General features: G+C 62.7%; 104 protein-coding genes, 1 tRNA gene and 1 pseudogene. 49 read left to right on the top strand and 57 right to left on the bottom strand.

The annotated features are described in order from the left end of the window. The first annotated feature begins 240 nt into the window (after positions 1-240). The 3 genes from LJ655_RS08415 (at position 241) to LJ655_RS08405 (ending at position 3,126) form a co-directional block, all read left to right on the top strand. On the top strand, positions 241-1,218 hold the full coding sequence (locus tag LJ655_RS08415) for an AAA family ATPase (RefSeq protein ID WP_230560796.1): 978 nt from the start codon (positions 241-243) through the stop codon (positions 1,216-1,218). 356 nt (positions 1,219-1,574) lie between these two features. Further along, a complete protein-coding gene (locus LJ655_RS08410) occupies positions 1,575-2,681 on the top strand; it encodes an NAD(P)/FAD-dependent oxidoreductase (RefSeq protein WP_230560795.1) in 1,107 nt (368 codons plus the stop codon). A 133-nt stretch (positions 2,682-2,814) separates the two neighbouring features. Then, complete coding sequence (locus tag LJ655_RS08405; RefSeq protein WP_230560794.1) at positions 2,815-3,126, top strand: high-potential iron-sulfur protein; 312 nt, start codon at positions 2,815-2,817, stop codon at positions 3,124-3,126. A gap of 111 nt (positions 3,127-3,237) precedes the next feature. Here LJ655_RS08405 and LJ655_RS08400 read toward each other — a convergent pair whose 3' ends face one another. Both LJ655_RS08400 and LJ655_RS08395 read right to left on the bottom strand, forming a co-directional pair. Continuing rightward, positions 3,238-4,764, bottom strand: coding sequence for an amidase (locus tag LJ655_RS08400; RefSeq protein ID WP_230560793.1), 1,527 nt, complete (start codon positions 4,762-4,764; stop codon positions 3,238-3,240). A gap of 234 nt (positions 4,765-4,998) precedes the next feature. After that, positions 4,999-5,697: a dienelactone hydrolase family protein gene (locus LJ655_RS08395; protein ID WP_230560792.1), complete on the bottom strand. Its 699-nt coding sequence runs from the start codon at positions 5,695-5,697 to the stop codon at positions 4,999-5,001. A 182-nt stretch (positions 5,698-5,879) separates the two neighbouring features. Between LJ655_RS08395 and LJ655_RS08390 the strand changes: the two genes are divergently transcribed. Then, complete coding sequence (locus tag LJ655_RS08390) at positions 5,880-6,101, top strand: hypothetical protein (RefSeq protein WP_230560791.1); 222 nt, start codon at positions 5,880-5,882, stop codon at positions 6,099-6,101. 443 nt (positions 6,102-6,544) lie between these two features. Next, the gene (locus LJ655_RS08385) at positions 6,545-7,690 is read left to right on the top strand and encodes a branched-chain amino acid ABC transporter substrate-binding protein (protein ID WP_230560790.1); all 1,146 of its coding nucleotides are present in this window, start codon (positions 6,545-6,547) and stop codon (positions 7,688-7,690) included. Between the two features lie 91 nt (positions 7,691-7,781). Here LJ655_RS08385 and LJ655_RS08380 read toward each other — a convergent pair whose 3' ends face one another. After that, positions 7,782-8,996, bottom strand: coding sequence for an MFS transporter (locus LJ655_RS08380; protein WP_230560789.1), 1,215 nt, complete (start codon positions 8,994-8,996; stop codon positions 7,782-7,784). A gap of 233 nt (positions 8,997-9,229) precedes the next feature. Here LJ655_RS08380 and LJ655_RS08375 point away from each other — a divergent pair, with 233 nt between their 5' ends. The 3 genes from LJ655_RS08375 (at position 9,230) to LJ655_RS08365 (ending at position 12,127) form a co-directional block, all read left to right on the top strand. After that, positions 9,230-9,892, top strand: coding sequence for a HugZ family pyridoxamine 5'-phosphate oxidase (locus LJ655_RS08375; protein WP_230560788.1), 663 nt, complete (start codon positions 9,230-9,232; stop codon positions 9,890-9,892). Positions 9,893-10,290: 398 nt separating this feature from the next. Next, on the top strand, positions 10,291-10,593 hold the full coding sequence (locus LJ655_RS08370; protein ID WP_230560787.1) for an H-NS histone family protein: 303 nt from the start codon (positions 10,291-10,293) through the stop codon (positions 10,591-10,593). Between the two features lie 283 nt (positions 10,594-10,876). After that, positions 10,877-12,127 carry a cation diffusion facilitator family transporter gene (locus tag LJ655_RS08365; RefSeq protein WP_230560786.1) on the top strand — a complete coding sequence of 417 codons (1,251 nt, stop codon included), beginning with the start codon at positions 10,877-10,879 and terminating at the stop codon, positions 12,125-12,127. Here the strand turns inward: LJ655_RS08365 and LJ655_RS08360 are convergent. From LJ655_RS08360 to LJ655_RS08350, 3 genes are all read right to left on the bottom strand, one after another. Further along, entirely contained in the window at positions 12,099-12,569 is a 471-nt protein-coding gene (locus LJ655_RS08360; RefSeq protein ID WP_211193365.1) for an Lrp/AsnC family transcriptional regulator, read from the bottom strand. The genes LJ655_RS08365 and LJ655_RS08360 overlap by 29 nt on opposite strands. A 79-nt stretch (positions 12,570-12,648) precedes the next feature. After that, a complete protein-coding gene (locus LJ655_RS08355) occupies positions 12,649-13,281 on the bottom strand; it encodes a 3'-5' exonuclease family protein (RefSeq protein ID WP_230560785.1) in 633 nt (210 codons plus the stop codon). After that, positions 13,278-13,922 carry an MBL fold metallo-hydrolase gene (locus LJ655_RS08350; RefSeq protein ID WP_230560784.1) on the bottom strand — a complete coding sequence of 215 codons (645 nt, stop codon included), beginning with the start codon at positions 13,920-13,922 and terminating at the stop codon, positions 13,278-13,280. Before LJ655_RS08350 ends, LJ655_RS08355 begins: the two co-directional genes overlap by 4 nt. A gap of 644 nt (positions 13,923-14,566) precedes the next feature. On the opposite strand from LJ655_RS08350, the gene LJ655_RS08345 reads away from it, so the two are divergent. Continuing rightward, positions 14,567-15,163, top strand: coding sequence for a septal ring lytic transglycosylase RlpA family protein (locus LJ655_RS08345; RefSeq protein ID WP_230560783.1), 597 nt, complete (start codon positions 14,567-14,569; stop codon positions 15,161-15,163). 111 nt (positions 15,164-15,274) lie between these two features. Here the strand turns inward: LJ655_RS08345 and rsmI are convergent, their stop codons facing one another. Next, complete coding sequence (gene rsmI, locus LJ655_RS08340) at positions 15,275-16,159, bottom strand: 16S rRNA (cytidine(1402)-2'-O)-methyltransferase (RefSeq protein WP_230560782.1); 885 nt, start codon at positions 16,157-16,159, stop codon at positions 15,275-15,277. Here rsmI and LJ655_RS08335 point away from each other — a divergent pair. The 12 genes from LJ655_RS08335 to LJ655_RS08280 all read left to right on the top strand — a co-directional run bounded on the left by LJ655_RS08335 (position 16,158) and on the right by LJ655_RS08280 (position 26,676). Continuing rightward, the gene (locus LJ655_RS08335; protein ID WP_230560781.1) at positions 16,158-16,670 is read left to right on the top strand and encodes a YraN family protein; all 513 of its coding nucleotides are present in this window, start codon (positions 16,158-16,160) and stop codon (positions 16,668-16,670) included. The genes rsmI and LJ655_RS08335 overlap by 2 nt on opposite strands. Positions 16,671-16,898: 228 nt before the next feature. Then, the gene (locus LJ655_RS08330; RefSeq protein ID WP_230560780.1) at positions 16,899-17,486 is read left to right on the top strand and encodes a phosphoheptose isomerase; all 588 of its coding nucleotides are present in this window, start codon (positions 16,899-16,901) and stop codon (positions 17,484-17,486) included. A 26-nt stretch (positions 17,487-17,512) separates the two neighbouring features. Continuing rightward, on the top strand, positions 17,513-18,301 hold the full coding sequence (locus LJ655_RS08325; protein WP_230560779.1) for a BON domain-containing protein: 789 nt from the start codon (positions 17,513-17,515) through the stop codon (positions 18,299-18,301). Beyond that, positions 18,301-18,654, top strand: a complete 354-nt coding sequence (locus tag LJ655_RS08320) for a c-type cytochrome (RefSeq protein WP_230561094.1) — start codon at positions 18,301-18,303, stop codon at positions 18,652-18,654. Before LJ655_RS08325 ends, LJ655_RS08320 begins: the two co-directional genes overlap by 1 nt. Positions 18,655-18,717: 63 nt before the next feature. Then, positions 18,718-18,793: transfer RNA gene (locus LJ655_RS08315), tRNA-Ala, on the top strand. A 1,036-nt stretch (positions 18,794-19,829) separates the two neighbouring features. Further along, the gene (locus LJ655_RS08310) at positions 19,830-21,200 is read left to right on the top strand and encodes a HEPN domain-containing protein (protein ID WP_230560778.1); all 1,371 of its coding nucleotides are present in this window, start codon (positions 19,830-19,832) and stop codon (positions 21,198-21,200) included. Between the two features lie 386 nt (positions 21,201-21,586). Next, positions 21,587-21,781 carry a type II toxin-antitoxin system RelB/DinJ family antitoxin gene (locus LJ655_RS08305; protein WP_081064190.1) on the top strand — a complete coding sequence of 65 codons (195 nt, stop codon included), beginning with the start codon at positions 21,587-21,589 and terminating at the stop codon, positions 21,779-21,781. A 48-nt stretch (positions 21,782-21,829) separates the two neighbouring features. Next, complete coding sequence (locus LJ655_RS08300) at positions 21,830-22,750, top strand: ABC-three component system protein (RefSeq protein WP_230560777.1); 921 nt, start codon at positions 21,830-21,832, stop codon at positions 22,748-22,750. Further along, the gene (locus LJ655_RS08295) at positions 22,747-22,995 is read left to right on the top strand and encodes an ABC-three component system middle component 6 (protein ID WP_230560776.1); all 249 of its coding nucleotides are present in this window, start codon (positions 22,747-22,749) and stop codon (positions 22,993-22,995) included. The genes LJ655_RS08300 and LJ655_RS08295 overlap by 4 nt, the downstream gene beginning before the upstream one ends. After that, on the top strand, positions 22,992-24,713 hold the full coding sequence (locus tag LJ655_RS08290) for an ABC-three component system protein (protein ID WP_230560775.1): 1,722 nt from the start codon (positions 22,992-22,994) through the stop codon (positions 24,711-24,713). Before LJ655_RS08295 ends, LJ655_RS08290 begins: the two co-directional genes overlap by 4 nt. A 121-nt stretch (positions 24,714-24,834) precedes the next feature. After that, positions 24,835-25,617 carry a hypothetical protein gene (locus LJ655_RS08285; RefSeq protein WP_230560774.1) on the top strand — a complete coding sequence of 261 codons (783 nt, stop codon included), beginning with the start codon at positions 24,835-24,837 and terminating at the stop codon, positions 25,615-25,617. A 33-nt stretch (positions 25,618-25,650) separates the two neighbouring features. Next, positions 25,651-26,676 (top strand): DUF4917 family protein, encoded by a 1,026-nt coding sequence (locus LJ655_RS08280; protein ID WP_230560773.1) that lies wholly within the window; start codon positions 25,651-25,653, stop codon positions 26,674-26,676. A gap of 602 nt (positions 26,677-27,278) precedes the next feature. Here LJ655_RS08280 and LJ655_RS08275 read toward each other — a convergent pair. From LJ655_RS08275 to LJ655_RS08255, 5 genes are all read right to left on the bottom strand, one after another. After that, positions 27,279-27,764 (bottom strand): hypothetical protein, encoded by a 486-nt coding sequence (locus tag LJ655_RS08275; RefSeq protein WP_230560772.1) that lies wholly within the window; start codon positions 27,762-27,764, stop codon positions 27,279-27,281. Positions 27,765-28,183: 419 nt separating this feature from the next. Next, positions 28,184-28,600: an IS66-like element accessory protein TnpA gene (gene tnpA / locus LJ655_RS08270; RefSeq protein ID WP_230560771.1), complete on the bottom strand. Its 417-nt coding sequence runs from the start codon at positions 28,598-28,600 to the stop codon at positions 28,184-28,186. Positions 28,601-28,672: 72 nt separating this feature from the next. Next, the gene (locus LJ655_RS08265; protein WP_230560770.1) at positions 28,673-29,176 is read right to left on the bottom strand and encodes a hypothetical protein; all 504 of its coding nucleotides are present in this window, start codon (positions 29,174-29,176) and stop codon (positions 28,673-28,675) included. Positions 29,177-29,379: 203 nt separating this feature from the next. Continuing rightward, positions 29,380-29,532 carry a hypothetical protein gene (locus LJ655_RS08260; RefSeq protein WP_230560769.1) on the bottom strand — a complete coding sequence of 51 codons (153 nt, stop codon included), beginning with the start codon at positions 29,530-29,532 and terminating at the stop codon, positions 29,380-29,382. 48 nt (positions 29,533-29,580) lie between these two features. Continuing rightward, the gene (locus LJ655_RS08255; RefSeq protein WP_230560768.1) at positions 29,581-29,724 is read right to left on the bottom strand and encodes a hypothetical protein; all 144 of its coding nucleotides are present in this window, start codon (positions 29,722-29,724) and stop codon (positions 29,581-29,583) included. A gap of 139 nt (positions 29,725-29,863) precedes the next feature. On the opposite strand from LJ655_RS08255, the gene LJ655_RS08250 reads away from it, so the two are divergent. Continuing rightward, positions 29,864-30,034 carry a hypothetical protein gene (locus LJ655_RS08250; RefSeq protein ID WP_230560767.1) on the top strand — a complete coding sequence of 57 codons (171 nt, stop codon included), beginning with the start codon at positions 29,864-29,866 and terminating at the stop codon, positions 30,032-30,034. A gap of 67 nt (positions 30,035-30,101) precedes the next feature. On the opposite strand, the gene LJ655_RS08245 is transcribed toward LJ655_RS08250, so the two are convergent. The 3 genes from LJ655_RS08245 to LJ655_RS08235 form a co-directional block, all read right to left on the bottom strand. Beyond that, positions 30,102-30,482, bottom strand: a complete 381-nt coding sequence (locus tag LJ655_RS08245; RefSeq protein ID WP_230560766.1) for a hypothetical protein — start codon at positions 30,480-30,482, stop codon at positions 30,102-30,104. A gap of 1,205 nt (positions 30,483-31,687) precedes the next feature. Beyond that, the gene (locus tag LJ655_RS08240; protein WP_230560765.1) at positions 31,688-31,999 is read right to left on the bottom strand and encodes a helix-turn-helix domain-containing protein; all 312 of its coding nucleotides are present in this window, start codon (positions 31,997-31,999) and stop codon (positions 31,688-31,690) included. 406 nt (positions 32,000-32,405) lie between these two features. Next, positions 32,406-32,813, bottom strand: coding sequence for a hypothetical protein (locus LJ655_RS08235; protein ID WP_230560764.1), 408 nt, complete (start codon positions 32,811-32,813; stop codon positions 32,406-32,408). A 359-nt stretch (positions 32,814-33,172) separates the two neighbouring features. On the opposite strand from LJ655_RS08235, the gene LJ655_RS08230 reads away from it, so the two are divergent. Both LJ655_RS08230 and LJ655_RS08225 read left to right on the top strand, forming a co-directional pair. After that, complete coding sequence (locus LJ655_RS08230; RefSeq protein ID WP_230560763.1) at positions 33,173-33,565, top strand: outer membrane protein assembly factor BamE; 393 nt, start codon at positions 33,173-33,175, stop codon at positions 33,563-33,565. A 60-nt stretch (positions 33,566-33,625) separates the two neighbouring features. After that, positions 33,626-34,399, top strand: a complete 774-nt coding sequence (locus tag LJ655_RS08225; protein WP_230560762.1) for a basic helix-loop-helix domain-containing protein — start codon at positions 33,626-33,628, stop codon at positions 34,397-34,399. 160 nt (positions 34,400-34,559) lie between these two features. Here LJ655_RS08225 and LJ655_RS08220 read toward each other — a convergent pair whose 3' ends face one another. Next, positions 34,560-34,913 (bottom strand): DUF7673 family protein, encoded by a 354-nt coding sequence (locus LJ655_RS08220; RefSeq protein ID WP_230560761.1) that lies wholly within the window; start codon positions 34,911-34,913, stop codon positions 34,560-34,562. Between the two features lie 181 nt (positions 34,914-35,094). Between LJ655_RS08220 and LJ655_RS08215 the strand changes: the two genes are divergently transcribed. Beyond that, positions 35,095-35,232 carry a hypothetical protein gene (locus LJ655_RS08215; RefSeq protein ID WP_230560760.1) on the top strand — a complete coding sequence of 46 codons (138 nt, stop codon included), beginning with the start codon at positions 35,095-35,097 and terminating at the stop codon, positions 35,230-35,232. 15 nt (positions 35,233-35,247) lie between these two features. Here the strand turns inward: LJ655_RS08215 and LJ655_RS08210 are convergent, their stop codons facing one another. Continuing rightward, positions 35,248-36,024, bottom strand: a complete 777-nt coding sequence (locus LJ655_RS08210; RefSeq protein ID WP_230560759.1) for a hypothetical protein — start codon at positions 36,022-36,024, stop codon at positions 35,248-35,250. Between the two features lie 561 nt (positions 36,025-36,585). Continuing rightward, positions 36,586-37,170: a hypothetical protein gene (locus LJ655_RS08205; protein ID WP_230560758.1), complete on the bottom strand. Its 585-nt coding sequence runs from the start codon at positions 37,168-37,170 to the stop codon at positions 36,586-36,588. A gap of 279 nt (positions 37,171-37,449) precedes the next feature. Here LJ655_RS08205 and LJ655_RS08200 point away from each other — a divergent pair, with 279 nt between their 5' ends. The 11 genes from LJ655_RS08200 (at position 37,450) to brxL (ending at position 55,382) form a co-directional block, all read left to right on the top strand. Further along, entirely contained in the window at positions 37,450-38,274 is an 825-nt protein-coding gene (locus LJ655_RS08200; protein ID WP_230560757.1) for a hypothetical protein, read from the top strand. After that, positions 38,271-39,020 (top strand): hypothetical protein, encoded by a 750-nt coding sequence (locus LJ655_RS08195; RefSeq protein WP_230560756.1) that lies wholly within the window; start codon positions 38,271-38,273, stop codon positions 39,018-39,020. The genes LJ655_RS08200 and LJ655_RS08195 overlap by 4 nt, the downstream gene beginning before the upstream one ends. 1,520 nt (positions 39,021-40,540) lie before the next feature. After that, positions 40,541-40,786 (top strand): helix-turn-helix domain-containing protein, encoded by a 246-nt coding sequence (locus LJ655_RS08190; RefSeq protein WP_230560755.1) that lies wholly within the window; start codon positions 40,541-40,543, stop codon positions 40,784-40,786. 244 nt (positions 40,787-41,030) lie between these two features. Beyond that, the gene (locus LJ655_RS08185) at positions 41,031-41,528 is read left to right on the top strand and encodes a BrxE family protein (RefSeq protein ID WP_230560754.1); all 498 of its coding nucleotides are present in this window, start codon (positions 41,031-41,033) and stop codon (positions 41,526-41,528) included. After that, positions 41,528-42,313 (top strand): BrxA family protein, encoded by a 786-nt coding sequence (locus LJ655_RS08180; RefSeq protein ID WP_230560753.1) that lies wholly within the window; start codon positions 41,528-41,530, stop codon positions 42,311-42,313. The genes LJ655_RS08185 and LJ655_RS08180 overlap by 1 nt, the downstream gene beginning before the upstream one ends. Next, a complete protein-coding gene (locus tag LJ655_RS08175; protein ID WP_230560752.1) occupies positions 42,294-42,866 on the top strand; it encodes a BREX protein BrxB domain-containing protein in 573 nt (190 codons plus the stop codon). The genes LJ655_RS08180 and LJ655_RS08175 overlap by 20 nt, the downstream gene beginning before the upstream one ends. Before the next feature lie 19 nt (positions 42,867-42,885). Next, positions 42,886-46,533, top strand: a complete 3,648-nt coding sequence (gene brxC / locus LJ655_RS08170; protein ID WP_230560751.1) for a BREX system P-loop protein BrxC — start codon at positions 42,886-42,888, stop codon at positions 46,531-46,533. 4 nt (positions 46,534-46,537) lie between these two features. Then, on the top strand, positions 46,538-48,817 hold the full coding sequence (locus LJ655_RS08165) for a BREX-1 system adenine-specific DNA-methyltransferase PglX (protein WP_230560750.1): 2,280 nt from the start codon (positions 46,538-46,540) through the stop codon (positions 48,815-48,817). Further along, positions 48,814-50,706: a BREX-1 system adenine-specific DNA-methyltransferase PglX gene (locus LJ655_RS08160; RefSeq protein WP_230560749.1), complete on the top strand. Its 1,893-nt coding sequence runs from the start codon at positions 48,814-48,816 to the stop codon at positions 50,704-50,706. The genes LJ655_RS08165 and LJ655_RS08160 overlap by 4 nt, the downstream gene beginning before the upstream one ends. Before the next feature lie 17 nt (positions 50,707-50,723). Continuing rightward, positions 50,724-53,246: a PglZ domain-containing protein gene (locus LJ655_RS08155; protein ID WP_230560748.1), complete on the top strand. Its 2,523-nt coding sequence runs from the start codon at positions 50,724-50,726 to the stop codon at positions 53,244-53,246. A 3-nt stretch (positions 53,247-53,249) separates the two neighbouring features. Next, positions 53,250-55,382 (top strand): BREX system Lon protease-like protein BrxL, encoded by a 2,133-nt coding sequence (brxL, locus tag LJ655_RS08150; RefSeq protein ID WP_230560747.1) that lies wholly within the window; start codon positions 53,250-53,252, stop codon positions 55,380-55,382. A gap of 156 nt (positions 55,383-55,538) precedes the next feature. On the opposite strand, the gene LJ655_RS08145 is transcribed toward brxL, so the two are convergent. The 4 genes and pseudogenes from LJ655_RS08145 to LJ655_RS30320 form a co-directional block, all read right to left on the bottom strand. Continuing rightward, positions 55,539-56,684, bottom strand: coding sequence for a site-specific integrase (locus tag LJ655_RS08145; protein WP_230560746.1), 1,146 nt, complete (start codon positions 56,682-56,684; stop codon positions 55,539-55,541). A 566-nt stretch (positions 56,685-57,250) separates the two neighbouring features. Further along, positions 57,251-57,585, bottom strand: a pseudogene (locus tag LJ655_RS08140) (aromatic-ring-hydroxylating dioxygenase subunit beta); the annotation flags it as partial. Then, positions 57,582-57,920, bottom strand: coding sequence for an SRPBCC family protein (locus tag LJ655_RS30325; RefSeq protein WP_230560745.1), 339 nt, complete (start codon positions 57,918-57,920; stop codon positions 57,582-57,584). The pseudogene LJ655_RS08140 and the gene LJ655_RS30325, both read right to left, overlap by 4 nt. Positions 57,921-57,953: 33 nt before the next feature. Next, on the bottom strand, positions 57,954-58,301 hold the full coding sequence (locus LJ655_RS30320) for a hypothetical protein (protein ID WP_230560744.1): 348 nt from the start codon (positions 58,299-58,301) through the stop codon (positions 57,954-57,956). A gap of 196 nt (positions 58,302-58,497) precedes the next feature. Between LJ655_RS30320 and LJ655_RS08125 the strand changes: the two genes are divergently transcribed. After that, positions 58,498-59,805, top strand: coding sequence for a solute carrier family 23 protein (locus tag LJ655_RS08125; protein WP_230560743.1), 1,308 nt, complete (start codon positions 58,498-58,500; stop codon positions 59,803-59,805). Between the two features lie 60 nt (positions 59,806-59,865). Here LJ655_RS08125 and LJ655_RS08120 read toward each other — a convergent pair whose 3' ends face one another. Continuing rightward, the gene (locus LJ655_RS08120) at positions 59,866-61,521 is read right to left on the bottom strand and encodes a Na+/H+ antiporter (RefSeq protein ID WP_230560742.1); all 1,656 of its coding nucleotides are present in this window, start codon (positions 61,519-61,521) and stop codon (positions 59,866-59,868) included. A gap of 324 nt (positions 61,522-61,845) precedes the next feature. On the opposite strand from LJ655_RS08120, the gene LJ655_RS08115 reads away from it, so the two are divergent. Together LJ655_RS08115 and LJ655_RS08110 are read left to right on the top strand one after the other, a co-directional pair. Beyond that, complete coding sequence (locus LJ655_RS08115) at positions 61,846-63,132, top strand: EAL domain-containing protein (protein WP_230560741.1); 1,287 nt, start codon at positions 61,846-61,848, stop codon at positions 63,130-63,132. Between the two features lie 35 nt (positions 63,133-63,167). After that, on the top strand, positions 63,168-63,869 hold the full coding sequence (locus tag LJ655_RS08110; RefSeq protein ID WP_230560740.1) for a copper homeostasis protein CutC: 702 nt from the start codon (positions 63,168-63,170) through the stop codon (positions 63,867-63,869). 13 nt (positions 63,870-63,882) lie between these two features. Here the strand turns inward: LJ655_RS08110 and LJ655_RS08105 are convergent, their stop codons facing one another. The 8 genes from LJ655_RS08105 to LJ655_RS08070 form a co-directional block, all read right to left on the bottom strand. Continuing rightward, the gene (locus tag LJ655_RS08105; protein WP_230560739.1) at positions 63,883-67,470 is read right to left on the bottom strand and encodes an indolepyruvate ferredoxin oxidoreductase family protein; all 3,588 of its coding nucleotides are present in this window, start codon (positions 67,468-67,470) and stop codon (positions 63,883-63,885) included. Between the two features lie 235 nt (positions 67,471-67,705). Next, positions 67,706-68,689 (bottom strand): ion channel, encoded by a 984-nt coding sequence (locus LJ655_RS08100; protein WP_230560738.1) that lies wholly within the window; start codon positions 68,687-68,689, stop codon positions 67,706-67,708. A gap of 191 nt (positions 68,690-68,880) precedes the next feature. Beyond that, positions 68,881-69,126 carry a hypothetical protein gene (locus tag LJ655_RS08095; protein WP_230560737.1) on the bottom strand — a complete coding sequence of 82 codons (246 nt, stop codon included), beginning with the start codon at positions 69,124-69,126 and terminating at the stop codon, positions 68,881-68,883. A gap of 73 nt (positions 69,127-69,199) precedes the next feature. Continuing rightward, positions 69,200-69,430 (bottom strand): hypothetical protein, encoded by a 231-nt coding sequence (locus tag LJ655_RS08090; protein ID WP_230560736.1) that lies wholly within the window; start codon positions 69,428-69,430, stop codon positions 69,200-69,202. A gap of 153 nt (positions 69,431-69,583) precedes the next feature. Next, positions 69,584-70,492 carry a carbohydrate kinase family protein gene (locus tag LJ655_RS08085; protein ID WP_230560735.1) on the bottom strand — a complete coding sequence of 303 codons (909 nt, stop codon included), beginning with the start codon at positions 70,490-70,492 and terminating at the stop codon, positions 69,584-69,586. Beyond that, the gene (locus tag LJ655_RS08080) at positions 70,489-71,790 is read right to left on the bottom strand and encodes an AGE family epimerase/isomerase (RefSeq protein ID WP_230560734.1); all 1,302 of its coding nucleotides are present in this window, start codon (positions 71,788-71,790) and stop codon (positions 70,489-70,491) included. The genes LJ655_RS08085 and LJ655_RS08080 overlap by 4 nt, the downstream gene beginning before the upstream one ends. Further along, positions 71,787-72,773 carry a LacI family DNA-binding transcriptional regulator gene (locus tag LJ655_RS08075; protein ID WP_230560733.1) on the bottom strand — a complete coding sequence of 329 codons (987 nt, stop codon included), beginning with the start codon at positions 72,771-72,773 and terminating at the stop codon, positions 71,787-71,789. The genes LJ655_RS08080 and LJ655_RS08075 overlap by 4 nt, the downstream gene beginning before the upstream one ends. Before the next feature lie 368 nt (positions 72,774-73,141). Beyond that, the gene (locus LJ655_RS08070) at positions 73,142-74,167 is read right to left on the bottom strand and encodes a bile acid:sodium symporter family protein (protein WP_230560732.1); all 1,026 of its coding nucleotides are present in this window, start codon (positions 74,165-74,167) and stop codon (positions 73,142-73,144) included. Positions 74,168-74,721: 554 nt separating this feature from the next. On the opposite strand from LJ655_RS08070, the gene LJ655_RS08065 reads away from it, so the two are divergent. The 4 genes from LJ655_RS08065 to icmF all read left to right on the top strand — a co-directional run bounded on the left by LJ655_RS08065 (position 74,722) and on the right by icmF (position 81,343). Further along, positions 74,722-75,180: a hypothetical protein gene (locus tag LJ655_RS08065; RefSeq protein WP_230561093.1), complete on the top strand. Its 459-nt coding sequence runs from the start codon at positions 74,722-74,724 to the stop codon at positions 75,178-75,180. A gap of 493 nt (positions 75,181-75,673) precedes the next feature. Further along, positions 75,674-76,759, top strand: a complete 1,086-nt coding sequence (locus LJ655_RS08060; RefSeq protein WP_230560731.1) for a porin — start codon at positions 75,674-75,676, stop codon at positions 76,757-76,759. 149 nt (positions 76,760-76,908) lie between these two features. Continuing rightward, positions 76,909-77,841: a LysR family transcriptional regulator gene (locus tag LJ655_RS08055; RefSeq protein WP_230560730.1), complete on the top strand. Its 933-nt coding sequence runs from the start codon at positions 76,909-76,911 to the stop codon at positions 77,839-77,841. Positions 77,842-77,962: 121 nt separating this feature from the next. Beyond that, a complete protein-coding gene (gene icmF / locus LJ655_RS08050) occupies positions 77,963-81,343 on the top strand; it encodes a fused isobutyryl-CoA mutase/GTPase IcmF (RefSeq protein ID WP_230560729.1) in 3,381 nt (1,126 codons plus the stop codon). Positions 81,344-81,380: 37 nt separating this feature from the next. Here the strand turns inward: icmF and LJ655_RS08045 are convergent, their stop codons facing one another. After that, positions 81,381-82,340 (bottom strand): NAD(P)H-dependent flavin oxidoreductase, encoded by a 960-nt coding sequence (locus LJ655_RS08045; protein ID WP_230560728.1) that lies wholly within the window; start codon positions 82,338-82,340, stop codon positions 81,381-81,383. A gap of 269 nt (positions 82,341-82,609) precedes the next feature. Here LJ655_RS08045 and LJ655_RS08040 point away from each other — a divergent pair, with 269 nt between their 5' ends. Continuing rightward, positions 82,610-83,500 (top strand): alpha/beta fold hydrolase, encoded by an 891-nt coding sequence (locus LJ655_RS08040; protein WP_230560727.1) that lies wholly within the window; start codon positions 82,610-82,612, stop codon positions 83,498-83,500. Positions 83,501-83,538: 38 nt separating this feature from the next. Here LJ655_RS08040 and LJ655_RS08035 read toward each other — a convergent pair whose 3' ends face one another. Continuing rightward, positions 83,539-84,009: an Lrp/AsnC family transcriptional regulator gene (locus tag LJ655_RS08035; RefSeq protein ID WP_230560726.1), complete on the bottom strand. Its 471-nt coding sequence runs from the start codon at positions 84,007-84,009 to the stop codon at positions 83,539-83,541. A 113-nt stretch (positions 84,010-84,122) separates the two neighbouring features. On the opposite strand from LJ655_RS08035, the gene LJ655_RS08030 reads away from it, so the two are divergent. Continuing rightward, on the top strand, positions 84,123-85,061 hold the full coding sequence (locus LJ655_RS08030; RefSeq protein ID WP_230560725.1) for a DMT family transporter: 939 nt from the start codon (positions 84,123-84,125) through the stop codon (positions 85,059-85,061). Between the two features lie 242 nt (positions 85,062-85,303). Here the strand turns inward: LJ655_RS08030 and LJ655_RS08025 are convergent, their stop codons facing one another. From LJ655_RS08025 to LJ655_RS08000, 6 genes are all read right to left on the bottom strand, one after another. Continuing rightward, the gene (locus LJ655_RS08025; RefSeq protein WP_230560724.1) at positions 85,304-86,221 is read right to left on the bottom strand and encodes an MBL fold metallo-hydrolase; all 918 of its coding nucleotides are present in this window, start codon (positions 86,219-86,221) and stop codon (positions 85,304-85,306) included. After that, on the bottom strand, positions 86,218-86,691 hold the full coding sequence (locus LJ655_RS08020; protein ID WP_230560723.1) for a MaoC family dehydratase: 474 nt from the start codon (positions 86,689-86,691) through the stop codon (positions 86,218-86,220). The genes LJ655_RS08025 and LJ655_RS08020 overlap by 4 nt, the downstream gene beginning before the upstream one ends. Next, positions 86,688-86,933 carry a DUF1289 domain-containing protein gene (locus LJ655_RS08015; protein ID WP_230560722.1) on the bottom strand — a complete coding sequence of 82 codons (246 nt, stop codon included), beginning with the start codon at positions 86,931-86,933 and terminating at the stop codon, positions 86,688-86,690. The genes LJ655_RS08020 and LJ655_RS08015 overlap by 4 nt, the downstream gene beginning before the upstream one ends. 5 nt (positions 86,934-86,938) lie before the next feature. Continuing rightward, positions 86,939-87,460 carry a YbaK/EbsC family protein gene (locus LJ655_RS08010; RefSeq protein WP_230560721.1) on the bottom strand — a complete coding sequence of 174 codons (522 nt, stop codon included), beginning with the start codon at positions 87,458-87,460 and terminating at the stop codon, positions 86,939-86,941. 34 nt (positions 87,461-87,494) lie between these two features. Then, positions 87,495-88,421: a hydroxymethylglutaryl-CoA lyase gene (locus LJ655_RS08005; protein WP_230560720.1), complete on the bottom strand. Its 927-nt coding sequence runs from the start codon at positions 88,419-88,421 to the stop codon at positions 87,495-87,497. A 115-nt stretch (positions 88,422-88,536) separates the two neighbouring features. Continuing rightward, positions 88,537-89,478, bottom strand: a complete 942-nt coding sequence (locus LJ655_RS08000; RefSeq protein WP_230560719.1) for a 2-hydroxyacid dehydrogenase — start codon at positions 89,476-89,478, stop codon at positions 88,537-88,539. Positions 89,479-89,736: 258 nt separating this feature from the next. Here LJ655_RS08000 and LJ655_RS07995 point away from each other — a divergent pair, with 258 nt between their 5' ends. Beyond that, positions 89,737-90,339, top strand: coding sequence for an RBBP9/YdeN family alpha/beta hydrolase (locus LJ655_RS07995; RefSeq protein WP_230560718.1), 603 nt, complete (start codon positions 89,737-89,739; stop codon positions 90,337-90,339). Between the two features lie 100 nt (positions 90,340-90,439). Continuing rightward, positions 90,440-91,465 (top strand): sulfate ABC transporter substrate-binding protein, encoded by a 1,026-nt coding sequence (locus LJ655_RS07990; protein WP_230560717.1) that lies wholly within the window; start codon positions 90,440-90,442, stop codon positions 91,463-91,465. A 105-nt stretch (positions 91,466-91,570) separates the two neighbouring features. Here LJ655_RS07990 and bioB read toward each other — a convergent pair whose 3' ends face one another. From bioB to LJ655_RS07935, 11 genes are all read right to left on the bottom strand, one after another. Continuing rightward, entirely contained in the window at positions 91,571-92,665 is a 1,095-nt protein-coding gene (bioB, locus tag LJ655_RS07985) for a biotin synthase BioB (RefSeq protein WP_230560716.1), read from the bottom strand. Positions 92,666-92,717: 52 nt separating this feature from the next. Then, positions 92,718-93,458 carry a dethiobiotin synthase gene (gene bioD / locus LJ655_RS07980; protein ID WP_230560715.1) on the bottom strand — a complete coding sequence of 247 codons (741 nt, stop codon included), beginning with the start codon at positions 93,456-93,458 and terminating at the stop codon, positions 92,718-92,720. After that, positions 93,455-94,639: an 8-amino-7-oxononanoate synthase gene (bioF, locus tag LJ655_RS07975; protein ID WP_230560714.1), complete on the bottom strand. Its 1,185-nt coding sequence runs from the start codon at positions 94,637-94,639 to the stop codon at positions 93,455-93,457. Before bioF ends, bioD begins: the two co-directional genes overlap by 4 nt. Next, positions 94,639-96,000 (bottom strand): adenosylmethionine--8-amino-7-oxononanoate transaminase, encoded by a 1,362-nt coding sequence (gene bioA, locus LJ655_RS07970; RefSeq protein ID WP_230560713.1) that lies wholly within the window; start codon positions 95,998-96,000, stop codon positions 94,639-94,641. The genes bioF and bioA overlap by 1 nt, the downstream gene beginning before the upstream one ends. 456 nt (positions 96,001-96,456) lie before the next feature. Next, positions 96,457-97,764, bottom strand: a complete 1,308-nt coding sequence (locus tag LJ655_RS07965; RefSeq protein WP_230560712.1) for a dienelactone hydrolase family protein — start codon at positions 97,762-97,764, stop codon at positions 96,457-96,459. Between the two features lie 615 nt (positions 97,765-98,379). Then, entirely contained in the window at positions 98,380-98,835 is a 456-nt protein-coding gene (locus LJ655_RS07960; protein ID WP_230560711.1) for a YchJ family protein, read from the bottom strand. Positions 98,836-98,842: 7 nt separating this feature from the next. Next, positions 98,843-99,973 (bottom strand): acyl-CoA dehydrogenase family protein, encoded by a 1,131-nt coding sequence (locus LJ655_RS07955; RefSeq protein WP_230560710.1) that lies wholly within the window; start codon positions 99,971-99,973, stop codon positions 98,843-98,845. A 12-nt stretch (positions 99,974-99,985) separates the two neighbouring features. Next, positions 99,986-100,663: an SDR family oxidoreductase gene (locus LJ655_RS07950; RefSeq protein ID WP_230560709.1), complete on the bottom strand. Its 678-nt coding sequence runs from the start codon at positions 100,661-100,663 to the stop codon at positions 99,986-99,988. A 28-nt stretch (positions 100,664-100,691) separates the two neighbouring features. Further along, entirely contained in the window at positions 100,692-101,900 is a 1,209-nt protein-coding gene (locus LJ655_RS07945; protein ID WP_230560708.1) for an acetyl-CoA C-acetyltransferase, read from the bottom strand. Positions 101,901-101,972: 72 nt separating this feature from the next. Beyond that, entirely contained in the window at positions 101,973-103,790 is a 1,818-nt protein-coding gene (gene aceK / locus LJ655_RS07940) for a bifunctional isocitrate dehydrogenase kinase/phosphatase (RefSeq protein WP_230560707.1), read from the bottom strand. A gap of 48 nt (positions 103,791-103,838) precedes the next feature. Beyond that, on the bottom strand, positions 103,839-104,243 hold the full coding sequence (locus tag LJ655_RS07935) for a MerR family transcriptional regulator (RefSeq protein WP_230560706.1): 405 nt from the start codon (positions 104,241-104,243) through the stop codon (positions 103,839-103,841). A gap of 159 nt (positions 104,244-104,402) precedes the next feature. Between LJ655_RS07935 and LJ655_RS07930 the strand changes: the two genes are divergently transcribed. After that, the gene (locus LJ655_RS07930) at positions 104,403-105,476 is read left to right on the top strand and encodes an MBL fold metallo-hydrolase (RefSeq protein WP_230560705.1); all 1,074 of its coding nucleotides are present in this window, start codon (positions 104,403-104,405) and stop codon (positions 105,474-105,476) included. Between the two features lie 135 nt (positions 105,477-105,611). On the opposite strand, the gene LJ655_RS07925 is transcribed toward LJ655_RS07930, so the two are convergent. The 7 genes from LJ655_RS07925 to argS all read right to left on the bottom strand — a co-directional run bounded on the left by LJ655_RS07925 (position 105,612) and on the right by argS (position 112,959). Beyond that, on the bottom strand, positions 105,612-106,052 hold the full coding sequence (locus LJ655_RS07925) for a lysozyme inhibitor LprI family protein (protein ID WP_230560704.1): 441 nt from the start codon (positions 106,050-106,052) through the stop codon (positions 105,612-105,614). A gap of 32 nt (positions 106,053-106,084) precedes the next feature. Then, on the bottom strand, positions 106,085-107,671 hold the full coding sequence (locus LJ655_RS07920; RefSeq protein ID WP_230560703.1) for an ABC transporter substrate-binding protein: 1,587 nt from the start codon (positions 107,669-107,671) through the stop codon (positions 106,085-106,087). Between the two features lie 182 nt (positions 107,672-107,853). After that, entirely contained in the window at positions 107,854-108,672 is an 819-nt protein-coding gene (locus tag LJ655_RS07915; protein ID WP_230560702.1) for a helical backbone metal receptor, read from the bottom strand. A gap of 3 nt (positions 108,673-108,675) precedes the next feature. Then, positions 108,676-109,449 carry an SDR family oxidoreductase gene (locus tag LJ655_RS07910; RefSeq protein ID WP_230560701.1) on the bottom strand — a complete coding sequence of 258 codons (774 nt, stop codon included), beginning with the start codon at positions 109,447-109,449 and terminating at the stop codon, positions 108,676-108,678. 15 nt (positions 109,450-109,464) lie between these two features. Next, complete coding sequence (locus tag LJ655_RS07905) at positions 109,465-110,103, bottom strand: thiol:disulfide interchange protein DsbA/DsbL (protein WP_230560700.1); 639 nt, start codon at positions 110,101-110,103, stop codon at positions 109,465-109,467. Positions 110,104-110,279: 176 nt separating this feature from the next. Further along, positions 110,280-111,089, bottom strand: coding sequence for an SPOR domain-containing protein (locus LJ655_RS07900; RefSeq protein WP_230560699.1), 810 nt, complete (start codon positions 111,087-111,089; stop codon positions 110,280-110,282). A gap of 79 nt (positions 111,090-111,168) precedes the next feature. Further along, positions 111,169-112,959 carry an arginine--tRNA ligase gene (argS, locus tag LJ655_RS07895; RefSeq protein ID WP_230560698.1) on the bottom strand — a complete coding sequence of 597 codons (1,791 nt, stop codon included), beginning with the start codon at positions 112,957-112,959 and terminating at the stop codon, positions 111,169-111,171. Between the two features lie 451 nt (positions 112,960-113,410). Here argS and LJ655_RS07890 point away from each other — a divergent pair, with 451 nt between their 5' ends. Further along, a complete protein-coding gene (locus tag LJ655_RS07890) occupies positions 113,411-113,737 on the top strand; it encodes a DUF1840 domain-containing protein (protein WP_230560697.1) in 327 nt (108 codons plus the stop codon). Positions 113,738-114,047: the final 310 nt, after the last annotated feature.

Here is a 114,047-nt window from a genome sequence, read left to right as displayed (position 1 = left end):
TACCCCCGATGACCGCAACGATTTCTGACACAGTCGACGTGGACCGGTTCAGCAACAATCCATTACAGATGGGATGAGAATGCCACGCGGGCGCGTCCTCCGGGCGTCTGCCGGAGCATGCGCTGATTAGCAGCAGAACCGCAGGACTGCTGGCTTGCGTGCGTTTATGTCGTCGCTACACTGGACTTGAACCGGTGCTCACAAGGCGCCGCCGCAGCAACCAGACGAACGGGGTGAGCCATGTCGACAGCAATGGTCAAACAGGAGATCGCGGTAGCGTCATTTAGCCGCGTGTACGACCTCGACGAGGTCGAAACCGCGCTGAACGGTCTCGGTGAGGGCGCGAACGAGGCGCTGCGCGCGACCTACGAAAAGATGCTGAAAACCGGCAATCTGCGTTTCTGTGTGAAGCCGAACCGGATGCCGTCGATCGACGATCTGATCGACGCGCTGCCCAATTTCTCGAGGCCGCTCGACGACATCCGCAAGCAGGTCGCGCTGTGCCTCGAAACCGAAGACCGGCTGGAGCTGATGCCGATCCTTCTGCTCGGCGACCCGGGCATCGGCAAGACGCATTTCGCGAAGCAGTTGGCGCGCCTGCTCGGCACCGCGTACCAATACGTCGCGATGAGCTCGCTGACGGCGGGGTGGATTCTGTCGGGCGCGTCGTCGCAATGGAAGAACGCGAAGCCGGGCAAGGTATTCGATGCGCTTGTGAACGGCAGTTACGCGAACCCGGTGATCGCCGTCGACGAAATCGACAAGGCGACCAGCGACTCGCAATACGATCCGCTCGGCGCGCTCTACGCGCTGCTGGAGCACGACACCGCTGAATGCTTCATCGACGAGTTCGCCGAGATCCCGATCAATGCAGGCAACGTGATCTGGATCGCGACCGCCAACGACGAACGCGCGATCCCCGAACCGATCCTCAACCGCATGAACGTCTACGAGATCCCGCCTCCGGATCACGCAGGCGCGCGGCGCATCGCTCAGTCGATCTACGACGAGATCCGCGGCGCGCACAACTGGGGGCTGCGTTTTCCGGAAACGCTCGGCGAGGCAACGCTCGATGCGCTCAAGCGTGCGTCGCCGCGCGAGATGCGCCGCGCGATCCTGAACGGCTTCGGCGCGGCGCGCATCGCCGGACGCGACCGGATCGAACCCGCCGATATCCGTCTCGATTACGGAAACCGCAGAAAACCGATCGGTTTTTGAGACTTTTGGCCGTTTTTTGTGCAAAACCCCGCGTTTTCCGCGATCGGCATGGTTTCGGGCGGTAATTCCTACGACGCGTGCGATAAATGCCACAGCAATTGTTTCTCTTTTTGAGGCGCGATCGCCCGACCACGCCCATTGGCCGCCCCCTCGCCTGATTGGCGGGCGCGGCTGTTTGTCATTTCTGTCTGTACCACGTCGTACAATTTTCTGTCACGGTGATAAAAAGACATAAGCAGACGCAACGGACAGATGCGTTCGACGCAGAACGGAACGCGGCGGCGAGGTGCCGCTTTTGTCTTCCTTCCATCGGCTGAACGAGGCAGCGCGCGGCGCAATGGGCCGCGTCAACGGATATGGATCAGATCGAATGTGTAGTGATCGGCGCCGGGGTGATCGGGCTTGCGACGGGGCGCGCCCTGGCGGCGCGCGGGCGCGAGGTGATCGTGCTGGAGGCCGCCGAAGCGATCGGCGTGGGTACGAGTTCGCGCAATAGCGAAGTGGTTCACGCGGGCATCTACTATCCGCGCGGATCGCTGAAGGCCACGCTGTGCGTGCGCGGCCGCGAAATGCTCTATGACTATTGCGTCGAGCGCAACGTGCCGCATTCGCGCTGCGGCAAGCTGCTCGTCGCGACGTCGCGCAACCAGATCCCCCAGCTCGAAAGCATCATGGCCAAAGGGCGCGGCAACGGCGTGCTCGACCTCATGCGAATCACCGGCGACCAGGCGCAGGCGCTCGAACCGGCGCTCGAATGCGTGGAGGCGGTGTTTTCGCCGCAGACGGGGATCGTCGATAGTCATCAGTACATGCTCGCGCTGCAAGGCGATGCGGAGCGCGACGGCGCGGTGTGCGCGTTCCGTGCGCCGGTCGAGGCGATCGAGGCGCGCAACGGACGCTTCACCGTCACGGTCGGCGGCGCGGCGCCGGCCACGATCAGCGCCGCCTGCGTGATCAACAGCGCGGGACTGCATGCGAACGCGCTCGCGCGCAGGATTCGCGGACTCGACGCACGCCACGTGCCGCCGCTTTATTTCGCACGCGGCAATTACTTCAGCATCTCGGGACGCGCGCCGTTCAGCCGCCTGATCTATCCGATGCCGAACGAAGCCGGCCTCGGCGTGCATCTGACGCTCGATCTCGGAGGCCAGGCACGCTTCGGTCCCGATGTCGAATGGGTCGACGCGATCAATTACGACGTCGATCCGCGTCGCGCGGAGTCTTTTTACGCGGCGATTCGCGCGTACTGGCCGGCGCTGCCCGACGGCGCGCTGCAGCCAGCGTATGCAGGCATTCGTCCGAAGTTGTCCGGTCCTGGCGAGCCCGCCGCGGACTTCGTGATCCAGGGGCCGGCCGCGCATGGCGTGCGCGGGCTCGTCAACCTGTTCGGCATCGAGTCGCCGGGGCTGACGGCATCGCTTGCGATCGCGCAGCGAGTCTGCGAGCTGGCCGGACGTGCGTGAAATCGCGTTTGCACGGTACCGATCCGCTTATCTCTATCATTTGGAACATCCCGGGCCGCGGCTTCGTTGTTATGCTTGGGGAAGCTGTCATCAGAACGGCGTTGGTACCGATATAAATATGGAGTGAGTTCCCATGAGATCTTCCCGTCGTACGTTTTTGATCACCAGCATTGGTGTGGCATCGACGCTCGCGCTGTCGCGCCAGGCGTTCGCCGACGCGCCGAAAGTCTCCGAATCCGATCCGACCGCGCAGGCGCTTGGTTACAAGGCGGACGCGAGCAAGGTCGACAAGGCGAAATTCGCCAAATATGCGCCCGGGCAGCAATGCAGCAACTGCAGCTTCTTTCAGGGCAAGGCGGGCGATGCCTTCGGCCCCTGTCCGATGTTCGGCGGCAAGCAGGTCGCGGCCGGGGGCTGGTGCAGCGCATATAACAAGAAGGCCTGATGAAGCCTGCATTTGACGTGATTGCAGGCTTGTGCGAGATGCGCCGCAACACCGCGGCGTGTCTTCGAACCGTGCGTCTTCGGGTGCCCGCCGTCGCGCGCCGCTGCGTTTCTAGCGTCGCGCATTCATCAACGGCGGGCGTTTGTCGAACCACGGCCGTGCCGCTTCGAGCTGCGCGGCGAGTCTGAGCAACGTCGCTTCGCCGCCGGTGCGCGCCGCGAACTGCACGCCGATCGGCAGCCCGCGTGCGCTCCAGTACAAGGGCACCGACATCGCCGGCTGTCCGCTCAGGTTGAACAGTTCCGTGCAGCCCGCCCAGGCGAACGCCTTGTTCGATGCTTCGAACAGCAGTCTCTTGATGAGCCGTTCGAGCGGCACCGTGGTGATCGCGCGCATCTGCATACGTTCCACGGAGTTCGGCCGCATTTCGCCGATCTTGATCGGCGCGGCCGCCAGCGTCGCGCACAGCAACACGTCGTAGCGGTTCAGCAAGTCCGTCAGGCGCGCGGTGATGCGGCGCTGTTCGTCGAGCGCGGCCGGCAGGCCCTGCTCGCCGATCTTGCGGCCGATATGCGCCATCGCCCACGTCGAGATTTCGAATTCGCGGCGCTCGGGCTTGTGGCCGGTGATGCGCTCCGCGTTCAGCACCATGTCCTCCGCGCTCACCGACCACAGTGTCAGAAACGCATGACGGACCGCCGCGAAATCGACGCCGAGCGATACAGGCTCCAGACGATGGCCGAGCGAACTCGCGAGTTGCGCGGCGTCGTCAAGCGCGGCGCGCGCATCGGCCGATAACGACGGGGCGAGCATCGGTTCGGTCACGTACGCGATCGTGAGCGGCTTGCATGGCTCGCGCGTCGCGCCGAGAAAAGTGCCGGGTGCACCGGCGGGCCGCGCGGCGTTGCCCGTCAGCAGATCGAGCAGCAACGCGCTGTCACGCACGCTGCGCGACACGGCGTGATCGATGCCGAGCTCGCCGGCGCCGGGCGGCGCTGCGCGGGGCACGCGACCGCGCGAGGGTTTCAGGCCGAATAGTCCGCAACACGATGCCGGAATGCGGATCGAGCCGCCGCCATCCGATGCATGCGCGAGCGGTACGATGCCCGCGGCGACCGCCGCCGCGGCACCACCGCTCGAACCGCCCGGTGTGTGATCGAGATTCCATGGATTGCGGCAGGCACCAAATAGTTCGGGCTCCGTATAAGGCATCTGGCCGAGCTCGGACGTGCTGGTCTTCGCGAAGATGTTCAGACCCGCGGCTTTCGCGAGCGCCACGACCGGTGCGTCCTCTGTCGGAATGAAGTGGCGGTAGTGGCGGCTGCCCATCGACATGCGCAGTCCCGCAACGGGGGCGCCGAGATCCTTGATCAGGAACGGCACGCCGGCGAGCGCGGCGTGGGCGGTGGAGTTGTCCGCGCCGTGGGCGCTGTTGACGGTATTGACGCGATTTTCGTCGTCGCGCGAGGCACGCTTGCGCGCCGCATCGTAGTCCTTCAGAACGACCGCGTTGATCGCGGGATTGACGGCCTCGGTGCGCGAGATCGCGACGTCGATCAATTCGCGCGCGCTGACCTGGCGCGTGCGCACGAGTTCGGCGAGGCCGATGGCGTCATGAGCGAGATAGTCTGAGTACACGTCGGTTGAGCCCTCGCGATCGATTGGCAGGCTGCGTCGAATTCGTGGCCGGTCATGCACGCGCGGGCGTCGCGCATGAAAAAAGACGGCGCGTCGGCCGACGCGCCGTCTTGCACAGACTACCCGAGTTACGCGCCGACGTGCCCTACGTGAATTCGAATGCGCACTTCAAATGACCGAGCTTTCGATCACGCGAGCGGCTCGGCGGGCACGGACGCATGCCGGACCCGCGGCTCACATCCGTTCGCCGAGGAACGTCAGCGTGCGGCCGTGCGCCAATGCGGACGCGTGCTGGTTATACGACGCACGCTCCGAGCAGTTGAAGCCGTGATCCGCGTTCGGGTAGATGTTGAACTGCACGTCGGCGCGACCCGCGAAGCGCTCCTGAATCTGACCGACATCCGACAGCGGAATATGCGCGTCGAGCTCGCCATAGTGGAACTGCATCGGCACCTTGATGTTCGCGGCTTTGTCCAGATGGTTGTGGATGCCGCCGCCGTAATAGGCGACCGCGGCGTCGAGCGAACCGGCCGCGGCAGCCAGATAAGCGAGACGGCCGCCGAAGCAGTAGCCGATCGCTGCGACCTTGCCGGTCACTTCCGGCAGCGCGCGCAAGGCGGCGGCAGCGGCGCCGATGTCGGCGACCGCGTCGTCGAGCTTGGTCTTCTGCATCAGCTCGATGCCTTTTTCGCGATCCTTGCCGTCATACGTCAATTCGACGCGCGGCTGCACGCGCCAGAACACATCCGGGGCGAGCGCGACGTAGCCGTCCTGCGCGTACTGGTCCGCGACCGAGCGGATATGGCTGTTCACGCCGAAAATTTCCTGAATGATGATGACGGCCGGTCCTTTGCCGCCCTTCGGCAGCGCGAGATAGCCGCCGAAACTGTCGTTGCCCGCGGGGATGTCGATCCATCGGGAAGTCGTGCTCATGTTGTTCTCCATTGCCTTGCGCGAAAGCCGCGCGAGGTCGGTGTAGGAAACGCTCAGGACCGCCCGGCCCTGCAACGGGCGGTTAGTTTGCCATCAACGGAAGCGGCTTGCAGCGGGGGGACGGGGCCGCGCGGCCGATGCGGTGTGGGCGCGGTTGCCGTAAGGCGATTGAAACGATCTCGATGGTTCAACTCTGCGGGATCGGGCATCTGGGCACCCTCATGGGCAACGGCTCGCGCGCGGAAGCGCTGGAAACGCCGGAAACGCTGAATACGCTGGAAACCCTGGTCGAACCGCGCTTGCCGGACGCGGGCTGTGCATTCGGACTGCGATCAGTTCGAGCAGGAATGGCGGGTGGCCAACGCAACCATATGGACCGCCGCGTTAATGCGTTGACGGGTTAACTGATTTAAATCAGATTGAGGCCTTTTGGCATGCTCACAATCCCGTGCGCCGCGCCAGCTTTTAAATTGAAAAAACCTTCGAATCACGTCCGGAAAAAGCCGAAAAAAGTGTGAGTCCGCGCCTGCGGAAAAATGCTTCACTTAGCGGAAACCCGCATGGGCCGGGGCTTTCCGCGCCGGTCCCCACGCCGCGAGCGGCCCCCGTGGCAGCTTCGCTATTAGTGTTGTTCCCACTTTCTCAAAAAATTCCCCCAAATTAATTTGTTGGCCTACACTTGCGCGCAAGTACGGCTTGCCAACTGTCACAAACAGTCCGGCAAACGTGCTGGCCAAGTGCATGAACGATGCAACCGGCGTGGTCGTCCACGGGACACTGAGCGACACGTGTAGGGGAAGCGGGGCACGGGGCGATTACGTTGTTTTGACCGAAACTGGAGACTTACATGATCATCAAAATTCAAAAGCTGTTGCCGATCGCCGCTGGTGCGATGCTGTTCGCGACGTTGGCAACATCGGCTGCCGCAGACACGGTCGTCAAGATCGGTCACGTTGCGCCGTTGACTGGCGGTATCGCTCACCTGGGTAAGGACAACGAAAACGGCGCGCGCCTCGCCATCGAGGAAATCAACGCGAAGGGTCTCGTGATCGGCGGCCAGAAGGTCACGCTGCAACTCGACGCACAGGACGACGCGGCTGACCCCCGCACCGCTACGCAGGTTGCCCAGAAGCTCGTCGACGACAAGGTCGTTGCCGTGGTCGGCCACCTGAACTCGGGCACCTCGATCCCGGCGTCGAAGATCTATAGCGATGCGGGCATCGTGCAAATCTCGCCGTCGGCAACCAACCCGGCCTACACGCAGCAAGGCTTCAAGACGACCTACCGCGTCGTCGCGACCGACGCGCAGCAAGGCCCGGCACTCGCGAACTACGCGGCCAAGGGGATGAAGGTGAAGAGCGTCGCGATCGTCGACGACTCGACCGCTTACGGCCAGGGTCTCGCGAACGAGTTCGAGAAGACTGCCAAGGCGCTCGGTCTGAACGTCGTGTCGCACGACGCGACGAACGACAAGGCTGTCGACTTCCGCGCGATTCTGACGAAGATCAAGGGCGAAAACCCTGACGCGATCATGTACGGCGGCATGGACGCAACCGGCGGCCCGTTCGCAAAACAGGCGAAGCAGCTCGGCCTGCGCGCGAAGGTGCTGGCAGGCGACGGCGTGTGTACCGACAAGCTGTCGGATCTGGCCGGCGACGCTACCGACAACATCGTCTGCTCGGAAGCCGGTATGGCGCTCGAAAAGATGGCGGGCGGCAAGGCGTTCGAAACGAAGTACGAGAAGCGCTTCGGCCAGCCGATCCAGATCTACGCGCCGTTCACGTATGACGCGGTGTACATCATCGTTGACGCGATGAAGCGCGCGAACTCGACCGATCCGGCGAAGATTCTGGCAGCGATGCCGACGACCGACTACAAGGGCGTCATTGGCGAAACGACGTTCGACTCGAAGGGCGACCTCCAGCACGGCGTGATCTCGCTGTACAACTACAAGCAAGGCAAGAAGACGCTGCTCGACGTCGTGAAGATGTAATCCCGGTGTGCTCGAAGGCGGCGTCGCGCCGCACTTCGATTCGCCGCTCAAGAGGCACGCGGGCCGTGAGGCTTGCGTGCTTTTTTTCTTGTCAGATCTTCAGGCGCCGCAGCACCTTGGGCCCGACCAGCGCGATCATCGCGGCGCACACGGCAACGACCGACAGGCCGATCGTCAGATTGGTCACCTGGGCGACCGCGCCGATGATCACCGGTCCGAGCAGCAACCCGAAATAGGCGAGCCCCGCGACGTGCGCGAGCCCCTCGGCCGCGTGGATGCCCTTCACGCTCGCCGCCGCCGCGAACAGCACCGGCATCATGTTCGCGAGGCCCAGCCCGATCAGCGCGAAGCCGGCGAGCGCGGCTACCGGATTCGGCAGAAGCAACGCATCGACCATCCCGGCGCAGGCGAGCGCCGCGCTGATCATCACGAGCTGCGGTGCGCCGAAGCGGGCGCGCACCGCGTCGCCGGCAAAGCGCGCGGCCGCCATGCCGCCGGAAAACGCCGCATAGGCGGCGCTCGCGAGCGCGGGTGTCGCGAGCACGACATCGCGCATATAGACCGTGGCCCAGTCGTACATGGCGCCTTCGGCGATCAGCGCGACCAGCGCCATCGTGCCGAGGGCCCACAGCGCCGGCGAGCGCCAGCGGCTCGCACGCGGCGTCGCCGCGTCGGGGTGCTCGGCGTGCGGCACGTGCGGCAGCACCGACGGGCACGCGAGCACCAGCACGAGCGCGCTGAGCGTCGCGGCGAGCGAGAGATGCAGCGCCGGCGCCATGCCGCGCGACAGCAGCGCCCCGCCGACCGCCGCGCCGAACATGCCGCCAAGACTGAACATCCCGTGTAGCGACGACATGATCGGCTTGCCGAGCGCCTTTTCGACCGCGCTCGCTTCGGCGTTCATCGCGACGTCGAGCGTGGCCATGCCCGCGCCGAACACGGCCAGCACCACAAGCAGGATCCAGTACGCCGGCACGACGAGGATCAGCGCCGCGCAGGCGGCCATTGCGAGGCCGCCGCTCAGGCATGCGCGGCGCGTGCCGACCCGCGCGATCCAGGACGCGTTGGTCACCATCGCGCCGATCGAGCCGCCGGCCACCGCGAACAACGCGAAGGAAAGCATGGCCGGATTCAGATGGAAACGGTCGCGCACCGTCGGCACGTGTACGCCCCACGACGCGTACATCATGCCGGCGATGAAGAACAGCGCCATCGTGGCGATGCGTGCCCGTTGCCGCTCGGTCACGGACAGGTCACGGTGCGCGGCGGGCAGGACGGCGAAGTCGGAGGTTTGGTGATCGGGCACGAAGGTCTCGGGGCGGAGTGCGCGAGAAAGCGCATTGAAAGCGGACCTTCGATTTTATCGAAGCGTGCTGGCTTATGCTTGGAGCCGTGGGATCGGGCGCATACGATTGAACGTCTACGGGTGCGACGAAGCGGTGTCGCCGGATCTCATGCTTCAGGGCCGGCGCGGCTTTAGATTGCCGGACGGCTCTCTCCGCTCGCAGCCCATCTCTAATTCTCCCGAGGTACGCTCGATTGAACATTCCCGCTCACGCTCCGCTGCATCTGCTGCACACGGCCACGGTCGGCACGCTTGCGACGCACGCGCGCCAGCCCGCGGGCTTTCCGTATCCTTCGGTGCTGCCGTTCGCGCCGGACGCGCGGCATTGTCCGACGATCCTCGTGAGCCGGCTCGCGGAGCACACGCACAATCTGCACGCCGATCCGCGCGCCGGCTTTCTGGCCGTCGACGCACCCGAGGGCGACGTGCTGGGCGGCCAGCGCGTCACGCTGCTCGGCCGCTTCGAGCCGGTCGATCCGAGCCCGGAACTCGTGCGGCGCTATCTGCGCTATCACCCGGACGCGGAGCGCTACCTCGCGCTCGGCGATTTCACGTTCTGGATCATGACGCTCGAGCGGCTGCGATACATCGGCGGCTTTGGCGCGATGGGCTGGCTCGACGGCGCCGAACTCGATCCGCTGCCACCGCTGGCGGCCAGCGATGAGGAGGCGCTCATCGCGGAATTCAGTCGCCGACCGCGCGGCGCGGGCAGCGTCGAATTGCTGGGCGTCGACCGTTACGGCGCCGATCTGAATTACAACGGCGTGCGCGAGCGTTGCGCCTTCGACGCAGCGCGATCCGATATCGAGACATTGCATGGGGCGCTCGAAGTCTGCATGGAGCGGCGGTCGAATTAAGCATTATTGTTTATTGAGAAAGGCCCATGCACGAGTCGCAACGCGCCGGCTGCTGTCTCAATAATGCGCTAATCCTGGTCAAAGCTTTCATGCGGTGAGAGGCTTGACGCGCAATAGACATCTCAGATTTCATTTCCTGATAGTTAAATCGTATAAATATGCAGCGCCGCAGGATTTTTTCAGCGGCATGCGAAATCGCCTCATTGAACGGCTGTAGCTGGTGCAGAAGCCGCAAGCGGAAACCTTTTGAAACGGAAATTAAATTAATTTTCTCCGCCGCCGGTTTTGCAGTCTTTCTATTTTGTGTTAATCTCGCCTTCAAATTCCGAGGCGTGAAACCTTCAAAGACGAAGTCGGCATAAGACCGGCAGTCATTTATCCATACCACAAGGGAACATATGTCTTCGTACAAGGAACTGCTCGCGCAGCGCGAGAAGCTCGAAAGGCAGATTGAAGAAGCGAAGTCGCGCGAATACGCCGAAGTCTTGAATGAAATCAAGCAGAAGATGGCGGACTACGGCATCTCGCTGAGCGAACTCGGCGGCGGCCGCGCACCGAAGGGCGCTAAAGCGAGCCGCCCGCGCGCAGGCGTCGCGCCTAAATACCGCGATCCGGAAAGCGGCAGCACGTGGTCCGGCCGTGGCAAACCGCCGCGCTGGATTGCGGGTCTTGATCGCGAAAAGTTTCTGATCCAGAAGTAATGCCCATCAGGCGGGGTGTGAAGATTGCCGACGCGTAATGCGATTACCGGCAAACCGCAGTGTTTAGAGCCCGCTGCAGAATCTCGGAAAGCCGTGCACCTTCGGGTCACGGCTTTTTTGCATTTGAGGCGGGTTTTTTGTCACACGCACTTCAGATCGCTGTAACGCGAATGCTTGTCGTTTCGATAAGCGACTGATTTAAAAGGATTTTTAGTCATCCTTCCGAGCGCGTTTGAGTCGTGGCGGGTACAATAAGAAAAATTGAACTTTCCTTCCTTTCAGCATGCAGTCCGCCGCAATCACCCAAACCGCCGAGAAACAACGCGTTGCGCGCAAAAGTACCTTTGCGAGCATAGCTGTCAATACCGTGTTGATGACGCTGCAAATCATCGTCGGCGTGATTGCGCACTCGCAGGCACTCGTTGCCGACGGTGTCCATTCCCTTGCCGATCTCATTTCCGATTTTGTGGTGCTGATTGCCAACCGGCATAGCGGGACAGAGCCCGACGCGGATCACAATTATGGGCATAGCCGCTATGAGACGGTGGCGTCGTTATTTCTCGGCGCGCTGCTGATCTCGGTCGGTGTCGGCATGTTGTGGCGCGCCGGCACACGGCTCGCCGATCTGCAAAATATTCCCGCCGTGCACATGAGCGCACTCGTCGTCGCGGTGCTCGTGCTCGTCAGCAAGGAAGCGCTGTTTCGCTACATGCTGCGCGAGGCCAAGCGCGTGCGTTCCGCAATGCTGATCGCGAACGCATGGCATGCGCGCTCGGACGCGGCGTCGTCGTTGGTGGTGGCGATCGGGGTGATCGGCAGTCTCGCCGGTGTGCGGCTACTCGACCCGATCGCTGCGGCGATTGTCGGCTTCATGGTTGCGCGCATGGGCTGGACCTTTGGCTGGGACGCGCTGCAGGATCTGTCGGACCGCGCGCTCGACGAAACCGCTGCCGCCGACGTGCGCGCGCTGCTGATGGCCACCCCCGGCGTGCGCGACGTGCACGAAATGCGCACGCGCAAGATGGGCGATTTCGCGCTAGTCGACGCACACATCCTGGTCGATCCGATGATATCGGTGTCCGAGGGGCATTACATCGCGGAGTCGGCGCGTTTGCGCGTTCTGAGCGACAAGCGTGTGCTCGACGCGTTGATCCACGTCGATCCGGAAAATGATGCGCTCGCGCATCCGCCCGTCGATCTGCCGCCGCGCGAGCGGGTGGTCGGTGAGGTCAACGCGGCACTGGCTGCTGGCGGCTTGCAGGCTGCGGCGGTGAATCTCCACTACCTGAGCACCGGGCTCGATGTGGAGGTGGTGCTGCCGGCGGCGTCTGGTGGACGCAGCGCAGTAGGCGCGGCCGAGGCTGCTGCTCTGCTGGACAGCGAGGCGCAATTACTCCGTCGCGTCGACCTGGAGGCGCTCAAGCGCCGTCTCGGCGCGCGCAAGCTCGACGTGCTGCTGCAACGGGACATATCCGCAGCTCAAGGCGGCTCGGCGGCGGCCCCCGTCACAGCGGCAACTGGGTATCGAACTTGATTTCGCGCAGCACGACGCTCGTACGCACCTGCGCGACGGCCGGAATCTTGAAAATGCGCTCGTGAAGGAAGCTGTCGTACGCCTTGATGTCCGGCGCGACGATCTTCAGGATGTAATCGGATTCGCCGGTCGTGCTGTAGCACTCGGTCACTTCGGGACAGGTGGCGATTTCGCGTTCGAACTGCTCGACCCCACCCTCGGTGTGACGCGTCAGATGGATATGCGCGAGCGCGCACACGTGCAGGCCGAGCTTTTCGCGATCGAGCAGCGCCGTGTAGCGCTGGATCACACCCGACTGTTCCATGTCCTTGATGCGCCGCCAGCACGGCGTGCTCGACAGACCGACCTGATCGGAGATTTCCTGCACGGAACGGCGTGCGTCGAGCTGGAGCAGGCGCAGGATCTTCTGTGAGAACGTATCGAGTGTCAACTGCGCCTCCATTAGCGTCGCCGTATCAACGCATGGTAGAGGGCGCGAAAACGAAACGCAATGTAAAACGGGCTCCAGCGAGCGAGATTGTCTAATTTACCGGGTCCGGAGCGGCGTTTTGCCCTGAGCCGTCCCCATCATCTTTACCCTCCGTCGACAGAGCCGGCTGACGCGCCCGCAACTCCTTCAGCATGTTGCAAAAGAGGGCGCCTTGCTCGATTGCGTCGTCGAGCGCGACGTGGGTATGAGGATGCTCGTCGAACCAGTGCTTGGGAAAGCGCGGCTTGATGTTCTTCCGATACGGCAGGCCGGTCATGGCGAACGCGAGCGTCTTGATGTCGAGCGCCGACCACGAGAACGGGCAACGGCCGACGAAGCGCATCATGTACCAGAACATATAAGTGAAGTCGAAGCCGGCCGGCATCGCGACGAACACCGGCTTGCCCGGCAGCGCCTCGACCCATTCGACATAGGCGGTCAATGCCGCCTCGGGCTTCTGCAAGTCCTGGCGGCAGGCCGCCCATGCTTCCGGCTGGGTCTTCCACCACGCTTCCTGCACCGGATGCGGCGAGGCGCCTTCGAGCAATTCGAGATTTGCCGAGAAAGTCGCGATCAGCTGTTTGTCTTCGGTGTAGGCGGCGGATGCGAAGCTCAGCATCGAATGCGGGCCCGGGATCGGGCCGTCCGCTTCGACGTCGGTACTCACATAGATTTCGCTGCTCATGCGCCCACTCCGTCGGCCACGTACGGATTCGTGCGGCGCTCGGCGCCGAACGTCGAGGTCGGGCCGTGGCCCGGCACGAACGTGACGTCGTCGCCGAGCGGCCAGAGCTTGTTGCGGATCGAGCGGACCAGGTCCGCATGGTTGCCGCGCGGGAAATCCGTGCGGCCGATCGAGCCCGCGAACAGCACGTCGCCAACTAGCGCTAGCCGGTGCGCGCGGCTGAAGAACACCACGTGGCCCGGCGTATGGCCGGGGCAGTGATAGACCTCCAGGATTTCGTCGCCGAATTGCACGGTATCGCCGTCTTGCAGCCAGCGGTCCGGTTCGAAGGCGTCCGCAGCAGGGAAACCGAAGCGCGTGCTCTGGTCCGGCAGCTTGTCGAGCCAGAAGCGTTCGTCGGGATGCGGACCTTCGATCGGCACGCCATAGTGGGTGGCGAGCGTCTTCGCGCCGGCGCAGTGATCGATGTGGCCGTGGGTCAAGAAGACCTTCTCGACGCTCGCGTTCTGCCTTGCGACCTCGCGCTGGATCACGTCGAGGTCGCCACCCGGATCGACGATGGCCGCGCGCCCGGTGGCTTCGCAAACGACCAGCGAGCAGTTCTGCTGGAACGGCGTGACGGGGATCAGAGTGACTTTCATGGCTGGACGGCGCACTGGAAAAACGTTGATTGTACCGGCCTCGCGACAGTCCCCGTCGTCCATGCGACCGGGCGTGCGGAGTCCGCCGCCGCCGTCTTGCCGCGCCCATTCTTGCGATAAATGTGAAGATTGATCAAGATTTTGAGCCGCTCACCATCCCGAAAAAAAGTTTTGGGTATAATGGGCCTCATGCACGTTGGTTGTGCTGCCACGAGGCGATGCATCCCCACCAAAAGGGAATGCCGCTCGCCGTTCAAGTAAGGGCTGTCGGAGTGTTGACGGCCATCATGTATCGATGCGTTCGATGCACACGTCTTGCCCAGCCAGGCGCCGCGCGCCTGCTACGGATCTAACCTCCGTAACGCTGGGTGGGGCCTACGCCGCCGTTCCTGTGCGCTGAGTTGCGCGCGCAAGAACGTGTCTTTGCCACGTTCAGTTGGCGGCGTGTGGGGTCTGGTCAGGCTGCCGGGGACAGGTTGCGCCAGACGTGAAAATTAACCGTGCGGTAGCGGCTGAGTGAGCCGCATCCGGGCTTTGACGTACTGCGCTTTTCGCGCGGCGCGTTGTCGTCCCTACCGCACGAGTCGCATGCAAGACGCCCAGCTTTGCGGGTGACGCGGCTCGACAATGTGATTGCACGTCCTATGAAAACTCGGCTAAACCGTGGTCTAGGGACTCTTTTTGCCTTTTTTGTACTGGCTGGCTGCGCCACGCGTCCGGGCGGGAACGACTCGTCCGCCAACGACACGCTGCAAAGTACAAAGAACGTGCATCTGAGTTCGTTCGGACCGCAATCGTTCGGCAGCGCGCCGGCCTCGAGCCCGAGCGCGCCAGCATCGTCGCTGGCCGACGCGCAGCCGCTCAGCGAAGACGGTGTCGACGTCTCGGACTTCCATCAGATCGGACGCGCCTCCTGGTACGGACGCTTCTTCCATGGCCACCGCACCGCCAACGGCGAGCGTTACGACATGCACGCGCTGACGGCGGCGCATCGCACGCTGCCGCTCGGCTCGTACGTGCGCGTGACCAATCCGGCCAATTCGCGCTCGGTGATCGTGCGGATCAACGACCGCGGCCCATACGCGCGCGGCCGCGTGATCGATCTGTCGATGGCGGCCGCCGCCCTGCTCGACATGCGCCACACCGGCACGGCGCGGGTCAAGATCGAAGGACTCACGCAGCAGGAAGCACGTGCCGCGTTGAACGAGACGCTGGCGTCGAACTCAGACTCGGGCAAGTGATGTGATGTGACGTGACGCGGCGGTGATGCTGCGTCGGCTGCACGAACCGTCTGTAGAAAATAGAAGGGCCGCAACTTGCGGCCCTTAATTTTTGCCCGCCCCACTCGGCTCTCAGGCGTCGGGCTTGCCTTCCTTTAGCGCCAGCGCGCGAGCATACAGCGCGTTGCGCGACGCCCCCGTGAGCGTCGCCGCGACTCTCGCCGCGCTGCTCACCGTCAATTCTTCCAGCAGGATGCCGAGCAGTGCGTCGTGATCGTGCTCGTTGGCCGCTTCGGGCGACGCGCCCTCGACTACCAGCACGAATTCGCCGCGCTGCCGGTTCGCATCGGCGGCGAGCCACGTTGGCCCTTCGGCCAGGGTGCCCTGGTGCAGCGTTTCGTGTAACTTCGTCAGTTCCCGCGCGATCAGCAGACGGCGCGTGCCGCCTAACGCATCGGCGAGCGCCTGCACCGTCTCGACTATCCGATGCGGCGCTTCGTAGAACACCATCGCGTGACGATGCTGCGCGAGCGCCTGCAAAGCGGAGGCGCGCGCCTTCGGCTTGGGTGGCAGGAAGCCGAGGAACGAGAACGTCGCGACCCAGTCGCCGGCCGCGCTCAGCGCGGTTGCGAGTGCGCTCGCGCCGGGCAGCGGGATCACCGCGAAGCCGGCCTCGCGTACCGCGTCGACGAGCTTGGCGCCCGGGTCCGAGATTCCTGGCGTGCCCGCGTCGGACACATAGGCCACGCGCTCGCCGGCCTTCAGATACTCGATCACGCGCTGCGCCGCCGCTAGCTCGTTGTGCTGGTGGACGGCGACGAGCGGCTTCGAGATCCCGTAGCGCGCCAGCAGCTGACCGGTGTTGCGGGTGTCCTCGGCGGCAATGCGGTCCGCGAGCCCGAGCACATGCAGCGCGCGCAGCGTGATGTCGGCGACGTTGCCGATCGGCGTGGCCACCACATACAGCGCGGCGGCGGGGTACTGCTGCCCTTGCGCGAGTTCGGAGAGAGAAGTCATGACACGGAAGACGCAAACAGACGGAACGAGGCCGACATTGTGCCATGTGGGGTTGCGCGAGCAGATCGCGCCGAAGAGCACACAAAAATCGCCCGCAAAAATCACAGCGCAAGCCGCTTACAACTTTTCCGTCATTAACCAGTCCAAATACGTCGGCGCGGCTTTCGAAGCTCGCGCACAGGAATTCTTGCAGCGCCAGCGTCTGCGCTTCGTCGCGCGCAACGTGTCATGCCGGGGCGGCGAGATCGATCTCGTGATGCGCGATCGCGACGGCGCGCTGGTGTTCGTCGAAGTTCGCGCGCGTGCGCAGCGGCAATACGGCGGTGCGGCCGCCAGCATCGGTTGGCAGAAGAGGCAGCGCATCGTGCGAGCGGCGCGACACTATCTCGCGACGCGCGCCGCGAGAAACGGCGGCCCGCGCGACGAACCCGCGTGCCGTTTCGACGTGATCGCGTTCGAGAGCGGTCGGCTCGTATGGCTGCGCGACGCGTTTCGCGCCGACGAGGTCTGACAGCCGGCGCGGACAACCCGCGCGAGTGCGATAAACTTGCGCTCGCATGCCGCGCTCGAAAGCGCTCGGCGGGCTCTCGGCAGGCAAGCCGTTTCACAACGATTGTTCGATTTTTCGCTCTCGCGCGCGGTGCGTGCCGCGCGGCTCATCGGCGGGCATAGCCTGGCAATATCACTTCACAACACGGCCGCGCAGTGCGGTCCATTCGCGGTAGAAGATAGAGACTCGATGTCAGTCGAACGCATTCAACAACACTTCCGCGACAGCGCGGCAGTCAAACTCGAAGCCCTCGAAACCCTCTCGATGCCGATCGCCGCAGCAATCGACACGATGTTCGCCGCGCTCGCCAACGGCAATCGCATCCTCGCGTGCGGCAACGGCGGCTCGGCGGCCGACGCGCAGCATTTCGCCGCAGAGTTGATCGGCCGCTTCGAGCGCGAGCGGCCGGGCCTGCCGGCCATCGCGCTCAGCACTGACACATCCGTGCTCACCGCAATTGCCAACGACTATTCGTTCGAACAGATTTACGCGAAGCAGGTTTGGGCCCTCGGGCAGCCCGGCGACGTGCTGCTCGCGATCACGACGTCCGGCAATTCCACGAACGTGCTCGCAGCGATCGAAGCCGCGCACGAGCGCGAAATGATCGTCGTCGCGCTGAGCGGCAAGGGCGGCGGACGCGTGCACGAGGTGCTGAGCGACACCGACATCCATGTGTGCGTGCCGTCCGATCGCACCGCGCGCATCCAGGAAGTGCACCTGCTGACCATCCATTGCCTGTGCGACGGCATCGATGCCATGTTGCTCGGCGAAGACTGAGACTGATTCCGAAGGAGAGCTAGTTGATGAGCGTATTCCGCGTCAAGAAGACACTGGTGAGAACCGTGCTCGTGGTCGGGTTCGCGGCGGGGTTGTCGGCCACGCTGCAAGGTTGTTTTCTCGCCGTGGGGGCTGCGGCGGGCGGCGGCGCGCTGGTGGCGACCGACCGCCGTACACTTGGCGCGCAGACCGAGGACCGCGAAATTCAGGTGAAGGCGCTGTCGCAGATCAGCCAGAATCTGCCGGACTCCGCGCACGTCAATGTCACAGTGTTCAACCGCCGCGTGCTGCTGACCGGCGAGGTCGCGGGCGATGCGTCGAAGCAGCGCGCCGAGAGCATCGTGCGGAACATGAACAACGTGAATACGATCGTCAACGAACTGGCGATCATGCCGGCGAGCTCGTTCTCCTCCCGCACCAACGACACCTACCTCGAAACGCGCGTGAAGACCGCTTTGATCGCCGAGAAAAACATTTCGGCGAACAACTTCAAGGTCGTGGCCGAGCGCGGCAATGTGTATCTGATGGGCCTCGTCACGATGGATGAGGGCAAGATCGGCGCCGACGTCACGAGTCGCGTGCCGGGCGTCGTGCAAGTCGTCAAGGTGTTCCAGTACATCCAGCCGCAGGAAGCCGAGGCTGCCGCTGCTGCTGCTCCGGCGCCGGTGGCCGCCTCGCAGCCCGAGGCCAGCGAGCCGACGGTCGGCGCGATTCCCGATTCGTCGGTGAGTGCGCGGCCGCTCGATCAGCAGGCGCCTGCGCCGGTCAGCTCGTCGACGTCGGTGCGGCCGGGTAATCCGAAGGCGGTGCCTTGATGCGGGGTATGGCGCGTGTGGGCGTTGTGTTCACGGTGGCGATCGGTGCGCTGGGCGGGGCGATGACTTCGGCCGCAAGCGCAGCCGAAGTGCCGCGCGGTCAGCAGGTGGCCTCCGCAAATGCGTGCATGGGCTGTCACGCGGTGGATCGCAAATTGGTCGGTCCGTCGTTCCAGCAGATCGCCGCGAAGTACAAGGGCGACGCGCAGGCGCCCGCCCGACTTGCGCGCAAGGTGAAGGACGGCGGTTCCGGTGTCTGGGGCGTGATTCCGATGCCGGCCCATCAATCGATGAGCGATGCGGACATCCGCACGGTGGTCGACTGGGTGCTCGCGGGTGCGCCGTCCAGATGAGGTTTTCCCGAGGCTAGGAGGCTTGGCAAAAGGGAAAATGGCTGTGCTAGAATCGTTTTCGTTGGGGGGGTAGCTCAGCTGGGAGAGCGTCGCGTTCGCAATGCGAAGGTCGAGGGTTCGATCCCCTTCCTCTCCACCAAAAATCGCTTTAAAAACAACGCACTACGTCTTGCGATGTAGTGCGTTGTTTTGCATTCTGACGCAGGTTTTTGCACATCGCGTGTGGCAAGTTTGTGGCGCTAATCCAACTCCTGACATCGCGTTGTTGATTGGTAGAAATCACTTCGCGACCCTACCGAGACCGCAGCGACCGTAAGAGTCAACCTTGCTGGCATCAGCCAAGCAGAAAAAGGGCTCTGATCGTGCGAAGCCCTTCTGAATTCTAGCTGAGCGTGAGTAACACTCGGCCTACGGATTAGGAGACTGGACTGGTTGATGTAAATTCTTTAGTAATCAAATACTTGCTTCGCTTGCCATCAGTGCTTTCCAATCTCATCCAACCCTAAACATGGGGTGCCCGGACACGGTATGTCACGATTCCGGCACAGTATGGTCCGCACTCACAGAGTCGCTTTATGCCTTTTGCGTCGAGCGCCCGCCCGAGATGATCGCCGCGCTCGGTCATCGGGCGCTAGCCAGCTGATTCTGTTTGAAACTGTTCGGAAGCGCGGAAGGTTGCTTATCTGACCTCACTGTGCTGAATCATTCCCACTCGATTGTTAATAGCGGCATCAAAGTCTTTGCCAACGGGGCTTTCCGCGCAACTTGGAAGGACGATGCCATGAAAAATGCCATCCACGAAATTTTTGAGTGTCTCAGCTCCCCGGGACGTCCGATCAGGGGGCTGCATATGTTCTTCAGAGGCCGGACGAAGGAAAGCTGATCCTTTAACCTCTTCGGCAACGTCTTGGCAATTTCGTAGGTCGCCAGCCGATTTCTCACACCAGTGGTGCGAGTTTTACCTAACCGCCCCTGGCCGTATCACTATTTCTCCTGTCAACTCGCTCGACAAACCAACACTCGATGCGAAACACGCGGACAACGACTAGAATTGCCGCGCGGTAGACAAAATAGTTGCGCCGTCAGTAACCAGTGCGCACAGGTCTGCGAGGGGCCAGAGTCGCTAGGCCCATCCTCACCTTGAAGAATAAGCGCATCAGACAAAGAGCGTAAACATGAGCCAAGCATCCGAGCTTAAATCTCTCATAGATGAATTAGATCGCATACATAGCGGGGCCCTCCCCTGGCAGGAAGAAGTCGGCATGCCCGATTTTGTCACTGCTGAAAATGGTCTGCAACGGCACTTTACTCAGAAAGCGAGAACCGTTTTACGGCAGTTCTCGAAGATCATCCACGAAAATCGTTCTTCAAACTCGCGAAAGATCGAACTCGAGGAGTACGAGAAAATAGTGCGCCAAGCGGTCGCCGATATGCACGCCGCAGGCGAATTTTCAGGATTCGAGGAAAACGATCAAGGGAGCCTCATACCAAAGATAAAAACCCTCATCGAGGATAGACTAGCTAGCACCACCCCTGAATATACGCACTACTTTCCAGCTTGGACTCTTGGCATGGAGAGGGATTCTCCATTCTCAATCGGCCCCGTAACGATATTTAATCGGTTCGATTGGATAGACGCTGTTGATTTCCCTAAAAATGGGAAAGAGCACTATCTAAACCAGCCAGAGGCAAATAATCGCTGGAAAGAAATTCTCAAAGAAGCACTACAAAAACCCAAGGATAGCTCGCCCATTGAGGGATTAGCCAGCGCCGTGTACGGTGCAGTTCGTGAGTGTCCTGCACTGGTCAAAGTTACAGTTCTCGGCTACGAAAAGAGTTTCTCTCGCAAACTAGCTAGACTGGCTGCAAAAACTGCTCTCGATGCCATATCTCTGGGATTTGGGGCGCCGGAATGCTTCCAGCAACAAGCACTTCATGAGGAGCGCCTCCCTCCTGTCGGGACTAACAGCCTAGTTGAAACCAAAGGCTTCCTTTGGCTTCCCGGAAGTTCGATTGGACAACGATTACCCTCAGCGCCACACAGTCGGGTGAAGCAAGCATTGATGGATCTTGCTCAAATTTTCCCTGCATTTGGAGAAATCATTGAGGGACTACTTGATCCGTCAAAGCACGCGCACCCCAAGCTCGCCAATCGGTGGGCTACTGCACTAGATTGGTTTGGTGAAGGCTGCCGCGAGTCAAGCGACGCCATTGCATTGGCAAAACTAGGAACTTGCTTGGACGTTCTTTCTTGCGGAGGGAAATACAATGGCATTAAGGATATGGTCGCACACCTGACCGGCATAAGCGAAGATACGCAGGTAATACATGGCGACCACCCCCGCACACTGAAACAATTAGTCAAGGATATATACGATTCCGGTCGATCAAAAATATTACATGGTACGCATTACGACAGACTTGAATCATTCGCCGCAGAACGAAAGCACGCAGTTTATCTCGCTCGGATAATGCTTATTGAAGCTGCGATAAGACTACGAGGCTACAAAGGTCAAGATGAAGACAAGGCATTTAGAACGATGTGAGTCATTCGGCGCACCAAAATTTGCAACACTACGCCGCAACAAGTTGCCCCGATAGGCGGTGAACCTCGCCACGTTCCATGCAGCGTACTGACGGAGTCCAAGGTGGAACAGCTACCGCAAACATCCAGCACGGCCGGCATCGACGCCGGCCCGTCCCTTCCCTTGCTGGCGACGGAAGCCTACGAAGCGCTATCGCAGTTCCCGAAACGCCCACGAAGAACCGCCCCTATCCGGGCGGATTCAGGAGTCAAACCCGGATTTGGCGCGACGCGGCATGAGACGAGGAGAAACAGACGCCGAGATGCTAGGGAGACTGATACAAAAATCAAACGACATCTAAGCTCAAATGAAGCACAATGTAGCTACAGAAAAGCTTGGGGCATGCCATGGCAAGCAGTAGTGATATCGTCCGCGCCCGGATTGACGGCCATATCAAAGAGGAAGCCACGAACGTGTTGGCAGGAATGGGCTTATCCGTATCGGACGCCATTCGAATGCTGCTCACGCGCATTGCAGCCGACAAGGCGCTTCCCTTCGATATCAATCGTGTGCAGGCTCAGCCCAGCACCAGGAAGCCGTGAGCGTCTGCCTGAAAAACGCCAAGAAAATTAGGGTCAGAGTCTGAACTCATGGATCGCATACAGCAACTCAACTACGAAAAGGATTTCCGCATTGCCTTCCTGGAATCCAAAGGGGACGGATTTCAACGTTTGTTCGAGAAGCTGATGTCGAAGGCACATCCCAATGACTTCATGGCTTGCCGGCCTTGGGGCAATGTTGGGGATCGGAAGAACGACGGGTATCTACCCTCCGCTCGAATCCTGTTTCAAAGCTACGCCCCCAATGAATTGAGCGCTGCCGAGGCCGTCAAGAAGATCAACGAGGACTTCGAGGGGGCAAAAGAGCACTGGGAAGATTATTTCGATGAGTGGACCTTCGTGCACAACGCACCCGATGGGCGTCTGGGTCCACACGTCATCGAGGCCCTGGCCAAACTCGCGCAAGACAACCCACAGATCAAGATTGGACACTGTGGGTACGAGGAAATGCTGGCGAAGTTCCGTCAGTTAAGCCTTCAGGATCTCGAGTCCTGGTTCGGTCCTTCGTTAACAATGGAAGCAAATGTCAATCTGGGCTTCAGCGATCTGGCCGCTGTGCTCACTCACATCAGCATCACACCCGTACCCACGACAAGCGAGGTGAAGGACGTTTCGCGCGGAAAGATCGAGGCAAACCTTCTGTCTCAAGCTGTCGCCGACTTCCTGAAGATCGGTATGCAAAAGTCGCCGCTCGTTGCACAGTTCTTCAATAGCTGGAAGAACCCTACTTACGGCGAGCAGATCGCGCAGGCGTTCAAGAGCGAATACGTGAGGCTGCGGGATGGAGTTCCTCAGCTCCATCCTGATGAAATATTCGGCCGCCTAGAAGCGTGGGCCGGAGGCACGACCAATACCACGCCCACGCACAAGGCGGCCGTGCTGGCCGTGATGGCATACCTGTTCGACAAATGCGAGATTTTTGAAGACGCTCAAGCGATAGGGGCTGCATGATCCTGCCATCCAAACACCTGCCGCAGGATCGCGCACTGCTGACTGTCGGTGCGCGTGTTTTGACCTTCCTCGCACGCCCCAAAACTGTCTCGGCGCTTTGGGAGGAATTGAACAGACACGACACCAGCTTGACCGCAACGCCTCGGCGAATCACCTACGACTGGTTTTTGCTCTCCCTCGACCTGCTGTACGCACTTGGAACCATCGAACTCGAAAGCGGCCTTGTGGCCCGGAGGACAGCGTGATTCATCACATTTTCAGCACGCTGCCTGGTTTCAAAAACCTTGGAGATCTGAAGCCCGGCCTGAATGTGCTGCTCGCCCAAAAAACCGAGGGGGCAACCACCAAGCAAACGCGCAATCGTGCCGGCAAAACCAGTTTCGTTGAGTTGGTGCATTTTCTGCTCGGTGCCGATGCCGGTCCGGAGTCGATTTTCCGCACCCCGGAGCTGGCCGAACACACCTTCGGCATGGACTTCGATTTGAAGTCGGAACGAACGGTCGTCGAGCGCAGCGGTGGTTCCAAAGCCAAAATCTTCGTAACAGCTCCGCCTGCCGCGAAGGTCAAGTTCTCGGCCACCGAGTGGTGTACGTTCCTCGGCGAACAAATGTTTGGCCTGAGCAGCCTTGAAGCTGCAGGCAGCAAGCCGCCTTCGTTCCGGTCGCTGTTTGCCTACTTTGTACGCCGACAGGCGAGCGGCGCCTTCATGACACCAGAAAAGCAGGCCACGATGCAGGGAACTGGCGACATGCAGATGGCGCTGATGTTCCTACTCGGACTGGACTGGCAGATTGCCCGAGATTGGCAAGCTGTGCGCGATCGGGAAAAGACTCTCGAAGAGCTGAAGAAGGCGGCTGGCAACGGTGCGTTCGGTTCAATTATCGGCAAAGCCGCTGACTTGCGCACAGAGCTGACCATTCAGGAGGCTCGTCTCAAGAAGCTTCACGCGGAAGTTGAGACTTTCCAGGTCTTGCCGGAATACCGGGAGCTGGAAGTCGAAAGCGCAACGCTCACCCGCCAGCTCAACGACTTGGCCAACGCCAACACCATCGACTTCTCAGCTATTCGTGATCTGGAAAGCGCCCTCGCCTCCGAGGTTCCTCCGGACCATGAAGACCTTCAAGCTGTCTATCAAGAGGCAGGTATCGTGCTTCCCGGCTTGGTTAAGCGCCGCTATGAAGACGTGAAGAGCTTTCACGAATCGGTGGTGCGCAATCGCAAGGACTATCTGTCCAGCGAACTCGAAGCTGCCAAGCTGCGTATCGAGCTGCGTGATAGTAAGAAAGCACAGCTCGACCAACGGCGTGGCGAGATCCTTGGCATTCTCAAGAGCCATGGTGCTCTCGAACAGTTCCTCAAGTTGCAGGGAGAACTGGGCCGGCTGGAATCCGAAGTGGAATCGCTGAGGCAACGCTTCGAAGCCGCAGAACAGCTCGAAGGCACCAAGAACGAGCTGGACATAGAGCGCAATCGCCTCACGATTCGACTGCGGCGTGACTTTGCTGAGCAGAAGGACCGATTGGCGGAAGCCATCGTCGCCTTCGAGGAAACTTCGCAACGCTTGTATGAATCGGCCGGCAGCATGACGGTCGATGAAACCTCCAACGGACCGATTTTCAAATTCCCGATGCAAGGTGAGCGCAGCAAAGGCATCAAGAATATGCAGATATTCTGCTTCGACATGATGCTTATGCGCTTGTGCGCCAAGCGGCAGATGGGGCCGGGATTTCTGATCCATGATAGCCATCTGTTTGACGGCGTTGACGGGCGCCAGGTCATTAGCGCCTTGCGTCTTGGCTCAGAGATCGCACAGGAGCTTGGTTTTCAATACATCGTGACGATGAATGAGGACGACGCTTTCAAGGAAACCATTGATGGCTTCGATCTTAATGACCATGTACTTCCAACACGTTTGACCGATGCCACGGAAGACGGCGGGCTGTTTGGCATCAGATTTGGATAACTATCGGACTGATGGTGGTTGAATTCTGAGTATGCGCTCGAATATGGGGAGTCCCGGAGCTATCGGCAAGGGCACAGAAAAGGCCGCACTACCCCTCTGAAATCTGCGAGAAACAAGAAGCATGATCGGACAAAGAACCCGCTATTCGTTCGCGCAATTCCTGGAACTGCAGGAGCCCATGAATTCAATTGTGCTCTTGGGCAAGTACGGGGTGCAGCACTTATCGTTGTCCCACGGACAACTGTTGTACGGCTTATTGAACACGCTACGCGATCTCGATGACCGCACGCTTATGCTGGCGCTGGCCGAGGTTGTTGCGACTACGGGCGATCTGCGGGCCAGGGTCAATCCGAAGTATCGGTTCGACGAGCGCTTGCACGACCTGACGCAGTGCCTACTGCTAGACGGCTACATCATCGAGGGCAAGAAGCTGGTTCAAACTGATCCATCGATTGCCGATGCAGCGCCCTTGGAGGATGACCTGATCGCTGCCTTGCAGAACTCGGGGGCTCCTCATGTGCAGGAAATCATCGCCAAGATCGACGACTCGGCTGGCGCGTTCCGGTCGACGCCGCCCGACTACAACGCGTCGCTCGTGAATGCCCGCGTGGCGCTGGAGACGCTGGCGGGTGACGTGGCTGCCCATATTGCCTCGCAGCAGCCGACACCAGCCACCTACAACCCATCGAAGTGGGGCGAGGTGCTTGCGTTCCTGCGAAGCAGCGGCGAGATCACGGTCGAGGAGGAAAAAGGGCTGGCTGGCGTGTTCGGTTTTCTGAGTCCTGGCGCTCACCGCCCGATGGGCATCCCGGAAGATCAGATGACGCGGCTCGGCCGCTCCTTCGCGCTCAACATGTGCTGGTTCTTGCTCAAGAACCATCTCCTGCGAATCCAACAGCCTTGAACGCACCGGCTCGATTGTGCAAGGAACGACAACATGCCGTTTGAGATTAAGCCTTGGGAAGCGATTGTCGAGAACTACGGATGCACAATTCTCCTCGGCAATGGTGCTAGCATTTCCGTCAGTCCGAGTTTTTCGTATGCCTCGCTGCTTCAGCATGCCGCTGAGCAGAACTTGCTTCCAGACAACGCTCGGCAACTATTCAATTTCTTTCAGACCAACGACTTCGAACTGGTTCTTCGGATCGTCTGGCAGGCGTCGAACGTCAACCGTTCGCTACAAATACCGGATGAGCGGACCCATGCCGCCTACGTCGCTCTTAGGGACTGCCTCATCCAGACAGTCCGCGACATTCACCCGGAGCACGGTGCGGTAAGCGCCCACCTGCCGAGCATTTATCAATTCCTGAAGCGCTTCAAAACTGTCATTTCGCTCAACTACGACCTAGTTGTGTACTGGGCTATGACCTACGGTTTGGATATCGACGATCAGCATGCGTTTAAGGACTGCTTTGTGGGAGGTGGCGCCTTCAACGATGACTGGCAGCGATTCAGGCAGCCGATCCGAGGAGATCGTTCAACCTCGCTCGTTTTCTATCCGCATGGCAGTTTGGTATTGTGTCGAAACTTGGTCGAACAGGAACGCAAGATCCACAACCTTCAGGACGGGTTACTGGAGGCGGTCCTGCAACGCTGGCAAAACGGAGAGGTCGTGCCTTTGTTCGTGAGTGAGGGAACTTGGACACAGAAAGTTACTTCCATCCAGAACAGCTACTACCTCTCCACCGTCTACAGAGAAGTTCTGAAATCGCAGCGGGACACCCTAGTGGTCTACGGCTGGGGCTTCGCCGAGCAAGATATTCACCTCCTGCAGCGCATGAAGGACACGGGCATCAATCGTGTAGCGGTGTCAGTATTCCGAGGCGATCAGGCGTACTGCAACCGGGTCTTCCAGATGATCCATGATGCATTAGGAGCGCATGTCGAAGTGGAATTCTTCGACAGCGAAAGCCCCGGTTGCTGGATTCACCCGCCCCACCAAGAACCACGCCCTGCCGGATAGCGCGCAGCGGAGCCCCTTATGTCAGCCGGCCTTGTTGGATCACTGCTCGTCCCCGACCACGACTGGATTCGCGGACGCGACGAGGAAACTTAAATCCATAGATGCTGGTCATCGGTCGATACTCGGGCGTATCGTATGCGTTGATTCATTGACGGAATCAGAACACCGAAAAATTGACGGTACCTTAACACTCAACGACGGCTTGGACGATCCAGAAAAGGGGCATCGCGAACTGTCCAGAAAGCCACCGTTTCATGGTCACATTCCGGGCTTGTCGTCGTCCTGCAGCTTGAGACAAGAAATGACTTACGAGTGGAAAGGAAGCCGAACACGCTGTGGCAGGTAGCGCGCCGTCCGTGCCTCTGCACGCTTCGCGCTCTTGATATGTAGCGGGCGTTGACGAGGCGTCTAGTCCCGCGGTGTTGATGGATTTGGCCGTCATCGAGCCGTTGCTGAATTACTCCAGCAGGTTCAGCGGGAATCGCTGGTAGCTCTATGGCGGGCGGGGGGGCGGTTTGTGAGACATATGTTCGCCTGGGAGAACCATATGCCTTGAGCACGAAATTAATGACAGGCCCGGTCGACCTCCCTCCTTCGATATCTCAGGTCTCCGAGCTAGCCAACTGTTCGAGAATCTCCACCCAGCGATCGACTGCCACCTCGACTTCGTCACGGATGACATAGGGGCTGAGCATTTCTGCACGCCATGCTGCAGCGATTTCCGCAACCCATGCAGGGTCGGCCATTTTCTTCTCGAACTCGGTTTTATCCGAGTCGGAATCCTCGGCGTCGTACGACTGCATGCGTTCGAGATCAAGATCACGATAGGCGTCAGGAATAACTGCAGCCGTGCCACCGATGACTGCTGGCCCATACTGATCGGTCCACCCGGAACTCACATGATGACTCCAGTGACCCCCTCCCCATTCATACGAGAAGAAGGCTTTGCCGATCTCAGGGAAATACGCAATCCCCGCATTGCACGCGGCAATCTGAACGACTTGGAAATCGGACAGGCTACGGACCAACTCGCGATAGGCCACCGCGAAATCCTTCTTCATCTCATCCTTGGTAGCATCGATTTTCATGATTTGTACTCCTAAAGAAGTGGATTTCAAACGTGGTTGAAAGTTCGTGGGCTTTGTGCTCACGACCCCGTAGTGTGCCGCCGCGACACCATTCCCCGCCGTGCTCTGTCGGGAACACCAGGTCGACATATATGATCAACAGGATGCCTCCTGTACGCGTTGAGGAGGAAGCCCATCTTGCAAAGCAGTGTAGCGCAATCTGGCGTGCTTGCGAAAAAAATTTCTCGTAACACTATGATGTCAGAGGAATATTTGGATGAATGATTGTCCGCGAGGATAAAAATCTCGCAGGAATTTTGGCTCGGCGGATAGGGGCGAGGAAGTCAAAACAGGAGGGCAATTTGCCCTCCTGCGTCCTTCGTTAAAACGGCAGCCCAGTGTTCTCATCTTCCGGTGGAAGCTGAGCGGTTGGCTTACGGTTAGGCAAGGTGCTGATCGCGGTGGTGGTGAATTCGCCGGTTTTTATGCATCGCCAGGTCCAGCTTGACGGGTGTCCAGTTCGGGCAGCTAACCGTAATCGACTGGTCCGCGCGGCGCACTTCAATGCGGATCTCAGCCGGGCGCGCGCTCCTCGTTTCCAGCGGGAGCGGAACAAACGCCGGCGCCGCTACCGACGGCGCCGCCACGTCGCTACGCGCCACCAGCACGCAATCGTTCCTTTCGGCCTGCTCTACCCAACGTCGCGGCAGATTCGCGTTCAGCTTGTGGTGCAACGCGATGGCCGCGAGCGACGCTCCGGGGCCCTGGCAAGCTGCCACCACCTGAGCTTTGAACTCGACGCTATAGCGCCGGCGTCGACGACGGCCAGGCGGCGCTTCTTCTTCGATAGTGTTCACGTGTCCACCTATTTAAGTGGATGCGATGCTCCCAAGACCTTCAACGCAACTCAAGACGAGATGGCCGGCCGCTTACGGTCCGAGAAGCGGAGACCACGAAATAAGCGTCGAGTTGACGACGATGGCCATCAAGAGAAGCACACCCCAAATTACGGGGCGCAAAAAAGGAAATTTCCCGTCCTCAAGGTACGCACGTACGCCTGCCGTGATTGCCCACCCTACGGCAAATGTCTCCATGACGACCATGGAGTAACGGAAAGTTATCCAATTTTTTATTAGCGCCGGCAACAGAGCCAACCCAGCAATCACCAGAAGCTTTGCGCCCATCCTGAAATTTGTCTGCTGATCGACGATATTTTCCAGCGCCGTCTTCGCGTTAGGACCTGTCGGCATTTCAATTGGGAAGACCGGTCGGCCCATGACTAACGCTGCCACAATGGCAGTGGCAGCGGCGAAATAGGCCATCATGTCAGGAAGCTCTGCGTTGTACGAAAAGACGCTGAGGATTGGCAATGCGAGCAACGCCCCGACCCCGTAAATGTACCTGTCGGCTTCCTTGCGCAGCATGATCTTCATTGCGGACTCTTTGTTTTTAGTCTTTGATTGATAATTCGGAGACTGCGTTCGAGCTCACTCCGTGTGTCGTGCCGGCTGGGGCGTTCGTGCGGTGAGTCGGCCTTATCGCGCGACCAGCTTGCCGGTCGCGCGGTCGTACACCTTGCAGACGACAGTGCCGTCGAGGATGCCGCGTACGGCTTCGTCGATGACGGACAGCGGCACTAGTCGCACGCGAGTGTTTCACCTGTTCCCAGTTCCTCGGCTTCCAGCGTCGTGCCGTCAGTCGCCAAGATGACCTTGACCTTGCCCTTGGCGGTTTCTTGGCTCGAACGCGGTGCGTTCAGGGTCGCGCCGACCTGGTCCGGCGTGGCCACGGCAAAGTGAATATTGTTGCATTGCAGTACGCCATTGGCGAGGTCGGATTAGTTCATGTCGCCCTTGCGCAAGCGGGCGATCGCGGTGTCCTTGTTACCAAAGGCGGCCTGAAAGGCGGAGGAGAATTCTGTGGCATCAAAGGGCGCCTCGGCCAGCTCGGAGACGGCGGCTTCAATTTCGACTGAGTTCATGTGCGGCTCATCGGGAATTCGTTCGCTAGGTTGGCATTATGCCAACCTGAAACAGAACGAACAGGGGGAACCGCTCGCCTATCGGCCAAAAGATTTCCCAAGGGACGGTTTAGGGGAGGCTGGATGACCAGGGGTGTTGGTGCAAGACCTCGCCGACTATGTCGATGCACTGCGCGAAGCAGCAGCCGCCCATCCACTACGCATTCGCGTCACAGTCGAAATTGGCGAGAATGGTCAAGTCGATCGATCCGTGGTGGACGGGCTCAATTTCGTGCTTTCCGAAGTGAAGGCTGGCTGGATGGCGGACTGAAGGATTGGTCCGGTAACGGGGCAGAAAAGTAAAAACAGGAGGGCAATTTGCCCTCCTGCGTCCTTCTTTAAAACGGAAGCCCGTTGTTCTCATCTTCCGATGGAGGATGACCGGTTGGCGTATGATTCGGCACGACACCGATTGCTGTGGTGGTGAAGTCGCCAGTTTTTATGCAACGCCAGGTCCAGCTTGAGGGGGTGTCCAGCTCGGGCACCCTGCGCCAACTCCCCGATCGATACGGGCGAAACTGCCATCGTTCGCCGTGCCCGGTGTGGAATAACGCCAGGCGCCCGACTTCGCCAACCTGTGCCTCGCTGTTGTCCAACCGGACAATCCGAACTTCTTCACCGAAATCGAACACTGCCTCGTCGCGCACGATACAAAGCAGTTCAACATCAAGAAAGAAATCGCACGCGACGTGCTTTGCGGATTGGGGGATGTTTTCCATTGCTCATTCTCCTGTTACGCCGGGCCACGATGGGAGTGGTGTTTGGCCTGACAGCAGGTGATGGCGAACGCGAGGTGATAAAAAGAAAATCGGCTGAGTACGCATACCTGTTACTTTACCGATCGACGAATATCCCTATAACAGACGCGCGTATAGGGATTTTTTGAATTACTGTTAGCATAACTATGCGATCTGTGAAAGGATCGGTGGTCCACACACTCTCTTGAATGTGCCGGGGCTGCCAACCCCAGACATGTTCGTGCATTTCAGTTCCAGTCGATTGCCAATCAGCTGGAATTGACCGCTGAAGCGTGGTGCCTGTAATTGGGCTCGCTACGTTACGCAGGGCGCTGGGGGCTGTAATGCCCCCTTCGACCCAATCCAATTTTGCGAAGTGTGAAGTCGGGCGACACGGACACGGGCCTCCAGGTGACTGGAGTAACCCTGCCATGTGCGAACGGGTGGAAATCCCGACAACGGGCGGCTCGAAAGGGTCGGACGGTGTCCCGGGCGGTGGGCTGCTGAGGCGTCAGGAATGGCGCAGGGGTGTGAGGGGAAACCTGGATCACCTGGTACTCGCCGGCGCAAGCTGACGAGATCGCTGGATAGCTCAAGCCGTACGTTGCATCCGCTGAGGATGCATCCGGGTAAGTCGTGACAAGCCGCTGGCTGGTCTGCCGGGAGGCGGGTCAGTTAGTCAGGGCGCGATGAAGCATCGATGAAGTAGGGGAGGGACTCTGGAACCTCACCCCCCTGAAACCCGCCGCAAGGCGGGGTAGGCCCATAGGGCTATTTATCGATAGCAGAGCGCGGCGGCGTGTCATAACGACGTACATGACTAACGTGGGAATCACCAACGGCCGATTGAACCCGGGTGGCACCGGGCGAGGTACGGGTGAGGGAGACTGGCTCAGTAGCGACGAGGCAAGGGCAGACCTGACGGTTGTCCGCGCGGAGCGAAAGGCCGGAGCGGTACTTTGAAATGCGCGAGTGTGTTCTGAATCATGGCGGGGCCTGGCAGCCCAGCTCATTTTCATGGAGAAGCGAGGAAGTAAAAACGTCAGACCAACGGCCGTAGGGCCAAAGTCGTCACATGATGTGGCGCACAACCGCTGCCGGGGTAGTTCGACCCGGCAGTTTCCTTTTGTGTAGTCGGTGCCGTTTGCAGGTCGACGTGTGCCCGGCAATAGCTGCGTTCCGGGTACCTATAATTCGCGCGCCGCTGCCAGCAACCGCGTCCGCGCCCGCTTTGACGCCTGCCCGTAAAGCAGGATCAATTCGGCAAGGTCGTCGTCTTCGGTAAAGAAATAGGCAGTCGGGACCGAAAGCTCGGCAGCCAGCCGGCACGCAAACGGATAATCCACCTTGTGGATGCCCAGCTCGTAGCGGTTGATACGGGTGCTGGCGACGAACGGGTCGAGGCCCGCGGCAATGCCCAGCGACTTTTGCGACAGGCCGGCACGAAGGCGGGCTTCCTTCAGCCGTCCCCCAAAGACGGTATTGTCTGTTGCCAACATTGCGTAACCCTGTATTTTTCAGAGTTACGAATGTCGTAGTTAACCAGAATTCCAGATACTACGAAGATCGTAGTGATTGCGGATGACTACCGGGATGACGACGGTCGCGCGTATCAGACCGGGGAAGTCGGTGCAGGGTCCGTCCGTGCCCGGACATCGCCGGTCAACGCCGATCCCCGGCGCCGTTACTGGACCGGGCATTCGCCGGTTCTTCCGGGGTCCGACCGCATCGACCGTGCCCCATCTCCCGACGAACGGCTTCAATCGCCCCCGTGAGTGGCAGGAAGAATAGCCTTGGGGCTTCTCTGGCCGCCTTGACGAATTCGCGCATGACAGCATTCATTGAGGATTCTCCTTCAGTACTTGCGAAACCCGCCGATGACGGTCAGGCCATATGGGTCCAAGACTAATGTGTATCGTCGTGGAAGATGTTTCCCGAAAACCATGAATAGCTGGGATCGGTATACCAGTCGGCTCCCGGGTCAGGGCGCCCTGACGAATCCCACGAGTCGTCATGAATGCCCCGATCGAGCGGGTCACTGTCGTCAAATCGCCGTGCTTTGCCCGACCGCTCTCCATGAAACAGAGGGGCGAGGAAAGACAACATGGGGGCAATCAGTGTGACGACGACGGGAGCGAACGCCGTCTGCACAACGATATCGGCGACAAACTGGTTGACGTGGAAATGGCTCCAGACAATATCCAGCAGATCCTTGATCTGGATGGCCGCCGTCAGCGCGAGCAGGCCAACCGGTGCGCGCACCCAGAACGGTGCCCTGGGAAAACGTCTGAAAGACTGGATCAGCGCCTTCATTTCAGCCCCTTGCATTGCATTTCCGTGTTGCTCTAGTTTTCCATGGACGTCGCCCAGCCGGGACGGCCCTATCTGGCGGCGAGTTGACTTGCTACGAATATCGTAGCAATCTCTCGTCTCGATAGCTACGAAAATCGTAGCTATCTGGTGGGAACGCGAACCGGAAAAACAGGAACTGGACCGTGGACCTTGGGGCTTGGAAATTGAAAAACCGGAATAGAAATGCCTCGCCGTGACGTATTGCTCACGCGCCTGACCTGACTTGCCGCGTCAGGTTCTGCCTGGTCATCTGTTTTCATCCGTGTCGCGGACGTGCTGCCCACCGCCGCGCGCCACTTTTTCCAATTCGGGGATTCACAATGAAGAAGATTCTGGTTGCCGTATCGATCACGGCTTCGGCCGTGCTGGCTGGTTGTGCCGTGAGTGCGGGCAATGAGGCACTGAGGGATCAGAGCCAGACCTCAGTCGGCAACTCGATCGTCGAGGGCAAATCGACCAGGGCCGACGTGCAGGCGGCATTTGGTTCGGCGAACAAGGTGTCGTTTACCGATGCCGGCCTGGAAATCTGGAACTACGAATTCGACCACGCGACACCTCAGGCCATCAACTATGTGCTTGTCCTGAACCTTCTGGCGCATGGCGCGAACGTCGAGAAGAAGACGCTGACGGTGCTGTTCGACGAGAAGGGCGTCGTGAAGAAATACACGTTCGCCGAGAGCAGTAACGTGGTACGTGGCGGCATCGCCCAGTAAGGCTTGCGGCTGTCCTGGAGGACAGCCGGCCATCCAGTCATCCGGCAGGGCGATATCGATATGAAGAAACTGTTTCTGGTCTGCGCGCTGATCACTTCGATCTGCGGTTGTGCAATCAATACGACCCCGCTCACGCGGGATCAGGTCGCCGCGAAGGTTGCGGTCAAGACGGGTTATGCAGGTTGTAACGGCTGTAACATGGTCAGGACGTACGTCGCACCGCATCTGTACTGGAAGCAGTTCGTCAACGATCCGGATTTCCATGGCTGGCTGGATCTGAATCTGCAACTGGCCTCCACGGACTACAACATTGCTGGTCACGCACAGGCGTACCGGATTGTCACGGGAGTGATCGCAAACGGCGGCTTCCAGGATGCCTGGAGAACGCATGTTCCCCTTGATCCGCAAGACCGCTGCCCCAGTGATGCCGAGGTCGTGCGCGGCTATCGCGGATTTCACACGGGCAACGGCATCGAGTTCTGGCTCGTGAAGGACGACGGTACCTACGTGCCGCTGGGTCACGTGGCCGACAGTAATGGCGAGACGATCAAGGATCTCGAGTGCTTCAGCAACGTCGGCAGCGGGGCGTCGTGGACCCAGATGGTCGATCTGCCGGCAAAGGCGGTCGAGGATGCCTGGCGCCAGAATCGTGCTATCCGGATTTTCGCCGGCCGCGCATTGACGAAGTACGCGTCGACGAGCGACGGGTACAACCCGGTAACGCTCGCGCATACGGTTCGCAAGGGTGTGCTGTTGGAATTCAGCTCCGACTACGTGGGCGGCTTCGCCGACGGTCTGAAGCGGCTCGGGGCAGCAATGCCTGCGGCAAGCTAAGGCGTATGCGTGATCGACCGGCAGCTCCTGACGACGGTGTGAACACAACTGGGCCGTTTTCATGCCGGTTCGACGACAGCAGGGAATGGGCTGTCGCTTTGCGCTCTAAAAGATTCCCCCGTGACAGCCGCCACGGGGGAACGGTTTCAAACCGCACGGGTCATTCGTCGAAGTCCCAAAATTGCGCCAGATGTTCGAAAATCTTTTCGCCACTCCAAAAGTAGTGGTGAATGTTGTCCGAGCCAGCCAGGAAATCCATTCTCAGGACGCGCAGCACGTCGTCGATGAGCGTCCGGTCCAGCATGCGCAGCTCCTGGACCGGAAGCGGAAAGCGTCTTGCATCGTAGAGACCAAGCAGGAACATGGCGATAACGCAGCTTTCCCCTGTTTCGCCTAGCGCAAAGTCGTAGAGCCTGTGCAGGGCAATGCGCCCCTCGTCGATGAGACTCTGACTGTGCGGGTGGCCGCGGAGGACCTTGTTCATGAACGCAGCAAACGGGTCGGGTGTCGACATTCGATTTCTCCTTCAGGTTGTCGTAGCAGCCCGATATGTCGAACGACGACACATACGCCATGCATTCGAATTCGTTGGCCAATAGTTGAAGGGCGGAAGACGAGAGGTTCTGGCGCGAAGGCTGGCGGGTACCGGGTTCGACCCAACGTGGAGAATGGGGGAGTGAATAATGAACAGAAGCATGATTGTCATCGCACGTCGCCTGTTCCCTCGCGCACAGGGCAGGGAAGCCATCGTTGCGTTGTCGGCTGTGGTCGCGGGCACGATCGGGGCGATCGCGACCCTGGTAACCCTGGTCATGCTGCTTTTGGGGCGCTGAAGCGCTGGCGTCTGGTCAGTAACTATCGGAAATGGTTGTGCTCGCGATCTGTTCAGGAAACACGCTCAGGAAGGCCTCGCGTCTTTCTGCGCGCGTCAACCCGTTGGTCACCGGCTGATCCGGCAGGAAGCGGACGTAGGCGAGAAAAGCGCGTTCTGACAATTGCGGTCCACTGGCTGGCCGCAGCCGTTTCCAGTCGCGTCGCAGTTCGGCGACAAGCTTGCCGACCTGCCGGCGCACCAGGCGAAAACCCGGTTCAGAGTAGAGCCGGTCGAGCAGGATTTCGGCATCAGCGTCCCGTGAGACGCCGTTGATTTCGATCTGTCGGCGCCGATCTGTGGACGATGAAGCGATGCGGTGAATTCGATCGAGATATTGGTTGTAGATGCGATGCGTCAGCCGCCACGACCAGGTCTTGCCGTCATGGACCAGCTCGTGGCGCTCGTCTGGCGACATCAGCCGCGAACGTGGATCGCGCAGATCCTGGAGCTGCTCGCGGTGGGTCACGAGGCCAAAGCCCGGGCTGACCAGCAACACCCAGTCGACAGACAGCTGGCCATTGTCGCTCCGGGTGGTCAGCCGCACACCATGAAGGCAGCTACTGGCCTCACCGGCCAGCCGGCGTTTGTGCTTTGTCTGGCGACTGAGTTCAGTGCCGTATGCATCGGCGAATCTTTTTGTCAGCCGATCGAAGCCCGGGAGATCGGTTCGCCCCGCAGTGTAGAAGACATGCTGATGGACGGCCGCCTGCTGGAGGCGCTGCATGAAACGTATCTTGTCCGGATGAAGCATGATGTTACGCCGAAGATGATTTACACGATTATAAATTCGGATAACTGATAAATTTGAATATTAATTTGTTTTTACAATTACCAATACGTGTTATCGACGATACGCGATACCACACGAATCGGAGCTTCGCTGCGCGAATGCGCACTGCGATATGTGCAGTGCGCAGTGCACATTCGCGGGGTGACACGTCGGTTCGAGCTGAGGTCAACGGGGACAACATAAAGAAACATCATATGCGTCACGAGGGTTTGCGGTCGAAAAAATGAGTCGCCGAAGGCGACATGATTAATAGAGGTTCCGATTTTTGATTTTTCGTACCAAGGATCAGTGAGAAAATACGCTCGAATACGAAAATTGCTGAAATAAAAAGTGAGCATGACAGGGGGGCTCATATCCCGCATAGAGGCGGTACGTCCTCTTGCGGTGCCATGAAATGCGTGGCATTTCATGGCATGACGAAAGCCTACTAGAGAGGCATCGTCGAATCAGGACCAGTAGCAGGAAAAAGAACCAGGGAGCAAGGAGCAGGAATGTCCGTGTGCTTTTCCGCAAACCTTGCTGCTATTTGTACCCGTCCCGCCGGTATGCGGCGATGAGGCGTACACGGAGCAAGTCAGCGTCGGCTCCGAGCGTTAATTCCCGACCTGGATTGATTAGGGCAAACGCTTCTCTAATTGCGGACACAGCGTCTGTCCACCTGTCAAAGTCGGCGTTGTTACTCACTTCCTGAAATTCCTGCTGGCGCTTCGAGGCAATGCCGTTGACCGCATCGTCAAGCAGGGCATTTACTATTAGCGGGGCCGTCTGATGCGCGCCACCGGGCGGAGGTTTGGGGAGTGACTTCAGTGGCTCCGGATACCCTTGATCCAGGGCATGGATGATTTCGTCGGGCAATGCCGCGATGTCCTTGAATGGAATCGACGCGAGATCGAGCCATCCCCGCTGTTGCGCTTCGTTGATGATGCGTGTCCGGTTGACGTCCCGGGCAATGCGCTTGCGTTTAATCCATTTCCGCCATACCTCGCCGACCCGAAAGATGGCTTCGAGCTGTTTTATGTCGCTGATTCCATCTGCAAAGGCGGCGTCTTTAATTCTGGTTGCAATCAGTGACCAGGCCTCTGCCTGGGCAGGGTCTATGCGGCTCATACCCGACTCAAAATTTTGAGCACCAGCGGTACATTTTACGTGTCCCTGTTACTTCCCATTATCCGAAGATCGAACCATTGCGCTGAGCTTTGCTGGAAACCTTCCTGGCCGGCGCGTCAGTGGTTGTCTTTTTTCGGAGGATTGATGGCGGATGTCGTAAAAGGCGCTCATGCATGCGTTAGCAATAGTGCAGGCAATGGTAATGCAGACGAGCCCGGCACGGCGAGTGTTCATGGTCTCCAGACATCGAAGGCTCCGTATCGCAGGATCGAGCTGAGGATGTGGGGCGATGAGAAATTCTGCCGGCTGTCAAAGCTTGTCCCAAGCGGGCAGGCGCTTTGGCTGTTTCTGATCACGGGGCCCCATACCCGGCATATCCCCGGTCTTTTCCATTCAGGGCGTGCCGCGATGGCGGAGGAGATCGGCTGGGATCTTGACGCATTTGATCAGGCTTTTGGGGAGATTTCGCGGCAAGGCATGGCGAAAGCTGACTGGATTGCCCGCGTTGTCTGGCTTCCGAACGGACTCAAGTGCAACCCGCCCCAATCGCCCAACGTGGTCCGCTCGTGGGGGAAGGGATGGGATCTGATTCCAGAATGCGATCTCAAGCGGGAGGCCATGGAACTTCTGCGGGCCGGTGTGCACAGCATCGGACCGGCTTTTGGCAAAGCCTTTGATGAGGTGGTCAGGGGTGCCTCTGCCGAGGGTTCCGAAGCTGCACCAGGGGACGAGGCCGTCCGGGAAATCTTTTCGTTCTGGCAACACACGATGAACGTGCCGGAGGCGAGGCTCGATGACAGTCGGGCCAGGGCGATCAAGGGCGCGCTTGGCATGGGGTACTCGGTAGATCAACTTTGCCAGGCCATTCGCGGTTGCAGCCTGACCCCGTACAACATGGGCATGAACGATCAGGGGCAGTTCTACAACAGCGTCGGACTGATCTTGCGTGATGCCGATCAGATTGATCGATTCATCCGGAACGAATTGAATCCGCCACGCGTTAGCTCGAAGCATGATCTCGCTGCTATCAGTGCTGCGAATGCAGCGGCATTCCTCGGGGCAGTAGATGATCCGAACGTCATCGACATGGAGCCGGCACCGTGAAGCCCGAAGAACAAAAAGCTTTTATTGATGAACTCACGCGGACGTTTCACACCATTCACAAGCCCTTGCCTCAAGCGGATGCACTTGGCGTCTGGTGGACGATGCTCGAGCCGTTTCCGATGCCGCTGGTGATCTCTGCATTATCCAGCTATCTCAGCGTGAAGGATGTGCCGCTTACGCCTGCTGCGGTTCTGCGATATCTGCCAAAGCGTCGCGACGAACGTCCGGAGGCCGATGAGGCTTGGGCGATCGCGGTGAGAGCCGCTGATGAGCGGGAGACGGTTGTCTGGACTACGGAGATCGCTGAGGCGTGGGCGACGGCGCAGCCGGTGTTCCAACTCGACGATGTGGTGGGCGCGCGCATGGCATTCAAGGCTACATATGGGCGCCTCATTGATCATGCACGTGCAATCGGCCAGTTTCCACAGTGGGTCATCTCACAAGGTTTCGATGCGGCGCGCAGGGTGGAGGTCACGCATGACGCGGTGCGCAACGGGCGGTTGCAGCTCAATCAGGTACGGGTACCGGAACTGTTGCTCGCGGGCCCGGATGATCGGATGTCACTCAATGCGCGTGAACAGTTGCAGCAGCTGAAGTTGTTGTGCCAGCAGATAGTTGGTGCAGGTACCCAGGCTGCCACCCAAAAAGAGCAGGCGGCCAAGGAGGAGCGCGAGCAGTTCGCGGAAAAGAAGCGTGCGCTTGCCGAGGAGGTTCGGAAACGAGGGCAGGAGGGCGGTAAGTTGTGAGTGACGATGTAGCCCTGGCACCGAGGCAAGTTGCCGAGCGGCTATCTTCAATAAGGCCCGCGAATGGGGCGCGGCTGAGAAGTCGAACCCGTGCGCGGGTGTGCGCAAATCAACGCCGCCTTGGGCACAAATGTGACATGGCACAATAAAGGGCCAATTTTCATGCAGGCACTTCTCACGGTCGATCAGCTGGCGGAATGCCTCCGCAAATCGGTCGCAAGTATTCGTAGCGACGCGACTAGAAACCCACAGTCCTTGCCCCCAGTTTGTCGTTTGCCTGGAACGAAGCGGCTACTCTGGCGGGTAGAGGATGTCGAGCGCTGGCTTGGTGAGCATGTGAATCCCGTCATCGTGGCGGCCGGCGCAGAATTAACACCTGCTGCGCCGAGACGCGGGCGGCCAACGAAGTCTGAACAGCTCGCGCGACGACGCCGCGAGGGCGCATCTTCCGACCCGGTGCCGGCGGCTCGATCTGTCCGTTGATTCCCGTGACACTTTTGCGACGCGATCAATTCCTTCATGATGGCTCTCGCGAGATACGCCAATCGCGTCTGGGTCTCGGGCGGAACCTGAGTCTCCCCTCATGGACGGCAGAACGCAGCCGTACGTACATCACGTATCCTGACCTAAACTTCCGTTGGCGTTTTCGCACGCTCTGAAGATGGATTGAAGACGCTCTTGAGCCGTGAACGAGTCCACCAATCAACCGAGCCGTGCGCAAAAGGCCCATGATGAGGCCACCGAATTGGCAGACGAGGCACATCTGAAGGCCGCTATACGCGAGTTGCGCAAGCTGAGAAGAGAAAGCGGGCCCCTTGAACGTGCATGGTCCGATACACGGGTCGCTAGACAGAGGTACGAGCGGGAATACGCGTTCCTAGTCAAGCAATTAAAGGAACGTGAGGACCGTATTATGGATGAACTATGGCCGTATCTTGCCAAGATCGAGGCACTGGAGAAACAGGTGAGGAAGTTGGACCGAAAAATACGGAAAGCGCAGTCCGGCCAAGGTCATCCAGCAGCTCTATGAAGGCCGCGCTGCAGACCTTGCCACCGCACACACTCTCTTATTCAGAGCGGCGCCGACGGCGATACCGCTTAGCCGCGAAAGGCGGCGGCAGCAGTCAGACCGCGACCGATGAGAATGGGGGGCTGGGTGCCTGCCCGCGTCCAGCAAACGGTCGATTTGCGAACAGGCGAGAAATGGGGTTCGGAAGAGGGTGGCGTTCTAATCTTCGTGTAAATTTTCCCGTCGATATTTCAATGTATCGCAGCGGTCCGCTAATCAATGAATCAAGCGCAAGCATTAAGCCGGGCAATCAGGAGCAGACGAAGTGCGGCGACATTATTCCGCCTCGCGCGCGTTGTGCGCGTACGCATTGCTCACTTGTGGCCAAGAATCGTGGTGCGAAAGTTGAATAACGGCACGAAATGTCGCATATATGCAACATTTTCGATAGAATGAAGAAAGGCCAAGAGACCACTGGAATACCGTGATCAGACTGCGACTAACCGAATTGATGGCCGAAGCGACGTTCAAGCGTGGGCAGCGCGTCGAACTAAAAGAGGTGGCCGAGGCCACGGGCCTCCATCGGACCACCCTTTACAGGATGGTCAATTTGCGCGGCTACAACGCAACGTTGAACAACATCGACGCCCTTTGTCGCTTCTTCGGGTGCGGCGTCGGCGATGTAGCCGTTTACGTGCCAGACGAGGAAGTGCCGCAGGCCTCTCTGCCTTCGGCAGCGGATAAAACCAATGCGTAAGCGTTTCACCGGCCACGGTGGCGGTCCCACTTGGGCCTCGGGCACCGGTCGAACCATCGAATTGCCTAATGCAACGGCCCAGCGAATGGCCTCACCTCAAAGGTATAGTGACCTGAAACAAAGGTACCCGGCGGGAGGGGGGGGCGCGCCTAAGTTGCTTGGAGCTTGCGAACGGTGCGCAGTCAATGCGCGCTGCGTCGCGCATCGCCAACGGCATGCATGCCGTCAAGAACACTAATAGAGCATGACCAACGTTTTCGAATCCGCGGCAGAGATCCGCGTCCTCGTGGGCTACTTGGCCGAGCAGCACGCCGCCTGGTTTGCCAGCCAATTCTTCGGGTCGCGCGCATCGGCGTTCCTCGCACCGGTGTTCGCCCGAACCGCGTTTCAAGCCCAATGCAATGGGGTCACCACAGCTGCAGCGCGAGTGCATGACGAAGCCATAGGCGTCGGCCGAACCCATCACCTATTTCGTCTTCCGGAGGTTCTCGAGCAAGGTGTCGCGGCCGCGCTGGCCGAAATCACGTTCGTTGAACAACTGCGCCAACATCTGACAGCGCCAGACGCAGCACTGGCCCGGCTTGAAGTCCTCTCGGCTCCTGGTGCCGCCAGTGAAGGCGCGCAGGTTATGGCGGGCGAATTCGTCGATGATGCGGAGGCGCTGCTCGGGGCCATTGCAGGTGTGTATCTCGACGGATTCCGTAAGGGCATCAAGACCTTCCCGTTCGTGCGGGAGGCATAGTGGCTCGCCCACCCTTCTACACAAGTCAGTTGGCAGCTGGTGCGGGCCTCGTTGAAGAGACTCGGCTGCTTCTGTCCCTCTATGAGCAAGGCATGGAGCCCCAAGGGCTCCTGGGTCATGCGCTTGAGTCTGGCCTGTTCCCACGCGTCACGGCGCGCAGGCTTCGCAATGTGGTGATCGAGTGTTTCGCACCCCGCTACCTGCGCGAGCCCGATGCCGCATGGATGTTGAAACGTCTTGCTGAGCACGTCTGCCGGGCTGAGCTTCTGCAATTGATGTTGCTCTACACCGCACGTGCCAATCTGGTCCTGAGCGACTTCGTCACCCAGCTCTACTGGCCCCGGTATGCCGCTGGCCGTGATGGGCTGACCTCCGAGGACACCAAGGAGTTCTTGCTCCGTGGGATTCGCGCTGGCCGAACCCAGAAGCCCTGGTCTGACAGCACCATCCGCCGGATGTGCAACTACCTGCTCAGCTGCTGCGCTGACTACGAGCTGCTGTCTAAGAACATCCGAGGGCTGCGGCGGATACAGGCACTCCGGGTTCAAGACCGCGTGGCCGCCTACCTGGCTTATGATTTGAAGTTCCAAGGCCTGGCCGACAACCAGATCGTCGGACATGAAGACTGGCAGCTTCTTGGCCTTCAGCCCAACGATGTGCGAGATGTCCTCAAGCGGCTTTCGCTGCAGGGCTATCTGATCCTGCAAGCCGCCGGAGACGTGGTGCACATCGGCTGGAACTACAAAACCAAAGGGGAGTTGATCGATGTCCTCACTCGATCATGATTTCAACGAGCTTATTGAGCGCGTGAAGCATGGCCGCGAGTTCGGTCATGCCAGCTTCGAGCCGATCTTCTACCTGGTCTTTCACCCGGAGCAAATCCTGGACGTGAAGCGACGGCACGCGGCATGGGGCAGTAGGTTGACGAACGAAGGGTGGGACGTCCACCAGTTCTCCATCGCCAAGGAGGTTGGCGACATCCTGGCGCAAGCGCCCATGCGCAAGGTCTGGGTTGTGGCCGATCAGAAGGCGCCGCAGGCCTGGGACAAGACCAACAAGTCGCTAGCCAACGCGGTCGCCACGGGCGCCCTACAGAAGCGGCTGGAGGCCAAATTGGAGGGGCTGGAAGGCAAGCCCCGCAGCATCCTGCTAGTGACCGATCTGGAAGCCCTGCATCCCTACATGCGCATTGGCGTCATCGAGGGCCAACTGCAAGGCAAGTTTCATGTGCCCACCGTGTTCCTCTACCCCGGCGTTCGCACCGGCAAGACGCGCCTGAAGTTTCTCGGGTTCTACCCCGAGGACGGCAACTACCGTTCAGTCCACGTCGGCGGCTGACCCCCCAGAGAAGCGACCTATGAACATCAAGCAACTGTTTGACCCGTCCCGGGACATCTACCGCAGCATCGAAAAGGTCATCGCCTACGGCGTCTCGCAGGAAGAGCGCCTGAAGAAGGAGGTGTCCGAGTACGTGGTGACCGACAGCATTGACGAGCAGTTCAACAAGCTGCTGCTCAAGATGCAAGCCGCCATGGATGCCGGCGGTGAAAACGAAGTTGGTGTGTGGGTATCGGGCTTCTACGGCTCGGGCAAGAGTTCGTTCACCAAATACCTGGGCCTGGCGTTTGACGACCGTATCCAGATCGACGGCGTCCCGTTTCGCCAGCACCTGCAAGACCGCCTGAAGCGAACCACCACGCGCCAGCTGCTCAGCACCGTCGCCAAGCGCTTCCCGGCCGCCGTGCTGTTGCTTGACTTGGCGAGCGAACAGCTGGCAGGCGCCACGATGGAGGAAGTCTCCACGGTACTGTTCTACAAGGTGTTGCAGTGGGCGGGCTACTCGCGCAACCTGAAGGTGGCCGCGTTGGAGCGTAAGCTGCGCCGCGAGGGCCGCTACGAAGAGTTCCTGAAGCTGTTTCAGGAGGCCACCGGCGGTGAGCCTTGGTCGCAGTACCGCGACGATGAGCTGGTGGTGGACAGCCTGGTGCCCGCCATCGCCCACCAGCTATACCCCACGCTGTTCAAGACCGAAAGTTCCTTCACCACCGAAACCAGCGATGTGGTGGTGTTCGAGAACGACCGGGTCAAGGAGATGCTGGCCATTGCCCGCGAAGCCTCGGGCAAGGACTACATCATCTTCATCATCGACGAGGTGGGTCAGTACGTAGGCTCGCGCCAGAACCTGATCCTCAACCTCGACGGCCTGTCGAAGAACCTCAAGGCTCTCGGTGGCGGCAAGGTGTGGATCATCGGCACGGCGCAGCAAACGCTGACCGAAGATGATCCCCGTGCCGCTCTAAACTCACCCCAGCTGTTCAAGCTGAAAGACCGCTTCCCGATCCAGATCGACCTGGAGGCAAACGACATCAAGGAGATCTGCTTCACCCGCCTGTTGGGCAAGTCTCCCGAGGGTGCGCAGGCCTTGGGCGTGCTGTTTGACCAACACGGCCAGGCCCTGCGCCACCACACCAAGCTGGAAGACGCGCGCGCCTTTGGCGCCGACTTCGATCGCAAGACCTTCATCGATCTGTACCCCTTCCTGCCGGCGCACTTCGACATCTTGCTGCACCTGCTCGGCGCGCTGGCGCGCTCCACCGGTGGCATTGGCCTGCGCTCGGCGATCAAGGTGATTCAGGACATTCTGATCGAGAACGACGGTGGCCGCACAGCCGTGGCCGACCAGGCTGTGGGCTGGCTGGCCACCACCGCCACCCTTTTCGACGCACTGGAGAAGGACATCCAGCGTGCCTTCCCCAACCTGTACAAGCCGGTGCAAGAGGTCTGCCGCAACCGCTTTTCCAGCTCGCCGCTGCATCACCAGGTGGCCAAGACCGTGGCCATCCTGCAAATTCTCGGCAACCTGCCTGTCACGCGCCAGAACGTGGCGGGCTTGATGCACGACGGCGTGTCCCTGGCCAGCCGTGCCGAGGACGTGAACCGCGCCATCGAGGAGCTGATCGCCGACCGCTTTGTTCCCTTCGGAGAGCAAGACGGCCAGCTGCGCTTCTTCAGCGAGAAGCTGAACAACGTCGAGCAAGAGCGGAGCCAGATCCCTCTGCGCGCCGTGGAGCTCAAGCGTTTGGCGAATGCTGCGCTTACCGAGGTCTATGCCCCGCTGCCCAGTACGCAGCTCAATGGCTCACTGGCTGTGCAGACGGGCCTGAAGGCGCAGGGTGCTGGCGGCCTGCCAACTGCACTGGCGGGTGATCGCAACACAATTCAGACGCTGGTCGAGATATGTGACCCCAAGGAGTACGAGGCAGCTCGCACCCGACTTCAAGACGAGTCGCGCCTGGTTTCCAGCAAGTACCAGGTCCTCCTGATTGGCCGCACCACGCCCGAGATCGAAGAACTGACGGCCGACATCTTTCGCTGCCGCGAGATCGCCAACAAGCACCGCAACGACCCCGACCAAGAGGTCAAAGATTACTGCAACGGCCAGTTGGACCGTGCCAGCCGCCTGGAGGGCGAACTCCAGCGCTTGATTCGCCGCAGCCTGGTTCAAGGCTCGTACATCTTCCGTGGCCAAGTCTCTGCGGTGGAATCGCTGGCGCCTGAGCTCCTGGACGCCGCCCGCAAGCACCTGGCCGCTGTAGCCGAGCAGGTGTTCGACCGCTATGCAGAAGCCCCGGTACGCGTGGCCACTGACACGGCGGAACGCTTCCTGCGCGCTGGCAACTTGGCCGCTATCACCTCACAGATCGACCCGCTCAGCCTAATTCAGGTGAAGGCCGGCAAACCTTCGGTGAAGGTGGATCACAAGGCCTTGGTCAGCATCCGTGACACCATCGAGCGCACCAGCCCCATCGATGGTAAGAGCCTGTCCGAGCGATTCGCTGATGCCCCCTTCGGCTGGTCACCCGACACCTTGCGCTACTTGGTCGCGTCGCTGCTGGTGGCCGGCGAGGTAAAGCTGAAGGTGGCCGGGCGTGAGGTCACCGTGAACGGCCAGCAGGCCGTGGATGCGCTGAAGACCAACAACAGTTTCAAAAACGTGGGCCTGTCACTGCGCGAAGACAAGCCCTCAATGGAGATGCTGGCGCTGGCCGCAGACCGCCTCACCGAACTCAGCGGTGAGCTGGTGGTGCCGCTGGAAGACGACATCAGCAAGGCCACGGTGCGCCTCTTCCCCAGCCTGCAGAATCGCTACGCACCCCTGGCAGAGAAGTTGAGGAGCCTCGGCCTTCCGGGTGAAGACCGTCTGGATACCTTGGGCCGCGAGATCGCTGATGTGCTGCTCACGGATGCCTCCGATGCGCCCCAACGCCTGGGAAAGGCTGAGTCACCGCTCTATGCCAGCCTGAAGTGGGCCGCCGAGCTGCGTCAGTCACTGGATCAGGGGCTGGAGGTCACGCTGCGCGGCCTGCAAGACCTGCGGACCCTGGTGGATAGTCTGCCCAACACCGGCGAGCCTGCTGCTCTGAAAGCTGACCTAGCCGAGCCATTCAGTCAGCTGGACGCGCAGCTGGCGCAAGTCGACTTCTACCGTTCTGCCGCCGACCTAAACAGCCGGTTGACCAGTCTGCGGGCGCGTGTGCGCGAAGCAGCTCTGACCCTGCAGGCCACGCAGGCCGATCGCCTGAAACAGGTAGCAGCCGATGTGCAGCGCGTGCCCGAGTGGGGGGAACTGACTCAGCAAGAGCAGCAAGAGCTGCTGGCCAGCCTGGAAGGCCTGGCAGTGCAAGCCAGCCCAGACGCCCAAGGCCTGCGCACCCTGGTGAACCAGGACTTCGTCATTCAGACCCAAGCACAAGACGCCAAGGCGCGCATTGAGCACTTGGGCCGTGAGCGGGTGCAAGCCCGCATGAAGGCCGAGACCGAAATCAAGGCTGGCGGTGCCCAGGGCAAAGACGAGCCCAAGCCTGCCGTACAGCGCAAAGTCAAAGCCCGTGGCCACATTACCACCCTGGCCGATCTGGATGCACTGATCAAAGAGCTACAGCGCGTGCGCTCTGAACTGAGCTACGCCCACGCCTTTGAACTGGACCTGAAGCTGGAAAACTGACTCCATGGCCTTTGACGACAAGACCCGGGGCCGGCTGCAGAAGCTGGTCACCGAATGCCGCGGCCTGCTGACCGACGAGTTCCGCATCCAAGTTCAGCAGACCTATGGCTTGGACCCGAACACCGGCGCGGTGACACCGCTGGACCGCTTGACACACCTCTCCGCTGCCGAGCGCGAAACCGCCGACCTGCTCCGGCAAACCCTGGCGCACTACCTGGCATCAGAAGGGCTGGCTGACAATGCAGACCACCGGGTGCCCATCATCGACCGCATCGTGCGTGAGCAGGCCTTCACGGTGTTGAACCGTCTGGCAGCGCTCTTGATGATGGAGGCTCGCGGCGTACTGCTTCCCGCGGTCAGGCAGGGTCAGCAGTCGAAGGCGTTTGAGCTGTACAAGATGGTGGCCGGCAGCGCGTTGGGCGAAACCGGTCAGGCCTACCAGGCCTTCTTGTTCAGCTTGTTCGACGAATTCGCGCAAGAGCTGCCTGCGCTGTTTGACCGCTTTGCACCTCAGGGACGCTTGTTCCCGCGGGAAGCGGCCTTGCTGCAAGTGCTGGCCGCGCTCAACCACCACGAGATAGAGCCGCTCTGGCCGCAAGACGAAACTATCGGCTGGATTTACCAGTACTTCAACAGCAAGGAAGAGCGCAAGGCCATGCGCGAGGCCAGCCAAGCTCCGCGCAACGGCCGTGAGCTGGCGGTGCGCAACCAGTTCTTCACTCCGCGCTATGTGGTCGAGTTTTTGGTGGACAACACCCTAGGTCGTCTCTGGTACGAAGCAGGCCAAGGGGCTTCCGGCCTGCGTGAGCGCTGCCAGTACCTGCTGTGCAGCCCGCGTGATGTGTTTTTGCGCCAGTTCGACCGCGACGACCTGCGTCCCGGTAGCGTGCCCGCCCTTGTGATGGCTGCGAAATGGGACGACCTGCCGCCCTTTGACGACACCGATGCGGGCCTGCAGGCCATGATCGATTTCGCCCACTGCGTGGACGGCTACGCCCGCGTGCCGTCGGAGGCGTGGGACCCGCAGACTCACCAGTCGCTGCATGAGGGTCGGTTTGACGCCTACAGCACTCAGGCCCTGTGGGATGCCTTGTTCATGGAGTGCCGAACTGATCGCCACGGAGGGGACGGCAGCATCTACCGGACCCGATGGTTTATGGGGGCCTGCCAGGAGCTCTTGCGCCGCTGCCGTGTGACCGAACCGCAGCTGCAGGTCAAGCTGATTCCGTACCGCCGGTTGCGTGACCCCCGCGCCCTGAAGCTGCTAGACCCGGCTTGTGGCTCCATGCACTTCGGCCTGTATGCGTTTGACCTGTTGCTTGTCATTTACCGAGAGGCCTGGGATTGGGAGCAGGCCCACGGACCCGGCAGCCTGGACGTGAGCACCGCGCCTGATGCGGGGCTGCTGCCGCTTTGTCAGACCTATACCGACAAGGAAGATTACCTGCGCGATGTGCCGCGTCTGGTGATCGAGCACAACATCTACGGCGTGGACATCGACCCGCGCGCTGCGCAGATTGCTTCATTGGCGGTGTGGCTGCGAGCACAGCGCGCTTGGCACGACGAGGGCGTGAAGGCCAAGGATCGGCCGGCCGTAGGGCTCGGCCACGTCATCGCTGCCACCGCGCCACCGGCCGAGAGGGAACTGCGCGAGCAGTTCGCAGCTGAGCTGGACGAACTGGATGCCGAGCTGTTCAGAAAGACCCTGCAACTTCTTAAGGGCGTGCCCGAACTTGGCGTGCTGCTTCAAGTGGAGCGCGAACTGCCGCGCTTGGTGCGGTCAGTGTTTGGCGAGCACGGCAGCCTGTTCCATGAGGCGGATGTGGAGCAGTGGCGCAAGGCAGAGGGCCGGCTGCGGGCGGCACTCATCCAATTCGCTCACGCGACTAAAGCCACCTACCAGGGGCGGCTGTTCGCGCAGGATGCGTTGCAAGGTTTGCGGCTAATTGACCTGTGCCGAGAGGTGTTTGACGTCGTGGTGATGAACCCCCCATTTGGTGCGCTGGCGGCGAATACTAAGGATCAGCTCTCCAACAGCTATTCACGCAGCAAGAGCGACTTGCTAGCAATCATGGTCGAGCGCGGGCTTGATTTGCTGCGTGCAGGCGGGCGCATCGGCGCAATTACGTCTCGCACTTGCTTCTTTCTGTCAAGCTTTCAAAAGTGGCGAGAGGAGCTTGTACTCAGTTCGGCTAGGCCCGAGATCATGGCGGACCTGGGCCTAGGTGTTATGGATGATGCAATGGTGGAAGCAGCTGCTTACGTACTGGAGAAGACTGCATGACGACATTTCTCCGGCTGCTGCAGGACGCAGACAAAGCAACCGCGCTTCAGCAGATATGCCGCGATTTCAGGGCTGGGCGCTCAACAACCGAAACTTTTGAAGTGGACGTTAGTGTCCTCAAAGAGGTGCCCGGATCGCCATTTGCTTATTGGATAAGCGCCAATGTCCGGAGCGTGTTCAAGAGAATTCCCCCTTTTGAGGCTCAAGGCCGAACCGCTCGTGCGGGCCTACAGACATCAGATGACTTTCGGTTCTTGCGCGCGAATTGGGAAACCGAGGCGCTACGCGAAGTCTGGGTTCCTCTTGCGAAGGGTGGGACCCACTCTCCCTTTTATGCGGACGTTTTCCTCGTAGTTAAATGGGCAGGCCACGGCAAAGAGATCGCGAACTTCTGCAATACGAAGACTGGTGAGGTGATTTCGTACATTAGGAATAGCGATTTCTACTTCAGGCCAGGTCTGTTCCAAACTCTGCGCGCTGCTCGCCTCGCTCCGCACTTAACACCCCCGGGCTGCATATTCGGAGACAACGGAACGCAAGCGTTCTCGGACTCCGCGGACCTGCTGGCGATCCTTTGCATACTGAACTCTGGAGCAGCCGATAGCCTTCATAAACTGCTTCTAGGGAGAGCTGGATTTGCCCTTTACAGAAATGGGACACTATCTCGTCTGCCTACCCCTTCGCCGGGAAGCGAAGAAAGCTCGCGCCTCAGCGAGATTGGCCGCGAATCTTGGTTGCTGAGGCGACGATTGGACACGGTAAACGAGGTGTCACATGCCTTTGTCTTACCGACAGCGATTCGTGATCGAGTCGGAGACTACGAACCGACCGCAATACAGCGTAAGCTTGCTTGCCTGCAAGAGGAGATTGACGAAATCGTCTTTAACCTCTACGGATTCAACGAAGTTGACCGCGCTGCAGTGCAGGCTAGCCAAGATGCGGCCAATGAGGACGATGCGGAAGTCGGCGACGACGCCGAGGCTGACGACGACACCGCCTCGGGAATATCACAGACCAACAGCCTCATTTCCTGGGCGGTGGGCGTAGCTTTCGGTCGCTTCGATTTTCGCTTGGCCACCGGCGAGCGCGCAATGCCGCCCGAACCGGAGCCCTTTGACCCACTGCCCAGAAAGAGCCCCGGCATGCTGCCCGATGGCGCGGCGCCCTTCCACGTCCACCCAGGCATCTTGGTGGACGACGCTGGGCACCCCCAGGACCTGGTTAGTGTGTTGGAAGACGTGCTGTCACGCGTAGATATCCCGGCACATGGAGACCTGCGCCACTGGCTTCAGAAGGACTTCTTCACCTTCCATTTGCAGCGCTATTCCAAGAGCCGCCGCAAGGCACCCATCTACTGGCCGCTGAGCACGGTGTCGGGCAGCTATACGCTGTGGATGTACTACCCCAGCCTCACACGCCAAACGCTGTACACTGCCATCAACGACTTTGTTGAGCCCAAGCTCAAGCAGGTCGATGAGGATGTGAATGCCCTGCGCAACAAGGATGGTGCTCGCACGCCCGATGAAGAGAAGCAGTTCGAAGCGCTGCAGACTCTGGCCCAAGAGCTGAGCGATCTGCGGGACACCCTCCAAGGCCTGGCCCAGAACTACCAGCCAAACCACGACGACGGCGTGCAGATCACCGCCGCGCCGCTGTGGCCACTGTTCCGCCACAAGCCGTGGCAGAAGGTATTGAGAGATACCTGGGCCAAGTTGCAGAAGGGCGACTACGACTGGGCGCATCTGGCCATGGCCTACTGGCCTGACCGCGTGCGCGAGCGGTGCAAGTCCGACAAGAGCCTGGCCATCTCTCACGGTTTAGAAGAGTTGTACGTCGAACCCGAAATGGCGCTCAAGAAGTCTCGTGGCCGCAAGAAGGCCGACACCTGACCCACGCACTATCAACCATGCGCATCGAAACCTTCATCCAGCAGGAGATCCTGACGCCCCGCATGACCGACAAGGGCGTGTTGGTAGTCTATGACCCTGAACGCCGCTACCTCGGCACCTGCAACAGCATGCAAAGCGAGCACTGCCGAGTGGTGGATGCCAGCACCAGCAGCATTACCAGCCGTGAGCAAGCTGCACAAGCCTTGGTGGACTTGGGCCAAGGGACGATCGAGCATTTACTGGTGTACGTGCCGGCCCCAGCCCCCGTGGACGACGAGGCCAAGCAAAGGGACCCGTTCAGCGCCTTCGCCGCCAGCGGTCGCGTGTTCCCGGATGGCGATGGCGATCGCTTTGAGAGCCTATGTCTCAACGCCAAGCCCGACCAAGTGCTGGAACTGCGCAAGGTGTTTCAAGCCGACCCGAACCCGTCGTTCGCGATCATCGACGCCTTGGGGGGCGGGGTGGGCTGGCCCACCTTGCGTGCCCTGCTCGGGGTGGAATCTAGCCGCAACATCTTGCTCGCGCTGATGGCGCCCAGCGCCGCCCAGGAGCAGGCCTTGAAGGCTGGTGACACTTGGGTGAACGAAGCACGAGATCTGCTCAAGAGCAGCTTGACTTTGACCCTGCGCACCCGCGGCCGGGCTTGGTCCTCCATCGCCGAAGAGCTATGGCGCTACGTGCTATTCAGCGAGTTTGCCTTTGACCTCCCGTGCCCTTTGCCGGACAGCCTGGCCGACTTACCAAAGGTGCCCGAAACTGGCCTGGCAGTGATCTATGCGCTGTGTGAAGACCTGCGCAACGACCGCCGGACTCAACCTGTATACATCGACCGTGCCCAAAAGCTAGAGCAGGAGTTGGGGCTGGCCCAGCACTGCGCCGCAATTCAAGACCTGGGGCCACGTGAGACCTTCCCATTCGAGGAGCGCAGCGCGCTGGAACGCGGCATGGCGGCCTTGCTGAGCGACGACGTGGATGGTGTGCGCAGCGTCTTGGATCGCCAGCGTCGCTCGGTGTGGGCTTCGCGTGGTGAAAGCCGGCTGAAGTGGGACCTGCTGCGCGCTGCTTTGGAACTGGGCCTTCGTTGTGAAGAGCTGGAAGAGCAGCTGCCTCAGCACTGCCAGGACATGGCCCGTTTGCTGGCGTTCTATACAGGCTCGCTGCGCGAGGCTGATCGGCTGCACCGCGAGTTCGAGCAAGCGCTGGGTGACTTCGAATGGCAAGACACCCAAAACGTCATGAAGCCGGTGCGCCAGCAAGCGCGCAGCGCCTATGGTCGCCTGGCCGAGAAAACCCAGCAGGCCTTCACCCGCCACCTGCAGGCGGGTGGCTGGCCTCTGGTGGGCCAACTGGCGAACGCGGATGTGTTCGACCGATTCGTCGCGCCAAAGCTGCAGCAGCATGGCCACAGGGTGGCTTATTTGATGATCGATGCGCTGCGCTACGAGCTAGGCGTGGCGCTGGAACAGCAGTTGGCCGACGACGGTGTGGCGGCACTGCAAGCGGCCCTGGCGCCGCTGCCCACCATCACGCCGGTGGGCATGGCGGCCCTGCTGCCGGGTGCGGGCCAGCAGTTGAGCCTGCGCCGAGACGCCGCCGGGCTGACACCCATGCTGGCTGACCAGCCCGTGATGAACGTGGCACAGCGCATGGACGTGCTGCGCAAGCGATACGGGCAGCGCTTCGCCGAGGGTCGCTTGGAGGAGTACGTACGCGGCCGCTTGGAGGTGCCGGCCGATGCTGACCTGCTGGTGCTGCGCGCGGTGGAAATTGACAGCCACTTCGAGAACAATCCCGACACCGCGCCCGCTGAAATCACCAACGCGTTGCGCCGCATCCGGATGGCCATCCACCGCCTAGAGGAGGCTGGCTTCCAGGATGTGGTGATCGCCACCGACCACGGCTTCTTCATCAACACCCATGCCGGTGCGGGTGACGTCTGCGGTAAGCCCGAAGGCAACTGGCTGATTGAGCACGACCGCTGCGCGCTCGGCGATGGGGCTGCGGGCAACACGCACTACCTGATGCCGGCTGACCGGCTGGGCGTGCGCGGTGACTTTGCCAAGGTTGCGGGACCACTGACGCTGGCCGCCTATAGGGCGGGCCTGCAGTACTTCCACGGCGGCGCCTCGTTGCAGGAGTGCGTGGTCCCGGTGTTGACGCTGCAGCTGAAGGTGCAGGCCCAGCCGGCGCTGACCCGTGCGGTGGTCTCGCTGGCCTACAAGAACGGCGCAACAAAGGTTACGACCCGGGTGCCGGTGATCGATGTGGCCGCGGACGGGGCCGATATGTTCTCGGCCGACAGTGCGTTCGAGATCTTGCTGGAAGCACAGGATGCCAAGGGCAATGTCGTGGGTGAGGCGCGCGCAGGTGGCGCCGTCAACGCGGCAACCGGTGCGCTGACACTGCACGCGGGCGAGAAGGTGCAAGTGACTTTGAGGATGCAGCTCGAATTCGAGGGCAAGTTCAAAGTGAAGGCGCTCGATCCCAAGACCAATGAGATCTACAGCCAGCTCGACCTGGCGACCGACTACACGGTGTAAGCCATGGAATACAGCCCAGACGACTTGGACCGCAAGCTGGCCACCGCCTTCGACGGCAAGGTGGTGCGCAAGGACCTGCTTCACCGCATCAAGAAGGGCACGAACGTGCCCACCTTCGTGCTGGAGTTCTTGCTGGCCCGCTACTGCGCCAGCGATGATCCGGCAGAGATCCAGGCTGGCATGGAAGCCGTGCTGGACACGTTGAACGAGAACTACGTACGGCCCAACGATGCCAACGCTGCCCAGTCGCGCGTGGCCACCAAGGGCAAGCATCGGTTCATCGACAAGGTGCATGTCAACTACGTGGAGAAGGACCGCCGGCACTGGGCTGCGCTGGAGAATTTCGACTCGCGCCGCGTAGCCATCGGCGAAAAGTACTACCGCGACAACGACCGCCTGCTGCAAGGCGGCTTGTGGGCGGAAGTGACCGTGGCCTTCAACGAGGTGGAAGACGACAAGTACACCTTCTACGTCGAAGACCTGCGGCCTATCCAGCTCAGCCGCTTTGACTTTGATCGCTACTGCGAAGGCCGCGCCGGCTTCACCCGCGACGAGTGGATGGACGTGATCCTGCGCTCGGTGGGCCTGGAGCCCAGCAAGCTGTCAGCCCGGGTCAAGTTCCACTACATCGCTCGCCTCGCGCCGCTGATTGAGGCCAACTACAACTTCATCGAGTTGGGTCCACGCGGCACGGGCAAGTCGTACTTCTTTAGCGAGTTCTCGCCCTACTCCACGCTGATCAGCGGTGGCCAAGCCACCAAGGCCGTGCTGTTCTACAACAGCCAGCGCCACAAGATCGGCCTGGTGGGCTTCTGGGACACCGTCGCCTTCGACGAGGTGGGCGGCCTGAAGGTGAAGGACCCGGACACGATCCAGATCATGAAAGACTTCATGGCCAACGGGCGCTTCTCGCGCGGCGTGGAGGTCATCGCGGATGCGTCCATGGCCTTCGTGGGCAACCTGGACCTGTCGGTGGACCAGATCGTGCACTCCGAGGTGTACGACCTGTTCCAGCCACTGCCCAAGGAATTCGACCTAGCGGTGCAGGATCGCTTTGCGTGCTACCTGCCGGGCTGGGAGATGCCCAAGAACAGCAGCGAATTCTTGACCAGCCGTTACGGCTTCATCACAGACTACCTCGCCGAAGCCTTCCACCATCAACTTAAGCAGACTAACCGCTACGAAGAGGTCAGCAAGCGCATCAAGCTGGGTCGCGAGGTGGAGGGGCGCGACGAGAAGGGCGTCAAGAAGACTGTCTGTGCGTTCCTGAAGATCCTGCACCCCAACGGCAGCCCGACCGACGCGGAGTTCGAAGAATACGTGGCCTACGCCGTTGAAGGCCGGCGCCGCGTGAAGGAGCAGATGAACAAGCGCAAGACGGACGACGAGTACGCGCGCATCAATCTGTCCTACATCAGCGCGACCGGGCAAGAGGTTGTAGTGTTCTGCCCCGAGTCGCGTAACGCCACGGCTACGCTGGAGCCCAGCCGCCGCAGCATCCATGGCGGCGCGCCTGTACCATCATTGGTTCCTGCGGAGCCAACTGCACCAGCGCCGTCACCTGCGGCCCCACCCGCGGTTGCGACCGTGGTTGAGCCAGAATCTACGCTGCTGGCCTCCGCAACTCCGCAGGAGATTGCTATGCCGGCCGAGCCTGAGCTGACCGAGCAGCACTTCACCATCCACTACGGTGACACTGGCCACAGCTACGAGTCCATCGTGCTGCCGTATCTGCGCGGCGCTCGGTCGGTAACCATCGAAGATCCGTATATCCGCGCCACGCACCAGGTGCAGAATTTCGTCCGCTTCTGCGAAGCCGTGATCAAGGCCCCCTCCGTCCGCAACATCATGCTGATCACCAGCTACGACGACACGACCAACCTGCAGGACCTGACATCGCGCCTAGACGAGCTCAAGCAAAGCTTGCTGGAACTGGACGTAGCGCTGGATGTGAAGGTGAACGAGAACCTGCACGACCGGGAGATCCGCATCGACAACGGCTGGACGATCAAGATTGGGCGCGGGCTGGACTTCTTCCAGAAGCCCGACAGCTGGTTCGGCGTGGGCGCCAATGACATCAGCTTGCGGCGGTGCTTGGAAACCAAGGTGGACATCTTCAAGGCACCTGCCGCCTAGATTGACGCTGTGCATCATGACATCCTGGCACAGGACACCCAATTGGCAGATGACCGAAGACCCCATGCGCAAGACTTTGGACGTCGTTTCTGCCGGTGGCGCGCCGGGACGCCGTGCGCCGATGCCAGCAACGCGTTCCGTATGCGGACTTCGGTTTTATCGAAGCTTCTTCGCCAAATCTTCAGCGCGTGGGTGGTAATACCGCATCAGCATGCGCGGATCTTTGTGGCCCGTAATCTTCGTTAGCTCGTGCAATGGGAAGATTGACGCCAAGCGCGAAGTGGCTTCGTGCCTAAGGTCATGAAAGCGGAGGTCGGTCAGAAACTTCCCATCAGGTCGTCGGCTGGCTTCTCTGCATTCTTCCAGGTAGCTCTTGCGTGCACGCGCAACTGCACGTTCAAAAGCCCTAGTAACGGCGTCGTTGCGAATCTCGAACACTCTTCGCGTATCGTCGCCTAGGCCGTCATCCGTGGGGGCAACTTTGGGGGCATCCGTGTTTTCGCCGCGATTGTCTTGGAGGGCCTGAAGTACCGCGATGGCTCGAGGAGATAATGGCACGTCGCGGGCGTCTCCGTTTTTTGTGGCCGGTAGGTGCGCGACGCGGCGCTTGAGATCCACGTGCTCCCATCGCAGCGACACAATTTCCCCGCGGCGCATAGCGGTTTCAACGGCCAGCCAGACAATGGCGGGCAGCAGCGCCGAGTTGCTGGCCATTACGACCCGCTCGAGCTCGCCGTCCTGCGCGCCCCGCGCTGATTCGGAATCATCGGCATCTGGAACTCCTGCTGCAGGCTCGCCGAGGGCAATGCGTCGCGTCCGCGCGTTGTTCGGCTGTGGCTTCCGAATTAGCTCGACCGGATTCGATAAGCTCTCCATTCCCCATTCCTTGCGGGCAACGTTGAACACATGCGAAAGAACAGCCAAGCGACGCAGTACCGTGGCAGGTTTGTAGTCCTTCAGCCATTCATCTCGAAGTTTCGCAATGTCGGCGCTCCGGATTGTGGCTAACGGCCGCTTCGCCAAGTCAGCAGCTTGGCAGGTCTTTAAGACGGAAGCTTCTTGTGCCGCCCCCTTCTTTGAGAGGGAGATCTCTTCCTCGTAGCGTTTCAGCGCTTCATAGAGTGTTGTTGCCTCAGCCTCATTGCGGCTGACCCATACCCCGCGCGACATTTCCGATTCGATCATGCTGGCCCACGCTTCCGCCTCGGCCTTGGTAGTAAAGGTCTTGCTTTGCGCGGGGTATCCGCGCCGGCGTACCTGCGCTTCCCATTGGTACTGCCCACGCTTTCGGATGGTCGGCATATCTCGACGCTCGCTTGAATGGAGTGTGGCGATATTGTGGCAAATAATCGAGAAATGGGCTACATGCCCCGTATTTATTGGCGTGGTTTTTACATTCGCAATGCGAAGGTCGGGAGTTCGATCCTCCTCCTCCCATCAGGAAATCCCTTTAAAACCAGCCATGTAGGTTGGTTTTTCTTTTTGTGCTTCTTCCGTCGTCGTCTGAATTGACACCTCGCAGGGTGACATCAAGGTGACAAGACAATTACCTGTCTGGGCGGAGGACCGCATACGCTTCAACCGGGGATCAACAGTCGCGCAGAACGTTACCGCTTGCGACCAAGCTTACCCGTCAATTCCCCATGCCGTAGTCATTCTCGATCCGCATACCGGAAGAGATTAATCCGAGCGAGAGCGCCAGATATCGCTGTGCCTGACCCGCAAAAACTGCTTGGCAGCGTTACGGTGCGAAAGGGCATATCGCTCGATCCTGCGCTGTAACCTTGTACATGGACGGAAGCGCGGTGACATGCTGCACAGGCACTACGTCAGTCTCGAAGCACGCGATGTCGGTGGTCCGTTCGAAGAGACCAGTTCACGTTCGCTTCGACCATCGCATCCTCGCGTTCGGTCAGACGCACGTTGCTGATCTGATGCATCGTGCGCGGCAGCGGCGTCGGCGCGGCCGACTTGCCGGTGGCAGACGGAACACGCGGTCTTCGAGGCCGGCGCGATCCGGGTAGTAGATCAACGGCATGCCCTGCGTCGGGTCGCTCGTGTACACATGCTCCGAATCCCACTGCGGCACATGAAACACGCTCTGCGGATCGAACAGTTCGAGGTATTCGTCCCATTGCTGCTTGTCGCACAGATCGGCCTTCAGATACAGAAACTGCTCGACGGAGTGTTGGAGTTGGCTCATGCCCGCTCTCCCTGCAATTCGAGGGATTTGTCGAGCCCCTTGAGGATCGTGTCGCGCCAGGTGCCGTGCTGGTTCACGTAAAGCCCTTCGTGGGTCGGCTCGGTACCGGTCAGATTCGGCGCGATGCCGAGCAGCGTGGTGTTCGCGGTCGCGCCGCTGACCCACTTGTGATGTCCGCGCGAGATGTCGCTCCAGCGTTCGAGACGCGCCTGGAAGCCGCGCTGCTGCTCGCGGAACTCGACGAGGTCGTCGGGCGTGCCCATGCCGGCCACGTTAGAGAAGTCTTCGAACTGACGAATGCGGCTCTCGCGATCCTTCGCCGACTCGCCCTTCACGCCGATGCACTGGCTGATGATCTCGGCCTTGTTTCACGCGACCGGGCGCACGATGCGCAACTGCGAGCTGATCTGGTCCATGAAGAACAGGCTCGGGTAGACGTTCAAGTTACGCAGGCGGTGCATCATCCATTCGGCCTTGGGCTGACCATAGGCTTCGACGAGGCGCTGCATCGTCAGCAAATCGTTCCTCTTGGCGATTTCGCTTCCGTGGCACGCATAGATCCAGGTCTTCTCGGAGACGTACTCCATCTGGAGGAAGAACATCTCGGCCTCCGTGAACATGTCACGGGCAATCCGGTACACGCCTTCCGCCGGGCGGAAGTCCAGGCAGCCACTAACGAACTCGCGCCATCCGCCGGCGCTGCGCTTTTCGCTCATGATGTGTCTCTCCTGGTGTCCAATCGTTTGAATGTGACAGGTTCGACACGCGCGGCACGACGCGCTTCTCAGGCTTGCTTCCCGTCCCGCTTGCCAGCCCTCATTGCTCTCCGTAAACTCGCGCGTAACTTTGCCGGACCCGCGCCGCAGCGCGGGTTCGGCACATATCACGCCGACCCTGAGGAGAATCCCCGCGATGGCCGCATCCTATTTCCCCCGCTGGCGCCGCCAGCCTGCCGCCGCCGAGGGCAGCATCGTCGGCATCGACGAACGGCTCGGTTGGCCGCAAATGTTCGCGATGGGCGTCCAGCACGTCGTCGCGATGTTCGGTGCGACGGTGCTCGCGCCGTTGCTGATGGGCTTCGATCCGAACCTGTGCATCTTCATGTCGGGGATCGGCACGCTGCTGTTTTTCGTGCTCGTCGGCGGCCGAGTGCCGAGCTATCTCGGTTCGAGCTTCGCGTTCATCGGGCTCGTGATTGCGGTGACGGGCTACGGCGGACACGGCGCGAATCCGAACATTCCGGTCGCGTTGGGCGGCATCATCGCGTGCGGTGTCGCGTACGCGGTGATCGGCCTCATCGTATCGGCGGTCGGCACCGGCTGGGTCGAGACGCTGATGCCGCCGGTCGTGACCGGTGCGATCGTCTGCGTGATCGGCCTGAATCTCGCGCCGATCGCCGTGCACGGCGTGAGCGGCAGCAACTTCGATTCGTGGATGGCGCTCGTGACGGTGCTGTGCGTCGGTGCGGTGGCCGTGTTCACGCGCGGCATGCTGCAGCGTCTCTTGATCCTGGTCGGCCTGCTGCTTGCCTACGTCATTTACGCGGTCGTCACGAACGGCCTCGGCATGGGCAAGCCGATCGATTTCTCGATCGTCGCGAACGCCGCGTGGTTCGGCATGCCGCAGTTCATGTCGCCGGTGTTCGAGCCGCACGCGATGACGCTGCTCGCGCCGATCGCGGTGATTCTCGTCGCCGAAAACCTCGGTCACATCAAGGCCGTGAGCGCGATGACGGGCCAGAACCTCGACCGCTACATCGGCCGCGCGTTCATCGGCGACGCGCTCGCGACGATCGTGTCCGGCTTCGCGGGCGGCACCGGCGTGACGACGTACGCGGAGAACATCGGCGTGATGGCGGTGACGAAAATATATTCGACGCTGGTGTTCGTGATCGCCGCGCTGATCGCCCTCGTGCTCGGCTTCTCGCCGAAGTTCGGCGCGGTGATCCAGACCATTCCGGGCCCGGTGCTGGGCGGCGTGTCGATCGTCGTGTTCGGGCTGATCGCGGTGACCGGCGCGCGCATCTGGGTCGTCAACAAGGTCGACTTCTCCGACAACCGCAATCTGATCGTCGCGGCCGTCACGCTCGTGCTTGGCGCCGGCGACTTCTCGCTGAAGCTCGGCAGCTTCGGGCTCGGCGGCATCGGCACCGCGACGTTCGGCGCGATCATCCTGTACGCGCTGTTGAGAAGAAAGCCGACGCAAGGGCCGGTGGCCTGAGCGTCGATCGGCATCGGCGCTTCGCCCACCGGTGCCGTTGTCGATGCGGCGGCGAACCCTCTACCGGTTGCGAGCGGTCAGCGCCGTCTCCGACAGATCCACCTCTCGCATCAGCTTGTTCAACGTCTCGTCGTTGATCCGCTGGCTGTCGCGCAAGTCGAGCAGCGTCTTGCGTTCGGCGCGCATCGCCGCGATCCTCATGCGGAATTCGAGCGCATCGGCGCGGCGCGCGAGTTCGCGTGGCGCCTGTTCGTCGTCGAGCGTCGCGAGGCGGCGGCGGTACAAGTCCATCACGCGCGCGGTCACATCGGTGGCATACGCCTGCGCCGATTCCTCCAGATCCGCCGACTCGCTGTCGCGCAGATGACCGACCGCGCGAATCGCCGCCTGGGCGGCGAGCGTACGCGCGAGCGCTTCCTCGGCCGCATGCGGGTCCTTGCCGCGCCGCCAGCCGCGCAATAGCAGCGGCAACGCGGCCACCGCCACCAGCAGCGACAGCAGGATCACGCCCGACGCGATGAAGATCGCCAGATCGCGTCCCGGCAGCGGCGTGCCGTTTGGCAGCAACTCCGGCAGCGACAACACGCCCGCGAGCGTCACCGCGCCGCGCACGCCCGCCACCGTCGTCACCGACACCATGCGCAACCCCGGCACCGCGTTGGCGACGCCGTGCTTCGCCGCCCCGCGGCTCGCGAACCAGCGCAGCAGCCACACCCACACGAAGCGCATCGCGTACAGCGCGATCGCGACCGCGACGATGTACCCGATCAGCAGCGCGACGCGCGCGTCGCTGGTTTCGTGCGCGTCGAGCAGCGCGCGGCCGAGGATGTGCGGAAACTGCAGGCCGAGCATGATGAACACCATGCCGTTGAACACGAACTCGATCATCGTCCAGGTGCTGGTGGTCCGCACGCGCGAGGCGACTTGCCACGTATGCGCGATGCTCGAGTAGTTCATCATCATGCCGGCGGAGACGGCGGCGAGGATGCCCGACAGCGCGAAGCGCTCGGCGCTCAGATAGGCCGCGAACGGAATGAGCATCGTCATCACGACGCCGGGCGCGGGGTCGCCTTCCTCGGTGAGATTGAGAAAGCGCGTGGACGCGAAGCTGAACGCCGCGCTTACCGCCGCACCGACCGCAAGGCCGCCCGCGGCAATGATGACAAAGCTCACCGACGCGTCACGCAACGAGAACGTGCCGGTCAGCGCTGCGGCGATCGCGAACTTTAGCGCGACGAGGCCCGAGGCGTCGTTCATCAGCGCCTCGCCTTCGAGGATATGCATCAGCCGGCCCGGAATCTTGTCGTTGCCAGCGATGCCCGAGAGCGCGACCGCGTCGGTCGGCGAGAGCACCGCGGCGAGTGCGAACGCGACCGGCAGCGAGATTTGCGGCACCAGCGCATGCACGAAGTAGCCGACCGCGAGCACCGTCATGAACACGAGGCCGAGTGCGAGCATCAGGATCGCGCGGCGCGCCATGAAGAACTCGCGCTTCGGAATGCGCCAGCCGTCCGCGAACAGCAGCGGCGGAATGAACAGCAGCATGAAGATTTCCGGATCGAACGCAACGTGCAATCCGAGGCGCGGCCACGCGAGGATCGCGCCGATCGCAATCTGCACGAGCGGCAGCGGCAGCTTGAACGGCAACGCGCGCGTCAGCACGCCGGACGCCGCGACGGCGAGTAGCAGGATCAGGACGGTGAAGACAATTTCCATCGTGTGTTTCGGGCGAACGAAGGGGCGTCCGTGGCGAAGGGACAGATGTCAAACGCCGAGTGTAGCCCGGCCACGCGCGCGCTAGCCACGAGCGATGCCGCGACGCTCCCCACGAGCCGCGCACCGCAACGGTGCGCGCCGCGCCCACGGTCGGCGCATGGACCTTGTCGCCGGTGCAATCTTTCGATCGAGTTACAGCGCAATGTGCGCCACCGTGCGCACAGACCTTGCTTAACGTTCAACGATGACGCACATTTTTAGAACCGGGCATCGGTCTTGTCGCTCCGACGTTCGGACCGGCCGGCTCTTGCGTGAGAGGATTGCATGACGATTGCGCAACAGGACAAGGCGGCGAGTGTGCCGCACGGCTTCGAGGTCGAGGTGACCTCGGGTCTTCAACGCTATTCGGTGCAGCATGGCGGGCTGACGCTGACGAGCGTGTTTCAGCCGGTCTTTAGCCTGTCGCATATGCGCGCGGTCGGCTACGAGGGTTTGCTGCGCGCGCACGACGCGCTCGATCGCGCCGTGTCGGCGCTCGACGTATTCGGCGAGGCCGCGCGCATCGGCGACGCGCTGCAGATCGACCGGCTCGCGCAGACGCTGCATCTGGAGAACTTCAAGGTGCTCGGTGCCGAGCGCGAGTGGCTGTTTCTGAACGTGCACCCGGGCGTGCTGACCGACCCGTATCTCGCGGCGGCGCTGCTCGCGAATCTGCGGCGGCTCGATCTGTCGCCGCGCCGCGTCGTGCTCGAAGTGCTCGAGCAGCGCGCCGTCGATCTCGATCGGCTCGCCGACGCGGTGCGCGAGTTTCGCGAGCGCGGCTTCCTCATCGCGCTCGACGATTTCGGCGCGGGACATTCGAACATCGAGCGTATCTGGCAGCTGAATCCCGACATCGTGAAACTCGACCGCATCATGCTGTCGCACGCCGCGCATCGCGCCGACATGGCGACGATCCTGCCGGGGCTCGTGTCGCTGCTGCATGAGGCGGGCAAGCTCGTACTGATCGAAGGCGTGGAAACCGAGCACGAAGCGCAGATGGCGCTCGCCTGCAATGCCGACTTCGTGCAGGGCTTTTTCTTTGGCAGGCCGAGTCCGGGGGTGGCCGATGCCGTGCATACGGCGGCGTGCATCGGCGAAGTCACCGAACGTTATCGCGAGCAGGCCGAGGCGCGCGAGCGGCGCAGCGCGATTCGGCTCGCGCCGTATATGCGCGCCTTCGAGCGCGCCGCGGAGCGCCTCGCCGCGGGCGAGCCGCTCGACGAGGTGTGCTGGAATTTCCTTGCGCTCGATCACGCCGCGCGCTGTTTTCTGCTCGACGCGAAGGGGCGCCAGGCGGGCCGCAACGTCGTGCTGCGCGCTGATCGCGCGGCGCGCGAAACGCGCTTTCTGCCGCTCGCCGACGCGCAGGGTGCGAACTGGCTGCGTCGTCCGTACTTCAGCGTCGCGATCAATGCCCCGGAACGCGTGCACGTGACGCGGCCTTATCTGTCGATCAACGAGGCGTTGCCGTGCGTGACGCTGTCGGTGGCGACGCGCGTGGGCGGCGAGATCTGCGTGCTGTGCGGCGATATCGACTGGGTCGAGGAGGAGCGCGACGCGCGCATCTGACATGATGTCGTTTTCAACGACAGCGGGTTGTGCTCATGTCCGTGCTGCTCGAAGTGATTGCCACGACCGTCGCCGATGCGCGCGCTGCCGCGCAGGCCGGCGCTGACCGCCTCGAACTCGTGACCGCGATGGGTGAGGGCGGTCTGACGCCGAGTGTGGGGTTGATCGAGGCGGTGGTTTCCGCTGTCGGCATTCCCGTCAACGTGATCGTGCGGCCGCATAGCCGCTCGTTCGTCTACGACGCCGACGACTATGCGGTGATGCTGCGCGACATCGGTGCCGTGAAGGCGGCTGGCGCGAACGGCATCGTGATCGGCATGCTCGACGCTCACGGCGGGATCGATCGCGAAGGCCTCGCGCGTGCGTGCGACGCCGCCGATGGCCTCCCTATCACATTCCACCGCGCGTTCGACGAAGCGGGCGATCTGCGCGCAGCACTCGACGTGTTGCTGCGTTTCGATGCGGTGACGAATGTGCTGACCTCGGGTGGAAAGCCGTCGGTGTTGCAGGCGCGAGAAGTGGTTGGCGAACTCGTGCGGCAAGCGTCCGGCTCGCATTGCACGGTCCTTGCGGGCGCCGGATTGACGGTCGATGCGGTCGCGGACTTCGTGAGCCAGACGCACGTCGAGGCCGTGCATTTCGGCTCCGGCGTGCGCGTGAACGGCAATGGACTCGCGCCGGTCGATCCGGCGCGAGTCGCGCAGGTGAGGGCGCAGCTCGACGCGACCGAACGGTGAGCCGCGCAACGAACTACTTCGCGGCCACCACCGGAATGCCGCGCAATTGCCCGGCGCCCTTCATCTGCTCCAGTGACTTCTTCACCGCCGCACCGGTCGCCGCGTCGATGCCGAGACGCGCAGCGAGTTCACGCTCACCACGCTTGACGCCCGCGAGATTCGCCAGCTTCACGTGTCCATAACCGCGCACGCGCGCATGCAGATCGGCGAGTTTCGCGACGTCCTCGAGATGGCTTGCGTCGAGTTTGGCGAGCGCGCGTTGCAGCGTGGTTTCGTAATCGCTTGCGAGTTCGCGCTCCATTCTGCGCTCCAGCGTACGGCCGAACGGATCGAGCGCGGTGCCGCGCAGGCCGCGCCATTTCGCGAGCAGGCCGAGTACGGGCCACATCCACTGACCATAGGTTTTTTTGGCGGGCACGATGCCGGGCTGCGCGCGCGTGAGCGTCGGCGGCGCGAGGTTGAAGCGGATCGTGAAGTCCTTGCCGGCGACGCCCTCGAACTGCGCTTCGAGCGCATCGCGGAACGCGGCGTCCGTATAGAGACGCGCGACTTCGTATTCATCCTTCACCGCGAGCAGCCGATAGAACGTCGTCGCGACCGCGCGTGTCACGCGCTCGCTCGTCGTGTCGACCGCAAGTTCCGCGCGGCGCGCCGTATCGACGAGCGCGCGGTAGCGCTTCACATAAGGCGCGCCGCCATACACAAGCAGACGTTCTTCGCGATGCGCGATCAGTTCGTCGAGCGTATCGATGCGCACGCTTGGCTTGTGCGCGTGACGTGCCTGCCACAGCGATTCGAGCGCGGCGGGATCGGCGGCGGCCATGCGGCCGATCGAGAACGCGAGCTGGTTCATCTGCACTGCGACGTTGTTCAGTTCGATCGCGCGCATCAGCGCGGCGAATGACACCGGCACGAGACCGAGTTGCCACGCGAACCCGAGCATCAGAATGTTCGCGCCGATCGTATCGCCGAGAAAACGCGTCGCGAGCGCGTGCGCGTCGCACGTCGACATGCGCTCAACGCCAGCCGCATGACGCATCTTGTCGATCAGCGCATCGGCATGCAGCGTCGCGTCCGGGTTCTGCACGAAGCTCGCGTTCGGAATCGCATGCGTGTTGACGACGATGCGCGTGCGGCCATGCCGCACCGTCTGCAACGCGTCGGCGCTCGCGCCGACCACCATGTCGCAGGCGAGCAGCACGTCAGCCTGCTGTGTGTCGATGCGCACCTGGTTCAACCATTCGTCGCGCGCGGCAAAGCGCACGAACGACAGCACCGAGCCGCCCTTTTGTGCAAAGCCCATGAAGTCGAGCACGGACGCGCTCTTGCCTTCGAGATGCGCGGCCATGCTGATCAACGCGCCGACCGTCACGACGCCGGTGCCGCCGACTCCGGTGACGAGGATGTCGTACGGTGCGGCATCGAGTTGCGTCGCGGGAATCGGCAGCGCGCTGACGTGCGCGGCGAGCGCCTGCGGATCGAACGCGGCACCCGCGGCTTTCTTCAGCGTAGCGCCTTCGATGGTGACGAAGCTCGGGCAGAAGCCATTCACGCACGAGTAGTCCTTGTTGCACGACGACTGATCGATGCGGCGCTTGCGGCCGAGCGCGGTTTCGACCGGTTCCACCGACAGGCAATTCGACTGCACGCCGCAATCGCCGCAGCCTTCGCAGACTTCCTCGTTGATAAAGAGCCGCTTGTCGGGATCGGGAAATTCCCCCTTCTTGCGACGGCGGCGTTTTTCGGCCGCGCAGGTCTGGTCGTAGATCAACACGGTCACGCCGTCGGTATCGCGCAACTCGCGCTGCACGGTGTCCATTTCGCTGCGGTGGTGAAACGTCGTGCCGCGCGGAAACTGGTCGTGATGGCCGTCGTATTTCTCGGGCTCGTCGCTGACCACGACGAAGCGCGACACGCCCTCGGCTTCGACCTGACGCGCGATCTGCGGCACCGAGATGCTGCCGTCGACCGGCTGACCGCCGGTCATCGCGACCGCGTCGTTATAGAGGATCTTGTACGTGATCGTCGCGTTCGCGGCGACTGCCTGGCGGATCGCAAGAATGCCGGAGTGAAAGTAGGTGCCGTCGCCGAGATTCTGGAACACGTGGCGCGTTTTCGTGAACATCGAATGCGCGGCCCAGTCGACGCCTTCGCCGCCCATCTGAATCAGCCCGGTCGTGTCGCGCTCCATCCACGAAGCCATGAAATGACAGCCGATGCCCGCCTGCGCGATCGAGCCGTCCGGCACTTTCGTCGATGTGTTGTGCGGACAACCGGAGCAGAAGTACGGCGTGCGCTTTACGCTGTCCGCTGCATTGGACAGGATTTGCGGCGCGACCAGATCGACGACGCGTTCGCGCCGATCGAGCGCCGGCTTGTGCCTCGCGAGCCAGTTCGCGAACACCGGCAGGATGCGCGAGGGCCGCAATTCGCCGAGCGACGAGAGCAGCAACGTGCCATCTTCGGCGTGCTTGCCGATCACGACGGGCCGCGTGCCCTGCGTGCGGTTGTACAGATAGTCCTTGATCTGTTGCTCGATCACGGGACCTTTCTCTTCGATCACGAGCACTTCGGACAGACCCGACACGAACGCATCGATGCGCGTCATCTCCAGCGGAAACGACAGCCCGACCTTGTAGATGCGCACGCCTGCCGCGTCGAGATCGGCGAGCGTCAGATCGAGCCGGCGCAGCGCCTCCATCAGATCGAGATGCGCCTTGCCGCACGTGACGATGCCGACGTTCGCGTGCGGGCTCGGCGCGATCCATTTATCGATGCTGTTCGTGCGCGCGAAGTGACGCACCGCGTCGAGCTTCGCGTGCAGACGCGCTTCGATCGTCAGGCTCGGCAGATCGGGCCAGCGGTTGTGCAGACCACCCGCCGGTGCTTCGAATTCCTGAGGGAGCGCCCATTCGGTTTGCAGCGCGTCGAGATCGACGGTGGAGCCTGATTCGACGGTCTCGGAAATGGCCTTGTAGCCGACCCAGGCGCCCGAGAAGCGCGACAACGCCCAGCCGTACAGGCCGAATTCGAGCATGTCCGCGACGTTCGACGGGTTCACCACCGGCATATGCCACGCGATCATCGTGAAGTCGCTTTGATGCGGCATGGACGACGACACGCAGCCGTGATCGTCGCCCGCGACTACCAGCACGCCGCCGTGCGGCGATGAGCCATAGGCGTTGCCGTGCTTGAGCGCGTCGCCCGCGCGGTCGACGCCCGGGCCTTTGCCGTACCACATCGCGAAGACGCCATCGACGGTGCGCTGCGGATCGGCTTCGACGCGCTGTGTGCCGAGCACGGCGGTGCCGCCGAGTTCTTCGTTGATCGCGGGCAGGAAGCGGATGTCGCTCGCGGCGAGCAGTTTGTTTGCCTTCCACAACTGCTGATCGACCATGCCGAGCGGCGAGCCGCGATAGCCGCTGATGAACCCGGCCGTGTTCAAGCCGCGGGTTTTGTCGAGTTCGCGCTGCATCAGCGCGAGGCGCACGAGAGCCTGGGTGCCGGTCAGAAAGATCCGGCCGCGCGTCGCGGTGAGATTGTCGGACAGCTTGTAGTCGGCGAGGGCGGGCGTGCCGTCGATGGGCTGGCGGGCGGTCATGGGCGAGTCTCCATTGTTCTGGTTTCGCGCGCGGTGGTGGCGCCACGGATGCGGCGCAGCGAAAGAGACTCTATTTTTTAGCGCTCGTGGGAGTGAATTATTTCTTCTTTGATCAGGCGTGCGCGAACGGGCGCGAAGAGTCGCGTGTTTTGACCGGCTTTTGAGCCGGATTTGCCACGCGGCGGCGCGCTTCGGGTATGCCCTGGGGAGTGGCTGGGCCCGAATGCGCCTCGGCCTATTGCGCAGTGTTTGCCGCGATATCCGGTTTGAGCGGCGCGGCGTCGAGCGGCACGATCTCGTCGAAATGCGCGTAGTCGATATGGCTCACGCCGTTGCGCTCGCTCATGATGTCGACGTACCGGTGCTGCCAGAAGATCTGGTCGCAGCGCCACAGGTGGCGCGCCTGCATGGTCTGCGACGTCGATTCGTCGATGCCTTCGAGCGTGAGCAACAGCGACATGTCGCTGCCCTTCAACGATTCGGCGTTTTCGCCGAACAGCGGACTCGCTTCGTCGATGATGTGCATCAGCGTCCAGCCGAGCTTGAACACTGGATGCTGGTCGCGCACCAGCGTGAGATCGTAGAGCTTGCGCAGCGCATAGCCTTCGACCGAGGTCTCCAGACGCATGATGCGCAGCCGCGCGCGCGCCTCCGCGATCACGTTCTGACGTGCGTTGGCCGCACGCACCATCAGCGTCATGCGTCCGTCGATCGGCCGGATCACCGCATAGCGCGCGAACATGATCTTCGCGTGCGGCCGCGAAAAGCGCGCGAAGATCAGCCCGGTTGCCAACGCGATGCTCGACATGCCGACGAAGATTTCGAGCGTCGCGATCCAGTGCGCGTAGACGGTTTGCGGATGCATGTCGCCGTAGCCCACGGTCGCGAGCGTTTCGACGCTGAAGAAGAACGCGCCGCCGAAGCCGTGCGGAAACTGATTCGCGATCGGCGCGTCGCCGAGCATGTAGAGCGTGGCGAACACCGTGTTGAGCAGCAGGAACAGCAGGGCGAGCGACACGAAGAACACCGGCCAGCGCACGCCGAGCGCGCGGTGATACAGGTCCTGCCAAAGCGGTGTCGGCATGCCGTGCGCGATTACCACGCGATCGTCCAGACGCATTTCGCGGCTGCCACGCGGGCGGCGCTTCGACGGGCGCGCGTCGGTATCGGTGTCGGCATCGCCGAGCGTGGAAAAACGGTCTGACGGTTCGCTTGCCATCACGCGCTCGTGAGGATGAAAACGGGCACAGCGTAGCATGGCGCGATGCGTGCGCTAAGGGATTTTCCGCGCGCTGCGAGGGCGGCGCGGCGCGGTGCAGCCCCTCTGTGGGTGGGGGCGCGGTGCGTAGTCGAAGTGCTTCGGAGCGTGCCGGATTTCAGGCTGGGCCGGGTTGCTTCACGCAGCACCCGTCACGGAAACACGCGCGGCTTTGGGATGCCCGCGCCATGCTCGATATCCTCGACCGCCTGCCGATGCGCGCTGGCTACCGCCTCGGTCTCATCGGCATAGCCCGCGTCGCCGCCGACCGTGGTCCACGCCTTGACGGCCTTCTCGCGATGACGGATTTCGTACTCCGCGTCCCAGCGCGCGCCGCTCAGTTCGAGCGGACGAACGTGAATCGAATACACGCCGTATTGGAACAGCTGCTCAGCCATGATCGCCTCCACCCGGCCGGCCCGGCAGCGGCGCGCCGATGCACGAGGGCGCGCGCCGCCGCCCTGGTTCGGCCTACAGTTCGATTTCCCCGAGAATACGATGGGCGAGCGCTTTGGCTTCTTCGAGCGCTTCTCCCGGAGTCGACGACGTCGCATCGACTTCATAGACCGTGGTTTCCTGATCCTCGCTCGGTTCGCCTTCATCTCGCGCGAGGGTGACGACACCTTGCCAGGCATCCCGTGCCACTTCTCTTATCGACGCAGTGGCCGAGTAGATCCCTTTGGTGTAGGTGACGTCCTCCATGGCCTCGCTCCTTTTCGCAAAGGTTTCGACGTTTTCATCGTAGCACGGCGTGGCCGGATCGGTTCCCGGCCGCAGGGGCTTCGCGCTGCGTGACGTGCTCGCCTTGCGTCACGCTACGCGCGCTCCAGGGCAGCAGAATTACGGCGGCGCGCTCTACAGCAACGCAACCACCTCATCGAGCGTCGGCGCGTGCGCGCCAGCGTGTCCGCAAGCCGCCGCGCCGGCCGCGAGCGCGAACGCGAGATGCTCGGGCCACGCGCGTTGCGGCGCGCTCATCAGGCTGAACAGCAGACCGCCGATCGACGCATCGCCCGCGCCGACCGTGTCCACCACTTCGACGCGCGGCGGCTTCGCCTCGATCACCGCGGCGCCGTCGAGCAGCATCGCCGATTCGGGGCCGCGTGTGACGAACACGGTGGCGGCCGGATTCATCGCGCGCAATTGCGCGAGCGCGGCGGCTTCGTCGCTGGTCCTGAAGATCATGCGCAGGTCTTCGTCCGATACCTTGATCAGATCCGCGAGCGCGGCCATCTTGCGCAGCGTCGGCTCGTAGCCGTGCTCCATCAGATTGCGATAGTTCGGATCGAAGCTGATCTTCACGCCGTGCGAACGCAGTTCGGCGGCGAGCGCCGCGAGCGTATCGCCGAGCGGCTGACGTACCAGGCTGATGCCGCCGAAGTGCACCCACTTCACGGCGTTCATCCAGCCGGCCGGCAGCTTCGCCGGATCGAACGCAAGATCGGCGCCGTTCTCGCCCATGAAGAAGTACGCGGGCGGATGCGTCTGATGCACGATCGCCAGCAGCGGCGCTCGCTCGACGCGCTGCAGGAAGCGCATGTCGAGACCGGCGGCGACGCTCGCGTCCCATAGCTCGTCGGAGAAGTTGTCGACGCCGAGCGAGCCCGCGCACGCGGTGGGCAGGCCGAGCCGCGCGACGCAGCGCGCGGCGTTCCAGCCCGCGCCGCCCGGACGCGACAGCCAGTGCGATGCGCCGGTGCGCACGAGATCGGTGAGGATGTCACCCGCGGACACGAAAACGGGAAGGTCGGTCGTCGCGCTCATTGTGCTTTCTCCGCTGAAACCGCTGCGGCGGGCGCGGTCGATTCGGCCGACGCGTTCTCGCCGAGCGCATGGGCGAGCACTTCGTAGCACGCACCCATCGTGTGATAGTCGGTCTTGCCGGCAGGGCTCTTTTCGTCGCTGTACTTGCGGTTGTCGCAGGTGAGGATGCGATACCAGGCGCCGAATTTGTGGTCGACGAAATGCGTCCAGCTATAGCGCCAGATCTCGTCGTACCAGTCCCAGAAGCGCTCGTTGCCGGTGCGCTTGCCGAGCAGCGCGGCCGCGGCGAACGTCTCGGCCTGGACCCAGAAGTACTTGTCGTGATCGCATACGGTGCCGTCGGGGCCGAAGCCATAGTAGAGGCCGCCGTGGTCTTCGTCCCACGCGTGCGCCATCGCGGCATCGAACAGCTCGATCGCGCGCGGCAGCAGCCACGGCAGCGGCCGGAAGCGTTCGAGAATCAGCAGCAGCTTCGCCCATTCGGTCTGATGGCCGGGCTGGAAGCCCCACGGACGGAAGATGTTCGAGCTGTCTTCCTCGTTGTAGTGCCAGTCGACCGCCCAGTCCGCGTGAAAGTGCTCCCACACGAGTCCTTGCGACAGCTTCGCCTGGCGCAGCGTGATGTTCGACGCGACGCGCTCGGCGCGATCGAGGTAGACCAGATGACCGGTCGCCTCGTGCGCGGCCAGCAGCGCCTCGGTGGTGTGCATGTTCGCGTTCTGGCCACGGTAGGAACTGACGTGCCAGTCGGGCGAGGCCTCGTCGGCATAGAGGCCGGCGGCGGGGTCCCAGAAGCGGTGCTCCATCAGCTCGAAGGTCGCGCCGATCATCGGCTTCGCTTCCTCGATGCCGGCCATCGCCGCATGCGAGTACGCGAGCAGCACGAACGCGAGGCCGTAGCAGTGGCGTGTCGCGTCGAGCGTGCGCTTTCTGCCGTCGCGCCATTCGATTTCCCAGTCATAGCCCTGGTGCTGCGAGTCCCAGTGCGCGTCGCGCAGAAAACGCAGACCGTGGCGCGCGTATTCGAGGTGCTTCGGGTCGCCGAACTGCCGATACGCCATCGCGTAATTGAACACGTAGCGGCAACTGCTGACCAGGTGGCGCGTCGTGCGGTTGTAGATCGAACCGTCGTCGCGCAAGAAATGATAGAAGCCGCCGCTCGGGTCGAGCACGTTCGGCGCGTAGAAGCGCAGCGTGTCCTCGATGTGCGCGAGCAGGAATTCGCGGCTGCGGAAGCTGGCGACGGGCGGCACCTGCACGGCGTCGGCGGAAGGGTGAAGCGGATCGGTTAGCGTCATGGCGTTTTCACCAAAGTACTGGCACGGGCAACGAGTTGAACGGGCAAGCGGACTTCGAGTTCGGCGGGCGAGTCTTCGAGCAGCAGTTCGACGCCGCGCCGGCCGAGCGCTTCCTTGTCGACGGCGATCGTCGAGAGCGGCGGGGTGGCGTGCGCGGCGGCGGGGATGTCGTCGAAACCGATGATCGCGATATCGTCGGGTACGGTGAGGCCGCGCGCAAGGCACACGCGCAGCGCGGCGAGCGCGGCGGCGTCGTTGAACGCGAACACGGCGTCGGGGCGCGGGCCCGGCGCGTCGAGCAGGCGCTGCATCGCGCGCGCGGCGCCGGTGTCGGGATCGAGCCCGGCGTCGATGTTGATTTCGAGCGACGGGTCGAACAGCAGCCCCGCTTCGAAGAACGCGCGCCGATAGCCGAGCGCGCGCTCGGCGATGCTGAAATGCGCGAGCGAGCCGCCGATGAACGCGACGCGCTTGCGCTGCTGCTCGAACAGATGGCGCATCGCGAGCGTGGCGCCGGCGGCGTTGTCGAGATTCACCGAGCGCAGGCCCGGCGACCATAGGTCGATCAGCACCAGCGGGCGCTGCATCGCGACCAGCGTGGCGAGCGTCTCGGGCTCGACGAAGCCGGCGACCGCCACGGCGTCGGGCGCGTGCAGGCGCATCTGGTGAATCACGTCCTCGGTCGGCCCGGCGGTCAGCACCGAAGGCACGATACCGCGCTCGCGGCACGCGTCTTCGACGCCGTGCAACACGTGCGAGAAAAACGGACTGGCGGCGAAGTTGTTGTGCTGGCGATGCAGCAGGAAGGTCAGACGGCGGATGCGCGGACGCAACTGCGCCGGATCGTAGCCGAGCTGCCGCGCCGCCTCGACGACGCGTTCGCGCGTGGCCTCGGAGAGGCCCGGCTGATTTTTGAGCGCGCGCGATACGGTGCCGATCGAAACGCTGGCCGCGCGGGCGACGTCGCGGATGGTTGTGGCCATCAATGAGGCGGCCGCGCGAGGCGCGGCATCACGGGTTCAGGTCGGGCGATTGTATAGTAAAACGCTGCTAGAACAGCCCGGTAAACGTGCGCTTTGCACCCGTAAATACCCGTATTTCATGGGCTTAACCGAAATTGAATTGTTTAGTAAAAGAACTAAACAGCAACCGGGCGGCCGTTTGCAAGGCATGGCGGGAATCTTCCTATGCCATCCGGCCGAGGCGACAGCGCGAGCGTTTGCGCGTGAAATAACATCAAAGGCCGATGAAAGGCCAAAAGAAAAGCCGCCCGAAGGCGGCTCTCGTCACACGATCAAAACGACGCTCAGGGAGGGCGCCTATGAATGTCCTGTTTGCATTGCGCGTATTTTCAGCGGCGCGCGACGACGGCGGCGGGCCGCCGCGTCGCGGCCTCGCTCTCGCCGCTGATGTCGCGGGCGCCCCAGTGCTGCGCGAGCGCGGCGCAGACCATCAGCTGAATCTGGTGGAACAACATCAGCGGCAGCACCACGGCGCCGACCGCGTGCGACGCGAAGATCACCTTGGCCATCGGCACGCCGGCGGCCAGGCTCTTCTTCGAGCCGCAGAAAATGATCGTGATCTGATCCGCGCGATTGAAGCCGAGCCGCTTGCTCGCGAAGATCGTCGCGGCCAGCGCGAGCCCGAGCAGCACGACGCTCACCACGATGAGGCCGCCGAGCGCGGACAACGGAATCTGGTGCCACAGGCCTTCGGTGACGGCCTCGCTGAACGCGCCGTACACGACGAGCAGGATCGAGCCCTGGTCCACGAACTTCAGCACGCCGCGGTTCTTCTCGATCCACTTGCCGATCAACGGACGCAGCAACTGGCCGGCGACGAACGGCACCAGCAGTTGCAGCACGATGTTGCCGATCGTATGCCACGGCGAGGCGCCGCCGCTCGCGGCCTGATTCGTGACGATGACGCTGACGAGTGCTGGGGTGACGAAGATGCCGAGCAGGCTCGACGCGGACGCGCTGCACACCGCGGCCGGCACGTTGCCCTTGGCAATGGACGTGAACGCAATCGACGACTGGACCGTCGATGGCAGCGTGCAGAGGAAGAGGACCCCGGCGTAGAGCGACGGGGTGACCAGCGGAGAAAAGACCGGTCTAAGCGCGAGGCCGAGCAGCGGAAACAGCGCGAACGTGCTCAGCATCACTACCAGATGAAGGCGCCAGTGCGTCGCGCCCGCAATGATCGCCTCGCGTGACAGCTTGGCGCCGTGCAGAAAGAACAGCAGGCCGACCGCGACATTCGTCACCCAGTTGAACCCCACAGCGGCCTGCCCGTGAACGGGCAGCAGGCTGGCGAGGATCACGGTGCCCACGAGTGACAAAGTGAAGTTATCGGGCAGGAATTTCGGGCGGGACATGTTGGAATCTCGATTCAATGACGCGGTATAAGCACGCGCTGCGCCAGTCAGGGCGCGGTCTGTGGTAGTGGAAAGCGGCTATTGTTGTCGAAAGTCGATTGAAAACGCAAATTCATTTGCCGAATCGATTAATGAGATTCGCGCATTGGATCACTTGGCCACGCATCGCCCTTGCACGCGCACGTTTCAGTATCGGCGACGCGCGTCTTCGCAACAAAACCGATTGACCATGGACGTTGCAAGCGCCGTTGATATGCAAAAAACGGCGCTTGCACGCGGCCGATACATGCGTCCGCCAGGAAGCCCCGCAGCGCGCCCGCGCGGGTGCCGCACCGCAAAAAAACCTCGCAGTAACAAGGTGTTACATCCACCGAAGAGACCTAACACTTTTTGGCTCGACACCCTCTACACCCGACCATAAATTATCCGATCAAAGGCCGCAGGGATGCCTTGTGCCGCGAGCGCAACGCGGTGCTTTTCTTCCTTCCCGCAACAGGTCCATCGCAGCTCGAACGGTGGACTTCAGGCAAGTCTTCGGGCGTGAGAGTGACAAGGTGGACGGGTTGTCGAGAACGAAGCACTGGGCGTGGGGCGCGGTCATCGCCGTGCTGTGTTCGTTCGCCTATGCAAAGGGGCCGGTCATGTCACACGGCGGCGGTGCCGCTGCGGGCGCCGCGCCTGCTCCTCACGCTTTGCGTAGTGCGATGGCTCATCGCGACTCGCACGCGCAACGCGGCAACCCGAACATCGCAAACGCCAATTTCGGCTATGGCTTCGGCAACTACAGGTCCGGCATGCGACGTGTCGGCGATCCGTTCGGCTTTGCCGGCATGGTTAGGCCGGTCAGCACGGAGTCGCGTCCGGTGCCGCATCCCCCGCCCAACATGCCGGTGCGCAGCGGCTCCATCCGCGCCGACGTTGCCCGCTACAACGAAGAGCGTGGCGCGGGCCGCCCGATGCAACGCCCTGCCGACGATCCGCGGCCTCCGGAAGGTTCGCCGTATAGAAATTAGCTGAGCGCGATTCATCCCATCGTCAGACTCGCGCTCGCGCAGACCATTCTTCAGATCCCTCCCCGATCCTTCACCCCGCCTCCCGCGCCTTCCTCTGCGTCCGAGCGCCAAATCTGACGTTTCGACGCCACACTTTTTTGAAAACTTCGGGCATCGAAGTTCCGGTTGGCGTCAAATCCTGGCATTCTGCTGCGTCGCGTCATCGGCACGTCATATGAAGCGTTGAGGCCCTCTGTGGCGTACCGTTCGCCGCATGCCGCATTGCGTCGGAACCGCCCGCGCCGGTCCCCTCGAAGCGCCTATCAAGCCGATATCCGACCAAACTAATCAGACCGATATATCTGCAATAAGCCACGATATTTTTGTTCATAGAAATGATCCGCAAAGATACTCCCGCCCAGATTGACTCGACGGTCGGACGGATAACAACAACGATTCGCGCGAGCGCCCCCTTTCGCACAGCCACACCCTTTTGACGAAGATTGGAGAATCCATGAACACAAGCCTCAGCAGCGCGCTGAAGACCACACTCAAGGCCACTGCATGCGCCGCCGTGCTGGCGAGCGGATCGTCGGCGTTCGCGCAATCGAGCGTGCAGCTCTACGGACAGGTCGACGAATGGGTCGGCTCGCAGAAGTTTCCGGGCGGCAAGACCGCGGTGGTGGTGTCGGGCGGAGGCATGTCGACGTCGTACTGGGGCTTCAAGGGGGCCGAGGATCTGGGCAACGGCTACAAGGCGATCTTCACGATCGAAGGTTTCTTCCGTGCGCAGACCGGCGAGTACGGCCGCTTCACCGGCGACACCACGTTCTCGCGTAACGCATACGTCGGCATCGAATCGCCGTACGGCACGGTGACCGCCGGCCGCCTAACCACGCCGCTGTTCGTGTCGACGATCCTGTTCAACCCGTTCGTCGATTCCTACGTGTTCTCGCCGATGGTCTATCACGTGTACCTCGGCCTCGGCACGTTCCCGACCTACTCGACCGACCAGGGCGTGACCGGCGACTCGGGCTGGAATAACGCGGTGTCGTATGCGTCGCCGAACTTCAACGGTTTGTCGGCGACGGCGATGTACGCGCTCGGCAACACGACCCAGAACGGCGCGAAGAAGTGGAGCGGCCAGGTGCTGTACTTCCACGGCCCGTTCGCGGCGACCGCCGTGTACCAGTACGTGAACTTCAACAACGTACCGGGCGATCTCGGCAGCTTCGAGACATCGGGCGTGCCGGGTCTGCGCAGCCAGAGCGTCGCGCAGGCGGGCGTGTCGTACGACCTGAAGTTCGTGAAGCTGTACGGCCAGTACATGTACACGTACAACGACCAGCAGGTCACGAGCTGGCACGTGAACACCGGGCAAGGCGGCGTCACGGTGCCGTTCGGGCCGGGCTCGGTGATGGCGTCGTATGCGTATTCGCGTAACGGCGGCGGCTCGAACCAGACTCGCCAGACGGCGGCGGTCGGCTACGACTATCCGCTGTCCAAGCGCACGGACGTCTATGCCGCCTACCTGTATGACCACATCACGGGACAGTCGAGCGGCAATACGTACGGCGCGGGTTTGCGCGCGAAGTTCTGAGCGACGCCCGAGTCTCACGGCAAAGCCCGCGTTCTGCCCGGAACGCGGGCTTTGTCGCATCTGGGCGCGGTCGAATCCCAACTTTGCTGCCGACCATTTGATAAACCGGGCAAAATGGCGTCGATTGATTCCTGAAGCGAGCGACGGAGATGGACACCCTCGTCAGCATGAAAGTGTTTCGCCACGTGGTCGAAGCCGGCAGCTTCGTCGGCGCGGCGGAGAAAATGGAGATGTCGGCGGCGATGGCGAGCAAGCACGTCATGCATCTGGAGCAGCAGCTCGGCGCGCGGCTGCTGAACCGCACCACGCGCCGCGTTGCACCGACAGAGGCGGGCCGCGAATACTACGAGCGGCTGAGTCAGGCGCTGACGGAGCTCGACGAAGCCGGCCAGGCGGTCGGCGCGGCGAGCGTCGTGCCGCACGGGCGGCTGCGGGTTTCATCGCTGTCGGCGTTCGGCCTGAATCACGTGATGGCGGCGGTCGCGGACTATGCCGCGCAGTATCCGCAAGTCACCGTCGACATGACGCTGTCCGACCGCGTCGTCGAGCTGATCGACGAGGGCTTCGACGTCGCGATCCGCGCGTCGCCTGGCGGGCTCAAGTCGTCCTCCCTGATCGCGCGGCAGATCGCCACCGCGCACCTGGTGCTGTGCGCGTCGCCCGCCTATCTGCGCAAGCACGGCACGCCGAAGAGCGTCGCCGATCTCGCGCGCCACAACTATTTGCAGTACGCGGGCGTGTCGGCGCTCGAAGTCGCGACCGGCGACGCGGGCTCGCGCGTGCGTCTGTCGGGCAATCTGGTCGTCAATCAGCTGGAGGCGCAGCGCGTGGTCGTGCTGCACGGCGCGGGCATCGCGATGCTGGGCACCGAGGTGATCGGCAGCGATCTCGCCGAGGGGCGGCTCGTACCGCTGCTCGTCGACGACGTGCCGCCGCGCGAGCTGCCGATCCACGTGATCTACACGAGCCGGCGGCATCTGTCGGCCAAGGTGCGCTCGTTCGTCGATTTTCTGGTGGAGCGGTTCTCGAACCAATCGCTTTGGCCGTCGCTGGACGAGATCAAGGAGCTGGCGGTGCGGTAGCGGTCCATCGGCACACTGCCCCGAACCGCCCCGCACGGCGCGCCCCGCGTGCCGCCGCCGTCTTACCCCGTTTCTATATACTGACTGTCAACACCCGTCAGTTAAATGATCTGGGGGAGACATGACCGATCTGTCCACGCCGCAACGTGCCCACAGCCACGAGCTGCCCGCGGGCCGGCGTTTGCGCTTCGTCACCGCCGCCGCACTGTTCGACGGCCACGACGCGTCGATCAACATCATGCGGCGCATCCTGCAGGCGAGCGGCGTCGAGGTGATCCACCTCGGCCACAACCGCTCGGCCGCCGAAGTCGCGGCCGCCGCGCTCGACGAGGACGCCGACGGCGTCGCCGTGTCGAGCTACCAGGGCGGTCACAACGAATACTTCCGCTATCTCGTCGAGCTGCTGCGTGCGCGCGGCGGCGAGCGCATCAAGGTGTTCGGCGGCGGCGGCGGGGTGATCGTCCCCGAGGAAATCGCCGCGCTCGAACGCGACGGCGTCGAAAAAATCTATTCGCCGCACGACGGCCAGCGGCTCGGCCTGCAAGGCATGATCGACGACATGATCGCGCGCTGCGTAGAAGGCGCGCGAGCGGCCGAGGCAGCGCGGCCGGCGCCGGTGCACGAATGGCTCGCCGAGCTGGCCGCGCAGCCGTTATCGCGGCGCGGCGGTGCCGATGCGTTGCAAGCCGGCACGGCGCCCGGCTCGCAGCCCGCCGATGTCGCTACGCCAGTCTTCCGCCGCCTCGCGCAGTTGATCAGCGCCTTCGAAACGAACACCGTCGACGCGGCCGCGCGCGACCAGCTAGCGGCGCTCGCGCAGGCGGCGCGGGTTCCCGTGCTCGGCATCACCGGCACCGGCGGCGCGGGCAAGTCGTCGTTGACCGACGAGCTGATCCGCCGCCTCCGGCTCGAGCACGGCGACACGCTCAGGATCGCCGTGCTCGCGATCGATCCGTCGCGCCGCAAGTCCGGCGGCGCGCTGCTCGGCGACCGCATCCGCATGAACGCGATCGGCGATTGGGGCGGCGGCGCGCGTGTGTATATGCGCTCGATGGCGACGCGCGAGGCATCGAGCGAAATCTCCGACTCGCTGCCCGCCGCGCTGATGCTGTGCAAGGCCGCCGGCTTCGATCTGATCGTCGTCGAGACCTCGGGGATCGGTCAGGGCGACGCGGCGATCGTGCCGTTCGTCGACGAATCGCTGTACGTGATGACGCCGGAGTTCGGCGCCGCGAGCCAGCTCGAGAAGATCGACATGCTCGACTTCGCGAGCTTCGTCGCAATCAACAAGTTCGATCGCAAGGGTGCGCAGGATGCGCTGCGCGATGTCGCGAAGCAGGTGCAGCGCAACCGCGCGGACTTCGCGACACCGCCCGGCGCGATGCCGGTGTTCGGCACGATCGCGTCGCGTTTCAACGACGACGGCGTGACCGCGCTGTACCGGCACATCGCCGATGCGTTGCGCACACACGGCCTGCGCGAGGGCGGCGCGCGGCTCAGCGCGCCCGCCGGTCTGCGCTTTTCGAGCAACCTCCATGCGATCGTGCCGCCCGCGCGCGTGCGCTATCTGGCCGACATCGCGCTGACGGTGCGCGGCTATCGCACACGGGCCGACGCGCAGGCGCAAATTGCGCGCGAGCGCTGGCAGCTCGTCGAGGCGCGCCGCATGATCGGCGAGGCGGGCGGCGACGCGGCGTCGCTCGACGCGCTGATCGAGCAACGCGGCGCCGCGCTCGGCGAGCGCGAACACAAGCTGCTCGACGCGTGGCCGCAAACGGTGGCCGCCTATTCCGGCGATGAACACGTGGTGCGCATCCGCGAGCGCGAAATCCGCACCGCGCTGACGGTAACGACGCTGTCCGGCTCCGAAGTCCGCAAAGTCTCGCTGCCGAAATTCGTCGATCATGGCGAGATCCTGCGCTGGCTGATGCTCGACAATCTGCCCGGCTATTTCCCGTTTACCGCTGGCGTGTTTCCGTTTCGCCGCGAGAACGAAGACCCGACGCGCATGTTCGCGGGCGAGGGCGACCCGCAGCGCACCAATCGCCGCTTCAAGCTGCTGTCGGAAGGCATGCCGGCGCGGCGCCTATCCACTGCGTTCGACTCGGTGACGCTGTACGGAGAGGAGCCGAACGAGCGCCCGGACATCTACGGCAAGGTCGGCAATTCGGGCGTGTCGGTCGCGACGCTCGACGACATGAAGACGCTCTACGACGGCTTCGACCTGTGCTCGCCGGAAACGTCGGTGTCGATGACGATCAACGGCCCCGCGCCGACGATCCTCGCGATGTTCTTCAACGTCGCGATCGATCAGCAGATCGCGCTGCGCGAGCAACAGCAAGGCCGCCCGCTGACCGAAGCCGAACTGGCCGCCACGCGCCGCGCCGCGCTGGAAAACGTGCGCGGCACCGTGCAGGCCGACATCCTGAAGGAAGACCAGGGGCAGAACACCTGCATCTTCTCGACCGAATTCAGCCTGAAGGTAATGGGCGACATCCAGGCGTATTTCGTCGAGCACGGCGTGCGCAATTTCTATTCGGTGTCGATCTCCGGCTATCACATTGCCGAGGCTGGCGCGAACCCGATCTCGCAGCTCGCGTACACGCTCGCGAACGGCTTCACGTACGTCGAGGCGTATCTCGCGCGCGGCATGTCGATCGCCGACTTCGCGCCGAATCTGTCGTTCTTCTTCTCGAATGGCATGGACCCGGAGTACACGGTGCTCGGCCGCGTCGCGCGACGCATCTGGGCGATCGCGATGCGCGAGCGCTATGGCGCGAACGAGCGCAGCCAGAAGCTCAAGTATCACGTGCAGACCTCGGGCCGCAGCCTGCACGCGCAGGAGATCGATTTCAACGATATCCGCACCACGCTGCAGGCGCTGATCGCGATCTACGACAACTGCAACTCGCTTCACACCAATGCGTTCGATGAAGCAATCACGACGCCGACCGAGGAATCGGTGCGCCGCGCGGTCGCGATCCAGCTCATCATCAATCGCGAATGGGGGCTCGCGAAGAACCAGAATCCGAATCAGGGCAGCTTCGTGATCGACGAGCTGACCGATCTGGTCGAGGAAGCGGTGCTCGCCGAGTTCGAGCGGCTCACCGAGCGCGGCGGCGTGCTTGGCGCAATGGAAACCGGCTATCAGCGCGGACGCATCCAGGACGAGTCGATGCTGTACGAGCATCGCAAGCATGACGGCTCGTATCCGATCGTCGGCGTGAACACGTTTCTGAGCGCGCATCCGCACGAAGCGCCGCGACCGCTCGTGCTGGCGCGCTCCACCGACGCGGAAAAGCAGAGTCAGTTGCGGCGGCTGCGCGAGTTCCAGACGCGCCACCGCGACGCCGCGCCCGCGGCGCTCGAACGCCTGAAGCGCGCGGTGATCGACGACGACAACGTATTCGCGGTGCTGATGGACGTGGTGCGCGTGTGTTCACTCGGGCAAATCACGCACGCGCTGTTCGAAGTGGGCGGGCAGTATCGGCGCAACATGTAGAGCGCCCGGGGCGGGGCGGCCCGCCCCGTTCGATGCCTCAGCGTGCGATGCCCAGACGCGCCTTCGCGTCGTCGTATTCCCTCTTCAGGCGCTGCACGAGTTCGGCGACGTCCGGCACGTCGTCCATCAGGCCGACGCCCTGGCCCGCACCCCAGATATCCTTCCACGCTTTCGCCTTGTCGCTGCCGAAGTTCATCTTGGTCTTGTCCGATTCGGGCAGCGCGTCTGGGTCGAGTCCCGCGTTCAGAATGCTCTCGCGGATGTAGTTGCCGTGCACGCCGGTGAACAGGTTCGTGTAGATGATGTCCGCGGACTTCGAGTTGATGATCGCCTGCTTGTAGGCGTCGACCGCGTGCGCTTCTTTCGTCGCGATGAAGCGTGTGCCCATGTACGCGAGGTCCGCGCCCATCGCCTGCGCGGCGAGGATCGAGCCGCCGTTTGCGATCGAGCCCGACAGCACGATCGGGCCGTCGAAAATGCGCCGCACCTCGCCGACCAGCGCGAACGGCGAGGTGGTGCCCGCGTGGCCGCCCGCGCCCGACGCGACGAGGATCAGCCCGTCGACGCCGGCCTCCAGCGCCTTCTGCGCGTGACGCAGATTGATCACGTCGTGCAGCACGATGCCGCCATAGCTATGCACTGCATCGATGATTTCCCGCGCCGGCGCGCGCAGGCTCGTGATGAAAATCGGCACCTTGTGCTCGACGCACACGCGCACGTCATGTTCGAGCCGCGTATTCGACTGATGGACGATCTGATTGACCGCGATCGGCCCGATGACTGCATCCGGATTCGCGGCCTTGTGCCCGGCCAGTTGCGCCTGGATCTGCGTGAGCCACTCGTCGAGCAGCTCGGCCGGGCGCGCGTTGAGGGCCGGGAACGAGCCGACGATACCGGCCTTGCACTGCGCCAGCACGAGTTCGGGATAGCTGACGATGAACATCGGCGAAGCGACGACGGGCAGTGCGAGGTTTTGCAGAACGGCAGGCAGTGCCATGGTGCGAATCTCCAAAATGGGCCAACCGGAGCGGCGTACGTCCGGTGTTTGATGAGTTTAGCGGCACACGGCTTGCGGAACGCCGCAGCCGCTCCGAAATTTAAGAACGGTCGTTCGATTGTATGCGAAGCGCGCGACCCGCGCTCGGCAAGCCCGGTTGGACCGGTTCGAAGGAGTATTCAGGTTCCATGCTTGCGTGGGTTATCCCACCGCGCACGGACCTCCCGGCCTTCTACAATGCACGGACCCCAAACGACCAACGAGACGTCATGGCCTTCGAGAATTTCACGCCCTTTCGCGTCGCCGTGGGCGATGTCGATATTTTCGGAGTGAAGGGCGGCGCCGGACCGCCTCTGCTGCTGCTGCACGGCCATCCGCAATCGCATCTGATCTGGGAGCGCTGCGCCGCGCCTCTTGCGCGGCACTTCACGGTGATCGCGACCGATCTGCGCGGCTACGGAGCATCAGGCAAACCGCCGAGCGATGCGGCGCACACGCCGTATTCCAAACGCGTAATGGCCGCCGACCAGGTCGCGGTGATGCGCCATTTCGGCTTCGAGCGTTTCCTCGTCTGCGCCCACGATCGCGGCGCGCGCGTGGCGCACCGGATGGCGCTCGATCATGCCGATGCGGTCGAGCGTCTGATGCTGCTCGACATCGCGCCGACGCTCGCGATGTACGAAGCCACCGACCGCACGTTCGCGACGCATTACTTCCACTGGTTCTTCCTGATTCAGCCCGAACCGCTGCCCGAACCGCTGATCGGCGCGAATCCGGCCGCCTACGTCGACGCGGTGATGGGCGGGCGTCACGCGGGCCTCGCACCGTTCGACCCAGCCGCGCTCGACGCCTATCGTGCGGCGCTCGCGCAACCCGGCGCCGTGCATGCGATGTGCGAGGACTACCGCGCGTCGGCCAGCATCGACCTCGAGCACGACCGCGCGGATATCGAGCGCGGCAACAAGATCGGCTGTCCGCTGCGCGTGCTGTGGGGCGACAAGGGCGTGATCGAAAAATGCTTCGATCCGCTCGCCGAATGGCGTCACGTCGCGCGCGACGCGAGCGGCCGCGCGCTGTCGTGCGGGCACTATCTGCCCGAGGAAGCGCCGGACGAACTGGTCGCCGAGATGCTGTCGTTCTTCGAAGCGGTCGAACCGTAGGCGACGGGCCGCCTTGCGCGGCCTTCGTTTGACCTCCCCTAGCCGAGCGGCGGCAGCCGCCGCGCGACCGGCGTCGACTTGACGATCGCGGTGCTGGTCTCCGCGCGCTCAGTCACTTTCGACAGGATCTCGTCGAGCTGCTCGATGGAATGCAGATACAGGCGGCAAATGAAGCAATCGTCGCCGGTCACCTTGTCGCATTCGACGAACTCCGGGATGCGCCGGATCACCTCCTCCACCAGATGCAACTGACCCGGCAGTGGCTTCACGCGCACGATCGCCTGCAGCGTGAAACCGAGCGCGCGCGGATCGATCTGCACCGTGAAGCGCTCGATCACGCCCTGTGCTTCGAGTCGGCGCACGCGCTCGGCCGTGCTCGGCGCCGATAAGCCGACGACGCGCGCGAGTTCGCTGACCGGCTGGCGCGCGTCCTGCGCGAGCGCGGCGAGCAGCGCGCGGTCGGTGTCGTCGAGTGCGACCGGAGCGGTCGATGCAAGGCGTTTGCTCATGATGGCCTTCGTTTATGAGGTGAAGACGCGCTAACGCTTAAGTTTAGCCATGTATTCGCGCATGCGGGTTCATTACACTGTCAATCATGCAAGCATCAATCCGGAATCGAATCATGGCTTCGAACAAGGCTTCGGCAACGACCGCACGCGGTCCATCGGGCGACATCCGACGCGGCGCGGCGGAAATGAGCATCGCGATGCTGATGTCGGGCACGATCGGGTGGCTGGTCGTCTCGTCGCAGCAAAGTCCTTTCAACGTGGTGTTTTTCCGCTGCATCTTTGGCGGCGCGACGCTCGCACTCGTATGCGCCGTGCTCGGCGTGTTTCGCCGCGCGTTGTTCTCGTGGAAGATGCTCGGTCTCGCACTGCTCGGCGGCGCGGCGATCGTCGCGAACTGGGTATTGCTGTTCGCGGCGTATTCGCGTGCCTCGATTTCGATGGCCACGGCCGTCTACAACACGCAGCCGTTCATGCTGGTCGCGCTCGGCGCGCTGGTGTTTCGCGAGCGCATCAGCGCATCGACGCTCGCATGGCTCGTGGTCGCGTTCGTCGGACTCGTATTCGTCGTGAAGGTCGAGCCGGCGGTGCTCGCGGTGCCGGGGCAATATCTGGTCGGCGTCGCCTATGCGGTCAGCGCGGCGGCGATGTACGCGATGTCGTCGATCATCACGAAGCGGCTGAAGGGCACGCCCCCGCATCTGCTTGCGCTGATCCAGGTCTCGCTCGGCGTGCTGCTGCTCGCGCCGTTCGTGCGCTTCGACGCCTTGCCGTCAAGCGCCGCGCAGTGGCTCGATCTGGTCGTGCTCGGCGTCGTTCACACCGGGCTCATGTACGTGCTGCTGTATGGCGCGATCCAGAAGCTGCCGACGACGCTGACGGGCGCGCTGTCGTTCATCTATCCGGTCGTCGCGATCATCGTCGATCGGGTTGCGTTCGGACAGACGCTCGCGTGGATTCAGGTGCTCGGTACCGCGCTGATTCTGCTGGCGGCGGCGGGCGTCAACCTCGGGTGGCGGATCGTGCCACAGAGGAAGCGCTTATCGTCCACTTGATGTCGAACGGAGATTCGATTGGAAATTGCTACGGATTCCAGAGTATGAGCAGGCATTCGAGCGCCTAACATCGCCTGATGACACGACATGTATTCATTTGTAAAACGTGGTGTCAAAATTCTGTAGGGAAATCACCGATGCGTTGCGAAAACCCGCACGCGTATCATTGATCGCGACGCTGATCACGTCCACATACAGATGTTCCGCCGCTCGCTTCGTCGAGCGGCTTTCTTTTTGTATGTTCAACGCCGCGCGAGAACGCGCGTGCCGTCCATCTCGAGCGGTCCATCTTTCGCTGCCAATTCCCCGATCATTCCCTTCAGCAACGCGGGCCATTCGCCTCGCGGCTTCAGCATCGACGCGGCGGCGCGCATCACGGCCGCGTCATCGAGCATGCGCAGCAGCGTGTCGAAATCCATCTCGCGGACTTCGAGCAGCTTGAACACGATCAGCACTTTCAGCGCGTTCCTTGCGTTGCGCGCGGGGTCGGCGCGCAACCAGGCGACGCGCGACATCGCGCGTTCGAGCGCCGCTTCGACCTGCGTGAACGGCGCGCCGTGGCCGGGGATGACGACGCGCACGTCGAGCGTCGCGATCATGTCGAGCACGGCCTGCTGCTCGGCGAAGCCGCTTTCGCCTTCGAGTTCGGGGAAGATCACGCCGAAGCCGTTTTCCCACAGCGCGTCCGCGCTGATCAGCAAGCGTTCGTCCGCGCAATAGAGCATCAGCGAATGCGGATCATGGCCGGGCGCGCCGAGTACCTGCCAGTCGAGCGCGCCTAGCCGCAAGTGCGCGCCCGGCGCGAGCGTGCCGGTGAAGCCGAAGCGCTCGCAGGTTTGAGCCGTCGCGCGAAACGTGAGGCGCGTTTCGTCCCAGTCGCGCACGGCATCGGCTTCGGAGTCCGGAATGAGGGTGCGGCACGGCCATGCGGCCTGCAACTGCGCGTTGCCGCCGCAATGATCCGAATGCAGATGCGTGTTGATGATCAGATCGAGCGGCCGCGTGTGCAAGGCGTTGCGTACCAGTGCGACCGTTTGCGATGCGTGCGTCGCATAACCGGTGTCGACGAGCGCGGCGCATGTGTCGTCGACGAGCAGCACGTTGTTCGATGACAGCCAGCCGCGCTCAAAAACCCGGATCGATGCGGGCAGCGCGATCATGGCGCGGCCGTTTTCGCTTGCGCCTGCGCGACCGCGCCGGGTTTCGGCATGACGAGGATCGTCGATGTGCCGGTCAACATCAACTCGCCGCGCTGATTGACCACCGATCCTTCGAGATAGGTCAGATCGCCATTCAGACTCGGTTTCCAATGAGCATCGCGCACGCGCCACGTGATCGTCAGCGTGTCGTGCGCCTGTACGGCCCGCTTGAGCTTGATGTCGAATTCGAGGCCGAGCGGCTGCGCGTAAGTCGAGAAATGCGTCGCGAGCAGGGCCATGAAATGCGCGGTCGGTTGCGTGCCCGACGCGATCAGCCCGCCGAAGCGGCTTTGTGCGGCATACGCCTCGTCATGATGCAGCGGGTTCAGGTCGTTGACGAGCGTCGCGAACCTCTTGATCGAATCCACCGACAACTCGAGCGTCGAGTGGAACGTCTCACCGGGCGTCACGATGCGCGGCGCGGCGTTCATCGCTGCGCCTTCGTCTTCGATGCTGGGTGCGTCGCCATCGACTCCGCGTGACGCGCTTCGATGGCGTCCCACACCGTGCGTTTCGCGGCGTCGTCGAACGTCGACCAGCCGGCGATTTCGTCGATCGTGCGCAGGCATCCTTCGCACCAGCCCGTCGTCGCGTCCATCCGGCATACGCTGATGCACGGTGACGGCACGCAACCGTCGTCGTTCCTGTCTGCGTGGTCGTTGCCGCTCGCCATCGTGTTCAGGCCGGCTCGCGCAACGCGACATCGACGACCGGTGCGCCCGTCAGCGCGATCAGTTCCTGCGCGGTCAGATTGAACACTGCGTGCGGATGACCAGCGGCGGCCCACAGACTCTGCAGTTCGAGCAGGTCGGCATCGATCAGCGTGAGCGGCTCGGTGGCATGTCCGACGGGGCACACGCCACCAATCGCATAGCCAGTTTTTTCGCGCACGAACTTCGCGTCCGCGCGGCCGATCTCGCCGACCTGCGCGGCCACTTTCTTTTCATCGACGCGATTCGCGCCGCTCGCGATCACCAGCACCGGCGCGTCGTCCTCGCGGCGCCGGAACAGGATCGACTTCGCGATCTGCGCGACCGAGCAGCCGAGTCCGGCGGCCGCTTCGGCGGAAGTCTTGCCGGTCTCCGGCAGCATCACGATTCGTCCCGCGTGACCGCGTTCGCGCAGCAGCAGCGCGACGCGGCGTGCCGAGTCGGGCAGCGCGGCGAGGTCGTCGGAGTCGAAGGACGCGAGGTTGGTCATTGTCTGTGATCCTGAATGAAGATGGATGGAGCGCTCATGCGCAGGTATTCGCTTCGCTGCGCGCCTTCGCGAGCAGCGCCTTGCCGGCGCGCGACACGTTGGGCCGGCCGATCGCGCCCGAAATGAAGTCGCCGATTTCGACCACTTGCGCGAGATCGATGCCGGTCTCGATGCCGAGGCCGTTCATCAGATACAGCACGTCTTCGGTCGCGACGTTGCCGGTTGCGCCTTTCGCATACGGGCAGCCGCCGAGCCCCGCGACCGACGCATGAAAAATCTCGATGCCTTCGAGCAGCGCCGCGTAGATGTTCGCCAGCGCCTGGCCGTAGGTATCGTGGAAGTGTCCCGACAGATGCTCGCGCGGAAACACCTCGGCCACCGCCTCGAACACTTCGCGGGTGCGCTTCGGCGTGCCGACGCCGATCGTGTCGGCGATATCGATCTCGTCGCAGCCGAGCGCCGCGAAGCGCTTCACGACGTCGACGACCGACGCGACCGGCACCTCGCCCTGGTACGGGCAGCCGAGCGCGCACGAGACGCTGCCGCGAATCCGCAGCTTATGCTCTTTCGCCGCTGCGGCAACCGGCGCAAAGCGCTCGATGCTCTGCGCGATGCTGCAGTTGATGTTCTTCTGCGAGAACGCCTCGCTCGCCGCGCCGAAGATCACGATCTCGTCGGCGCGCGCGGCGAGCGCGCCTTCGAAGCCGCGCAGGTTCGGCGTCAGCACCGAGTAGAGGGTGTCCGCGCGGCGCTCGATGGCGGCCATCACGTCGGCGCCGTCGGCCATCTGCGGCACCCATTTCGGCGAGACGAACGAGGCCGCTTCGACATTGCGAAAGCCGGCCGCCGACAGACGGTTGATCAGCTCGATCTTGGTCGCGGTCGGCACGAATTCCTTCTCGTTCTGCAGTCCGTCGCGCGGACCGACTTCGACGATCTTCACTTGTTTCGGTAAGGCCATGATGTGTCTCCGATCCCATGCGGTTTATCGCTGTCCCATCGAGGATGGGGGCTGCCGCGTGGCTGCTATTCAATGCGGCCCGCGCGCCAACGAGGCGCGCGAGCGCGGGTTTCACTCAGTAGCCGCGTTCCAGTTGGACCGCGCCGCTCACTTGCTCGCCGCGCATCAACGCTTCTATCTTGGCCGCGACCTGCGCGACGCTATCCTCGCGCAACGTCAGCGCCGACGTATGCGGCGTGATCGTGATGCGCGGCTCGCGCCAGAACGGATGATCGGTGGGCAGCGGTTCAGTGCGGAACACGTCGAGCGTCGCGGCGGCGAGCTGGCCGCTCGCGAGCGCGGCGAGCAGATCCGCTTCGACCAGATGCGCCCCGCGCGCGACGTTGATCAGATAGGCGCCGCGCGCGAGCTTCGCGAAGACTCGCGCATTCAGCATGCTTTCCGTGTCGGGCGTATGCGGCAGCAGATTGACGAGCACTTTCACGCCGTCGAGAAACCGGTCGAACTGCGCGTCGCCGGCGAACGTCACGATGCCGTCGATCTGCTTTGCGCCGCGGCTGTGGCCGCGCACCGGCAAGCCGAACGAAGCGAGCGTTCGCACGACCTGCGTGCCGAGTACGCCGAGTCCGAGCACGCCCACCGTGAACGTCGCGCGTGGATGCGGTTCGAGCGCTTTCCAGCGGCGCTCGCCTTGCAGCATCTGATATTCGTCGAAGCGACGCAGATAGCGCAGCACCGCGTGCGTCACGTACTCGGTCATTTGCGCGCCCATGCCGGTATCTTCGAGGCGAATCAACGGCACCCCGGGCGGCAGCGTGCCCGGATGCGCGCGTTCGAGCGCGAGAATCGCATCGACGCCCGCGCCGAGATTGAAGATCGCGCGCAGCGTAGTGCGGCCGGCCAGCATCTCGCGCGGCGGGCGCCAGACCACCGCGAAATCGGCCGGCGCGGTGTCGCCGGGTTGCCATTCGCGCAGCTCGGCCGCGGGCAGCGCGCGCGCGAAGTCGTGCAGCCATGCGGCGGCTTCGGTGTGCGGTGCGTAGAACAGGATTTTCATGCGGTCCGGAATGCGTCGGCGTTGATGTGAGCATGCGGGCAGTGGACCCGGACCGCGCCACGGCAACGGCGCGACGCGTGCGGCGGCGGGTCTCCTCCCGTTATGAATAGGCTTCATTCTACGTTTTCGGCGCCGATCGCGCGCATACCTTCGCAGTTCTTCGTTTGACCCATAACCAAAGCATGAAAACTTGGTTCATCGAAGCGCAACGCAGCGGCACAATGATCGCCCGGATTCCGTTCGCAACGAGGCACGCACATGCTTTCATGCACCCGATCGAGCTGGCCGCCAAGGCTCGTCACCGTTCCCGGTCTGCACGGCAGTGAAGGCGCGCATTGGCAAACCTGGCTGGAGCGGCAGTTCGCGCGCTCGCTGCGCGTCGAGCAGGCCAACTGGGATGCGCCCGATCTCACGCTATGGGCGAAGTCGTTGCGCGATCTGCTCGCGCGCGAACGCGGCCCGTTCGTGCTGGCCGCGCATAGTTTCGGCTGCCTCGCGACCGCGCATGCGTTGCAGCAGGGCACGCTCGCGGGCGACGTGGTCGGCGTCCTGTTCGTCGCGCCCGCGAGTCCGCGCAAGTTCGCGTTCGCGGGACCATTCGATGCGCGGCGTCTGGGCGTGCCGTCCATCCTGATCGGCAGCGAAACCGATCCGTGGATGACACTCGGCGAGGCGCGCGATCTCGCGCAGCGCTTCGGCAGCGCGTTCGTCAATCTTGGCGACGCGGGACACATCAACACGGCGGCGGGGTTTGGGCCGTGGCCGCGTGCGAAGTACTTCGTCGATACGCTCGTGCATTGTGCGGCGCCGCTGCGCTTTCGCGAAGAGGCGAGCGAAACCGCGCAGCATGCGCTCGTGTGAGCGCATGGCGGCGCCGGACGCAAGGTAAGCAATCCGTTAGAATCCCGCTTCACGCCGCGCAGGGCGGCGGCAGCTTTTTTCATCGAGAGGCGGGGACACAATGAAGGGCAACACGGGGACATCGCGCTGGCTTGCGGCTGGCATCACGGCTATCACTCTGGCGTTCGGCGGCGGCTCGACGGCGTATGCGGATACGTCGCTGCTGAACGTGTCGTACGACGTGACGCGCGAACTCTACAAGGACATCAACGCGAGCTTCATCGCGGCATACCAGCAGAAGAGTGGTGAGACGGTGTCGGTGCGGCAGTCGCATGGCGCGTCGAGCGCGCAGGCGCTGTCGGTGCTGCAGGGTTTGCAAGCCGACGTGGTAACGATGAACCAGCCGAACGACATCGACCTGCTCGCCGAAAAGGGCCACCTGGTGCCTGCGAACTGGCGCGCTCGTCTGCCGGACGACAGCGCACCGTACACGACGACGATGGTGTTCCTCGTGCGCAAGGGCAACCCGAAGCACATCAAGGACTGGGACGACCTCGCGAAGCCCGGCATCCAGGCGGTGATCGCGAATCCGAAGACTTCGGGCAACGGCCGCTATACGTATCTCGCCGCGTGGGGGTATCGCAAGCAGCACGGCGGCACTGATGCACAGGCGCTCGATTTCGTGAAGGCGATCTTCCGCAACGTGCCGGTGCTCGACACGGGCGGCCGCGGCGCGACGACGACGTTTACGCAGCGCGGCATCGGCGATGTGCTCGTCACGTTCGAGAACGAAGTGTCGCTGATCGACACGGGTGTCGGCGCGGGCAGCTATGAAGCGGTGTATCCATCGGTGAGTCTGCTCGCGGCGCCGCCGGTGTCGATCGTCGACAAGGTCGTCGACAAGCGTGGCACGCGCAAGCAAGCGCAGGCATATCTCGACTATCTGTGGTCGCCGGCCGCGCAGGAGATCATCGCGCAGCATCATCTGCGTCCGCGCGACAAGAACGTGCTCGCGAAGCATGCGGCCGAGTTCAAGCCGATCAAGACGTTTACTGTCGAGGAGATGTTCGGTAGCTGGCAGAAGGCGCAAGACACGCACTTCTCCGATGGGGGGACGTTCGATCAGATTATCGTGGACCGGAAGTAAGCACCGGGTTTTGCGCCCAAAGAAGGCTGCTTCGCAAAACGAAGCAGCCTTTTTTATTCGCACACGCTTAGCGCATGCGACGAGGCGGTCCAGCGGCTCAGCGACTCAATTTGCCGAGCCATGTCCCCCATGCCCGCACCCATCCTCGCATCCACGCGTCTCAACCGGCATTTGCTGCGCGGCTTCAGCGCGAATGCCCAGACGCGCGAGCAGCTTGCGGTCCGCTTCCGCCTGCGGGTTGCTCGTGGTCAGCAACTGGTCGCCATAGAAAATCGAATTCGCGCCGGCGAGGAAGCACAGCGCCTGCAATGCCTCGTCCATCTGTTCGCGGCCGGCCGATAGACGCACCATCGCGCGCGGCATCGTGATGCGCGCAATCGCAATTGTGCGCACGAATTCGAACGGGTCGATCGCTTCGGTACCGGTCAGCGGCGTGCCCTGCACCTGCACCAGATTGTTGATCGGCACCGATTCCGGATACGGCTCCATGTTCGCGAGCTGCGCGATCAGCCCCGCGCGTTCGCGGCGCGATTCGCCCATCCCGACGATGCCGCCGCAGCACACGTTGATGCCCGCATCGCGCACGCGCTCGAGCGTATCGAGACGGTCCTGATACGTGCGAGTCGAAATGATCTGCCCGTAGAACTCCGGCGACGTATCGAGGTTGTGGTTGTAGTAATCGAGGCCCGCGTAGGCGAGCGCCTTCGCCTGGTGATCTTCGAGCATGCCGAGCGTCACGCAGGTTTCGAGGCCCATTGCCTTCACGCCGCGGATCATGTCCTTGATCGGCTCCAGATGGCGGTCCTTCGGATTGCGCCACGCGGCGCCCATGCAGAAGCGCGTCGCGCCGTTCCGTTTTGCGACCTGCGCGGCAGCGAGCACGTCGTCGACGGCCATCAGCTTGTCCGCTGCGAGGCCCGTATCGTGATGCACCGACTGCGGACAGTACGCGCAATCCTCTTCGCAGCCGCCGGTCTTGATCGACAGCAGCGTCGACAGTTGCACCGCGTTCGCGTCGAAATGCTCGCGATGGGTTTGCTGCGCGCGAAACAGCAGATCGTTGAACGGCAGCTCGTAGAGCGCGACGATATCGGCGACGCGCCAGCGCGCGAGCGGCTTCGTCTCCGGGGCGGCAGTAGACGCAGTGCTGTTGGCGGCGCTCGCTTCGGCGGTGCCCGCTGCGATGTTCGGTTGTGTCATGGGATCGATCCTCTTGTATGGATGAAATCGGGTTCGGCGCTGCAGCGCAGCGCTATGCCGCGCGCAATTGGCGCAGTGTTTGCAGAAGCCGTCGAATGTCGAGCCGTTCGGCAGAACGCTCCGGCGACGGCGGGCTGATATGCGGCACGATGCCGAGCAACGGCGCGTCGTACGCTTGCGCGAGACGCGCGCGAATCGACGCGATGTTTTCGTCGGGGAATGTCATGCCCGGATCGATGCGATTCGCGACCCAGCCCGCGAGCGTGAGACCGCGCGCGGCGATCGCTTCGGCAGTCAGCAGCGCGTGGCTGATGCAGCCGAGTCGCATGCCGACCACCAGCACGACCGGCAGCTTCAGCGCGACGGCGAGATCGGCGGTGTCCTGCGTTGCGGTCAAGGGCACGCGAAAACCGCCGACACCTTCGACCACGACAACGTCGGCCAGCTTCAGCGCCTGGCCGTGGCACGCCACGATGTGCTCGAGATCGAACGAGACGTTTTCCAGCGCGGCCGCGATGTGCGGCGCAGCCGCTTCCTTCAGCAGATACGGAGTGCGCATGGCGGGCGGCAGCAGCACGCTCGACGCGGCATCGAGCTGATCCGCGTCTTCGTTGTGCAGCACGCCGTTCACTGCGAAAGCGCCCGCCGCGATCGGCTTCATCGCGGCTGCTTGCAGGCCTTCGCGCACGAAGCCGCGCAATAGCGCCGACGACACGAACGTCTTGCCGATTTCCGTATCGGTGCCGGTGACGAACAGCGACAGCGCACCGTCATCGTTAGCCATTGTGCTCATGCTGCGCGCGCTCCGATCTGTTGCAGGCCGGCTTCGAGCCGGTCGAGATCCGCATCCGAGTGAGCGGCCGACAGCGAAATGCGCAGGCGCGACGTGCCGGTCGGCACGGTCGGCGGCCGGATTGCGGGCACCCACAGCCCCGCGCGATCGAGCGAAGCGGCGACGTCGAGCGTCGCATCGTTCGCGCCGATGATGAGCGGTTGCACGGCCGTGTGCGAATCGACGGGCAGCCACGGTGTCGCTTTCAGCATCGCACGCGTGCGTTCGATCAGATGCCGAAGATGTGCGCGGCGCGCATCGCCTTCCTCGCCACCAATGATGCGCAGGCTCGCCGACACCGCATGCGCGGCCGCCGGCACCGACGCGGTCGTGAAGATGTACGGACGCGCGCGCTGCACGAGCCATTCGATCACGGTGGCATGCGCGACGACGAAGGCGCCCGACACGCCAGCCGCCTTGCCGAGCGTGCCGATCGAGACCAGCTGCGGCGAGCGCAGCGCGGCTTGGGCGATCGCGCCGCGGCCCTGCGGGCCGAGCACGCCGAAGCCGTGCGCATCGTCGACGATCAGCCATGCGCCGTGCCGCTGCGCGAGTTCGAGAAGACGCGGCAGCGGCGCGACGTCGCCGTCCATGCTGAACACCGTGTCGGAGACGATCATCTTGACGTCCGCCTCCGACGCATCGAGCATCGCGCTCAATGCGTCCATGTCGCAGTGCGGATAGATCTGCACATCGGCACGTGAGAGCCGCGCGCCGTCGATCAGCGATGCGTGATTGAGCGCGTCGGAGAACAGCGTCGTGCCGCGGCCCGCGAGTGCGGTGAGCGTCGCGAGATTCGCCATATAGCCAGTGCTGAAATACAACGCGCGTGCATCGTCGACGAAGCCGCCGGCAAATTCAGCGAGATCGTCTTCGAGCTGCGCATGCGCGCGCGAATGGCCGCCGAGCAGATGCGAGCCGCCGCTACCCGCGCCATACAGGCGCGCGCCCTCGGCTATCGCGTCGATCAGTTGCGGATGCGCGGCGAGGCCCAGATAGTCGTTGCTCGCGAAGCCGATGATGTCGCGGCCGTCGACCTTCATGTGCGCGGCGCACGGCGTCTCCGCAGTGCGACGGCGGCGGCGCAGGCCGCGCGCGTCGAGTTCCTCGAGGCCTTCGGCGAGAGTGTCGAGCAGATGCATCAGCGGGCCTCCGCGAGGGTGGCGTCGAAGGTGTCGCGGGTGCGCTCGGCGAGCAGCGCGAGTTCTTCGTCATCGAGGATGTAGGGAGGCATCAGGTACACGGTAGTGCCGATCGGGCGCAGCAAAAGCTCGCGCTTCAGGGCGTTTTCGAAGAAGCGGCGCGAGAATGTTCTGGCTTGCTGAGGATCGTCGATCACCGCGTCGAAGGCGAAGATCGTGCCGCACCGACGCAGATTGCGCACTTGTGCGTGTTCCGCGAGCGGCGCGAGCGCGGCCTCGAGTGTCGCCGATTTGCGGGCGTTGGCGGCGAGCACGTCGTCGCTCGCGAACAGATCGAGCGTCGCGAGCGCCGCGCGGCATGCGAGCGGATTGCCGGTGTATGAGTGCGAATGCAGGAAGCCGCGTGCGGTGTCGTCGTGATAGAAGTCCGCGAAGACTTCGTCGCGCGACAACACTATCGATAGCGGTAGATAACCGCCGCTGATGCCTTTCGACAGACACAGGAAGTCAGGCCACACGCTGGCCTGTTCGGACGCGAAGAACGTGCCGGTGCGCCCGCAGCCGACCGCGATTTCGTCGGCGATCAGGTGCACGCCGTACCGGTCGCACAATGCGCGCAATCCCGCGACGTATGACGCGTCGTGCATCGCCATGCCGGCCGCGCATTGCACGAGCGGCTCGACGATCAGTGCGGCGATGCGGTTTGCCCGCGCATCGAAGAGCGCGCGTACATTGTCGAGCGCGCGGCGGGCGACGTCGGCAGCGGTCTCGCCCGCTTGCGCGAGCCGCGCATCGGGCGAGGCGACGACATGCGCGTGACGAATCAGCGGATCGTACGCGTCCTTGAACAGCGCGACGTCGGTCACCCCGAGTGCGCCGATCGTCTCGCCGTGGTAGCTGTTGCCAATGCAGACGAATTCCTGCTTGTCGGCGTAGCCCCGGTTGCGCCAGCTGTGAAAGCTCATCTTCAGCGCGATCTCGACGGCGGACGCGCCATCGGAGGCGAAGAACGCATGGCCGAGCGTGTTGCCGGTCAATGCGTGCAGACGCTCCGCGAGCTCGACGGCGGGCTCGTGCGTGCAGCCGGCGAGCATCGCGTGTTCGAGCGTATCGAGCTGATCCTTGAGCGCCGCGTTGATGCGCGGGTTCGCGTGACCGAACAGATTGACCCACCACGAGCTGATTGCATCGAGATAACGATGACCCGCGCGATCGTACAGCCACGCGCCTTGACCACGGGCGACGGGGATCAGGGGCAGACGTTCGTGGTGCTTCATCTGCGTGCACGGATGCCACACCGCGCGCAGACTGCGGGCGACCCAATCCTCAGGGGCGACCGGGGGAGCTGCAGGCTTTTCCAAAGAGGTACTCCGAGGTGTTTCTTTGCCACGCGTGCGCGACGGCGTTTTTGAAGCGAGGGGTCGAGATTAGCGTGTTATTTCGTCGCGCGCATTAGTGGCGAGACGGGCGTTTTTCCCGGTGCCAGCGACGTTTGGCGCCGTTCGATGCAGCTCCTTCGACTTCGGAATGGAAGATCGCTGATCGACGGAGATAGCGACGTCAAAGTAATGGGCCATTACTGGCGAGAATTTGAGGTGCCGAGGCGTTGTTGCAGACGCACGTTCACGCGCTCATGCGGCGCGAACAAAAAAACGCTGGCTTTTCGGCTCAGCGGGCACGTGAACGGTTTGGCGACCAATGCTCGCTCTGGGTATTGCGCATCAAGGAAGGAAGATTCGACGCCCAAGAAAAAGCCCGCCGATCCGGCGGGCTTGTGGCACATCAGAATCACGCGTGATTCGCGCCTTTATTCGTCATCACTCCCGGCTCGCAATCGCGCGCCGGCCATTGGCATCGGCACGATCCGCATCGGCCGTCTGCGAATTCTGGCTGCCCCACACGACCGCGTTATCGACCGCATACAGCCGGCACGGATCGGAACTTTGCTTCTGGCAATTTGCGATGGCCACCGCCATCGGATCGTCGCCGCCCTCGGCCCACGACCACGCGCCCGAATTCGACACCGCGAACGCCCGGCTCGGGTACTGATGCAGGAAGTTGCGATAGCCATTGCGGCCTTCGCTGTCGAGGTACGGTACCGCATCGACCGCGTCGAGCGAGGCGAAGTCGGTCGCCTTCGGCGCGCACGGATCGGCGACGTGGTACTGCACGGCCGTCGGCATACCGGCGCGCGCGAGGAACGCTTCGACGGCCGGCCACCACACGCGCACGCCGTCGCGGTCGCCGACCAGCCGATGCGCGTCGTTCTTGTAGTTGCCGAAGTCGACCATCTTCACGCTCGCGCCGTGCGCGCCATACGCGGCGTACATGCCCGCGACGAGCCGCGCGTTCCACACCGAATCGTTATCGCCGTACAACCACAGTGACGGCACGGTGGTCTTCTCGCCGTATGCGCCGAATGCGCGCGTCAGATTGCCTTGCCAGTCCTCGCAGGCGTCCTGACGCAGGCCGCCCGAGAAATTGATCAGCGCGCGCACGCCGGGCGCCGCTTCGGTGCCGTATGCGATCGTGGCGAGACCGCCATGCGAGGTGCCGGCCACCGCGATGTGCGTCGCGTCGACATAAGGTTGCTTCGACATGTAATCGATCGTCGCGGCGACGTCGCCGGCCTGGCCGAGGCCATTGCGCTCGACATCGCAGCCGTCCTGCTCGTACACGCCGTCGGATCGGCCAAAGCCCTGACGATTCGGCGCGACGACCACGTAGCCGCGGCGCACGAACTCGCGCGCGAACGGCAGCGGGTCGCTGCGTTCCTGCGTGCGTGGGTCGCCCGGGATCTTGCCGTGGTTGAACACGATCATGGGGAACGGGCCGGGACCCTCCGGCTTGTAGATCGTGGTTTCGAGGGTGACCGTGCCGGTGGCGTCAACCGGTACGCGGATGATCTTTTCGTTCAGGTGGGCAGTGGGCAGGTAGGCATCATCGTCGAGCGCAATACGCGGCACGCGGGCGCGCGACAGCGGTCCCTGGTTGTCGCTGAGCGGTGTCGCGTTCCGTGCTGAAAGAGACGAGTAGACGAGCGGGTCGGCGTGCGCGATCGTGACAGCGCACGTGGCCGCGGCGCAGAACGCCGCACACTTCGTCAGAACCTTGCTCAACACCATTGACGCACCTGCCTGAAAGACCTGTCCTTAACCCCGCGCTGTCTGGTTGCGAAAAACGCTGCTGACGTTCAGCTTTCAATCGCGTTTTCGACACAAACAGACCCACTCGCGTGCGTTGCGCGGCAAGCGCACGCACGCCAATCGAGATCGCACGGATGAACCCCACGGCCGGCGCGACCCCACGCGCCGAGGATGAGCGTCACTCGATGCCGCCTGAGCCCGCGCGGCCCGCATTCGCGGCCGGTCAAGCTTCCTGCGCATTTGCGGGGCCGGTACGGCCGACCCTCGCAATGTGACGTCATAAACTACCGACGCATCCTCGCATGACAATTTTGTTTTGTGCAATCAAGGAGAACCCGCGACGAAAAAATTGCTGCCTGTGCGAACAAGGCTTCAAAGCCTTGCGGGGCAAAGGTCGGAGACGGGTGGCGGGCAGCGGCGAGTAAAGGTCGTGTAAGTGCTGTGGCGCGAGGCCAACAGGAAAGACGCTCGTGAGAGAACGCATAAAAGGCCCTGTACAAGGGCCTTTTATGAGTCGGGCCGTGGATGACGCAGGCCGCGAGAAAAGCTTCGATGTGTAATGTAAGGATTATTTAATCGCCGCCAGGTCGTCAATTATTCGCTGACGTCGCCGTCGACATAACGCCAACGGCCATCCTCGCCGCGCAAGAAACGGCTCAATTCATGCAACCGATGCGCCCGTCCGCCCACTTTGTAGCGGGCGATGAATTCGACGGTCGCATGATCAGTATCGCTTTGCGCGAACGCTTTGATCTGTAGTCCGAGCCAACGCGGTGCGCCGGGCGCGGCGGGGTCGGCGTCGAGATCGGCAGGGCAGGTGCGGGCGTCCCACGTCGCGCGCAGGTAGTCAGTCGCACCGAGCACGTACGCGCTATAGCGCGAGCGCATCAGTTCGAGCGCGCGCGGCGCCGCCTCGCCGCCATCGATATAACGGCCGCAGCATTGCGCAAAACGCGGCGCTTTGATTGTGGTTCCCGGGCGTACGTCGGGCGTGGCGCCGCCGCACGGACAGTCGAGAGGTCTTTGCAGCGGCAATGATGGCTTATTCATGGAAATTTCAGTTGAGCGCGCGAGCGATCAGGATCTTCTGGATGTCGCTCGTGCCTTCGTAGATCTGGCACACGCGCACGTCGCGGTAAATCCGCTCGACCGGGAAGTCGCTCAGATAACCGTAGCCGCCGTGAATCTGCAAAGCGGCCGAGCAGATGCGCTCAGCCGCTTCGGAGGCAAACAGCTTCGCCATCGCGGCTTCGCTCAGACATGGCAGGCCCGCGTCCTTCAGCGAAGCCGCGTGCCAGATCAATTGCCGCGCGGCTTCGAGGTGCGTCGCCATGTCGGCGAGACGGAACTGCACGGCCTGGTGCGAGAACAGCGGCGCGCCGAAGCTCTCGCGTTCCTTCGAATAAGTCAATGCGGCCTCGAACGCGGCGCGCGCCATGCCGACGCTTTGCGCGGCGATGCCGATGCGCCCGCCTTCGAGCCCCGACAGCGCGATCCTGTAGCCTTCGCCCTCGGCGCCGATCAGGTTCACAGCGGGTACGCGGCACGCCTCGAACACGATTTGCGCGGTATCCGACGAATGCTGGCCGAGCTTGTCCTCGACGCGCGCGACCACGTAACCCGGCGTCGCGGTCGGCACGATGAACGCGCTGATGCCGCGCTTGCCGGCGGCCTTGTCGGTGACGGCCATGACGATCGCGACGTCGCCGTTCTTGCCGCTCGTGATGAACTGCTTCACGCCGTTCAGCACGTACGCGTCGCCGTCGCGCGTCGCGGTGGTGCGCAGCGCCGACGCATCGGAGCCTGCTTGCGGTTCGGTCAGGCAGAACGCGCCGAGCATCTCGCCGCGCGCGAGCGGCGTGAGCCAGTCGCGCTTCTGCGCGTCGTTGCCGTAACTCAGCAGGATGCTGCACACGGGGCAGTTGTTCACCGAGATCGCGGTCGACGTGCCGCCGTCGCCGGCCGCGATTTCTTCGAGGATCAGCGCGAGCGCGAGCGCGTCCATGCCGGCGCCGCCATACGCTTCGGGCACCAGCACGCCATAAGCACCGAGCTCGGCGAGCTGCCGGTGCACGTCGCGCGGAAAGATGCGCTCGCGGTCCCATTGCGCCGCGTACGGTGTGATTGCTTCGCGCACGAAGGTGCGCAGCGCGTCGCGCACCATCAGGTGATCCTGATCAAGCACCATGAACGTGTCTCCTCACCAGTCGAGCTGCGTGCCGTCGTATTGGAAGAAGCGGCCGTGGAACGCGTCGCGCGATGCCGCCGCTTGAGCCAGCACTTCGCGCATGCCGGCCACGCTGCGCGCCGGATCGAGCGCGGCCTGCGCGCCACCCATGTCCGTGCGCACCCAGCCCGGATGCAGCGACACACAGGTCGCACGTTGCGCGTCGAGCGACGCGAGCTTCAGCACGTCGTTCAATGCCGCCTTGCTCGCGCGATACAGCCAGCCGGTCGTGCCGCTCGCATCGGCGATGCTGCCCATGCGGCTCGAAATCACCGCGAGCACACCGTCCGTTTCCTCGACGAGCGGCAGCAGTATCGGCAGCAACTGCATTGGGCCGAGCACGTTCGTGTGCATCACGTGATCGAAGTCTTCGGCGGTGATCGTCTCGATGCCTTCGGTGCGCGGGCCGTACACGCCGGACACCAGGATTGCCGCATCGAGCCGTTCGCCGTCGAGCTTCCAGCCGAGCGCCGCGACTTCTTCAGGCGCGGTGACGTCGAGCGCGAAAGTCTCGGCGCCGAGTTCGTTGAGCGCGTCGAGCGCGGCGCCGTCGCGTGCGGTCGCGAGCACGCGCCAGCCGCTCTTCCTGTACTGCCGTACGAATTCCTGGCCGATGCCGCGTGACGCACCAACAATCAACACTGTTTTCATCGTATTCCTCGAAATTTTTGGGGATGCGTCAGATCAGTTCGACACCCATCGCGGTCGCCTCGCCGCCGCCGATACACAGCGCCGCGACACCGCGTTTCAGACCGCGCTTTCTGAGCGCGCCGATCAGCGTCACGACAATGCGCGCGCCCGAGGCGCCGATCGGATGGCCGAGCGCGCAGGCGCCGCCGTTCACGTTGACCTTGTCATGTGGCAAATCGTGCTCTCTCATCGCGGCCATCGTGACGACCGCGAACGCTTCGTTGATTTCGTACAGATCGACGTCGCCGGCGCGCCAGCCGTTTTTCCCGAGCAGCTTGCGGATCGCGCCGACCGGTGCGGTGGTGAATTTCGCGGGTTCCTGCGCGAACGTCGAATGGCCGACGACGCGCGCGAGCGGCGTCACACCGAGCTGCTTCGCCGTGGACTCGCGCATCATCACGAGCGCGGCCGCGCCGTCCGAGATCGACGATGAGTTCGCCGCCGTCACGGTGCCGGTCTTGCTGAACGCGGGCTTCAACGTGGGGATCTTGTCGAGGCTGGCCTTGAACGGCTGCTCGTCGCGTACGATCGCGATGTCACCCTTGCGGCCCGCTACCGTGACCGGCGCGATCTCCCAGTCGAACGAGCCGTCCTCGTTCGCGCGCTTGGCGCGGTTCAGCGACTCGATCGCGAAGGCGTCCTGCGCCTCGCGCGTGAACTCGAACGACGCCGCGCATTCCTCGGCGAAGCTACCCATCAGACGGCCTTTGTCGTAGGCGTCTTCGAGGCCGTCGTAGAACATGTGGTCGAGCACCTGGCCGTGGCCCATGCGCATGCCGCCGCGCGCTTTCGGCAGCAGATACGGCGCGTTCGTCATGCTCTCCATGCCGCCCGCGACGATCACATCGAGCGAGCCCGCGGCCAGCATGTCGTGCGCGAACATCGCCGCGCGCATGCCGGACCCGCACATCTTGTTGACCGTCGTGCAGCCCGTGGCGAGCGGCAGACCCGCGCCGAGCGCGGCCTGACGCGCGGGTGCCTGACCGAGGCCGGCGGGCAGCACGCAGCCCATCACCGCTTCGTCGATCTGCTCGGGCTTCAGACCCGCGCGCTCCACGGCCGCCCTGATCGCGACCGCGCCGAGCTGTGGCGCGGTGAGCGACGCGAAGTCGCCCTGAAAGCCCGCCATCGGCGTACGCGCCGCGCTCACGATCACGATCGGATCGGCATGGATACCGCTGCTGTTTGCGTCACTCATGGTTGTGCTCCTTGGTCATAGCCTGGATGGCTAGTGCCGCGCGTTGCCTGCCTCGAACCCTCGTGAGATTCATCAGGCCGCGCGCACGTCAGGTTCGTCCGCCTGCGCACCGGGCGCTTCGGCAAACCGCTTCGGATAACGCACGCAAAAGCGCACGCTCTGGTCGTACGGAAAAAAATCGGGCAACTCGCCCTTCAACAGATGATCCTTGTGCCGCTGCCACAACTCAGGCTCGAAAAGGTCCGCGTGATGCCGCATGAACGAGCGGCGCACGCGCGGATCGCCGAGCAGGAACGTGCCGTACGTCTGCGGAAAAATATCGTGCGGACCGACCGCATACCACGGCTCGGCCGACATTTCGTCTTCCTCGTTGCGCGGCGGCGGCACCGCGCGCACGTTGCAGTCGGTCAGGTATTCGATCTCGTCGTAGTCGTAGAACACGACGCGGCCGTGGCGCGTCACGCCGAAGTTCTTGTACAGCAAGTCGCCGGGGAAGATGTTCGCCTGCATCAGCTCCTTCACCGCGTTGCCGTATTCCTTGATGCCGTGCTCGACGTCGTCGTCGTTGCCGTGCTGCAGGAACAGATTGAGCGGCACCATGCGTCGCTCGATGTACAAGTGACGAATCACGAGGTTGTCGCCTTCGTACTCGATCAGCGACGGCACTTCCTTTGCGAGTTCGCGCAACAGATCCTCGTCGAGCCGCGCGAGCGGCAGCGCGACGCTCGAATATTCGAGCGTGTCGGCCATGCGGCCAAGCCGGTCGTGACGTTTGACGAGCAGATACTTCTGCTGGATCTGCGCGCGCGTGGTTTCCTTCGGCGGCGGAAAGTTGTCCTTGATCAGCTTGAACACGTAGGGAAACGACGGCAACGTGAACACCAGCATCACGAGCCCCTTGATGCCGGGCGCGACGATGAAGCGGTCGCTCGAATGCTTCAGGTGATGCAGCAGATCGCGATAGAACAGATTCTTGCCCTGCTTCTGCAAACCCACCGACGTGTAGATTTCCGCCTTCGGCTTGCCGGGCATGACCGTGCGCAGAAATTCGACATACGCGGACGGCACTTCCATGTCGACCAGAAAATACGAGTGCGAAAAGCTGAAGATGATCAGCAACTGCTCACGTTTGAGAAGCACCGTATCGAGCGCGAGCACGCCCGGCTTGACATGACGCAGCGGCACCGCGAACGGCAGCAGCGCGTCGCCGTTGATGATGCGCCCGACGATATATGCAGCCTTGTTGCGATAAAACAGCGAGGACAATACGTGGATCTGGAAGTTCGCTGCTTCGTCGAACACGCCGAACGCTTCGTGAATCGACTGCATCACGCAGGCGACGTCGCGCTTCAGATCCTCGAACGGCGGATCGAGCTGGAAGTTCGTGACGATCCGCTCCAGCGTCGCGGCAAGTCCATCCGTACCGGGGTAATACGCGCGATAGGTCGGCTTTGCGGCCGGTTCGTCATTCTCGATGTATTCGGTCGAGATCGCCGGACGCACGAAAATGAAATCGTTGTTGAAGTACGAGCGGTGCAGAATCTTGCAGGATACCGAATTAAAAAACGTTTCCGCGCATTCCGGCTGACGGTGCGTGGTCAGCAGGCCGATGTAATGCAGCTTGATCTGCTGCCAGACTTCGCCGTCGATGCGCTCGGCGTCGTATTCGTCTTCGAGCAGTTGCACGCATTCCCGCACGCGATCGTCATACGAGGTGATGCGATCGCGCGCGAGCTTTTGCAGGCCATGCCAGTCGCCCGCTTCGAACAGTGTCTTGGCGTTGATCGCGGCGTCGCGAAAGATCCGGTAGTGACGGTCGAACCCTTCGAGCATGGTCTGCGCGACGTCGAAACCGATTTGCGACGATAACAGCTTGGGGAAGTGATTCATCACGCGCTCTCCGCGATCGCCGGTCAGAGTCGGGCAAATCAGGCCAATTCAGGCAGGCTTCACGTCGTGCCTCGCGCCGTCGAGCAGCGCGCGCGCCTGCGCTTCGTATTGCGCGAGATCTTCGAGCGTTGCGTCGAGATCTTCGCGCTGGCGTTCGAGCACTTCGCGATGGCGTACGACCGTGGCGAGAAACGCCTGTAGTTGCGGCACGGTGTCGGTCGGCGATTCGTAGACGTCGAGCAGGTCGCGAATCTCCGAGAGCGTAAAGCCAAGCCGCTTGCCGCGTAGCGTGAGCTTCAGACGCGTGCGGTCGCGGCCCGAATAAACGCGCCGCAAGCCGCTCGAACCCTCGCGGCTCGGCGAGAGTAAACCCTGATCTTCGTAGAAACGGATCGCGCGTGGCGTGACGTCGAATTCACGCGCGAGCTCGGTGATGGTGTATTGCGTATTCATCGGGACATCTCGTGGATACGTGGCCGGGCACAAAACTGGATTGGACGATAGAATCCACGTTTACGTTATCGTCAACCTGAGCGGAAAGCAACCACAACCAGGCCGACCGGCATCGCACGCCTCGCCATGCCTGAGCGTCGTCGGAGGAAGACAGTCCCCATGAATGCACTCGAACATCAACTGCAATACCCCTTCAGCGACACGATGCCCGAAGCGGGCCGCACGATGGAAGTCGCGCCCGGTGTGCTATGGGTGCGCATGCCGCTGCCGTTCGCGCTCGACCATATCAACCTGTGGCTGCTGCGCGATGAAATCGACGGCCAGCAAGGCTGGACCGTGGTCGATTGCGGCATCACGTCGGACACGATCAAGGCGAATTGGGAGAGTGTGTTCGACTCGGTGCTCGACGACCTGCCGGTGCTGCGCGTGATCGTCACGCATTGCCATCCTGATCACATCGGCCTCGCGCACTGGGTGTGCGGCGGCGGCGACAGGAAGCGTTGGGACGTGCGGCTGTGGATGACGCTCGGCGAATACATGCAAGCGCGCGTGATGGCGACCGGGGACGGCTCGAACGCGGGCGGCGAGGCAGCGGCGCGCCACTTCGCGCGGCACGGTCTGAACGACGCGGAATCACTCGACAAGCTGCGCAATCGCAAGAGCTACTACTCGAGCCTCGTGCCGGAGATTCCGGGGCAATACCGCCGTTTGCGCGAGGCCGAGGACGTGAGAATCGGCGGTCGAGCGTGGCGTGTGGTGACGGGCTTCGGCCACTCGCCGGAACACTGTGCGCTGCATTGTGCGGAAACCGGCACGCTGATTTCCGGCGACATGGTGCTGCCGCGCATTTCGACCAACGTATCGGTATTCGATATCGAGCCGGAGGGCTCGCCGCTCGAACTGTACCTGGAGTCGCTCGGCCGCTACGAGACGATGCCCGAGAACACGCTGGTGCTGCCGTCGCATGGCAAGCCGTTTCGCGGAGTGCGCACGCGCGTTCGTCAGTTGCGCGAGCATCACGACGCGCGGCTCGCCGAAGTGCGCGAAGCGTGCGCGGAAAAGCCGCGCAGCGCCGCCGATATCGTGCCGTTGATGTTCAAGCGGCAGCTCGATATCCATCAGATGACGTTTGCGATGGGCGAGGCGCTTGCTCATTTGCATCTGTTGTGGCGGGCGGGAGAGTTGAAGCGGTCGCAAGATGCGGATGGGGTGATTCGGTTTGCGGCGGTGTGATGCTGGCGTATTGATCGCTTTCCATTCGTTCCGCCAATCAAAAGGCCGGGTTGCGCGGTAGCGCAACCGGGCCTTTTGTATGACTCAGCACTATTTGCCGCTGGGGGCGCAACGATTCGGGCGTACCGTTGCGAGCTACTTCAATGGCAAGTCAGATGCAGCATTGCGGAGTTGCTCCGCTCGTCGCTTGTTGAGGTCCGCAACGCAAGCCAAACGGCGGGAGTCGTGCGCATTGCCGGCTCCGCCACCACTTAGTGCAGCTGAAAATTCGCATTGGGTCTCGCGGTACTCAAGGAATTTCCGGTTTGACGTGACGAGTTTTGCCTTGGCCTCGTTGACGTACCTGCTGTCCTCATCCCATTCGGAGAGGGCGTCAGCCATCGCCTCTTCTGCTTGCCCGAGGGCTGTCTGACTGCTCTCTGCTTTTTCTGCCAGACAGTCCCGCATTCCCGTTTGCGAAAACGCGCTGCATTCCTCCCGCAAATCATGCTCGCTCGCAACGGAAGCCGTCGAGGCCGCAAGAACCATTATCGACAAGCAGGCGGCCAGGCCGGAACAGATCCGTTTATATTGCATTGCAGGGCCGGCGGCGTCCTCGCAGCGCGCACTCACTGCACCGCCACGGCGCCAAAATTCTGCCGCCCAAACGGACTCACGTGATACCCGCTCACGTTCGTCCGCGTAATCGCGGCAGCGGTCGGATAGCCAAGCGGAATCCACAGCGCTTCGTCGTGGATGATCTGCTGCGCCGCTTCGTACGCCTTTGTGCGCTTCGCGATATCGGCCGTGGCCTTGCCGTCGGCGATCAGCTTGTCGAGATCCTGATCGCAGAAGCGCGCGAAGTTGATACCCGACTTCACCGCGTTACAACTGAACAGCGGCGACAGATAGTTGTCCGGATCGCCGTTGTCGCCGGCCCAGCCCATGAACAGCGCGTCATGCTGGCCTTGCTTCGCCTGCTTGATCAGCTCACCCCATTCGATCACCTTGACATCCGCCTTCACGCCGATCTTCGCGAAGTCCGCCTGCAGCAGTTCGGCACCGGCCTTCGGATTCGGATTCAGCACGCTGCCATTCGGACGCACCCAGATCGTCGTTTCGAAGCCGTTCGGAAAGCCCGCGTCGGCGAGCAGCTTCTTCGCCTTCGCCGGGTCGTACGGCCAGCCCTTGATCGAGCGGTTGTAGCTCCATGTGTTGGGCGGAAACGGATTCACTGCCGGCGTCGCGGTATTGTCGAACACGGTCTTCAGATACGTCGTGCGGTCGAACGCCATGTTCAGCGCGGCGCGCACCTTCTGATTGTCGAGCGGCTTCTGCTGCGTGTTCAGCGCGACGAAGGCCGTCATGAACGCGGGCGTCTGCACGATCGCGAGCGACTTGTCATCCTTCGCGCCGGCGAGATCCTGCGGCTTCGGCGACAGCGCGATCTGGCATTCGCCGGCCTTCACCTTTTGCGCGCGCACGGTCGCATCGGGCGTGATCGCGTAGATCAGGCGGTCGATCTTCGGCTTTGCCCCCCAGTAGGTCGGGTTCACGTCGTAGCGGATTACCGCGTCTTTCGTATAGCTCTTCAGCACGAACGGGCCGGTGCCGACCGGCTTGGCGTTCAAATCGACCTGCTGGCCGGCCTTCAATAGCTGGTCCGCGTACTCGGCCGAATAGATCGACGCGAAGCCCATCGTCAGGATCGACACGAACGTCGCGTTCGGCTCGTTCAGCTCGAACTTGACCGTGTTGTCGTCGACCTTCGTAATCGACTTGATCAGCTTCGGCAGTCCCATCGACTGCGCGTGCGGGAAGCCGCTGGCGCCCGCCACCTTGTGCCACGGATTGCTGTCGTTGAGCATGCGGTCGAACGTGAAGATCACGTCGTCGGCATCGAGCGCGCGGGTGGGCTTGAAGTAGTCGGTGGTCTGGAACTGCACGTTCGGGCGCAGGTGGAACGTGTAGGTCAGGCCGTCGGGGCTTACTTCCCACTTCTCGGCGAGCGCGGGCACGACCTTCTTCGCGGCTTCGTCGAACGACACCAGCGAGTTGAAGATCACGTCCGCCGATGCATTGGTCGTGACGAGCGAGTTGAACTGCACCACGTCGAAGCCGTCGGGGCTCGATTCGGTACAGACGGTCAGCGGTTTGGCAAGCACGAGCGCGGGCGCCGTGAACAGGATGGCGGCAGTGAGCAGTTTGAAGCGCATGGGATCTCCGGTAACGAGCGCAGTCAGGCAGTGCGTCTGGTTGTCTTTATGGCGGCGATGCGTGAGCGCGCGGCTGAGCGGGCCCGGCGCGCGCGCCTTCGCGAAAGCTTATCGAAGGGCCATTATGGCGACAACCATTTAATCGACATATCCATATGGAACGGCGCGGCGACGTTGCCGCTTCAAGCGGCCGCGGCCTCGCGTAACAGATAGCCGATGCCGTCGATCGCGCGCACGCCGTACCATGACGTCATTTCCCCGTCGATCAGCTTGATGCGCTTGCCGGTGAGACGCGGATCGCGCGCGAGCACATCGCGATGCGCGGGCGTGAAGCGGTACGGCTCGCTCGACAGCAGCACGCGGTCAACCTGCGCGAGCCACGGCGCGTCGTCGAAGTCGAGCGTGGGGTAACGCGCAGCGCCCGCGCTGCCGCCGTAGACGTCAGGCAGCGTATGCCAGTTCACGAGGCGCAGCATCGCGGCGATATAGGTGTCGCGCGCGACGCTCATCCACGGTTCGCGCCAGATCAGGTACAGCACGTTTTGTGCGGCGAAGGTGCGGGCGGCGGCTTCGCGCAGACGCGCCTCGAGCGCGCGGCTCAGCCGCCGCGCTTCTTCTTCGCGTCCGAAGATCGCGCCGAGCAGCGCGTACAGCGCGAGGTTGTCGCGCGGAGTCTGCGGATGGGTGACGACGATGTGCGGCACGAACGCGCGCAGTTGCTCCACGGTGTCGCGCTCGTTTTCGTCGACATTGACGAGAAGGTGGGTGGGTTGCAGCGCGCGGATCGCGTCGAGCTTGACGGCCTTGGTGCCGCCGACCTTCGGCACCGCGCGGACCTTGTCGCGCGGATGCACGCAAAAGCCGGTGCGTCCGACGATCTGCCGCTCGAGGCCGAGCGCGAATAGTGTTTCGGTGAGGCTCGGCACCAGCGAGACGATGCGCGCATCGGCGCCCGCGATATCGTGCGCGACGCCGGCTGCATCGACCGCACGGGTTGGCATGGTCTACTCGGTGGCGGCGCGCGGCTTGCGCGGCGCGCGCTCGAACACGCGGTCGTAGAGCCGGCGCGGCAACACATGCAGCAGCATCGCGGCCACGCGCATCTGCCACGGAAACACTGCGAACGCCGTCTGCCGTTCGACCGCCCCGGCGACCTTCGCCGCGAAGCGGTCGGCGTCCATCAGGAACGGCATGTTGTACGGGTTGTGCTCGGTCGTCGGCGTGCGGATATAGCCGGGCGCGATCGTGACGACGCCGACGCCGAATGGCCGCATCTCGACGCGCAACGCTTCCAGATACTTGAGCGCGGCCGACTTCGACGCGCTGTACGCTCCCGAGCCCGGCAGGCCACGCACGCCGGCGACGCTCGCAATGCCGACCAGCGTGCCGCGCTTCGAATCCGCCATCGCGGCGGCGAACGGCTCGAACGTCGCGACCATGCCGAAGTAATTGATGTCCATCACCTCGCGGAACGTGCGCAGATCGCCGTGACCGGTCAGCGCGCCACGGCTGATGCCGGCGTTGGCGATCACGATGTCGGGCAGGCCGTGCTCGGCGATGAAGCGCGCGGCCGCATCGGCGAGCGCTTGCGCGTCACGCACGTCGAGCGCATAGATCGAGACGGTGTTCTGGGGATGGGACTGCTGGAACGCGGCGAGCGCGTCGCCGCGCCGGGCGACGAGGCCGAGAATCGCGCCGCGCCGCGCGTATTCGCGGGCGAGCGCGAGGCCGATGCCGCTCGAAGCGCCGGTAATGAAAACCTTCAGCGTTGAGTTCATACCGGCGCCTCGTGATTACATCTTCTTGGCGCGGACTTGCGAGACGAGGTAATCGAGCACCTGGATCGTGCCCGGCAGGGTGCCGGTCGCGGCCGGGCCGGTCAGATACTTGCCCTGCACGGCGAGCGTCGGCACGCCGTCGATCTTGAAGCCGTCGAGCAGTTTCTTGTCCTTCTGCAGCGCGCTTTGCGTCGAGAACGAGTTGTACGCTTCCATGTACTTCTTTGGATCGACGCCGAGCTTCGCGAGGAATTTGGCCTGGTCTTCCGGCGTCAGCAGATAGTTCTTGTTGACGTGGATTTCGTTGAAGACCTTCGGCGTCAGTTCGTTCGCGACGCCGAGCGCGTCGAGCGCATGGTACATCTTCGAGTGCGGGATGAAGTCGTCGCGGAAGGCGACCGGCACGCGGCGGAACACCACGTCCGGGCCCTGCTTCTTGACCCACGCTTCGAGGAACGGATCGAATTCATTGCAATGCGGGCAGCCATACCAGAAGAATTCGATGACTTCGATCTTGCCGGCCGGCACGTCGGTCGGCTGCGGCGTGGCCAGCACGGTGTAGTCCTTGCCGGCGACCGGCGCGGCGGGCGACGCATGCGCGCTGGCCGCGATCAGTCCCAGCGAGAGAAACAGGATGCTCAGCAGTTTTTTCATGTTGTGTAGACCCAGATAAGGCGGTAGCGCGGTGACGCCTCGCGAAAGGCCCGTCGCCGCTGGTCGGATTCGGCGTGGCCGCCCGCCACAATACAGGTCGAAGCGGCCATCGTGCTTCTGACTTGCGCGCCGCGCCGATAGTTCGACGCGCCGCGCGAGCCGGCGTTACCGTTTATTTATTGTTTGGTGAAGCGGATCACCGCGGTATCGACACCGGCGTCCGACAGACGCTGACGGCTCGAGTTCATGTCCTCGAACTTCGAGAACGGCCCGATGCGCACGCGGTAGTACGTGACGCCGCCGGCATCGCGCTGCGTGACTTTCGACTCGAAGCCCTGGAACGCGAGACGTGCGCGCTGCTGTTCGGCGTCGGCAGCGGTCTTGTACGCGCCGACCTGCAGGAAGTAGCCGGTGTTGGCGTCGGCCGGCGCCGGCGCCGGCGCGGGCGCCGAGCCCGGCTTGATGTTGGCCACGGTGGTCGAGGTCGTGCTCTTCGGCGCGGAACCTGCCGCGGTGGCAGCCGGCGCGCTCGACGTTTGCGGCTTCTTCGCCGGCGCCGGCGCGGCGATGCCGCCGGTGCCGTTATCCTGAGCGGGATTCGGCGCGACCGCCGTGCCGTTGTTGTTGGCATTGCCCGCCGACGGCGGCACTTCGACGATCTGCGGTTCTTGGAGCATGCCCGTCTGGGTTTGCGCGTTGGTCTGACCCGGCGCAGTGTTCGGCGGTGCGGGTTGCGCGGCCTGCGGCACCGGCTGGCCCGGCGTCTTGCCTTGCAGCGGACGGTTCGGATCGTATTGCGCCTGGCTCCCGCCGTTGTCCGTTGCCGCCGGCGGGGCGACTTTCGACACGAACGGCGTAGGCGCCCGGGTGATGTAGAGCGCCACCACTACCGCGATCGCCAGGCCGACGATCAGGCCCAGCACGATACCGAGAAAAGTGCCCCCGGTCTGCTTCGATTGCTTTGTTGTGCGGCGTGGTTTTGCCATCGTACGAATCACCTGCAAAAGGAATCCAGAAACGGCCGTCGATTATAGCGACGGCCGCGCGCTTATGACGCTGGAGGAATTACATCTTGACGGGGGCGGAGACGCCGATCGTCGCGAGACCGTTCGCCAGCACCTGGCGCGTGGCCGCGAGCAGCGCGACGCGAGCGTTGCGTTCGGCCGCATCGTCGACCAGCACGCGCTCGGCACGATCATTGTAGAACGAGTGAAATTCCCCGGCGAGTTCGCGCAGGTAGAACGCGACCGCGTGCGGGGCGAGTTCGTCGGCGGCATGCTGCAGCATGTCGGGGAATTCGGCGAGCTTGTTGAGCAGCGCCATCGAGCGCTCGCTCGTGAGCGGCGCGAGATCCACGCTCGCGAGCGTGCTCTCGTGGAGGCCGTAGCGCGCGTTGCACTCGGCGATCACCGAGCAGATGCGCGCGTGCGCGTATTGCACGTAGTGCACCGGGTTCTCGTCGTTCTGCTTCAGCGCGAGGTCGATGTCGAACACGAACTCGGTGTCCGCCTTGCGCGAAATCAGGAAGAAACGCACCGCGTCGCGGCCGCGGCGAATGGTTTCCTCGTCGATCAGATCGACGGCTGCTTCCGAGCCCGGCATCGCGCCGCCCGACCATTCGATCAGATCGCGCACCGTCACGTAGCTACCCGCACGCTTCGAGATCTTCACCTCTTCGCCGTTGCGCATGACCGTGACCATCTTGTGCAGGATGTAGTCGGGGTAGCCCTTCGGAATGCCGATGCCGAGACCCTGCAGGCCTGCGCGCACGCGCGCGATCGTGCCGTGGTGATCCGAGCCCTGCACGTTGATGACCTTCGTGAAGCCGCGTTCCCACTTCGCGACGTGATAGGCGACGTCCGGCACGAAGTACGTGTAGGTGCCGTCGGTCTTGCGCATCACGCGGTCCTTGTCGTCGCCGTCGTCGGTGGTGCGCAGCCACAGCGCGCCTTCCTGCTCGTAGGTCTTGCCCGCGGCGATCAGCGCGTCGACCGTTTTCTCGACGCGCCCTTCCGTGTACAGCGACGATTCCAGGTAGTACTGGTCGAACTTCACGCCGAACGCCTGCAGGTCCATGTCCTGCTCGCGGCGCAGATACGTCACGGCGAAGCGGCGGATCGCCTCGAGGTTTTCGACATCGCGCGCGCCGGTGACGGGCTCGCCGTCGCTCGCCTCGACCGTGGCGCCATTCAGATAGTCCCTGGCGATGTCGGCGATGTACTCGCCGTTGTAGGCCGACGCGGGCCAGCCTTCGTCGCCGGGGGCGAGGCCGCGAGCGCGTGCCTGGGTCGACAGCGCGAGCGTGTGGATCTGCACGCCGGCGTCGTTGTAGTAGAACTCGCGGTGCACGTCCCAGCCCTGCGAGGCGAGCACGTTCGCGAGCGCGTCGCCGAGGGCGGCCTGGCGGCCATGACCGACATGCAGCGGACCGGTCGGGTTGGCCGACACGAATTCGATCAGCACGTGCTTGCCGGCGTCGCGCTGCGAGCGGCCGTACGCGCCCCGCTCGGCGAACACGGCGGCAATCACGCCTTGCTTGGCCGCGGCCGTGAGGCGCAGGTTGATGAAGCCGGGGCCCGCCACTTCGGCGGTGTCGATCAGGCCTTTGGCCTGCGCATTGGCGAGCAGCGCATCGACGATCTGTTGTGCGAGCTGGCGCGGATTGGAGCGCAGCGGCTTGGCGAGCTGCATCGCGACGTTGCACGCGACGTCGCCGTGCGCGGCGACTTTCGGGCGCTCCAGCGCGATGGCGGGCGAGACGAAAGCGGCTTCGGTCGCGCCTTGGGTGGCAGTCGCGACCTGCTTCACCGTTTCGGCGAGCAGTGTTTCGAGTGTTTGTTTATGTGCGGGCAGCATGCTTGTTGCAAGTCCAGTGAGACGATCCGGTAAGGCGGAAGAGGCACCGGCCGCAGCCGGCGTCGGAAGCGTGGAACGCGGCCGCGCGCTTTGCGGCGCTGATGACGCCGACGGCAGATTGGCCCCGAAGGCGGTGCGCCGAGACGCAACTCAAACTGCGCAACGCGGCGGGCGCCGTTACGCAGCCTTGCGCGGCACGCGGATCGCAATCGATGAATCGACGCCCCAGTCTTACCCGTGCTCCCTGCAATGCTCGTCGAGCCTCGCCGCAGGCGGCGCTGGGCGGCGCGCTTTTCCGTTTCAGACGGATTTTAGCAGGTGCTAATATGTTCAATGAGATGCCTGCGAGGGGCTGTGGCCGCCGAGCCTTGTCGGCGGCCGCGTCAGGCGCGCCGTTGCCACCCGCGGGAGGATCGTGCGTCAACCCGCCATAACGAAAAAGGGAACAGTCATGCTGATTACTTTCAAGTGCCGCGCCTCCCCGGACGTGATGATGCTGGAGAATCTTGCGCAATATCTGGTCGGCATTGTCGGCAAACGCCTTGGACAGCGGGGCGTCATCACTCACGACGAACTGGGCCCGGCCATCGAGAAGCTCGAAGCGGCGATCGTCTCCGACAAGCAGGAGCGCGCCGAGCACGAGGGCCATTTCCATGAGGGCGAAGACGGCCACGATCGTCATGAGATTCCGCCTGGACTCGCACAGCGCGCATATCCGTTTCTCGACATGCTGCGCGCGGCGCAGAAGGCAAACGCGGATATCGTCTGGGGGCTTTGATTTCTGCGGGGTTCGAGCGCTGCGGCCCCTTCGGAGCGAGTCGTCAGCGTTGTGGCGCAAACAGGAAAAGAGCCCGCTCGCCGCGGGCTCCAGACTGCTGACCAACCCCACGTTTTTCGGAGCGTGGGGTTTTGTTTTTCAGGCGAGGCGAGTTTTGTCGTGGGGTCCGAGAATTTGGGCGATGAAAGCCAGTATCGAGCTGGCGAGGCGCTGCACCCGGGTGCCAGCGCCGTAAGACGCGCATAGACACGCCCGCAGGCGTGCCACCAGCAGGGCGATCTTCTTGATGTTCTGCGCGGCCGCGCCCAGC

The sequence above is a fragment of the Paraburkholderia translucens genome, assembly GCF_020881035.1.
Classification (GTDB): Bacteria; Pseudomonadota; Gammaproteobacteria; order Burkholderiales; family Burkholderiaceae; genus Paraburkholderia; species Paraburkholderia translucens.
The sequence above is the reverse complement of the archived record's forward strand: the minus strand, read 5'-3'. Positions and strand labels throughout refer to the sequence as shown.

Bases quoted from the DNA above. Each gene is read 5' to 3' on its own strand.
- LJ655_RS08415 (WP_230560796.1), top strand. From the start codon at position 241: ATGTCGACAGCAATGGTCAAACAGGAGATCGCGGTAGCGTCATTTAGC.
- LJ655_RS08410 (WP_230560795.1), top strand. From the start codon at position 1,575: ATGGATCAGATCGAATGTGTAGTGATCGGCGCCGGGGTGATCGGGCTT.
- LJ655_RS08405 (WP_230560794.1), top strand. From the start codon at position 2,815: ATGAGATCTTCCCGTCGTACGTTTTTGATCACCAGCATTGGTGTGGCA.
- LJ655_RS08395 (WP_230560792.1), bottom strand. From the start codon at position 5,697: ATGAGCACGACTTCCCGATGGATCGACATCCCCGCGGGCAACGACAGT.
- LJ655_RS08390 (WP_230560791.1), top strand. From the start codon at position 5,880: ATGGTTCAACTCTGCGGGATCGGGCATCTGGGCACCCTCATGGGCAAC.
- LJ655_RS08385 (WP_230560790.1), top strand. From the start codon at position 6,545: ATGATCATCAAAATTCAAAAGCTGTTGCCGATCGCCGCTGGTGCGATG.
- LJ655_RS08370 (WP_230560787.1), top strand. From the start codon at position 10,291: ATGTCTTCGTACAAGGAACTGCTCGCGCAGCGCGAGAAGCTCGAAAGG.
- LJ655_RS08365 (WP_230560786.1), top strand. From the start codon at position 10,877: ATGCAGTCCGCCGCAATCACCCAAACCGCCGAGAAACAACGCGTTGCG.
- LJ655_RS08360 (WP_211193365.1), bottom strand. From the start codon at position 12,569: ATGGAGGCGCAGTTGACACTCGATACGTTCTCACAGAAGATCCTGCGC.
- LJ655_RS08355 (WP_230560785.1), bottom strand. From the start codon at position 13,281: ATGAGCAGCGAAATCTATGTGAGTACCGACGTCGAAGCGGACGGCCCG.
- LJ655_RS08350 (WP_230560784.1), bottom strand. From the start codon at position 13,922: ATGAAAGTCACTCTGATCCCCGTCACGCCGTTCCAGCAGAACTGCTCG.
- LJ655_RS08345 (WP_230560783.1), top strand. From the start codon at position 14,567: ATGAAAACTCGGCTAAACCGTGGTCTAGGGACTCTTTTTGCCTTTTTT.
- LJ655_RS08335 (WP_230560781.1), top strand. From the start codon at position 16,158: ATGACACGGAAGACGCAAACAGACGGAACGAGGCCGACATTGTGCCAT.
- rsmI (WP_230560782.1), bottom strand. From the start codon at position 16,159: ATGACTTCTCTCTCCGAACTCGCGCAAGGGCAGCAGTACCCCGCCGCC.
- LJ655_RS08330 (WP_230560780.1), top strand. From the start codon at position 16,899: ATGTCAGTCGAACGCATTCAACAACACTTCCGCGACAGCGCGGCAGTC.
- LJ655_RS08325 (WP_230560779.1), top strand. From the start codon at position 17,513: ATGAGCGTATTCCGCGTCAAGAAGACACTGGTGAGAACCGTGCTCGTG.
- LJ655_RS08320 (WP_230561094.1), top strand. From the start codon at position 18,301: ATGCGGGGTATGGCGCGTGTGGGCGTTGTGTTCACGGTGGCGATCGGT.
- LJ655_RS08310 (WP_230560778.1), top strand. From the start codon at position 19,830: ATGAGCCAAGCATCCGAGCTTAAATCTCTCATAGATGAATTAGATCGC.
- LJ655_RS08305 (WP_081064190.1), top strand. From the start codon at position 21,587: ATGGCAAGCAGTAGTGATATCGTCCGCGCCCGGATTGACGGCCATATC.
- LJ655_RS08300 (WP_230560777.1), top strand. From the start codon at position 21,830: ATGGATCGCATACAGCAACTCAACTACGAAAAGGATTTCCGCATTGCC.
- LJ655_RS08295 (WP_230560776.1), top strand. From the start codon at position 22,747: ATGATCCTGCCATCCAAACACCTGCCGCAGGATCGCGCACTGCTGACT.
- LJ655_RS08285 (WP_230560774.1), top strand. From the start codon at position 24,835: ATGATCGGACAAAGAACCCGCTATTCGTTCGCGCAATTCCTGGAACTG.
- LJ655_RS08280 (WP_230560773.1), top strand. From the start codon at position 25,651: ATGCCGTTTGAGATTAAGCCTTGGGAAGCGATTGTCGAGAACTACGGA.
- LJ655_RS08275 (WP_230560772.1), bottom strand. From the start codon at position 27,764: ATGAAAATCGATGCTACCAAGGATGAGATGAAGAAGGATTTCGCGGTG.
- LJ655_RS08265 (WP_230560770.1), bottom strand. From the start codon at position 29,176: ATGAAGATCATGCTGCGCAAGGAAGCCGACAGGTACATTTACGGGGTC.
- LJ655_RS08255 (WP_230560768.1), bottom strand. From the start codon at position 29,724: ATGAACTCAGTCGAAATTGAAGCCGCCGTCTCCGAGCTGGCCGAGGCG.
- LJ655_RS08245 (WP_230560766.1), bottom strand. From the start codon at position 30,482: ATGGAAAACATCCCCCAATCCGCAAAGCACGTCGCGTGCGATTTCTTT.
- LJ655_RS08240 (WP_230560765.1), bottom strand. From the start codon at position 31,999: ATGTTGGCAACAGACAATACCGTCTTTGGGGGACGGCTGAAGGAAGCC.
- LJ655_RS08235 (WP_230560764.1), bottom strand. From the start codon at position 32,813: ATGAAGGCGCTGATCCAGTCTTTCAGACGTTTTCCCAGGGCACCGTTC.
- LJ655_RS08230 (WP_230560763.1), top strand. From the start codon at position 33,173: ATGAAGAAGATTCTGGTTGCCGTATCGATCACGGCTTCGGCCGTGCTG.
- LJ655_RS08225 (WP_230560762.1), top strand. From the start codon at position 33,626: ATGAAGAAACTGTTTCTGGTCTGCGCGCTGATCACTTCGATCTGCGGT.
- LJ655_RS08220 (WP_230560761.1), bottom strand. From the start codon at position 34,913: ATGTCGACACCCGACCCGTTTGCTGCGTTCATGAACAAGGTCCTCCGC.
- LJ655_RS08215 (WP_230560760.1), top strand. From the start codon at position 35,095: ATGATTGTCATCGCACGTCGCCTGTTCCCTCGCGCACAGGGCAGGGAA.
- LJ655_RS08210 (WP_230560759.1), bottom strand. From the start codon at position 36,024: ATGCTTCATCCGGACAAGATACGTTTCATGCAGCGCCTCCAGCAGGCG.
- LJ655_RS08205 (WP_230560758.1), bottom strand. From the start codon at position 37,170: ATGAGCCGCATAGACCCTGCCCAGGCAGAGGCCTGGTCACTGATTGCA.
- LJ655_RS08200 (WP_230560757.1), top strand. From the start codon at position 37,450: ATGTGGGGCGATGAGAAATTCTGCCGGCTGTCAAAGCTTGTCCCAAGC.
- LJ655_RS08190 (WP_230560755.1), top strand. From the start codon at position 40,541: ATGGCCGAAGCGACGTTCAAGCGTGGGCAGCGCGTCGAACTAAAAGAG.
- LJ655_RS08185 (WP_230560754.1), top strand. From the start codon at position 41,031: ATGACCAACGTTTTCGAATCCGCGGCAGAGATCCGCGTCCTCGTGGGC.
- LJ655_RS08175 (WP_230560752.1), top strand. From the start codon at position 42,294: ATGTCCTCACTCGATCATGATTTCAACGAGCTTATTGAGCGCGTGAAG.
- brxC (WP_230560751.1), top strand. From the start codon at position 42,886: ATGAACATCAAGCAACTGTTTGACCCGTCCCGGGACATCTACCGCAGC.
- LJ655_RS08165 (WP_230560750.1), top strand. From the start codon at position 46,538: ATGGCCTTTGACGACAAGACCCGGGGCCGGCTGCAGAAGCTGGTCACC.
- LJ655_RS08160 (WP_230560749.1), top strand. From the start codon at position 48,814: ATGACGACATTTCTCCGGCTGCTGCAGGACGCAGACAAAGCAACCGCG.
- LJ655_RS08155 (WP_230560748.1), top strand. From the start codon at position 50,724: ATGCGCATCGAAACCTTCATCCAGCAGGAGATCCTGACGCCCCGCATG.
- brxL (WP_230560747.1), top strand. From the start codon at position 53,250: ATGGAATACAGCCCAGACGACTTGGACCGCAAGCTGGCCACCGCCTTC.
- LJ655_RS08145 (WP_230560746.1), bottom strand. From the start codon at position 56,684: ATGCCGACCATCCGAAAGCGTGGGCAGTACCAATGGGAAGCGCAGGTA.
- LJ655_RS30320 (WP_230560744.1), bottom strand. From the start codon at position 58,301: ATGAGCGAAAAGCGCAGCGCCGGCGGATGGCGCGAGTTCGTTAGTGGC.
- LJ655_RS08125 (WP_230560743.1), top strand. From the start codon at position 58,498: ATGGCCGCATCCTATTTCCCCCGCTGGCGCCGCCAGCCTGCCGCCGCC.
- LJ655_RS08120 (WP_230560742.1), bottom strand. From the start codon at position 61,521: ATGGAAATTGTCTTCACCGTCCTGATCCTGCTACTCGCCGTCGCGGCG.
- LJ655_RS08115 (WP_230560741.1), top strand. From the start codon at position 61,846: ATGACGATTGCGCAACAGGACAAGGCGGCGAGTGTGCCGCACGGCTTC.
- LJ655_RS08110 (WP_230560740.1), top strand. From the start codon at position 63,168: ATGTCCGTGCTGCTCGAAGTGATTGCCACGACCGTCGCCGATGCGCGC.
- LJ655_RS08105 (WP_230560739.1), bottom strand. From the start codon at position 67,470: ATGACCGCCCGCCAGCCCATCGACGGCACGCCCGCCCTCGCCGACTAC.
- LJ655_RS08100 (WP_230560738.1), bottom strand. From the start codon at position 68,689: ATGGCAAGCGAACCGTCAGACCGTTTTTCCACGCTCGGCGATGCCGAC.
- LJ655_RS08095 (WP_230560737.1), bottom strand. From the start codon at position 69,126: ATGGCTGAGCAGCTGTTCCAATACGGCGTGTATTCGATTCACGTTCGT.
- LJ655_RS08090 (WP_230560736.1), bottom strand. From the start codon at position 69,430: ATGGAGGACGTCACCTACACCAAAGGGATCTACTCGGCCACTGCGTCG.
- LJ655_RS08085 (WP_230560735.1), bottom strand. From the start codon at position 70,492: ATGAGCGCGACGACCGACCTTCCCGTTTTCGTGTCCGCGGGTGACATC.
- LJ655_RS08080 (WP_230560734.1), bottom strand. From the start codon at position 71,790: ATGACGCTAACCGATCCGCTTCACCCTTCCGCCGACGCCGTGCAGGTG.
- LJ655_RS08075 (WP_230560733.1), bottom strand. From the start codon at position 72,773: ATGGCCACAACCATCCGCGACGTCGCCCGCGCGGCCAGCGTTTCGATC.
- LJ655_RS08070 (WP_230560732.1), bottom strand. From the start codon at position 74,167: ATGTCCCGCCCGAAATTCCTGCCCGATAACTTCACTTTGTCACTCGTG.
- LJ655_RS08060 (WP_230560731.1), top strand. From the start codon at position 75,674: ATGAACACAAGCCTCAGCAGCGCGCTGAAGACCACACTCAAGGCCACT.
- LJ655_RS08055 (WP_230560730.1), top strand. From the start codon at position 76,909: ATGGACACCCTCGTCAGCATGAAAGTGTTTCGCCACGTGGTCGAAGCC.
- icmF (WP_230560729.1), top strand. From the start codon at position 77,963: ATGACCGATCTGTCCACGCCGCAACGTGCCCACAGCCACGAGCTGCCC.
- LJ655_RS08045 (WP_230560728.1), bottom strand. From the start codon at position 82,340: ATGGCACTGCCTGCCGTTCTGCAAAACCTCGCACTGCCCGTCGTCGCT.
- LJ655_RS08040 (WP_230560727.1), top strand. From the start codon at position 82,610: ATGGCCTTCGAGAATTTCACGCCCTTTCGCGTCGCCGTGGGCGATGTC.
- LJ655_RS08035 (WP_230560726.1), bottom strand. From the start codon at position 84,009: ATGAGCAAACGCCTTGCATCGACCGCTCCGGTCGCACTCGACGACACC.
- LJ655_RS08030 (WP_230560725.1), top strand. From the start codon at position 84,123: ATGGCTTCGAACAAGGCTTCGGCAACGACCGCACGCGGTCCATCGGGC.
- LJ655_RS08025 (WP_230560724.1), bottom strand. From the start codon at position 86,221: ATGATCGCGCTGCCCGCATCGATCCGGGTTTTTGAGCGCGGCTGGCTG.
- LJ655_RS08020 (WP_230560723.1), bottom strand. From the start codon at position 86,691: ATGAACGCCGCGCCGCGCATCGTGACGCCCGGTGAGACGTTCCACTCG.
- LJ655_RS08015 (WP_230560722.1), bottom strand. From the start codon at position 86,933: ATGGCGAGCGGCAACGACCACGCAGACAGGAACGACGACGGTTGCGTG.
- LJ655_RS08010 (WP_230560721.1), bottom strand. From the start codon at position 87,460: ATGACCAACCTCGCGTCCTTCGACTCCGACGACCTCGCCGCGCTGCCC.
- LJ655_RS08005 (WP_230560720.1), bottom strand. From the start codon at position 88,421: ATGGCCTTACCGAAACAAGTGAAGATCGTCGAAGTCGGTCCGCGCGAC.
- LJ655_RS08000 (WP_230560719.1), bottom strand. From the start codon at position 89,478: ATGAAAATCCTGTTCTACGCACCGCACACCGAAGCCGCCGCATGGCTG.
- LJ655_RS07995 (WP_230560718.1), top strand. From the start codon at position 89,737: ATGCTTTCATGCACCCGATCGAGCTGGCCGCCAAGGCTCGTCACCGTT.
- LJ655_RS07990 (WP_230560717.1), top strand. From the start codon at position 90,440: ATGAAGGGCAACACGGGGACATCGCGCTGGCTTGCGGCTGGCATCACG.
- bioB (WP_230560716.1), bottom strand. From the start codon at position 92,665: ATGACACAACCGAACATCGCAGCGGGCACCGCCGAAGCGAGCGCCGCC.
- bioD (WP_230560715.1), bottom strand. From the start codon at position 93,458: ATGAGCACAATGGCTAACGATGACGGTGCGCTGTCGCTGTTCGTCACC.
- bioF (WP_230560714.1), bottom strand. From the start codon at position 94,639: ATGCATCTGCTCGACACTCTCGCCGAAGGCCTCGAGGAACTCGACGCG.
- LJ655_RS07965 (WP_230560712.1), bottom strand. From the start codon at position 97,764: ATGGTGTTGAGCAAGGTTCTGACGAAGTGTGCGGCGTTCTGCGCCGCG.
- LJ655_RS07960 (WP_230560711.1), bottom strand. From the start codon at position 98,835: ATGAATAAGCCATCATTGCCGCTGCAAAGACCTCTCGACTGTCCGTGC.
- LJ655_RS07955 (WP_230560710.1), bottom strand. From the start codon at position 99,973: ATGGTGCTTGATCAGGATCACCTGATGGTGCGCGACGCGCTGCGCACC.
- LJ655_RS07950 (WP_230560709.1), bottom strand. From the start codon at position 100,663: ATGAAAACAGTGTTGATTGTTGGTGCGTCACGCGGCATCGGCCAGGAA.
- LJ655_RS07945 (WP_230560708.1), bottom strand. From the start codon at position 101,900: ATGAGTGACGCAAACAGCAGCGGTATCCATGCCGATCCGATCGTGATC.
- aceK (WP_230560707.1), bottom strand. From the start codon at position 103,790: ATGAATCACTTCCCCAAGCTGTTATCGTCGCAAATCGGTTTCGACGTC.
- LJ655_RS07935 (WP_230560706.1), bottom strand. From the start codon at position 104,243: ATGAATACGCAATACACCATCACCGAGCTCGCGCGTGAATTCGACGTC.
- LJ655_RS07930 (WP_230560705.1), top strand. From the start codon at position 104,403: ATGAATGCACTCGAACATCAACTGCAATACCCCTTCAGCGACACGATG.
- LJ655_RS07925 (WP_230560704.1), bottom strand. From the start codon at position 106,052: ATGCAATATAAACGGATCTGTTCCGGCCTGGCCGCCTGCTTGTCGATA.
- LJ655_RS07920 (WP_230560703.1), bottom strand. From the start codon at position 107,671: ATGCGCTTCAAACTGCTCACTGCCGCCATCCTGTTCACGGCGCCCGCG.
- LJ655_RS07915 (WP_230560702.1), bottom strand. From the start codon at position 108,672: ATGCCAACCCGTGCGGTCGATGCAGCCGGCGTCGCGCACGATATCGCG.
- LJ655_RS07910 (WP_230560701.1), bottom strand. From the start codon at position 109,449: ATGAACTCAACGCTGAAGGTTTTCATTACCGGCGCTTCGAGCGGCATC.
- LJ655_RS07905 (WP_230560700.1), bottom strand. From the start codon at position 110,103: ATGAAAAAACTGCTGAGCATCCTGTTTCTCTCGCTGGGACTGATCGCG.
- LJ655_RS07900 (WP_230560699.1), bottom strand. From the start codon at position 111,089: ATGGCAAAACCACGCCGCACAACAAAGCAATCGAAGCAGACCGGGGGC.
- argS (WP_230560698.1), bottom strand. From the start codon at position 112,959: ATGCTGCCCGCACATAAACAAACACTCGAAACACTGCTCGCCGAAACG.
- LJ655_RS07890 (WP_230560697.1), top strand. From the start codon at position 113,411: ATGCTGATTACTTTCAAGTGCCGCGCCTCCCCGGACGTGATGATGCTG.